Source organism: Synechococcus sp. WH 8016 (genome assembly GCF_000230675.1).
GTDB lineage: Bacteria > Cyanobacteriota > Cyanobacteriia > PCC-6307 > Cyanobiaceae > Synechococcus_C.
In genome coordinates, this window is record NZ_AGIK01000004.1 from 1 (window position 1) to 110,560 (window position 110,560).

At 56.4% G+C, this 110,560-nt stretch carries 115 protein-coding genes, 2 tRNA genes and 1 pseudogene; 59 read left to right on the top strand and 59 right to left on the bottom strand.

Annotated elements, in window-relative coordinates:
• Positions 1-515 precede the first annotated feature (515 nt).
• From SYN8016DRAFT_RS09980 to SYN8016DRAFT_RS09995, 4 genes are all read right to left on the bottom strand, one after another.
• The gene (locus tag SYN8016DRAFT_RS09980; protein ID WP_141561478.1) at positions 516-812 is read right to left on the bottom strand and encodes a hypothetical protein; all 297 of its coding nucleotides are present in this window, start codon (positions 810-812) and stop codon (positions 516-518) included.
• Between the two features lie 407 nt (positions 813-1,219).
• Complete coding sequence (locus SYN8016DRAFT_RS09985; protein WP_006854273.1) at positions 1,220-4,924, bottom strand: hydantoinase B/oxoprolinase family protein; 3,705 nt, start codon at positions 4,922-4,924, stop codon at positions 1,220-1,222.
• A gap of 4 nt (positions 4,925-4,928) precedes the next feature.
• On the bottom strand, positions 4,929-5,654 hold the full coding sequence (locus SYN8016DRAFT_RS09990) for a glucosamine-6-phosphate deaminase (RefSeq protein WP_006854274.1): 726 nt from the start codon (positions 5,652-5,654) through the stop codon (positions 4,929-4,931).
• A gap of 75 nt (positions 5,655-5,729) precedes the next feature.
• Positions 5,730-7,169: a SpoIID/LytB domain-containing protein gene (locus SYN8016DRAFT_RS09995; RefSeq protein ID WP_371212446.1), complete on the bottom strand. Its 1,440-nt coding sequence runs from the start codon at positions 7,167-7,169 to the stop codon at positions 5,730-5,732.
• Between the two features lie 121 nt (positions 7,170-7,290).
• Between SYN8016DRAFT_RS09995 and SYN8016DRAFT_RS10000 the strand changes: the two genes are divergently transcribed.
• Both SYN8016DRAFT_RS10000 and psbV read left to right on the top strand, forming a co-directional pair.
• Positions 7,291-8,235, top strand: a complete 945-nt coding sequence (locus SYN8016DRAFT_RS10000; protein ID WP_006854276.1) for a ribonuclease Z — start codon at positions 7,291-7,293, stop codon at positions 8,233-8,235.
• Positions 8,236-8,352: 117 nt separating this feature from the next.
• On the top strand, positions 8,353-8,865 hold the full coding sequence (gene psbV / locus SYN8016DRAFT_RS10005; protein WP_006854277.1) for a photosystem II cytochrome c-550: 513 nt from the start codon (positions 8,353-8,355) through the stop codon (positions 8,863-8,865).
• A gap of 51 nt (positions 8,866-8,916) precedes the next feature.
• On the opposite strand, the gene SYN8016DRAFT_RS10010 is transcribed toward psbV, so the two are convergent.
• The 4 genes from SYN8016DRAFT_RS10010 to serA all read right to left on the bottom strand — a co-directional run bounded on the left by SYN8016DRAFT_RS10010 (position 8,917) and on the right by serA (position 12,363).
• Positions 8,917-9,339, bottom strand: a complete 423-nt coding sequence (locus SYN8016DRAFT_RS10010) for a hypothetical protein (protein ID WP_006854278.1) — start codon at positions 9,337-9,339, stop codon at positions 8,917-8,919.
• 103 nt (positions 9,340-9,442) lie between these two features.
• Positions 9,443-9,742: a ferredoxin gene (locus tag SYN8016DRAFT_RS10015; RefSeq protein WP_006043345.1), complete on the bottom strand. Its 300-nt coding sequence runs from the start codon at positions 9,740-9,742 to the stop codon at positions 9,443-9,445.
• 141 nt (positions 9,743-9,883) lie between these two features.
• Positions 9,884-10,777 carry a 50S ribosomal protein L11 methyltransferase gene (gene prmA / locus SYN8016DRAFT_RS10020; RefSeq protein WP_006854279.1) on the bottom strand — a complete coding sequence of 298 codons (894 nt, stop codon included), beginning with the start codon at positions 10,775-10,777 and terminating at the stop codon, positions 9,884-9,886.
• Positions 10,777-12,363 carry a phosphoglycerate dehydrogenase gene (serA, locus tag SYN8016DRAFT_RS10025; RefSeq protein WP_006854280.1) on the bottom strand — a complete coding sequence of 529 codons (1,587 nt, stop codon included), beginning with the start codon at positions 12,361-12,363 and terminating at the stop codon, positions 10,777-10,779. The genes prmA and serA overlap by 1 nt, the downstream gene beginning before the upstream one ends.
• A gap of 146 nt (positions 12,364-12,509) precedes the next feature.
• Between serA and SYN8016DRAFT_RS10030 the strand changes: the two genes are divergently transcribed.
• From SYN8016DRAFT_RS10030 to SYN8016DRAFT_RS10060, 6 genes are all read left to right on the top strand, one after another.
• Positions 12,510-13,067 carry a hypothetical protein gene (locus tag SYN8016DRAFT_RS10030; protein WP_006854281.1) on the top strand — a complete coding sequence of 186 codons (558 nt, stop codon included), beginning with the start codon at positions 12,510-12,512 and terminating at the stop codon, positions 13,065-13,067.
• The gene (locus SYN8016DRAFT_RS10035; RefSeq protein WP_038014432.1) at positions 13,064-13,843 is read left to right on the top strand and encodes a photosystem II S4 domain protein; all 780 of its coding nucleotides are present in this window, start codon (positions 13,064-13,066) and stop codon (positions 13,841-13,843) included. The genes SYN8016DRAFT_RS10030 and SYN8016DRAFT_RS10035 overlap by 4 nt, the downstream gene beginning before the upstream one ends.
• A 96-nt stretch (positions 13,844-13,939) precedes the next feature.
• A tRNA-Val gene (locus SYN8016DRAFT_RS10040) sits at positions 13,940-14,011 on the top strand.
• A 27-nt stretch (positions 14,012-14,038) separates the two neighbouring features.
• Positions 14,039-15,439, top strand: coding sequence for a UDP-N-acetylmuramoyl-L-alanine--D-glutamate ligase (murD, locus tag SYN8016DRAFT_RS10045; protein WP_006854283.1), 1,401 nt, complete (start codon positions 14,039-14,041; stop codon positions 15,437-15,439).
• Between the two features lie 779 nt (positions 15,440-16,218).
• Entirely contained in the window at positions 16,219-16,689 is a 471-nt protein-coding gene (locus tag SYN8016DRAFT_RS10055; protein WP_006854285.1) for an EVE domain-containing protein, read from the top strand.
• Positions 16,673-17,443, top strand: a complete 771-nt coding sequence (locus tag SYN8016DRAFT_RS10060) for a hypothetical protein (RefSeq protein WP_038014434.1) — start codon at positions 16,673-16,675, stop codon at positions 17,441-17,443. The genes SYN8016DRAFT_RS10055 and SYN8016DRAFT_RS10060 overlap by 17 nt, the downstream gene beginning before the upstream one ends.
• On the opposite strand, the gene SYN8016DRAFT_RS14575 is transcribed toward SYN8016DRAFT_RS10060, so the two are convergent.
• The 4 genes from SYN8016DRAFT_RS14575 to SYN8016DRAFT_RS10080 all read right to left on the bottom strand — a co-directional run bounded on the left by SYN8016DRAFT_RS14575 (position 17,395) and on the right by SYN8016DRAFT_RS10080 (position 18,930).
• Entirely contained in the window at positions 17,395-17,712 is a 318-nt protein-coding gene (locus SYN8016DRAFT_RS14575; protein WP_006854287.1) for a DUF2811 domain-containing protein, read from the bottom strand. The genes SYN8016DRAFT_RS10060 and SYN8016DRAFT_RS14575 overlap by 49 nt on opposite strands.
• A 314-nt stretch (positions 17,713-18,026) precedes the next feature.
• Entirely contained in the window at positions 18,027-18,395 is a 369-nt protein-coding gene (locus tag SYN8016DRAFT_RS10070) for a DUF1818 family protein (protein WP_006854288.1), read from the bottom strand.
• Entirely contained in the window at positions 18,392-18,619 is a 228-nt protein-coding gene (locus tag SYN8016DRAFT_RS10075; protein WP_011620178.1) for a DNA-directed RNA polymerase subunit omega, read from the bottom strand. The genes SYN8016DRAFT_RS10070 and SYN8016DRAFT_RS10075 overlap by 4 nt, the downstream gene beginning before the upstream one ends.
• A 26-nt stretch (positions 18,620-18,645) precedes the next feature.
• Positions 18,646-18,930: a hypothetical protein gene (locus SYN8016DRAFT_RS10080; protein WP_006854290.1), complete on the bottom strand. Its 285-nt coding sequence runs from the start codon at positions 18,928-18,930 to the stop codon at positions 18,646-18,648.
• 39 nt (positions 18,931-18,969) lie between these two features.
• Here SYN8016DRAFT_RS10080 and SYN8016DRAFT_RS10085 point away from each other — a divergent pair, with 39 nt between their 5' ends.
• From SYN8016DRAFT_RS10085 to SYN8016DRAFT_RS10095, 3 genes are all read left to right on the top strand, one after another.
• The gene (locus tag SYN8016DRAFT_RS10085) at positions 18,970-20,601 is read left to right on the top strand and encodes an Hsp70 family protein (protein WP_006854291.1); all 1,632 of its coding nucleotides are present in this window, start codon (positions 18,970-18,972) and stop codon (positions 20,599-20,601) included.
• Between the two features lie 111 nt (positions 20,602-20,712).
• Positions 20,713-21,519, top strand: coding sequence for a hypothetical protein (locus SYN8016DRAFT_RS10090; protein ID WP_006854292.1), 807 nt, complete (start codon positions 20,713-20,715; stop codon positions 21,517-21,519).
• A gap of 51 nt (positions 21,520-21,570) precedes the next feature.
• Positions 21,571-21,792 (top strand): ferredoxin-thioredoxin reductase variable chain, encoded by a 222-nt coding sequence (locus SYN8016DRAFT_RS10095; protein ID WP_006854293.1) that lies wholly within the window; start codon positions 21,571-21,573, stop codon positions 21,790-21,792.
• A gap of 11 nt (positions 21,793-21,803) precedes the next feature.
• Here the strand turns inward: SYN8016DRAFT_RS10095 and pyrR are convergent, their stop codons facing one another.
• On the bottom strand, positions 21,804-22,373 hold the full coding sequence (gene pyrR / locus SYN8016DRAFT_RS10100) for a bifunctional pyr operon transcriptional regulator/uracil phosphoribosyltransferase PyrR (protein WP_006854294.1): 570 nt from the start codon (positions 22,371-22,373) through the stop codon (positions 21,804-21,806).
• Positions 22,374-22,519: 146 nt separating this feature from the next.
• Here pyrR and gpmI point away from each other — a divergent pair, with 146 nt between their 5' ends.
• Positions 22,520-24,151 (top strand): 2,3-bisphosphoglycerate-independent phosphoglycerate mutase, encoded by a 1,632-nt coding sequence (gpmI, locus tag SYN8016DRAFT_RS10105; protein ID WP_006854295.1) that lies wholly within the window; start codon positions 22,520-22,522, stop codon positions 24,149-24,151.
• 13 nt (positions 24,152-24,164) lie between these two features.
• A complete protein-coding gene (gene secG / locus SYN8016DRAFT_RS10110; protein WP_006854296.1) occupies positions 24,165-24,395 on the top strand; it encodes a preprotein translocase subunit SecG in 231 nt (76 codons plus the stop codon).
• Between the two features lie 224 nt (positions 24,396-24,619).
• On the opposite strand, the gene SYN8016DRAFT_RS10115 is transcribed toward secG, so the two are convergent.
• The 4 genes from SYN8016DRAFT_RS10115 to groES all read right to left on the bottom strand — a co-directional run bounded on the left by SYN8016DRAFT_RS10115 (position 24,620) and on the right by groES (position 28,529).
• Complete coding sequence (locus SYN8016DRAFT_RS10115) at positions 24,620-25,987, bottom strand: ammonium transporter (protein WP_006854297.1); 1,368 nt, start codon at positions 25,985-25,987, stop codon at positions 24,620-24,622.
• 82 nt (positions 25,988-26,069) lie between these two features.
• The gene (locus tag SYN8016DRAFT_RS10120; RefSeq protein ID WP_006854298.1) at positions 26,070-26,429 is read right to left on the bottom strand and encodes an MscL family protein; all 360 of its coding nucleotides are present in this window, start codon (positions 26,427-26,429) and stop codon (positions 26,070-26,072) included.
• 87 nt (positions 26,430-26,516) lie between these two features.
• Positions 26,517-28,148, bottom strand: coding sequence for a chaperonin GroEL (groL, locus tag SYN8016DRAFT_RS10125; protein WP_006854299.1), 1,632 nt, complete (start codon positions 28,146-28,148; stop codon positions 26,517-26,519).
• A gap of 69 nt (positions 28,149-28,217) precedes the next feature.
• The gene (gene groES / locus SYN8016DRAFT_RS10130) at positions 28,218-28,529 is read right to left on the bottom strand and encodes a co-chaperone GroES (protein WP_006854300.1); all 312 of its coding nucleotides are present in this window, start codon (positions 28,527-28,529) and stop codon (positions 28,218-28,220) included.
• A 221-nt stretch (positions 28,530-28,750) separates the two neighbouring features.
• Here groES and atpD point away from each other — a divergent pair, with 221 nt between their 5' ends.
• A complete protein-coding gene (gene atpD / locus SYN8016DRAFT_RS10135) occupies positions 28,751-30,214 on the top strand; it encodes a F0F1 ATP synthase subunit beta (RefSeq protein WP_006854301.1) in 1,464 nt (487 codons plus the stop codon).
• A gap of 73 nt (positions 30,215-30,287) precedes the next feature.
• On the top strand, positions 30,288-30,695 hold the full coding sequence (atpC, locus tag SYN8016DRAFT_RS10140) for an ATP synthase F1 subunit epsilon (RefSeq protein WP_006854302.1): 408 nt from the start codon (positions 30,288-30,290) through the stop codon (positions 30,693-30,695).
• 177 nt (positions 30,696-30,872) lie between these two features.
• Here the strand turns inward: atpC and SYN8016DRAFT_RS10145 are convergent, their stop codons facing one another.
• On the bottom strand, positions 30,873-31,433 hold the full coding sequence (locus SYN8016DRAFT_RS10145) for a 30S ribosomal protein PSRP-3 (RefSeq protein WP_006854303.1): 561 nt from the start codon (positions 31,431-31,433) through the stop codon (positions 30,873-30,875).
• A 93-nt stretch (positions 31,434-31,526) separates the two neighbouring features.
• On the opposite strand from SYN8016DRAFT_RS10145, the gene SYN8016DRAFT_RS10150 reads away from it, so the two are divergent.
• Together SYN8016DRAFT_RS10150 and SYN8016DRAFT_RS10155 are read left to right on the top strand one after the other, a co-directional pair.
• A complete protein-coding gene (locus tag SYN8016DRAFT_RS10150) occupies positions 31,527-32,318 on the top strand; it encodes a TIGR01548 family HAD-type hydrolase (protein WP_071778051.1) in 792 nt (263 codons plus the stop codon).
• A complete protein-coding gene (locus SYN8016DRAFT_RS10155; RefSeq protein WP_006854305.1) occupies positions 32,318-33,460 on the top strand; it encodes a calcium:proton antiporter in 1,143 nt (380 codons plus the stop codon). The genes SYN8016DRAFT_RS10150 and SYN8016DRAFT_RS10155 overlap by 1 nt, the downstream gene beginning before the upstream one ends.
• Positions 33,461-33,463: 3 nt before the next feature.
• Here the strand turns inward: SYN8016DRAFT_RS10155 and SYN8016DRAFT_RS10160 are convergent, their stop codons facing one another.
• The gene (locus SYN8016DRAFT_RS10160; protein ID WP_006854306.1) at positions 33,464-34,804 is read right to left on the bottom strand and encodes an aminopeptidase P N-terminal domain-containing protein; all 1,341 of its coding nucleotides are present in this window, start codon (positions 34,802-34,804) and stop codon (positions 33,464-33,466) included.
• Positions 34,805-34,857: 53 nt separating this feature from the next.
• Here SYN8016DRAFT_RS10160 and SYN8016DRAFT_RS10165 point away from each other — a divergent pair, with 53 nt between their 5' ends.
• From SYN8016DRAFT_RS10165 to SYN8016DRAFT_RS14580, 7 genes are all read left to right on the top strand, one after another.
• A complete protein-coding gene (locus SYN8016DRAFT_RS10165; RefSeq protein WP_006854307.1) occupies positions 34,858-35,871 on the top strand; it encodes a CNNM domain-containing protein in 1,014 nt (337 codons plus the stop codon).
• The gene (locus tag SYN8016DRAFT_RS10170; protein WP_006854308.1) at positions 35,868-37,217 is read left to right on the top strand and encodes a GTP-binding protein; all 1,350 of its coding nucleotides are present in this window, start codon (positions 35,868-35,870) and stop codon (positions 37,215-37,217) included. Before SYN8016DRAFT_RS10165 ends, SYN8016DRAFT_RS10170 begins: the two co-directional genes overlap by 4 nt.
• Positions 37,214-37,792 carry a nicotinate-nucleotide adenylyltransferase gene (locus SYN8016DRAFT_RS10175; protein WP_006854309.1) on the top strand — a complete coding sequence of 193 codons (579 nt, stop codon included), beginning with the start codon at positions 37,214-37,216 and terminating at the stop codon, positions 37,790-37,792. Before SYN8016DRAFT_RS10170 ends, SYN8016DRAFT_RS10175 begins: the two co-directional genes overlap by 4 nt.
• A gap of 6 nt (positions 37,793-37,798) precedes the next feature.
• Positions 37,799-39,520, top strand: a complete 1,722-nt coding sequence (locus SYN8016DRAFT_RS10180; protein ID WP_006854310.1) for an NAD+ synthase — start codon at positions 37,799-37,801, stop codon at positions 39,518-39,520.
• Positions 39,521-39,590: 70 nt separating this feature from the next.
• Positions 39,591-40,730, top strand: a complete 1,140-nt coding sequence (gene ald / locus SYN8016DRAFT_RS10185) for an alanine dehydrogenase (protein ID WP_006854311.1) — start codon at positions 39,591-39,593, stop codon at positions 40,728-40,730.
• A gap of 431 nt (positions 40,731-41,161) precedes the next feature.
• On the top strand, positions 41,162-42,304 hold the full coding sequence (locus SYN8016DRAFT_RS15845) for a SagB family peptide dehydrogenase (RefSeq protein ID WP_371212447.1): 1,143 nt from the start codon (positions 41,162-41,164) through the stop codon (positions 42,302-42,304).
• A gap of 153 nt (positions 42,305-42,457) precedes the next feature.
• Positions 42,458-42,595 (top strand): hypothetical protein, encoded by a 138-nt coding sequence (locus SYN8016DRAFT_RS14580; protein ID WP_006854313.1) that lies wholly within the window; start codon positions 42,458-42,460, stop codon positions 42,593-42,595.
• 122 nt (positions 42,596-42,717) lie between these two features.
• Here SYN8016DRAFT_RS14580 and SYN8016DRAFT_RS10200 read toward each other — a convergent pair whose 3' ends face one another.
• The 15 genes from SYN8016DRAFT_RS10200 to SYN8016DRAFT_RS10270 form a co-directional block, all read right to left on the bottom strand.
• Positions 42,718-42,903, bottom strand: coding sequence for a hypothetical protein (locus SYN8016DRAFT_RS10200; RefSeq protein WP_006854314.1), 186 nt, complete (start codon positions 42,901-42,903; stop codon positions 42,718-42,720).
• Between the two features lie 42 nt (positions 42,904-42,945).
• A complete protein-coding gene (locus SYN8016DRAFT_RS10205) occupies positions 42,946-43,383 on the bottom strand; it encodes a YchJ family protein (RefSeq protein WP_038014448.1) in 438 nt (145 codons plus the stop codon).
• The gene (locus SYN8016DRAFT_RS10210) at positions 43,383-44,411 is read right to left on the bottom strand and encodes a DUF3326 domain-containing protein (protein ID WP_006854316.1); all 1,029 of its coding nucleotides are present in this window, start codon (positions 44,409-44,411) and stop codon (positions 43,383-43,385) included. The genes SYN8016DRAFT_RS10205 and SYN8016DRAFT_RS10210 overlap by 1 nt, the downstream gene beginning before the upstream one ends.
• Positions 44,412-44,449: 38 nt before the next feature.
• Positions 44,450-44,617 (bottom strand): hypothetical protein, encoded by a 168-nt coding sequence (locus SYN8016DRAFT_RS10215; protein ID WP_253909857.1) that lies wholly within the window; start codon positions 44,615-44,617, stop codon positions 44,450-44,452.
• Positions 44,618-44,634: 17 nt separating this feature from the next.
• Positions 44,635-44,976 carry a 2Fe-2S iron-sulfur cluster-binding protein gene (locus SYN8016DRAFT_RS10220; RefSeq protein ID WP_038014577.1) on the bottom strand — a complete coding sequence of 114 codons (342 nt, stop codon included), beginning with the start codon at positions 44,974-44,976 and terminating at the stop codon, positions 44,635-44,637.
• 46 nt (positions 44,977-45,022) lie between these two features.
• A complete protein-coding gene (locus tag SYN8016DRAFT_RS10225; RefSeq protein WP_006854319.1) occupies positions 45,023-45,730 on the bottom strand; it encodes a TIGR02466 family protein in 708 nt (235 codons plus the stop codon).
• 54 nt (positions 45,731-45,784) lie between these two features.
• Positions 45,785-46,738 (bottom strand): F0F1 ATP synthase subunit gamma, encoded by a 954-nt coding sequence (locus SYN8016DRAFT_RS10230; RefSeq protein WP_006854320.1) that lies wholly within the window; start codon positions 46,736-46,738, stop codon positions 45,785-45,787.
• Positions 46,739-46,748: 10 nt separating this feature from the next.
• Complete coding sequence (gene atpA, locus SYN8016DRAFT_RS10235; protein WP_006854321.1) at positions 46,749-48,269, bottom strand: F0F1 ATP synthase subunit alpha; 1,521 nt, start codon at positions 48,267-48,269, stop codon at positions 46,749-46,751.
• 59 nt (positions 48,270-48,328) lie between these two features.
• Positions 48,329-48,877, bottom strand: coding sequence for an ATP synthase F1 subunit delta (atpH, locus tag SYN8016DRAFT_RS10240; protein WP_006854322.1), 549 nt, complete (start codon positions 48,875-48,877; stop codon positions 48,329-48,331).
• The gene (locus SYN8016DRAFT_RS10245) at positions 48,877-49,398 is read right to left on the bottom strand and encodes a F0F1 ATP synthase subunit B (protein WP_006854323.1); all 522 of its coding nucleotides are present in this window, start codon (positions 49,396-49,398) and stop codon (positions 48,877-48,879) included. The genes atpH and SYN8016DRAFT_RS10245 overlap by 1 nt, the downstream gene beginning before the upstream one ends.
• The gene (locus tag SYN8016DRAFT_RS10250) at positions 49,398-49,862 is read right to left on the bottom strand and encodes a F0F1 ATP synthase subunit B' (protein ID WP_006854324.1); all 465 of its coding nucleotides are present in this window, start codon (positions 49,860-49,862) and stop codon (positions 49,398-49,400) included. Before SYN8016DRAFT_RS10250 ends, SYN8016DRAFT_RS10245 begins: the two co-directional genes overlap by 1 nt.
• An 86-nt stretch (positions 49,863-49,948) precedes the next feature.
• Positions 49,949-50,194 carry an ATP synthase F0 subunit C gene (atpE, locus tag SYN8016DRAFT_RS10255; RefSeq protein WP_006854325.1) on the bottom strand — a complete coding sequence of 82 codons (246 nt, stop codon included), beginning with the start codon at positions 50,192-50,194 and terminating at the stop codon, positions 49,949-49,951.
• Between the two features lie 168 nt (positions 50,195-50,362).
• Positions 50,363-51,088, bottom strand: a complete 726-nt coding sequence (atpB, locus tag SYN8016DRAFT_RS10260; RefSeq protein ID WP_006854326.1) for a F0F1 ATP synthase subunit A — start codon at positions 51,086-51,088, stop codon at positions 50,363-50,365.
• A gap of 25 nt (positions 51,089-51,113) precedes the next feature.
• Entirely contained in the window at positions 51,114-51,449 is a 336-nt protein-coding gene (locus tag SYN8016DRAFT_RS10265) for an ATP synthase (RefSeq protein ID WP_038014583.1), read from the bottom strand.
• Between the two features lie 86 nt (positions 51,450-51,535).
• On the bottom strand, positions 51,536-52,756 hold the full coding sequence (locus SYN8016DRAFT_RS10270) for a trans-aconitate 2-methyltransferase (protein ID WP_006854328.1): 1,221 nt from the start codon (positions 52,754-52,756) through the stop codon (positions 51,536-51,538).
• Between the two features lie 157 nt (positions 52,757-52,913).
• Here SYN8016DRAFT_RS10270 and SYN8016DRAFT_RS10275 point away from each other — a divergent pair, with 157 nt between their 5' ends.
• The 7 genes from SYN8016DRAFT_RS10275 (at position 52,914) to SYN8016DRAFT_RS10305 (ending at position 60,888) form a co-directional block, all read left to right on the top strand.
• Positions 52,914-55,820 carry a phycobilisome rod-core linker polypeptide gene (locus tag SYN8016DRAFT_RS10275; RefSeq protein WP_038014585.1) on the top strand — a complete coding sequence of 969 codons (2,907 nt, stop codon included), beginning with the start codon at positions 52,914-52,916 and terminating at the stop codon, positions 55,818-55,820.
• 411 nt (positions 55,821-56,231) lie between these two features.
• On the top strand, positions 56,232-56,717 hold the full coding sequence (locus SYN8016DRAFT_RS10280; protein WP_006854330.1) for an allophycocyanin subunit alpha: 486 nt from the start codon (positions 56,232-56,234) through the stop codon (positions 56,715-56,717).
• A 40-nt stretch (positions 56,718-56,757) separates the two neighbouring features.
• Entirely contained in the window at positions 56,758-57,246 is a 489-nt protein-coding gene (apcB, locus tag SYN8016DRAFT_RS10285; RefSeq protein WP_006854331.1) for an allophycocyanin subunit beta, read from the top strand.
• The gene (locus SYN8016DRAFT_RS10290) at positions 57,246-57,446 is read left to right on the top strand and encodes a phycobilisome linker polypeptide (RefSeq protein ID WP_006854332.1); all 201 of its coding nucleotides are present in this window, start codon (positions 57,246-57,248) and stop codon (positions 57,444-57,446) included. Before apcB ends, SYN8016DRAFT_RS10290 begins: the two co-directional genes overlap by 1 nt.
• A gap of 121 nt (positions 57,447-57,567) precedes the next feature.
• Positions 57,568-58,818 carry an FtsW/RodA/SpoVE family cell cycle protein gene (locus SYN8016DRAFT_RS10295; protein ID WP_038014451.1) on the top strand — a complete coding sequence of 417 codons (1,251 nt, stop codon included), beginning with the start codon at positions 57,568-57,570 and terminating at the stop codon, positions 58,816-58,818.
• Between the two features lie 89 nt (positions 58,819-58,907).
• Positions 58,908-59,576, top strand: a complete 669-nt coding sequence (locus SYN8016DRAFT_RS10300; protein ID WP_170952851.1) for a cytochrome c biogenesis CcdA family protein — start codon at positions 58,908-58,910, stop codon at positions 59,574-59,576.
• 4 nt (positions 59,577-59,580) lie between these two features.
• Complete coding sequence (locus SYN8016DRAFT_RS10305; protein ID WP_006854335.1) at positions 59,581-60,888, top strand: cytochrome c biogenesis protein ResB; 1,308 nt, start codon at positions 59,581-59,583, stop codon at positions 60,886-60,888.
• Here SYN8016DRAFT_RS10305 and queF read toward each other — a convergent pair.
• The gene (gene queF, locus SYN8016DRAFT_RS10310; RefSeq protein WP_006854336.1) at positions 60,860-61,270 is read right to left on the bottom strand and encodes a preQ(1) synthase; all 411 of its coding nucleotides are present in this window, start codon (positions 61,268-61,270) and stop codon (positions 60,860-60,862) included. The genes SYN8016DRAFT_RS10305 and queF overlap by 29 nt on opposite strands.
• A gap of 150 nt (positions 61,271-61,420) precedes the next feature.
• On the opposite strand from queF, the gene SYN8016DRAFT_RS10315 reads away from it, so the two are divergent.
• Positions 61,421-61,648: a hypothetical protein gene (locus SYN8016DRAFT_RS10315; protein ID WP_038014455.1), complete on the top strand. Its 228-nt coding sequence runs from the start codon at positions 61,421-61,423 to the stop codon at positions 61,646-61,648.
• Between the two features lie 32 nt (positions 61,649-61,680).
• Positions 61,681-62,019: a P-II family nitrogen regulator gene (locus SYN8016DRAFT_RS10320; RefSeq protein ID WP_006854338.1), complete on the top strand. Its 339-nt coding sequence runs from the start codon at positions 61,681-61,683 to the stop codon at positions 62,017-62,019.
• Here SYN8016DRAFT_RS10320 and SYN8016DRAFT_RS10325 read toward each other — a convergent pair.
• Complete coding sequence (locus SYN8016DRAFT_RS10325) at positions 62,008-62,826, bottom strand: TlyA family RNA methyltransferase (protein WP_006854339.1); 819 nt, start codon at positions 62,824-62,826, stop codon at positions 62,008-62,010. The genes SYN8016DRAFT_RS10320 and SYN8016DRAFT_RS10325 overlap by 12 nt on opposite strands.
• A 98-nt stretch (positions 62,827-62,924) precedes the next feature.
• On the opposite strand from SYN8016DRAFT_RS10325, the gene SYN8016DRAFT_RS14585 reads away from it, so the two are divergent.
• The 4 genes from SYN8016DRAFT_RS14585 (at position 62,925) to fumC (ending at position 66,043) form a co-directional block, all read left to right on the top strand.
• On the top strand, positions 62,925-63,188 hold the full coding sequence (locus SYN8016DRAFT_RS14585; RefSeq protein WP_071778052.1) for a hypothetical protein: 264 nt from the start codon (positions 62,925-62,927) through the stop codon (positions 63,186-63,188).
• Between the two features lie 65 nt (positions 63,189-63,253).
• Entirely contained in the window at positions 63,254-64,549 is a 1,296-nt protein-coding gene (gene purB / locus SYN8016DRAFT_RS10335; RefSeq protein WP_038014459.1) for an adenylosuccinate lyase, read from the top strand.
• Between the two features lie 4 nt (positions 64,550-64,553).
• Entirely contained in the window at positions 64,554-64,652 is a 99-nt protein-coding gene (locus tag SYN8016DRAFT_RS10340; protein ID WP_006854342.1) for a hypothetical protein, read from the top strand.
• Positions 64,652-66,043 carry a class II fumarate hydratase gene (gene fumC, locus SYN8016DRAFT_RS10345; RefSeq protein ID WP_006854343.1) on the top strand — a complete coding sequence of 464 codons (1,392 nt, stop codon included), beginning with the start codon at positions 64,652-64,654 and terminating at the stop codon, positions 66,041-66,043. Before SYN8016DRAFT_RS10340 ends, fumC begins: the two co-directional genes overlap by 1 nt.
• A gap of 5 nt (positions 66,044-66,048) precedes the next feature.
• Here the strand turns inward: fumC and SYN8016DRAFT_RS10350 are convergent, their stop codons facing one another.
• Positions 66,049-68,784 (bottom strand): RNA helicase, encoded by a 2,736-nt coding sequence (locus tag SYN8016DRAFT_RS10350; RefSeq protein ID WP_006854344.1) that lies wholly within the window; start codon positions 68,782-68,784, stop codon positions 66,049-66,051.
• A 48-nt stretch (positions 68,785-68,832) separates the two neighbouring features.
• Here SYN8016DRAFT_RS10350 and SYN8016DRAFT_RS10355 point away from each other — a divergent pair, with 48 nt between their 5' ends.
• Genes SYN8016DRAFT_RS10355 through bioA form a run of 6 tightly spaced genes read left to right on the top strand, consistent with a single transcriptional unit; the run spans position 68,833 to position 73,628 of the window.
• Positions 68,833-69,990 (top strand): aminotransferase class I/II-fold pyridoxal phosphate-dependent enzyme, encoded by a 1,158-nt coding sequence (locus SYN8016DRAFT_RS10355; protein ID WP_006854345.1) that lies wholly within the window; start codon positions 68,833-68,835, stop codon positions 69,988-69,990.
• A 9-nt stretch (positions 69,991-69,999) separates the two neighbouring features.
• Positions 70,000-70,725, top strand: coding sequence for an alpha/beta fold hydrolase (locus SYN8016DRAFT_RS10360; protein ID WP_006854346.1), 726 nt, complete (start codon positions 70,000-70,002; stop codon positions 70,723-70,725).
• Positions 70,722-71,477, top strand: a complete 756-nt coding sequence (locus SYN8016DRAFT_RS10365) for a methyltransferase domain-containing protein (RefSeq protein ID WP_006854347.1) — start codon at positions 70,722-70,724, stop codon at positions 71,475-71,477. The genes SYN8016DRAFT_RS10360 and SYN8016DRAFT_RS10365 overlap by 4 nt, the downstream gene beginning before the upstream one ends.
• Positions 71,474-72,139, top strand: coding sequence for a dethiobiotin synthase (gene bioD, locus SYN8016DRAFT_RS10370; RefSeq protein ID WP_006854348.1), 666 nt, complete (start codon positions 71,474-71,476; stop codon positions 72,137-72,139). Before SYN8016DRAFT_RS10365 ends, bioD begins: the two co-directional genes overlap by 4 nt.
• Positions 72,136-72,291 (top strand): hypothetical protein, encoded by a 156-nt coding sequence (locus SYN8016DRAFT_RS15565; protein ID WP_006854349.1) that lies wholly within the window; start codon positions 72,136-72,138, stop codon positions 72,289-72,291. The genes bioD and SYN8016DRAFT_RS15565 overlap by 4 nt, the downstream gene beginning before the upstream one ends.
• 44 nt (positions 72,292-72,335) lie before the next feature.
• Positions 72,336-73,628, top strand: a complete 1,293-nt coding sequence (gene bioA, locus SYN8016DRAFT_RS10375; RefSeq protein ID WP_038014588.1) for an adenosylmethionine--8-amino-7-oxononanoate transaminase — start codon at positions 72,336-72,338, stop codon at positions 73,626-73,628.
• A 4-nt stretch (positions 73,629-73,632) separates the two neighbouring features.
• Here bioA and SYN8016DRAFT_RS10380 read toward each other — a convergent pair whose 3' ends face one another.
• Both SYN8016DRAFT_RS10380 and SYN8016DRAFT_RS10385 read right to left on the bottom strand, forming a co-directional pair.
• On the bottom strand, positions 73,633-73,869 hold the full coding sequence (locus tag SYN8016DRAFT_RS10380; protein ID WP_038014464.1) for a DUF3143 domain-containing protein: 237 nt from the start codon (positions 73,867-73,869) through the stop codon (positions 73,633-73,635).
• On the bottom strand, positions 73,841-74,371 hold the full coding sequence (locus tag SYN8016DRAFT_RS10385) for a J domain-containing protein (RefSeq protein WP_038014590.1): 531 nt from the start codon (positions 74,369-74,371) through the stop codon (positions 73,841-73,843). Before SYN8016DRAFT_RS10385 ends, SYN8016DRAFT_RS10380 begins: the two co-directional genes overlap by 29 nt.
• A gap of 62 nt (positions 74,372-74,433) precedes the next feature.
• Here SYN8016DRAFT_RS10385 and rsmG point away from each other — a divergent pair, with 62 nt between their 5' ends.
• Positions 74,434-75,198 (top strand): 16S rRNA (guanine(527)-N(7))-methyltransferase RsmG, encoded by a 765-nt coding sequence (rsmG, locus tag SYN8016DRAFT_RS10390; RefSeq protein ID WP_006854353.1) that lies wholly within the window; start codon positions 74,434-74,436, stop codon positions 75,196-75,198.
• On the opposite strand, the gene SYN8016DRAFT_RS10395 is transcribed toward rsmG, so the two are convergent.
• From SYN8016DRAFT_RS10395 to rpsT, 14 genes are all read right to left on the bottom strand, one after another.
• Positions 75,174-76,391 (bottom strand): aldo/keto reductase, encoded by a 1,218-nt coding sequence (locus SYN8016DRAFT_RS10395; protein WP_006854354.1) that lies wholly within the window; start codon positions 76,389-76,391, stop codon positions 75,174-75,176. The two genes, rsmG and SYN8016DRAFT_RS10395, sit on opposite strands and share 25 nt — an antisense overlap.
• A 6-nt stretch (positions 76,392-76,397) precedes the next feature.
• Positions 76,398-76,838: a ferredoxin gene (locus SYN8016DRAFT_RS10400; RefSeq protein ID WP_006854355.1), complete on the bottom strand. Its 441-nt coding sequence runs from the start codon at positions 76,836-76,838 to the stop codon at positions 76,398-76,400.
• Entirely contained in the window at positions 76,831-77,223 is a 393-nt protein-coding gene (locus tag SYN8016DRAFT_RS10405) for a DUF1257 domain-containing protein (RefSeq protein ID WP_006854356.1), read from the bottom strand. The genes SYN8016DRAFT_RS10400 and SYN8016DRAFT_RS10405 overlap by 8 nt, the downstream gene beginning before the upstream one ends.
• Positions 77,223-77,426 carry a DUF2997 domain-containing protein gene (locus tag SYN8016DRAFT_RS10410; RefSeq protein ID WP_006854357.1) on the bottom strand — a complete coding sequence of 68 codons (204 nt, stop codon included), beginning with the start codon at positions 77,424-77,426 and terminating at the stop codon, positions 77,223-77,225. Before SYN8016DRAFT_RS10410 ends, SYN8016DRAFT_RS10405 begins: the two co-directional genes overlap by 1 nt.
• Positions 77,427-77,501: 75 nt before the next feature.
• Positions 77,502-78,311 carry a HEAT repeat domain-containing protein gene (locus tag SYN8016DRAFT_RS10415; protein ID WP_006854358.1) on the bottom strand — a complete coding sequence of 270 codons (810 nt, stop codon included), beginning with the start codon at positions 78,309-78,311 and terminating at the stop codon, positions 77,502-77,504.
• Positions 78,312-78,335: 24 nt separating this feature from the next.
• Positions 78,336-78,461 (bottom strand): hypothetical protein, encoded by a 126-nt coding sequence (locus SYN8016DRAFT_RS15965; RefSeq protein ID WP_255321986.1) that lies wholly within the window; start codon positions 78,459-78,461, stop codon positions 78,336-78,338.
• Between the two features lie 32 nt (positions 78,462-78,493).
• Positions 78,494-80,257: a sodium:solute symporter family protein gene (locus SYN8016DRAFT_RS10420; RefSeq protein ID WP_006854359.1), complete on the bottom strand. Its 1,764-nt coding sequence runs from the start codon at positions 80,255-80,257 to the stop codon at positions 78,494-78,496.
• A 33-nt stretch (positions 80,258-80,290) separates the two neighbouring features.
• Positions 80,291-81,331 (bottom strand): 23S rRNA (adenine(2503)-C(2))-methyltransferase RlmN, encoded by a 1,041-nt coding sequence (gene rlmN / locus SYN8016DRAFT_RS10425; protein ID WP_006854360.1) that lies wholly within the window; start codon positions 81,329-81,331, stop codon positions 80,291-80,293.
• On the bottom strand, positions 81,328-81,480 hold the full coding sequence (locus SYN8016DRAFT_RS10430; RefSeq protein WP_006854361.1) for a high light inducible protein: 153 nt from the start codon (positions 81,478-81,480) through the stop codon (positions 81,328-81,330). The genes rlmN and SYN8016DRAFT_RS10430 overlap by 4 nt, the downstream gene beginning before the upstream one ends.
• Positions 81,481-81,548: 68 nt before the next feature.
• Entirely contained in the window at positions 81,549-85,646 is a 4,098-nt protein-coding gene (locus tag SYN8016DRAFT_RS10435; RefSeq protein WP_006854362.1) for a DNA-directed RNA polymerase subunit beta', read from the bottom strand.
• Positions 85,647-85,693: 47 nt separating this feature from the next.
• A complete protein-coding gene (locus tag SYN8016DRAFT_RS10440) occupies positions 85,694-87,598 on the bottom strand; it encodes a DNA-directed RNA polymerase subunit gamma (protein WP_006854363.1) in 1,905 nt (634 codons plus the stop codon).
• A gap of 47 nt (positions 87,599-87,645) precedes the next feature.
• A complete protein-coding gene (rpoB, locus tag SYN8016DRAFT_RS10445) occupies positions 87,646-90,939 on the bottom strand; it encodes a DNA-directed RNA polymerase subunit beta (protein ID WP_006854364.1) in 3,294 nt (1,097 codons plus the stop codon).
• A gap of 274 nt (positions 90,940-91,213) precedes the next feature.
• The gene (locus SYN8016DRAFT_RS10450) at positions 91,214-91,999 is read right to left on the bottom strand and encodes a TatD family hydrolase (protein ID WP_006854365.1); all 786 of its coding nucleotides are present in this window, start codon (positions 91,997-91,999) and stop codon (positions 91,214-91,216) included.
• 50 nt (positions 92,000-92,049) lie between these two features.
• Entirely contained in the window at positions 92,050-92,349 is a 300-nt protein-coding gene (rpsT, locus tag SYN8016DRAFT_RS10455) for a 30S ribosomal protein S20 (RefSeq protein WP_038014594.1), read from the bottom strand.
• Positions 92,350-92,496: 147 nt separating this feature from the next.
• Here rpsT and hisD point away from each other — a divergent pair, with 147 nt between their 5' ends.
• The gene (hisD, locus tag SYN8016DRAFT_RS10460; RefSeq protein WP_050802744.1) at positions 92,497-93,780 is read left to right on the top strand and encodes a histidinol dehydrogenase; all 1,284 of its coding nucleotides are present in this window, start codon (positions 92,497-92,499) and stop codon (positions 93,778-93,780) included.
• 6 nt (positions 93,781-93,786) lie between these two features.
• On the opposite strand, the gene rpiA is transcribed toward hisD, so the two are convergent.
• Positions 93,787-94,503 carry a ribose-5-phosphate isomerase RpiA gene (rpiA, locus tag SYN8016DRAFT_RS10465; protein WP_006854368.1) on the bottom strand — a complete coding sequence of 239 codons (717 nt, stop codon included), beginning with the start codon at positions 94,501-94,503 and terminating at the stop codon, positions 93,787-93,789.
• 37 nt (positions 94,504-94,540) lie between these two features.
• Positions 94,541-95,671, bottom strand: a complete 1,131-nt coding sequence (locus tag SYN8016DRAFT_RS10470; protein WP_006854369.1) for a trypsin-like peptidase domain-containing protein — start codon at positions 95,669-95,671, stop codon at positions 94,541-94,543.
• A gap of 141 nt (positions 95,672-95,812) precedes the next feature.
• Between SYN8016DRAFT_RS10470 and SYN8016DRAFT_RS10475 the strand changes: the two genes are divergently transcribed.
• The 10 genes and pseudogenes from SYN8016DRAFT_RS10475 to SYN8016DRAFT_RS15850 all read left to right on the top strand — a co-directional run.
• A complete protein-coding gene (locus SYN8016DRAFT_RS10475) occupies positions 95,813-96,085 on the top strand; it encodes a hypothetical protein (protein ID WP_006854370.1) in 273 nt (90 codons plus the stop codon).
• Positions 96,086-96,093: 8 nt separating this feature from the next.
• Positions 96,094-97,092, top strand: a complete 999-nt coding sequence (grrP, locus tag SYN8016DRAFT_RS10480) for an extracellular substrate binding-like orphan protein GrrP (protein WP_006854371.1) — start codon at positions 96,094-96,096, stop codon at positions 97,090-97,092.
• 38 nt (positions 97,093-97,130) lie between these two features.
• On the top strand, positions 97,131-97,445 hold the full coding sequence (gene grrA, locus SYN8016DRAFT_RS10485; RefSeq protein WP_006854372.1) for a GrrA/OscA1 family cyclophane-containing rSAM-modified RiPP: 315 nt from the start codon (positions 97,131-97,133) through the stop codon (positions 97,443-97,445).
• Complete coding sequence (gene grrM / locus SYN8016DRAFT_RS10490; protein ID WP_006854373.1) at positions 97,442-98,590, top strand: cyclophane-forming radical SAM/SPASM peptide maturase GrrM/OscB; 1,149 nt, start codon at positions 97,442-97,444, stop codon at positions 98,588-98,590. The genes grrA and grrM overlap by 4 nt, the downstream gene beginning before the upstream one ends.
• Before the next feature lie 133 nt (positions 98,591-98,723).
• Positions 98,724-99,128, top strand: coding sequence for a hypothetical protein (locus SYN8016DRAFT_RS10495; RefSeq protein WP_006854374.1), 405 nt, complete (start codon positions 98,724-98,726; stop codon positions 99,126-99,128).
• Between the two features lie 114 nt (positions 99,129-99,242).
• The gene (gene rimP / locus SYN8016DRAFT_RS10500; RefSeq protein ID WP_038014601.1) at positions 99,243-99,710 is read left to right on the top strand and encodes a ribosome maturation factor RimP; all 468 of its coding nucleotides are present in this window, start codon (positions 99,243-99,245) and stop codon (positions 99,708-99,710) included.
• A gap of 56 nt (positions 99,711-99,766) precedes the next feature.
• Positions 99,767-101,221: a transcription termination factor NusA gene (gene nusA / locus SYN8016DRAFT_RS10505; RefSeq protein WP_006854376.1), complete on the top strand. Its 1,455-nt coding sequence runs from the start codon at positions 99,767-99,769 to the stop codon at positions 101,219-101,221.
• Entirely contained in the window at positions 101,218-101,499 is a 282-nt protein-coding gene (locus tag SYN8016DRAFT_RS10510) for a YlxR family protein (RefSeq protein ID WP_006854377.1), read from the top strand. The genes nusA and SYN8016DRAFT_RS10510 overlap by 4 nt, the downstream gene beginning before the upstream one ends.
• A 62-nt stretch (positions 101,500-101,561) precedes the next feature.
• Positions 101,562-104,981 carry a translation initiation factor IF-2 gene (gene infB / locus SYN8016DRAFT_RS10515; RefSeq protein ID WP_038014469.1) on the top strand — a complete coding sequence of 1,140 codons (3,420 nt, stop codon included), beginning with the start codon at positions 101,562-101,564 and terminating at the stop codon, positions 104,979-104,981.
• Positions 104,981-105,541 (top strand): annotated as a pseudogene (locus tag SYN8016DRAFT_RS15850) (low-complexity tail membrane protein); the annotation flags it as partial. The gene infB and the pseudogene SYN8016DRAFT_RS15850, both read left to right, overlap by 1 nt.
• 204 nt (positions 105,542-105,745) lie before the next feature.
• Here the strand turns inward: SYN8016DRAFT_RS15850 and SYN8016DRAFT_RS15395 are convergent.
• Complete coding sequence (locus SYN8016DRAFT_RS15395) at positions 105,746-106,003, bottom strand: DUF3493 domain-containing protein (RefSeq protein ID WP_071778053.1); 258 nt, start codon at positions 106,001-106,003, stop codon at positions 105,746-105,748.
• A gap of 41 nt (positions 106,004-106,044) precedes the next feature.
• Between SYN8016DRAFT_RS15395 and SYN8016DRAFT_RS10525 the strand changes: the two genes are divergently transcribed.
• Positions 106,045-106,117: transfer RNA gene (locus SYN8016DRAFT_RS10525), tRNA-Thr, on the top strand.
• Between the two features lie 353 nt (positions 106,118-106,470).
• Here SYN8016DRAFT_RS10525 and SYN8016DRAFT_RS14595 read toward each other — a convergent pair.
• Complete coding sequence (locus SYN8016DRAFT_RS14595; RefSeq protein ID WP_071778054.1) at positions 106,471-106,629, bottom strand: metallothionein; 159 nt, start codon at positions 106,627-106,629, stop codon at positions 106,471-106,473.
• A 109-nt stretch (positions 106,630-106,738) separates the two neighbouring features.
• Here SYN8016DRAFT_RS14595 and SYN8016DRAFT_RS10535 point away from each other — a divergent pair, with 109 nt between their 5' ends.
• A complete protein-coding gene (locus SYN8016DRAFT_RS10535) occupies positions 106,739-108,010 on the top strand; it encodes a DUF389 domain-containing protein (RefSeq protein ID WP_006854383.1) in 1,272 nt (423 codons plus the stop codon).
• An 11-nt stretch (positions 108,011-108,021) separates the two neighbouring features.
• Here SYN8016DRAFT_RS10535 and SYN8016DRAFT_RS10540 read toward each other — a convergent pair whose 3' ends face one another.
• The gene (locus SYN8016DRAFT_RS10540; RefSeq protein ID WP_006854384.1) at positions 108,022-108,489 is read right to left on the bottom strand and encodes an HIT family protein; all 468 of its coding nucleotides are present in this window, start codon (positions 108,487-108,489) and stop codon (positions 108,022-108,024) included.
• 224 nt (positions 108,490-108,713) lie between these two features.
• A complete protein-coding gene (gene psbA, locus SYN8016DRAFT_RS10545; RefSeq protein WP_006854385.1) occupies positions 108,714-109,793 on the bottom strand; it encodes a photosystem II q(b) protein in 1,080 nt (359 codons plus the stop codon).
• Positions 109,794-109,977: 184 nt separating this feature from the next.
• Here psbA and SYN8016DRAFT_RS15570 point away from each other — a divergent pair, with 184 nt between their 5' ends.
• A complete protein-coding gene (locus SYN8016DRAFT_RS15570) occupies positions 109,978-110,118 on the top strand; it encodes a hypothetical protein (RefSeq protein ID WP_006854386.1) in 141 nt (46 codons plus the stop codon).
• Positions 110,119-110,150: 32 nt separating this feature from the next.
• The gene (locus tag SYN8016DRAFT_RS10550) at positions 110,151-110,501 is read left to right on the top strand and encodes a hypothetical protein (protein WP_006854387.1); all 351 of its coding nucleotides are present in this window, start codon (positions 110,151-110,153) and stop codon (positions 110,499-110,501) included.
• Positions 110,502-110,560: the final 59 nt, after the last annotated feature.

The window sequence follows — 110,560 nt, forward strand, 5'->3', positions numbered from 1 at the left end:
CAGTTCACTGTTGTCGTTTCGAGGTTCACACTTCTCCGATACAGGTTCACTGGATATTGGTTAGCGATATGCATAAACGAGCGAGCTAGGCCGTCTCTTCCATCCGGGAGGGGCGGCCTCTCCGTTTTCCAGCACCGATCGAAACCATCAAAAAACGCAAAAACTAGCCTGCAAGCCCGGGCAATGTGTTGGCATCGATAGAAAAGGATTGATGACATCCTCCCCTTTGTGAAGATCCAAATCATCTGGCACTGCGCAAGCCAAGCTTTACTTCCTGCCCGTCAGCTCATCCCAGCTAACCGCATGCTCAACGTCTTCATTGCATTGATTCAATCGATGGCGGGGAATCTGACAACGATCAGAAAGAAGATACTGATCAGCAATCTCAGAGCAGCTCGATTTGAGCCTGCTTGGACCCATCTGCCTTGTATCAACAGAATCAGATCCATCACGACATTCATGAGGCGTCATACATTGAGAGAGAAGCAGGACGTTAAAAAATCACAAGCGAACCATCATCTTGTCGACTCGATCCCATCGTGATAATCATCTAACAGCAAAGAAATTCCATTGAAATAAGCGCACAATTCACCACGCATTTGCGCGTAATAACTTAGAGCCTCATTACTGAAGGCCTGGCCCATATCCTTCAAAAGGTTGCCAGTGAGCCTGTCCAAGGCCTGGTGGGAAACAACCAGATCGACATGGATCAAATCCCTTCTTTCATTCGAAGAGACTGGGTCATGACTTCCAGAGGCACAGCGAGGATTCGCCTCTATCAATTGCTGTCGAAACGCTTCAATTTCGCTCATCGGATCATGAACCCGTTGCTCCAGAAACATAGAACGCCTGTTTCCATCATCCTGGTTAATCCAGATACACAACAATGTGTTCGAGAACACGCATCACGCATCTACTCTTAATGACAAATCATTCGCTAGCTGAGCCCAATCCGCATCAATAGCTACAAAGCAGTTAAACGTCAAAATACTCATCCCTGAAATTTAGCATCATATTTAACCAGAAAAAAACGTCCAAGTAACATCCAATACTCCCCATCAGGATCACCCCAAATCATGGTTAATAGACAACAATTTTATAACCATGGAACTATTTGTTGGGATCTGCATCATTCCCTTTTTGAGCGCCCTCTTTATCCAAGCCGGTCAAAATGACGACACTGACGACCATGATTTCCTTTAGCCAAGAAGGTCCTTTCTTAGGCAACCGAAGAAGTTATTGAGTCTTTGATTGATTGCGTTGGTTCCGCTATTCCCCAGCCGCCACCACCAGGCGTTGCAATCCAAAGCCGATCACCGGCTTCAACCCTCTGCTCGAAACAACCTGATTGTTTCTGCCAGGGACCTCCCTGTTCACTCAACCAAGTCACCCCAAGAGCACCGGCCTCTCCACCAGCTAAACCAAATGGCGGCACCCGTCTAGAGCCAGACAGCAAAGCCACCGTCATCGGAGCAAGGAAACGAATCTGCCGCTCAAGCCCATCACCACCGCACCAGCGGCCTGTGCCTCCACTGCCTCGGCGCAGCTGAAAGCGTTCCAAACGCACTGGGAATCGCTGCTCGAGGATTTCCGGATCTGTGAGCCTGGAATTGGTCATGTGGGTTTGTACGCCGGATGACCCCTGGAAACCCGGACCGGCCCCGCCGCCTCCAGTGATCGTTTCGTAGTACTGGGATTGCTCATCTCCAAAGGTGAGGTTGTTCATGGTTCCCTGCGCCGCGGCCATCACTCCCATGGCTGCAAACAACAGGTTGCAGAGCGCCTGAGAGGTTTCCACATTGCCTGCCACCACGGCCGCTGGCGGGAGCGGATTCAACAACGATCCTTGCGGGACCACCAGGGTGAGCGGCTCAAAGCAGCCCGCATTCAGGGGGATCGATTCATCCACCAAGCAGCGCAGCACATACAACACAGCGGCTTTGGTCACCGCGAGCGGAGCATGAAAATTGTGCTCCCCCTGGGGACTCGTGCCCGTGAAATCCAGGCGCGCCGTCCTCGCTTGGTGGTCCACATGCACAGCAAGCTGCAAACGGCCGCCATGGTCTAACTCCACGCTGAACTGCTGGTCCGCCAAACGGCTGATCACACGACGCACCGTTTCCGCCGCATGGATTTGAACAAAACGCATATATCGACTGACGCGGGCAGCTCCCTCGCGCAGCATCAATTGTTCGAGATGGTTCACGCCGAGGCGGTTCGCCGCCACCTGAGCCTGTAAATCCGCCCAAAGCACATCGGGGGAGCGCGGCGGCTGCCGCTCTGCCTTCAAGATCGCGTTCCAGCCATCCCGATCCAAGACACCCCCACGCAGCAGTGACCAGTTGCGGAGCCGTAGGCCTTCCTCTCCGATCTCTTGACTGAAGGGAGGCATGGACCCAGGCGTGAGTCCCCCGACATCGGCGTGATGTCCGCGACAAGCGACGTAATAACTCGGCCGTTCCTCCTCACCAAAGACAGGGGTCATCGCCGTGATGTCCGGAAGATGGGTTCCTCCGTGATAGGGGTCATTGCTGAGCACTGTTTCGCCCGGCTCCAGCGGCGGACGCTCTCCGCGCCGGATCTGATTCAACAGGTCCAGCACCGCCTCACCCATGGATCCCAAATGAACGGGGATATGGGGAGCATTGGCAACCAAGGCCCCGTTGTGATCGAACAACGCGCAAGAGAAGTCCAGCCGCTCGCGGATGTTCACAGAGCGGCTCGTCTGCCGAAGCCGCTCCCCCATCTGCTCAGCAATCACCATGAAGCGGTGATGAAACAGGCTCAGATCCACCGGGTCTGGAACATCAACCACCTGATCCCGCGCTGACCTTGGAACCGGAAGCTCCTCACCGGTGAGGAGCAAGCTTCCAGCCGAGTCACAGCAGGCTGACCAGCCAGGTTCGAGCACGGTGCAACCCGTGGCATCAAGAATTAAAGCTGGACCCTGCAAAGGCTCACGCAACAAAGCATCGGAACGCTGCAGCACCGGAACCTCCTGCCAGCCCAGCCCAGGCCAGTGAATGGTGGCTGTTTTGCTGAGAGCTTCCGGCAGCGACCGTGGCTCTGAAGCCATCTTGCTGTCGTCCTGAAGGCGGGCGGGTGCCGTAAACACTTCAACCTCCAACCGCTCCACGATCAAGGCGGTGGTGCGGGGAGGCTTGTAGCCAAAGCGCTGAGCATGGGCTTGGTCAAAATCAGCTTCCAACTGTGAGAGTTGCAAGGTGGGTGCGAGCTCAGCGATCGGGATCAGCAAGCCACGTTCTGACGCAGCATCCCGAAGCTCCAGCCGAATGCGCCGCTCAAATTGAGACGCATGACCTGCACCCGCTGCCTCCAGCTTTTCCTCTGCAACCTCCAACTCCTGGCGCATCATTCCAGGAAGGGACGTCAACAATTCCGCGTCAAGGGCACCCCGCACCACCACCTGACGCCATTCCCGCAGGCGCGCCTGACCCAGGCCAAAAGCCGACAAAACGCCCGCGAGGGGATGGATCAACACTTGGCGGAGACCCAACACTCCCGCCACTCGGCACGCCAATTGCCCGGCCGCTCCGCCATAGGCCACCAGAGCTCCAGCACGAATGTCATGACCCCGCAGCAACGACACCTGCTGAATCGCACCAGCCATCGTTTCCACGGCCAGGTCAAGCGCCCCCTCCGCAAGCGACTCAGGATCGCGTCCCAATTGGCCAGCAAGCGCCTCAAAGCGCTTGCGCACCACCTCCAGATCCGGACGCAAATCAGCCGCCGGACCAAACACAGCGGGGAAGGCCTCCACCTGTAAACGACCCAAATAAAGATGAGCGTCGGTAATGGTTAGGGGGCCACCACAGCGGTAGCAAGCGGGTCCAGGGTTTGCGCCCGCTGAGCGAGGACCCACCTGCAAACGATCGCCATCGGTATCAATGATCGAGCCCCCACCTGCGGCGACGGTCTGGATCGGAAGTCGCGCAGCAGACAACTCGAGGCCGGCAATTTTGGTCTCCGCACTGCGCTCCCAGTCCTTGTCGGAGGCTCCTGCTGGCAAACAAAACACATCGGTGCTGGTGCCACCCATGTCCACACCAACAAGCGCCTGACCTGCCAAACCAGCAGCCTCTGCTGCGGCAACCGCCCCGACCATGCCTCCCGCGGGCCCAGAAAGAATCGTGTCCTTCGCCAACAGTTGATCAAGACCTTGCAAGGCGCCACTGGAGGTCATCACCCGCAGGCGTGTCTGCCCTCCAAGGGACTGCATCACTTGCTGGAGATAACGAAAGAGCACCTGTTCCACCGCCGCCTCAACGACGGTGGTCTCAGACCGAGGAACCAAGCGCGGCAATGGGCTCACCTGGTGGGAGCAAACCACCGTGGTGAAGCCCACCGATCGGGCGAATGCTGCCAGTCGCCTCTCATGGCTTGGCTCACGCCAGGCATGCATCAGGGCAATGGCGCAGGCCTTGATACCGGCACTCCGATGAGCGCGGAGCCGCGTCTCCAGCTCGGCATCGAGGCAAAGCGGTTCTACCTCTTCCCCCTCGGCATTCAATCGCCCTCTGGCTTCAACAACCGCCACGGCCAGCGACGTCCGAACTGGAATCTCTAGAGCGAACAGATCAGGGCGATGCTGATCACCAATCAACAACAAATTCGCCAGACCCTGGTTGGTGATCAACAGAACTGGCTCCCCTGCCCCCTCAAGCAGGGCATTGGTCGCCACGGTTGTCCCCAAGCGCACCTCCTGGATCAAACCCGGCGGAATCTGAGCTGCCGCAGGCAAACCCATCAGCTCTCGAATGGCACGAACAGCGGGATCACCACAATCGCTCGCTTGCTCTGAGAGCACTTTGCGAACCACAAGCTCACCACTGGGGGCGCGACCAACGAGATCCGTGAAGGTTCCGCCTCGATCAATCCAAAAGTTCCATTGGGTCGCCGTCATCGGTTCACGGCCCTTCCTCACCCCATGCCGCATCGTCCACCCACAACCAAAGCCTTGGGTGACGCCGTAGCCAGCTGGCCGGCACCTCTGGATCACCATCACGATCCAAAGCCTTGCGCAGGATTCCCGCCTTGGATGCACCCGTCACGATCAGGTGAAGTTCATCAGCCGCCAAGATCTCTTGAAGGCCAAGGGTGATCGCTTGCTCAGGCACCAACCCCGGACGTCCCTGGAACGCAGAGGCATTTTGAGATCGCGTGCTGGAGCTGAGCCTGACCACGCGACAACGCACCTCTGGACCGCAGGGAGGCTCGTTGAATCCCACATGGCCATTGCTGCCCAATCCCAACAGCTGCAAGCCAATCCCCCCGGCGCTACGGATCGCGGCTGCATAGCGATCAGCGGCTGCTTCAGGGTCGGCAGTCGCTCCATCTGGCAGCGAAACCTGAGCAGGGTCCAGGCCTAGAGGCCCCACCAGGTGATGTCCCATGAAGGCGGAGAAAGAGCTGGGATGCTCCGCTGCCAAACCCACATATTCATCAAGGTTGAAACTGCGCCAGTGCTGACGCAAAAGCTGTAGTCGATCCGTAGGCCAATCCCTTAAACGAGAGACCAAGGCGGCATAGAGGGGCTCCATGGTGCGTCCAGTCGCCAAACCGAGGGGCCGAAACGCCTCTGACTGAAGAGAGGCCAGCAAGCGTTGCTCAAGCTGATCAACCACAGCCTCCATGAGCTGCAGCGGATTGCGCCTGCGAATGATCGTGGTCGTGTCCGAGATCTTGAGCACGATGAACGGCCATTGTCATCAACCCCACCAGGCTGACTCTGAACGGAGCCGAAGCGCCACTGCTGGGTCATCACTGGGTCGATAGGGGCGAATCTCTGCACCGCGGTAGTAATGCAGAAGAATCTGACGAAAATCAGCGCCTTGAAGAGCCAAACCATGGGCTCCCCACTGACTCATTCCAACCCCGTGTCCAAAGCCTTGACCACGGGCTTCGAGCACCAGCTCACCCTCCTTGACATCAAGACGGGGACGGTTGAAGGCTGAAGGGCTGCGTTGGGGCAGTGGTGGCGGTGGTGGTGGCAGGAGAGACGCCAGTCGACTCGGGGGGCTGGATGTGGTGGCAGGACCCGTGTTGTCAGCACCACTCGCAGAGTCCTGCCACAGGCCGATCAGAGGCGGAGCTGCTTGAGAGCCGGATTGTGAGGCTGTCCGAGACGTTGTCCGAGTAGCTATGTGAGTCGATGCCGTTGGAGGCTCGACCGAGCCATTGATGAGCTCGAATTGAACCATCGTGCTTTTGAGACCGAGACGCTTGCGAAGCTCCCTCCCCGTTAGCACCAAAGAGCCTCGTGGACCCTGCACACGCGCCGAACGCACCCGCCCCGTCGAGCTTTTCTTGAGCACCTGCAAGCGCTTGACACCTCCAGTTTCACGGAAGAGATCGCGCAGCTGATCGTCATCAAACCGTTTGTTCCAGCGATGCACCGGACTGTGTTGATCGTGATCCGCAACGCTGACCAGATAGGGAAGTTGACTGCGCCAAACCTCACCACTGGGTTCCGTTGCACCACCAGAGCTGCTGTGAAACACAGCGTTAATCAGCCGGCCGGCATGGACTAAAACCAACGAGCGCGTGCTTTCCACAGCTTCGATTGTGCTGGGGGTTTCGGATTCAACCCCGCGGTAAACCTGGCTAGAGACGGTGGCCTTGACATCAAAGTCTCCTGTCTTCCCGCGCTGCCTGAGGGCATAGGTGCGCGCCGCAACCGCCTGCGCTTGCAAGGCCGGCAATGGCCACTTATGGGGCATTTCACTCCCCACAACACTGGCTAAATAGGTCTCAATCCCAATGTGATTCACCACCTGCACCTGGCCGCCACGCACTAAAAACTGCAACCGGCCGCGATAACGGCGAGAGCCGAGCCAGATGCCGCGGGGATCATCGCTTTGCACCTCGATCGCAGAGCCAGCCGACAGGGAGCGAGACGAGCCGTCACTCATCTGACCACTGATCTTGAGGCGCCCGGATCTCAGACTGACCTCCATCGAGCGCATGCGTTGATCGCCACGGCCCAGACCTCGCACCAAGAAAGGCTGATCTGCATCAGCGCGCAGACGCACCACCGAGGCTTGTGACAACAGCACGCGCATCGACGGCTCCTGTGCCGCCTGCACAACCCGCTGCTCGAAGCTGACCGCCATCACAGCAATCGGCATGGCCAAGGCAGCAGTCAGCACAGGAAAAAACGCTGACGTACGTGTGAGCACTGCAAGCTGAAACCAGGCAGCTCAGTGTGACCTGATGATTCGGAAGCGGCTAGGTCCCCGTGGCAGATTTGATGGCTCAGCGCGTTAAAACGTGCAGGTCACCTTTCTTGGAACCAGTTCAGGCGTGCCCACCAGGGGGCGCAATGTTTCGTCTGTGGCACTGCGTTTGCCGCAGAGATCGGAGCTGTGGTTGTTCGATTGCGGAGAGGGAACCCAACATCAATTTTTGCGTTGCGATTTGCGCCTCTCTCAACTGAGGAGAGTGTTCATCACCCACATGCATGGCGACCATGTCTTCGGACTGCCTGGGCTGCTGGCGAGTTTGGGGCTGGGCGGCACAAGCAATGGAGTGGATCTCTACGGACCTGATCCTTTGGATGCGTATCTCCAAGGGGTTCTGCGCACGAGTTCAACCCGCATCGGCTATCCGCTGGCGATCCATCGCGTTCGCGAAGCGGCTGAACAACACACCGTTGTGTTCGAAGACGACGATCTGATCGTGACCGCGGCCCCCCTCAACCATCGCGTTCCGGCCTACGCCTATCGAGCCGAACAAAAGCCAAGAGCAGGGCGTTTTGACATCGACAAAGCGAGAGAGCTCCAGATCCCGCCAGGGCCTGTGTACGCCGCCCTAAAGCGCGGTGAGTCGGTCACGTTGGAGGACGGTCGAACCATCGATGGCCGGACCTTATGCGGGCCAGAACAACCGGGTGTGAGCGTTGTGTATTGCACCGACACCGTCTTCTGCGAAGCAGCGGTGCAGCTGGCTCAGGGAGCCGACCTGCTGATCCATGAATCGACCTTCTCCCACGCCGAAGCCGACATGGCTTTCAAAAGGCAACACTCCACCAGCACCATGGCGGCGCAGACCGCTGCTGAAGCCGGCGTCAAGCAGTTAGCGCTGACCCACCTCAGCCCGCGCTATGCCCCTGGAAACGCAGTCACCGCAGACGATTTGGTGGCAGAAGCCAGGGCCATTTTTCCTAACACGATTTTGGCCAAGGATTTCCTCAATGTGGACGTCCATCCCTCTTAATCCGTGGGCGCGCGCTGCAACAGTTCGTGATCACTAGACCCTTAAGGGGCTCATCCGCATCCCACCCCGTGATACAAGGACTTGGTGCGCTGTCTACGTCAGTCTCTGACATCTTTCATGGCCTCTATTTTCTCCAAATTGCGTCGATCCTTGAATCGACTGTTGATCGCCCTGCCAGTGCTGCTTGGACTGTTGATCAGCGCCCCCGCCCAGGCCGCCCAGTGGGATGCCGAGATCCTCACGGTGCCAGCTGACGGCGATGGCGCCCTGGTCACCTTCAGTGAGCAGGAAATCAAGACAGGGCGGAAGGTGTTCAACGTCAGCTGCGGCACCTGCCACGCCGGCGGCATCACCAAAACCAACCAGAATGTGGGCCTGGATACTGAAACGCTTGCGCTGGCCACTCCAGCCCGTGACAACGTCGCGTCTCTAGTGGATTACCTCCAAGACCCCACGTCCTACGACGGGGAATACAGCATCGCCGATTTGCATCCCAGCATGCGCAGTCGCGATCTTTATCCCGCCATGCGCGATCTCACCGATGAAGATCTCCGCCTGATGTCCGGATACATCCTGGTGGCCCCCAAAGTCTTGGGTGTCGAATGGGGCGGCGGCAAGATCTACTTCTAACGCCCAAACAAGATCCCAATCGCTCAGCCTGCTCTTCGGAGCAGGCTTTTTTTATGGCGTGTCCACCGTGAAAAGCTCTGATCGAGAAGGCTTGGCAGGTGAATCATTGTCAGCAGCCATGGACTTTGGTTGACGGCTGTACCACCACTCCTGCAACTCAGGCGTCAAGCGCATCGAAAAGAGCGTCAGGAGCGTGGCCGTAGGGCGAGAGCCCGGCTGAAGCAACTCCACCGAGTAGGAAGGGCAGCGCCTGGAAGCAAGATCTGGAACAAACCGGCGACCCACCCGACGCCAACTCGGCTCTTTGCTACGCCAAGCCAAGCGACAACAGGGCCAGGGCAGCTCCTCACGATCAAACAGACGACAACAGGGTCCAATCACCCGAAAGCTGTACTGTCCGCCTGGACTGGCATGCACCGTTCCGTGCTCCAGCAGTGCCTGTACATCAGAACGCAGGGCAGGAACAGGTGTCACAGGGATGATCAAGCGCTTAGAGCCGTCATCACATTAAAAAGCCACCCCGAGGGGTGGCAGAACGATCGCTCGGATGGGCGACCTCAGCTCGAAGCTGCAGAGCTCAATACAGCTCTTCTTCAGCGTGAGTTTTGATGGTGCAATCTGAAGTGGGGTAGGCCACACAGGTCAGAACGAAACCAGCTTCGATCTGGTCGTCGTCAAGGAAGCTCTGGTCGGACTGATCAACGGTGCCTGCAGTGATTTTGCCTGCGCACGTGGAGCAAGCGCCTGCACGGCAGGAGTAGGGAAGATCGATGCCTTGCTCCTCAGCAGCATCGAGGATGTACTGATCGTCAGGAACTTCGATGGTCTTGTTGAGGCCTTCGCTCTCGCTGACCAGGGTGACCTTATAAGAAGCCATGGATGGATGTAATGCGCAGAGATCGAATCGATCTGAACCTGCTGGACCGAACCCTTCTACATCGGACAGACGCCTTGATACGGGATTCATCAGGGTTTTCCGTCCAAGCCCAATCAAAGACGGAGCATTGATAAGAAGGGCTTATTGAATGAGTCGCTTGATTTCGAGCAAGCCCCAGCGTCCTTGTTCCCCGATTGGCCTTGCCTGCCAGCCGCATTCAGCCAAAACCTCAATCAGCCGAGGCGCCTGATCCACCAACAAACCACTCAGCAGTCCGCGGCCTGTGGACTTGAGCACCGAAGCGAACTGCGGGGCTAAAGCTTCGATCACCGGAGCAAGAATGTTGCAGAGAAGCAAATCCGCCTCCTCTCCGTTCAACAGGGCCGCAAGCGCATCGATCGATCCATGGCTGACGCGCAGTTGTTCGGCTTTCAAAGCGTTGAGGCCAGCGTTGTCTGTGGTCGCCCGAACCGCCAATGAGTCGGTATCAGCCGCCAACACCTCACGTGCGCCAAGGGCCAAGGAAGCCAAGCCCAACACTCCACTCCCACAGCCCAAATCGGCCACCCGCTGATCGCGTGGAGGCATCGCCTCAAGCGCTTCAAGGCAGAGGCGGGTGGTGGGATGACTGCCGGTTCCAAAAGCACTTCCAGGGTCCATCTTCAAGACCAAGCGGTGGGCGTGCTCTTCAGGGACCTGCAGCCATGCCGGAAGGATCAACAAGCGCTGACCCACGGGATCTGGCTGCCAATGCTTTTTCCAACTAAGACTCCAGTCTTCGTCGGCCAACTCCTCCCAAAGCGGCTCTGCCAAGGCCAGTCCGAACGTGTCCGCCATCGGGCGAAGGCTGTTCAGCAACTGGTCACGTTGGTCTTGCGGCCACTCCGACGCTGGCAGCCATGCCAGCAACGTGCGCTGGTCTGGCGACTCTGGGGCATGTTGAACGGCCAAGCGATGCAGCCCAAGGGACTCCAGCTTCCAAAGCAAGGACTCCTCAAGGACGGGAGGCAGGGGCAGGGAAAGGCGCCACCACATCACAGCGTGACGGGATGGGCTTCCTGAATGCCGTTAATGCTGTGAATGGTGGTCAACAGAGCGGGAGGAATCGGGTCATCAATGCTGAGAACCATCACGGCATCCCCACGCACGATGCGACGCCCCACCTGCATGGAAGCGATGTTGACGTTGTGCTCACCAAGCAGGGAGCCGAGGTGACCAATGATGCCTGGCATATCGCGGTGCCTGGTGAACAGCATGTGACGGCTTGGAGGAACATTCACGGGGAATTCATCAATGCTGGTCACGCGTAAATCACCATCTGCAAACACCGCACCGGTCACGCTGTGACCTCCCTGACCACCGCGAGTGGTGAGCTGCAGAGACCCACCCGCAAAATCACGGCTGGCATCATCTTTAATTTCCAGCACATGAATGCCGCGGCCCTTGGCCTCCAGCGATGCATTCACGTAGTTGATCCGATCTCCCAGTGCCGTGCTGAGCAAGCCCTTCAGAGCCGCCACTACCAGGGGTTGTGAGGGGTGGCTGGCGAATTCGCCTTGCAAACGCACCTCCAACTCCTGAATCTGCCCACCACTGAGTTGGCTCACGAGCAAACCGAGGGTTTCGGCCAGCTGGAGATGGGGCTTGAGGCGCTCCATGATCTCGGCACTGAGGCCTGGGATATTCACGGCGCTGCGGGCAGGCAGTCCCAGCAACACATCACGAATTTGTTCGGCGACATCAACCGCCACATTTTCTTGAGCCTCTTCCGTGGACGCTCCGAGATGAGGGGTCAACACAAGCCCTCGCTCCACAGCGCGCAGAGGGGAGTCTTGAGCTAGCGGTTCAGATGCAAACACATCCAGACCGGCCCCAGCGATCACTCCGGATTCAATCGCTTCCGCGATCGCCGGCTCATCAACAATTCCGCCACGAGCACAATTCACAATCCGTGCCGTGCTTTTCATCGTGCGCAACAGCTCGGCATTGACCAGATTTTCCGTATCCGGCGTGCGCGGAATATGCAGGGTGATGTAATCGGCCTGCTGGAACAGGGCTTCCAACGTGGTGAGCCGCACCTGCATCTGCTGAGCACGTTCTGCAGAGATGAACGGATCAAAGGCGATCACCTCCATACCCATCGCTTTGGCGACGCGAGCGACGTGGGAGCCGATTTTGCCCAACCCCACCACGCCAAGCGTTTTTTTATAGAGCTCATTCCCCACATATTTTTTGCGATCCCAGGCTCCAGACCGCATCGAACCATGGGCTTGGGGCACGTGACGAGACACCGACAGCAACATCGCAAGCGCATGCTCCGCCGCGGCGATCGTGTTGCCCTCGGGTGAATTCACCACCAACACCCCGCGCTGCGTCGCCGCAGGCACATCCACATTGTCGACCCCCACACCCGCACGGCCGATGATCCGCAACCGATCAGCAGCCTCAATCACATCCGCTGTGACCTGGGTGCCCGAACGGATCATCAGGGCGTCGTAATCGCCAATGATCGATTTGAGTTCTTCCGGTGACAACCCAATGCGCTGATCGACTTGAGCCACTTGGCCAAGGATGTCGAGCCCCGCCTGATCAATGGGGTCTGAAACGAGAACTTTTGTCATCCAGCGGCGGGAGAGAGCCACCACTAACTGTAGAGATCAGCCAGAACGGTCTTTTCCAAGTGTTTTCCAGCCCAAACAGTTCCAAGAGAATCGGCTCCAAGAGCAACTGTTCCGAGAGAGAATGAAAGCTCGGCTGCTGTTGTTTCATGCCCGTTTGCGTTCTGGTTCTCAATGAGCGCACTGCTGCCGACCGTCTTCGCCTGTCGCTCCAAGAGTTAGGCACGCCATTGCTTCGCGTCGCCCTCGTCGCACCCGCCCCCGGGAAAGGCGCCGAGCCACAGCAGCAAGAATCCGCCTCCGATTCTGATCTCCCTGCTGAGGCGATGGACGATGTGGATCTGCTCAACCCCAATCTGGCCCGCAGTCGCCGGCAAAAGTCGATGGCACGCTGGTTGATGCCCTTCGGGTTTTTCGCCGGCGCCACCTTCACCCAGATCACCACGCTCGATACGTTTGCGAGCTTTGGTCCCTGGGGTGCAGCCTTCATCGGGGGATTATTGGGCATGGGGTCCGGCCTGATGGGCAGCTATGCCGCCGCCGCCAGCGTGCCGTCGGAAAACGAGGATGGCGTAAGAATCCTGCGCAATCGACACCTCGAAGGCTGCTGGCTCCTGCTTCTAGAAACGAGGCCCGGGTTGGAATTGCCTTGGCAAACCGTCCAAAAGGCACGTCCCCAGCAAGTGGTTCGGCTCAGCGAACTATGAGCCTCCCTCGCGACGCGCTGCTTCGGTCCTGCAGGCATCCCACAACGATGGCCGCCTTAATCGACATTGCGGAAGACGTTCTGAAGACCTGGCAACCCCGCTGGAGTCCTTTTCTCTCAGCCCTCATGTTGGAAGATGCCAATCAGCTCGGGGCCCTGGCAGAACTGAAAATCAGCCGTGATGGCGGCTACCCAGGAGCCGAGCGAAAACGGTTGCTCATCCAACATGCGACGTCCCCAGAGCCTGAGCCCCCTTGTCCTTTGGCTGGTCTCAACGTGGAGGGAAACTTCCTGTTCGACCCAACCTCACCCGACGAGATGCGCCTGGCCCTGCAAGGCATCGGGGTGGATGAAGCGGCTCTCGGTGATCTATGGATCCGTGGAGACAGAGGTGCTCAGGCCATTTGCACACCGGAGGCCGCGGCCCTGCTGCAAGGCCAGCGAGGCAGCGTTCGCGAGGTGATGATCGCCTGCGAATCTTGGCCACTCGAGGCCCTGCAATGGCCTGTTCAGCGCGTTGCTCGCCGCTTGAGCAGCGTTGAAGCTTCATGCCGTCTTGATGCCATTGCCTCTGCCGGCTTTGGCATCTCTCGCTCAAAGGTCGTGAAACAAATTAAGGACGGGCGGTTGCGCCTCAACTGGGAACCGGTGCGGCTGGCAAGTCGCGATTTAAAAGTGGGAGACCGCCTGCAACTTCAAGAGAGAGGCAGCATCGAGGTCATGAACATCGAACGCACGAAACGGGAGCGATGGCGCGTTGACATCCTCCGCCAATAAGTGGAGCGAATTTTGAGGGCACTCCAACTGCTAACTTCAGTGCCTGGTTGAGCCATTTATCAACCACCCGTCTCAAAGGACAAATTTGAGAGCTGGGGGCGATTAGCTCAGAGGTAGAGCACTACCTTGACACGGTAGGGGTCACTGGTTCGATTCCAGTATCGCCCACTTCCCTTTAGGGACAGGAGTTGGACAATGGCATGCAGCTTGATCGTGGGGCTTGGCCGCTCCGGGGTCGGCGCAGCGCGCCTTCTTCATGCCCAAGGTCATCAGGTTGTTGTTCTCGAAAGGGATAACGGTCCCGAACAACAGTCCAAAGCCCAACAACTAAAAGATCAAGGCATCCAAACCGAGTTGGGATGCCATCTGGAATTTTCCAGCTTTCAACCGTGGCTAGATCAAGTGGAGCAAGTGGTGATTAGCCCGGGGATCCCCTGGGACCATCCCACCTTGATGCAGCTACGCGACCACGGCGTGACGGTGAGAGGTGAAATGGCCGTGGCTTGGCAAGCCCTTCGCCATTGCCCTTGGATTGGAGTCACAGGCACCAATGGCAAAACCACTGTGACGCACTTGCTGCATCACGTTCTCAACCAAGCGGGACTGCATGCGCCGATGGCAGGGAATGTGGGCCATTCCGCCGCCGAATTAGGGCTGCAATGCATGGATCCATCCCAAACCAAACCGGATTGGATCGTGATGGAGATGAGTAGCTACCAAATTGAATCGGCGAATGAAGTAAGACCAACCATCGGCATTTGGACCACGCTGACGCCCGACCATTTGGAACGGCACGGGTCCATGGATGCCTATCGAGACATCAAACAAGGCCTGCTTCAACGCTCCAAGCATGCCGTTCTCAATGCCGACGACACTGACCTAAAGAGCAGGCAGGCCCACTGGCCAGATGCCCAATGGGTTAGCTCTGCACAAACGAACCATGAGCCATTCAATCTTGAGCTTTGGGTGAATCCAGAAGGTTTCGTTTGCAATAAAAAAGGTGCCCTCTTTCCAGCCAATGCTCTGGCCATGCCTGGCGAACACAACCGCCAAAACATGCTGCTAGTAACAGCAGCTGCCTTGCAAGCTGGATTAGAGCCGCAAGCGATTGAGCGTGGCTTGCGCAGTTTCCCTGGAGTGCCCCATCGCCTAGAGAATCTGGGATCGCTCCACGGAATGAACGTCTTCAACGACAGCAAAGCGACGAATTACGACGCGGCTGCCGTTGCACTTCAAGCCGTACCAGGCCCAATCATTTTGCTTGCCGGTGGACTGTCTAAACAAGGCGATGCCAGTGGATGGCTGCAATTGCTACAAGACAAGGTTTGCTCCATCGCCCTATTCGGAAGTGATCGAGATGTTTTATCGGGCCTGATTCGTGACTTCGGCTATACAGGAAACGTGACATCGCACTCCACCATGACGGATGCCGTGACGGCAGCGGTTGAGAACGGGAAAAATGGGAATGCCGCCTCTCTGCTGTTATCACCCGCCTGCGCAAGCTTTGATCAATACAAGGATTTTGAAGCCCGCGGCAATCACTTTAGGGAGATGATTGAGCAATACTCTCTTAGCCCATCAACGCGAGCAAACTAAGCCCATACGAGGGATTTGCCTGGCAAATCCATAGCCTTCTAAATCAAGGTCGTCAGGATCAAGGCCTGCTAGAAAGCTTTTAAAAAATATTTACTAAGACAGTGAAGACCCTATCCATTCAAAGTCCAGACAACCCAGAATTCAGCTCCTGCGATCCTTTCTCAGCACAGCAAACAATTCGCCTGAAAATCCAGGCAAGCGCCAGGCCCATTCCCTAAATTCGTTGAATGAAGATATCAAAACGCCTTCTACCCTTCACCCTCTTTATCTTCTTGGTGTCTTGCAACACCAAGGGAGCCAAAGATCAACAGACTTGCTCTCTTTACAACGCTGACAAAATTGACGCCGTCGAAGCTCTCGAACGCTTAGGGCTTCAACCCAACAAGAACGGACAGAGGTTTGAGCCAGTTGAAACAACCTGTGCTTCCTTCAAGAATTCTCCTTGAAAGGGCGAAAAGCCCTTCTTCCGAGCAAGACAGATCCCTCTCCTCCAAGCAGACGGACTCGAGCAAAATGAGGGAGATAATGATGATCGTCCCTCTTTTACTTAAAGCCATTTCACCTGTCAGATAAAGCCACTAGTCAATCAACAACACAAGAAGGTAGAGATATTCAATCAATGCATTCCCAAGAATAGGGCCGCGTGCGCAAGAAGCCACGCTGGCTTGATCAGCACGAGCAGCTAAAGTCGATTGACTCCTAGGGCAATCTTCAAAGAATGCCGCGCCTACGATCTCAGTAATGCACCCCCATCATCCCGCCTCCTCAAACTTTTCATCATGACCAAAGCCTCCTACTGGCTCATGAAGAGCGAGCCAAATGTTTACGGCATTGAACACTTAAGGGATGAGAAAGTTACACTATGGGATGGGATTAGAAACTACCAAGCCCGAAACTTTATGCGCAAGATGAAGGTCGGAGATCAAGCCTTTTTCTATCACTCCAATTGCAAACCTCCAGGAATTGTAGGTCTCATGGAAGTTACAGAAACGGGCCTTGTCGATCCAACGCAGTTTGATGCCAGCTCTAAGTATCACGATCCAGCCTCTAAGCAAGAGACTCCACGCTGGGATTGCGTGAAACTTGCCTATCGCGGCCAGTTTTCTGACATGCTGACCCTTGATGATCTTCGTGAGTCATACCAAGCAGACCAGCTAACCGTCGTTCGTCGCGGAAATCGCTTGTCCATTCTTCCGGTTGACACAGAAATCGCGATGGATTTATTAAAGAGACTTGGACCACTTCAATGATCCGCTCGGAAACATTTCTACTGAGCGACTGCCGATTGCCACCATTATTCCAAGGGCCTGGATTGGCTTCAGGAAAGCGCCCTGGACCTTCATCGGACTGACAGCATTGATGCTGATCAGCCTGATGGGCTTAGGGGTGATCGCACGAGATCTCCAACTCAGCAGCAATCGTTTCCTTCAATACACGGGTGATCTTGTGCTCGTGATGGCGGCCCTTGTTCCGCTCGCTCCCCTTTTGGCGCTGCTGCAGCTGGCAGACGAACACTTACCAGGGGGATTGGATCGAGACCCAGAGCAACCCGCGGCAAGACGCCGTTTTTTTTGGCTTTTAAAACAGACCTGCGGCCTCGTGGTTCTAGAGGTCCTCATCGGCATTGGAGGGATCAGCTCGATTCGTCTTTTGAGTCAATTTTTGGCCCCCCACAGCGGTGTTCTTGCCAGCTTGGCCTTCCTGTTGGGTGGTGTCGGCATCGCCATCTGGCTGATTGGTCAACTTCTCTCCATTCCGTTGCTGATCCATCACGGCTATCGGCCACTGCGAGCCATGGAGCACAGTCGCAAACTCGTTCAGGCCAATCGCCTCAAAGTCATGGCCTTGCTGGGACTTCTTCTAGGAATCAACTTGCTTGGCCTCATGGCCGCGAGCCTTGGGCTGCTCTTGAGTCTTCCGTTTAGCGCCCTCTTGTTGATGGCCAGTTGCCGGACTCAAACGCCTTGGCGAAGGGAGTCGCGACGAAACATTTTGCCGACGTAAAGGCGGGTGAGCTCTCTGGAATCCACCCCATTCTGAACAAGAAATCCCGCCAAAGCGGCCTGCACGAGTCGGTACTGATCCCAATTCGGACAACGCTCAATAAAGTCCGCCATGGCCTGGTGCAAAGGCAGGGGCATCTCAGCTTGAAAACTGACAATGTCCTCACCCTGGATGGGCTCAGGCATTGCTTGAGCCACACCAACTGCAACGGACTCAACAACCTGATCAGTCACCAATTGGCCTTGAATCACTCCTCGCTCCCTCTTCATGGCGACCCGAATCTATGGCCTGTTCTCCACAATCACAAGGGGCCGTCAACAGAGGTCGCGAAGGCCATTGCCAACCACTCCGCCCCTGCGGCTTAGGCCAAAAAGCAGTCCAAGACAGGAGTTTTTCCTTCTCCAGGGGGTCCACTTACCGCACTCGGGCGATAGCACACAATCTCCAAAACCGAAGTTTTTCCACAGGGGAAAGGCCTCAACTCAAAAACAGCCAGCGAGCCTGTGGAAAAGCTGTGCAATGGGGCTGTTCCAACGTGGAGAAATCAATCAAACCTGATTGATCAGACCAGCTAATACAATCTTCAATCCCAAACCGTTCTCAACGCAGCCAGGAAAGCTTGAGCCGCTGGAGCAGGCCAAGCGCCCTCGAGCCCTCGACTCTGCAGCCCCTTGCCTTGAAGCACCACACGCAGCCCCCAGTGGTCACGGGTGCCATCAAGGCACCCCCACCACTCCTGCTGTTCCAGCTCCAAGGTGATGGATTCTTCCTCCATCAACTGATCAGAAATCAGCTTGTGTTGATGGTCGAGCTCAACAAGAAGGGCCTGCAGCCCCTTCACTTCCATCTCAGTAAGCTCGACAGCCCAAGATTCCCCTCCGATCAGGAAGGGAAAGCCCTCACGGCTGAAATCACGGGCGAGACGCCAGCCAGGCCCCTCCTCTTGGATCATCCAGGCAGGAGATCAGGCTGATCCTGCTCATCGGAAAGCTCAACGATTGCGCGATGAACCGGCTTCACACTGGATTCCTCTAGGAGCCCGTCGAAGTCGTCAAAACGTCGCTGCTTGGCGCGAAAAGCGATTTTGACTGTTGTCAGATAACGGTTGGTGGACTGACGAATCAAGCTCTCACCACGCTTCGCGAGGTCCTTTGAGTCCACACCTGCAGAAATCATTCCCATCTAGTCATCGACACTTCACTCTATGTGAGCAAATCGCTGTGAAACGGAACCTGCATGGGATAAGCGCGTTGGGGACGACCCGGCACTCGCAAAACGATCTGGCGGCCTAACCCCATCGCGAGGAGTGGACGTCTGAGGTGCGTCATCAAACCACTCACCTCTTCAAGGTGCTTCCCATCCATGCACTCAATACGAATGCATCCCCAACTACGGGACATCCGGCAATCACGTAACGGTTCCAACTCAGCTTCAATCTCTGGATCCTCCCTATAGAAGGAAAACACCAAGCGGCTCAACCGATCCATTGCTAGGCCCCGTAGCCTTAACTCCTTATCAAGATGGCCATGGCTGAGGATCAGCCCCTAAAGGACGAACAAAACCTTCATCTTTCTGTTCAAGGAACACTGGCCATCGACCTTGGGAGCACCAATACGGTGGTGGCCTTTCACGATGGCAGCGCCTCCCCCCCCCAACTCCTCGATCTCGCCCCGATCAGTCAACGACCGGGGGAAGTCCCGAGCCTCATCTGGAGCAACGCTCTTTCCAACCATCAGCCTCTCGTTGGCCGGCAAGTCCTCGACAGCGGACTCTCCGATGGCACATCCCCGGAACTTCATCGCGACTTCAAGCGCTGGATCGGCGTCTTGGACAAATCCGACCTTCCAGTCCATCCCCTCAGCCCTGAGCAAGCTGGCGAGATTCTTTTGCACCAGATCTGGAAAAGCCTGCCCACGACCGTGTCGGTGAAGCGTCTGGTGCTCACAGCTCCAGTGGATCAGGCGCTTGGTTATCGCCAATGGCTGTTGCAGGCCTGCACGATCCTTCCGGTTGACGAGGTGGCTCTCGTGGATGAGCCAACAGCCGCGGCCATGGGCGCAGGACTGCCTGCAGGCTCCAAGTTGTTGGTGGTGGATCTAGGCGGAGGCACGTTGGACCTCTCCCTTGTCGCCTTAGAAGGTGGGGAAGGAAGGGCAGCTCCCATCGCTCAGCTGCTGCGCTTTCGGGGGCGAGACCTTAAAAACAGCAAGCAAACGCTGCGCTCGGCAAGGGTCTTAGGGAAAGCAGGCATCGCCTTGGGTGGCAGGGATCTCGATCACTGGATCTTGGATCACCTTTTTCCAAACGATCCGGATCTAATTCTGAGAAGTCAGACGAGCCTTCTGAATGCGGCTGAACGCTTGAAATGCCGCCTGAGCAGCCCTGATGTCGGAAATGAGGAGACCCTCAGCGAGTTAGCGAGCAGCATCGACCTCGCGCAACCCATCACCTTGTCGCTCAATCGCAACCAACTCCACGCGCTGTTTGAGCGCCGGGGATTGATCAAGGTTCTTGAAGGGCTGCTCGATCGCACATTGGCCTCGGCCCGCCAGCAAGGCTGCAGACCGGAAGACCTCAACGCCGTCGTCGCCGTTGGAGGAGGAGCCCATCTTCCTCTGGTGCGCCAATGGTTATCAGAGACGATGCAGCCGGTGCCATTGCTGACGCCACCACCCGTTCAAGCCGTGGCCACTGGTGCTCTCAATCTCACGCCGGGGGTAAGGATCAGAGATCTCCTCCAAAAAGGCGTGTATTTGCGCTGCTGGGATCGTCGCAGTCGTGCCCATCACTGGCATCCCTTATTTCTGAGTGGCCAACCATGGCCCTCGCTTCAACCCTTAGTGCTGAACCTGAGCGCAAGTCGCAGCCATCAACAGGACATTGAGCTCGTGCTCGGTGAGCCCCAGGGCGAGCGGCGTCACGAAGTGGTGTTCGTTGGAGGGCTTCCCACGATTCGGGACAACAGCAACGTTCCAGACACCATTCAGCCGCTTCCAAGCAAGACCATTCGTCTTCAACTCAATCCCGTTGGCCAACCAGGTGAAGACTGCCTACGCCTAGCTTTTCAACTTGATGACGATGCGCAACTTGTGATGAGCGGGGAAGATTTAAGAACCGGTTTGGCCATCGAACCCTGCACTCTGATAACTGTGCAGTGAACGGTCCGTCCACATAGCGTTGAGAGTCCTTTCTCCCCTCCATAGAAAGGAGTTTCTCTAAAGAGGCTTTGGACTTTGGCGCTGCGTCGCCACCTGCCACGTTTTTGGATCATGGCGACCCTTGGTGGAGTCGCAGCACTTTGTGCTGGAGCTTATTTATGGGAGCAACAGCTGCCGCGGAAATTGAGTCGGGCGCTAGCAGCTAACGACCTGCCTGCCTGCCTGCGCTACGGAGAACAATTAGCTGCCTTGCGTTGGCTCGGCCAGAAAGCGCCCGAAGAGCTTGCCGTGTGTCGACGCAGACTCGCTCAACAAACCTGGGATCAGGCTGATCCAGGTCGAGCTCTGCTCCTTCAAGAGCAGCTCGTGAATTCAGGCGTTGGCTCTCCACAGCAAAAAGAACAAGATCAACAACAGCTCAAACGCTGGCGCGATCAGCTACGGGAACAGGCTCTCGCTCAATTTCGCGCTGGCAAGTTAAACGAGGCATTGACCATGCTTCAGCCGCTGGAGAAGCACGATGGACGCCCCGGAAGTCGCTTAAGTGACGGCTTGAAGGAGAGCTGGAATCGCAATCGCCTTCAGCTGGAACAGCTGAGAGAGCATGTGAACCAAGAACAATGGTGGGAGGCACTCAGCGCCCTCAACCAGCTCGATCATCCCTGGTGGCAACGCCAAGCCGAACCCATGCGTCAGGAAGTCGAGCAGGCCATTGACGATTTAAGGGACCAGAAAGAGCACCACAGCCACGGAGCCTTGCCGGCTCACACGGTGGCGAGAGATCAATTGAACGAGGCAGTGGATGCCCACATCCGCGAGGGCATGGCTCCTTGGGAGGCATTCATGGCCGGTTGCAGCGATCTAGGCGGCACCATCGTTGAGGACGGTCCTGAGACGCTCTGTCAGGCCAAGAATTAAGGCCTTGTTTTGACTTCCCGTGAGACAATCGCCTGACTTGAACCGATGTCCATGCAGCCGGGTGACAAGGTTGTCGTCTCCACCAGCGTTGTGGTTTTCAACCACCCCCAACATCGAGGAGAAAGTTTCGATATGGAAGGAAGTGAGGGAGAGGTTTTCCAGGTGCTCGACGATTGGAAGGGGCGTCCCATCAGCCCAACGCTTCCGATTGTCGTGGCTTTTGGTCGCTACAAGGCCCACTTCCGAGTTGACGAGCTAACCCCAGCCGGGTGAAGCAAGCCTGATCATTCAGGGTTGTTTTCATGAACGCGTCGAAGGAAAACTCCCTCCTCCCCATCCAAACCAAGCAGGCGCAGTTCAATCGTTTCCGATTGACGCGTCGGCACGACCCTGCCGCAAAAATCCGGATGGATTGGCAATTCGCGATGGCCTCGGTCCACCATGACCAGCAAGGACACTCGCCGTGGTCTGCCCCAGGCCTGGATGGCCTCCAAGGCGGCTCTCACGGTTCGCCCCGTAAAAACAACGTCATCCACGAGCACGACATCCCTTCCCTCCACGCTCACGGGCAGGTCGGTGGCCTGAACCATACGCACACCCACACGACCTAAATCGTCGCGATGAAATGTAGGGTCAAGAGTGCCGGTAGCCACAGCGTGACCGCTCTGATCTTGTAATGAGCGAGCAAGAACACCCGCCAATTGAACTCCGCGGGTTGGGATCCCCAGCAACACCAGAGATTCCACGTTGGGCACGGACTCCAACACCTGGGACGCCAGGCGCGTCACCGTTTTTCGCAGCTCATCCGCAGAGAGAATTTCAATCCGATCATTCCCAACGTCTCGATCTGCCATCGCTTTCTTTTAAGGCGATCAGTGTATGAACGATTTTCCCCAGCACGATCAGCTTTTGCAAACCTGCAAGGCACAAATCAGAAGCTTTTGGGCAGCAGGGAGGTAACTTGAATCTGTAGAGGGACTTAAGAACTGAGATTGACGGAGTGAACGTACCGAACAACCTCGAACAAAATCTTCCTCGCAACGCTCCCGTTGCACCTGTGGTTCTTGCGATCCTGGACGGCTGGGGAATTTGTGACTCCACTGAGCACAACGCCATCCGCAGCGCGTCAACTCCTGTCATCGATGCGCTCTGGCATGCCTATCCCCACGCCCTGATTGAAGCGAGCGGATCCCATGTGGGCCTTCCCGACGGTCAGATGGGCAATTCAGAAGTCGGGCATCTCACCATTGGAGCCGGTCGGATCATCCGGCAAGAGCTGGTGCGTATTAGTGAAACCGTGCGCGAACGCCGGCTTGGCAGCACCGCAGCGCTTCAAGCCGTGGCCGACCGTCTCCGCAGCACTGGTGGCACCCTGCATCTGCTCGGTCTCTGCTCCGATGGCGGCGTACACAGCCATGTTGACCACGTTTGCGGACTGCTCGAATGGGCGGCAGAAGAGGGGCTTAAGAACGTGGCCATCCACGCCATCACCGATGGACGAGACACGCCAACCCAAAGTGCACCGACACACCTGAGCAAAATCCAAGCCGCAATCAGCAGCCATGGAATTGGCCGAATTGCCAGTCTCTGCGGGCGCTACTGGGCGATGGATCGTGACCATCGCTGGGAGAGAACAGAGCGCGCCTATGCCCTCCTAACGGATCCTGACTTGGCCAGGACCGACGCTGAGCCCTTATCCGCACTGACCAGCAGCTACGACCAAGACATCACCGACGAATTCTTAGAACCCGTTCGCGTCTCCGACGATCCACTGCGAGATGGGGATGCGTTGCTGATGTTTAACTTCCGTCCAGACCGAGCCAGACAGATTGTTCAGGCGCTCACACTCCCGGAATTTGACGGTTTCAAGCGTGTGCATCAGCCAAAGCTGGATGTCGTGACGTTTACGCAATACGAAACGGATCTACCAGTCTCCGTTGTCTTCCCACCCGAATCCCTCGATCAGCTTCTCGGACAGGTGGTCGCAGATGCCGGCCTCAAGCAGTACCGCACAGCCGAAACGGAAAAATATCCCCATGTCACCTATTTCATGAACGGGGGAATTGAACAACCTCTTCAAGGCGAAAAGCGACATCTCGTCCCCTCTCCCCGGGTCGCCACCTACGACCAAGCTCCTGCGATGTCCGCAGACACGCTCACCGAAAGCTGCGTTGCCGCGATCCAGCAGGGTGAACACTCCCTGGTTGTCATCAACTATGCCAACCCCGACATGGTGGGCCATACCGGCATGATGGAAGCCGCTACGCAAGCGATTGAGACCGTTGATCGCTGCATCGGCAAGTTGCTGGATGCCGTTGGGCGAATGGGTGGCACCTTGCTAATCACGGCAGACCATGGAAACGCTGAGCGGATGCAAGGACCGGATGGTCAGGCCTGGACAGCACACACCACTAATCCCGTGCCGGTCATTTTGATCGAGGGAGAGAAACGCAAGGTCCCTGGATTCGGGAATTCGATTCGACTTCGAGAGAATGGGGGCCTAGCCGATATTGCGCCAACGCTTCTTCAGCTGCTCAATTTGGACAAACCCGAAGCCATGACGGGCATCTCCTTGATTGAACCGATCGAAGCCTCAGCTCCAGCAACGACCAAGCTGCCACAACCCGTTTAAGTAAGATCCATTCATGCTTACGACTGTTCTCTCCTGGGTCTGGATCGGCAGTGGTGCCGTTCTGATTCTTCTCGTTCTCCTGCACAGTCCCAAAGGGGATGGAATGGGAGGGATCGCGGCCAGTGGAAGTTCATCGTTCACCAGCTCTAGCAGTGCAGAAGCAACGCTGAATCGCATTACCTGGACAACACTTTCATTTTTCCTCGCACTCGCTGTGATTCTGAGCGCAGGCTGGCTTAGCTAACTCCTCGGCTGAATTTAATGTCATCCCGTCAATTCATCGTTCACGCACGCATGAATTGAGTCTTAAAAGACGAGTTAAAGACCATATATTTGGAACAAAATCCGCGTTGTTTTTAATTTTTTATTCGTCGGCTCAGCAGGTTTGCTTCAAAGAAGCGTGATGATGCCCTGGACCCTGCAGGTGGACATCATCACGAGAGGAATCAAGACAGCTGCCGTAGCGATTCACTGGAATTGAGGAGAACCAACCCGTTCGGCATAGGCCTCTTCTCCATGGGCCTGCACATCAATTCCCAGGTTCTCTGCTTCTTCTGACACCCGGAAGCGCAGGCCCAGACCCCTCAAAACGAACGCGATCAAGAACGTGCCAACAGATGCCAGGCCATAGGCCACCAAGACGGCTTGCAGTTGCCCAACAATCAGAGCACCCCGTCCCTGTTCGATCAGAACATTGGCAGCAGGATGCCCAGCAATCAAGTCAGAACTGGCAAAAACACCCGTTAGCAAGGCGCCAATCGTGCCCCCCACACCGTGAACCGCATAGGTATCGAGAGAATCATCAAATCGAAGTCTCACTTTGAGCTGAACTGAGGCAAAGCAAAACAACGACGTGATGGCACCGATGGCCATCCCCGCACCGGGGGTGACAAACCCAGCCGCTGGGGTGACACCAACCAAGCCAGCGACAGCACCTGTGGCCATACCCACAACGGTGGGTTTGCCACTCCTCCAAGTCTCGATCAAAGACCAAGCCACCAAGCCCGCGGCTGCTGAGATGTGCGTTGTCGTAAACGGCAACTCTGCACCGGCTACCGCCAACTGACTTCCACCGTTGAAACCAAACCAACCAAACCAGAGCAGACCCGTCCCCAGAAGAATCTGACTGACATCGTGGGGAGGACGCACGGCGTTAGGCCACTGACGGCGCGAGCCCACCAGCCCAGCGAGCACCAAGGCCGATACGCCAGAACTGATATGAACCACCGTCCCACCGGCGAAATCAAGATCTTTACCAAGGAAGCCCCCACCCCAAACCATATGGGCCAAAGGGGCGTAAACCAGCAACAACCAAATCGGGCTGAACACACACCAAAACTTGAAACTGATCCGCTCCACCAGCGCACCCGAGATCAGAGCAGGCGTGATGATCGCAAACATGCCCTGAAAGAGCGCAAAGGTGAGACCTGGAATCGCCAGTCCATCCCAGACGGGAGGCACGTTCTCCAACAAAGCAAAGGAGAACGGATTACCCACCACAGCTTGCAAGGCACCCCCATCGGAGAACGCGAGACTGAATCCAAAGGTGACCCACACCAACGTGGCAAGTCCCATCATCACGAAGCTCATCGCCATCGTGTTGAGTACGTTTCGAGATTGGACAAACCCGCCGTAGAAAAACGCCAAACCAGGCGTCATCAACAGCACCAAAGCCGAGGACGTCAAAATCAGGGTGTTGTCAGCTGCCAAAAGGGCCGTCTCTCCGGCGTAGGCAGGAAGCAAGGCAGCACTCAATAGTTGAAGTGCTGGCACCACCAATAGGGCGATGAGGAATCGACGAAGACGGGACGACAAAAGAGCCTTTTTTGTATTCATCGATACCGTTGCAAACCAAAGCACTCAAAAACTGTTCATCCTGAACATTTTCAGAGAGCTTTGGCGAATCGATCGACCCTGATCAGGTTTCATCCTCTGAAGGCGTCACGCTGCGTAACTGATCGAGCCCCCTCGAGGCCAATCGCTGAGACCGGTTGATGGCTTTCACAAGCAAAAAGAGCACCCAACCCACAATCAAAGAATCGAGCAACACCTTCATTGCCTGACCAAAAAGCAGCTCCCCGCCCGCATAGGGGAGCACCCATGCCTCCCAACCACCATTCCGAATCAGCGGATTCAGCAAGGGCATAAGCAGGTCTTGTGTAAGAGCATCCACAATTTGCTGAAACTGCGTTCCCACCACAACGGCAATCGCCAAATTCAAGGCGTTGCCCTTCTGGAAGAAAAAGTCTGTGAACTCACGAAACCAACGATGAGCCATGACAAAAAACGAAAGCGTGATTGAGCTCCTTCCATTAAAAAAGCCCCCGCGTTAACGGAGGCTGAAAACTTGGTGGGGAACCAGCGTTTAGTAGTCGAAGTCGCCGCCCATACCACCGCCACCAGCAGCAGCTTCTTTCTTCTCAGGCATGTCAGCCACGATGCATTCGGTGGTTAGCACCATTCCAGCGATCGATGCGGCATTTTGCAAACCAGAGCGGGTCACCTTGGCCGGATCAACAATGCCAGCAGCAAGCATGTCGACGTACTCACCATTGGCGGCGTTGTAGCCCTCGTTAAAGGACTTGGACTTGACGTTTTCAGCAACGACAGCACCGTTCACACCGGCATTTTCAGCGATACGCATCAGAGGAGCGGTCAGCGCTGAGGCCACGATGTTGGCACCAATCAGCTCCTCGCCTGAAAGGTTGGCGGCTGCCCACTCTTCCAAGGCTGGTGCCATGTGAGCCAGGGTTGTACCGCCACCAGGAACGATGCCCTCTTCAACAGCCGCCTTGGTGGCGTTGATGGCATCTTCCAGACGAAGTTTCTTGTCCTTCATCTCGGTTTCAGTGGCTGCACCCACCTTCACGACAGCAACGCCGCCGGCCAATTTGGCGAGACGCTCCTGAAGCTTTTCTTTGTCGTAGGTGGAATCGGTCTCATCCATCTGCTTCTTGATCTGCTCGCAACGCGTGCTCACAGCCACCTCATTGCCTTCGGCAACAATCGTGGTGGTGTCTTTGTTGATGGTGACGCGACGCGCAGTTCCCAACATCTCCAGCTTGGCATTTTCCAGCTTGAGACCTTGGTCTTCCGTGATCAGCTGACCGTTGGTCAAAACCGCCATGTCTTCGATCATCGCCTTACGGCGATCACCAAAACCAGGAGCTTTTACGGCCGCCACATTGAGCACACCGCGCAAGCGGTTCACCACCAAGGTGGCGAGGGCTTCTTTCTCGATGTCCTCGGCAATGATCAGAAGAGGCTTTCCAGTACGAGCAATTTGCTCAAGAACAGGAACCAAATCCTGAACCAAACCGATTTTCTTGTCGGTTAAGAGAATGTAAGGCTCATCCAGAACCGCTTCCATCCGTTCCGTATCTGTTGCGAAATAAGGGGAGATGTAACCCTTATCGAAACGCATACCCTCGGTGACCTCAAGTTCGGTCTCCATGGATTTCCCTTCTTCAAGAGAAATCACACCTTCTTTGCCAACTTTATCCATGGCATCAGCAATCATCTTGCCAACTTCTTCGTCGTTGCCGGCAGAGATCGTGCCGACCTGCGCAATCGCATTGCTATCGGCAATTGGCTTTGCATTTTCCTGGATCTTGCCAACCAAGAATTCAGATGCTTTATCAATCCCCTTCTTCAAAGTGATTGCATTGGCGCCGGCTGCCACATTGCGCAGACCCGCTTTCACCATGGCATGCGCCAAAACGGTGGCCGTTGTGGTGCCATCACCAGCAGCATCATTCGTTTTGGATGCAGCCTGACGAATGAGCGCCACACCGGTGTTTTCGATGTGATCTTCGAGTTCGATCTCTTTGGCGATCGTTACTCCATCATTGATGATTTGAGGAGCACCAAATTTCTTCTCAAGAACCACATTGCGACCCTTGGGGCCAAGGGTTACTGCGACGGCTTCGGCGAGAATGTCGATACCTTTTTCGAGAGCGCGACGAGCGTTCTCGTTATAAATAATACGCTTAGCCATAAGAGGCAATTAATGAGGATGTAAAGGAAAATTCAGTCGTTTCTGAGATAAAACTCAGAGGGATTGCGGTCAACCCACAACAGCAAGAATGTCTTTCTCGGACAACAGGACGTACTCGTCGCTGCCAAGCTTGATGTCTGTACCGGCGTATTTGCTGTACAGAACCTTGTCGCCGATGCTGACTTCAGGAGCCTGACGGCTTCCATCGTCGTTGGACTTACCAGGACCCACCTGGACAACTTCGCCCACCTGAGGCTTTTCTTTGGCCGTATCAGGAAGAAGGATGCCGCCTGCAGTCTTCTCTTCGGATTCAGAGATTTTTACGAAGACGCGGTCTCCAAGAGGCTTAACGGTGGAAACGCTGAGAGAAACAGCTGCCATAAGTATTTGAGAAGCAGGGACAGGGCGCTCGGCGCCGCTCGATCGACGCGAGTTAGCACTCGGGATCGATGAGTGCCAAAGCTAGGTCCGTGCATGGGTGAAGCACCAGCGGTGACCTGTGCGGGTGACCGAACAGCGAGAGCAACATCAAGACGGTGTTAAGGTTCTGCCGCTCAGGAAGGGATCGTCCTGTTGCGCGTCCCTCTCACTTCTCCTTACTTATGGCCGCTGCTGCTCCTGCCTCTACCGGTTCCAAGGGCGTTGTCCGTCAGGTAATCGGACCGGTTCTGGACGTGGAATTTCCAGCCGGCAAACTCCCCAAAATTCTCAACGCGTTACGTATTGAGGGCACCAACACTGCTGGTGAAAAGATCGGCCTAACCGCCGAAGTCCAGCAATTGCTTGGTGACCACAGAGTCCGTGCGGTGGCCATGAGTGGCACCGATGGTCTTGTGCGCGGAATGGAAGCCTTGGACACTGGCTCACCCATCTCTGTCCCTGTGGGAGAAGCCACCCTGGGCCGAATCTTCAACGTGCTCGGAGAGCCCGTTGACGAGCAAGGCCCCGTCAATACCGACGTCACTTCCCCAATTCACCGCGAAGCTCCCAAGCTCACTGAACTCGAAACCAAGCCCAAGGTGTTCGAGACAGGCATCAAGGTGATCGACCTTCTCGCGCCTTACCGCCAGGGAGGCAAGATTGGCCTCTTCGGTGGTGCCGGAGTGGGCAAAACCGTTTTGATTCAGGAGCTCATCAACAACATCGCCAAAGAACACGGCGGCGTGTCTGTGTTTGGTGGTGTGGGTGAGCGCACCCGCGAAGGCAACGACCTTTACGAAGAATTCAAGGAGTCCGGCGTGATCAACGCCGACGATCTCTCCAAGTCGAAAGTGGCCCTCTGCTACGGCCAAATGAATGAGCCTCCCGGCGCTCGCATGCGCGTGGGTCTCTCAGCTCTGACAATGGCCGAGCACTTCCGCGATGTGAACAAGCAGGACGTTCTGCTCTTCGTGGATAACATTTTCCGCTTCGTGCAAGCCGGTTCTGAGGTTTCCGCTCTCTTGGGTCGGATGCCTTCAGCTGTGGGCTACCAGCCCACCCTGGGTACGGACGTGGGTACTCTCCAGGAGCGCGTTGCTTCCACACTGGAAGGTTCCATCACCTCCATTCAGGCCGTTTACGTCCCTGCTGACGATCTCACCGACCCAGCTCCTGCCACAACGTTTGCTCACCTCGATGCAACAACGGTTCTGAACCGTGCCTTGGCTTCGAAGGGTATCTACCCCGCGGTGGATCCTCTCGATTCCACAAGCACCATGCTTCAGCCAGCCGTTGTGGGTGATGAGCATTACCGCACAGCCCGTGCTGTTCAATCCACCCTTCAGCGTTACAAGGAGCTTCAGGACATCATCGCCATTCTTGGCTTGGATGAACTCTCTGAAGACGACCGTCAGACTGTGGATCGTGCTCGCAAAATCGAGAAGTTCCTATCCCAGCCCTTCTTCGTTGCCGAAATCTTCACCGGAATGCCTGGCAAGTACGTGAAGCTTGAAGACACCATCAGTGGCTTCAATCAAATTCTTGCTGGCGAGCTCGACAGCCTTCCTGAGCAGTCTTTCTATCTGGTCGGCAACATCGACGAAGTCAAAGCCAAGGCCGAGAAGATCGCGGCTGAAGCCAATTGATCCCCATCGGGGCGCTTGCGCGCCCCGAACATGATCAACAACTCGCTTTCCAACTCTCCGCAGTCTTCTTTCCATGTCCCTCACCCTCCGCGTTCTGGCACCAGACCAGAGCGTGTTCGATGGTTCGGCCGATGAGGTGATCCTTCCCAGCACCACCGGTCAAGTCGGCATTCTTCCTGGCCACGTTTCCTTGCTCGCAGCGCTCGACGTTGGAGTTTTAAGAGTGCGTACCGATAGCAATTGGCAATCCATCGCCCTGATGGGTGGCTTTGCTGAAGTTGAATCCGATGATGTCACCGTTTTGGTGAACTCAGCCGAGCTCGGCGTCAATATCGACTCCACATCAGCTGAAAGTGATCTTTCCGCTGCACGCACTGCTGTCACCAAGCTCGAAGGTCAGCCCTCCACTCCTGAAAAAGTGAAAGCGCAGCAGCTTTTTGAACGAGCCAGAGCACGTGCCCAGGCAAGCAAATCAACCTAAGTTGTAAAAACAACGCCTGTCTGAATCAAGCACCCTGAACAGGGTGTTTTTTTATGGATTGAAGGTGTCTCCCAAAACTGATTTCAACATTCAACATTCTCCTTAGCAAAGACATAAAAAAGCCCCGTCGAAACGGGGCTAAACACTTGATCATTCAACGATGAGCCTTCGTTCGAATCAGGCAGTACCGCAGAAAGTAACGTCGGGGAACTTGAGTTTTGCTTCGTCAAGGCTCTTGCCTTTGCCTTCTTCTTGCCAGTAGTTAATGACCTCAGTGGCCTTATTCAAAACTTCAACACGCTCGTTATCAGTGATCCAGCTTTTGCCTTCTAACTCACTTTTGAGAGTCTCCCAAGCATCTTCACGAGGCCAGAAGAAATAAGCCGTCAGGGGGCTGGGGCCACCGCCAACAATCTGATCAACCGCCAAAGCCACGTTGTCAGGAAGCCAGAGAATCTTCAGCAAGAAGCGTCCTTCATCGGCTTTTGGGGTGTAGCCAGAGGGAACTCCATCGGCATCGATGGTGGCAGAAGCAAGTGCTGCACTGCCGCCGCGCATCACTGGACGACCTTCTTTGGGCTCCTGCTGCTGATCTGACACTTCACCCTTAGGGGTTGCATCTTCGCCCTGGGGAGCGGCATCACCCGCGGGTGTTGCGCCGGCCTGGGGTGCTGCATCAGCTGCTGCTGCCTCTGTTGCGACCTCCTGGTCGACGGCTGCGCCTTCGGAAACCGTCATGGTGTCAGGGCTCAAGGATGAAGGACAAAGAACTAACTTACCAGTTGCTGAAGCCAAATCCCCCTGCAATCTTCAGGATCAAAGCCACAAGCAATCCTGCTTTTCGACATTGATGGCGTTATTCGGGATGTGGCAGGCAGTTATCGCCGTGCACTCCAGGCCACCGTGCATCACTACTGCGGGTGGGAGCCTGGTCACGAGACGGTTGATGCCCTGAAGGGTGAAGGACGCTGGAACAATGACTGGGATGCAAGCCTTGAACTTTTACGTCGGCACGCGCTGACCCATCCCTTACCCACCTCGTCCTCCCACTCAGCGGCCCTACCCGGTCGCGCTGATCTCATTGACGTTTTCAGCCGTTTTTACTTCGGATCTGAACCAGAGGGAGATCCCTTCGCTTGGGATGGATTTATTTGCGATGAGCCCCTCCTCGTCGATCGAAACTTTTTTTCAGCCCTGACGAATCGAGACATTCTTTGGGGATTCGTGAGCGGAGCAGAGCCCCCTTCTGCTCGTTTCCTACTGGAGCAACGTCTCGGCTTGCAGAACCCTCCTCTGATAGCGATGGGGGATGCGCCAGACAAACCTGATCCCGAAGGGCTCATCAGGCTGGCAAGCACCCTTGTGGATGGCAACCTCGGTTCCGACGCACCACTGATTGCCTATCTCGGTGACACCGTGGCGGACGTCAACACCGTGATTCGAGCCCGGGAGCAGGTCCCGCAACAACGCTGGATGAGCTTGGCGGTTGCACCTCCCCACCTACAGCTCCCAGGGCAATCTGAGGCGCGAGCGCACTACGAGCAGACCTTACGGGCTGCAGGAGCAGAGGTGATCCTCACCGACACCCAAGCGGCACTCAACTGGAACCCCAGTCAGCGTTGATGCGCAAAGAATGGCCCTTGCTTGTTGGAGCGGTTGTCCTCATCGGTCTCCAAACCACCCATCTCCTGGATTGGCTCTTGCTGCAATCGGCAACGCTCGTCTTAGGCGGATTGGGAGGACTCAGCCTCTTGATTTTGCTGCTGGCGAGACGCATTGCCAGCCAAGCCGATCATCTCGCCGAAAAGCTCGGTGAACCGCTTGGAACGCTTGTGCTTACAGGTTCCGTGATTTTGATCGAGCTGGCTCTCGTCACCAGCACCATGTTGAGCGGCGAAAGCAATCCCACGTTGGCGCGGGATTCGATGTTCTCGGTGTTGATGATTGTGCTCACTGGGGTGAAGGGAATCACCTTGATTTTGGCTTCGCGATTTCAAACATCGGGAATCACGGAACCCTTCCAACCAGAAGACATGGCCACCGTCAACCAAAGCGGTGCCTCCACTTACATCAACTTGATCACGACGATGAGCGTGCTTGTGTTGGTGCTGCCTAATTTCAGTTCTGACAGCTCGGAAGCCAACTTCTCCCTCCCGATCAACTGGCTTCTCACCATTGTGGCCATTGGGCTATACGCAGCTTTCCTGCGCTTCCAAACCGGCTCTTACCGCAATCTCTTCCTTGAGGCTTCCCAGCAGCTGGAGTTGCCCGAAACCAAGGGAAAAAACGGGCTACCCCAGGCATCCAATGCCGATAACGACTCGGCTCTTCGGAGCGGCGTTCTCATGGCGCTCGGCCTCTTGATTTTGGTTCTAATCGCAGAATCGATGGGGAGCCTGATCGACATTGGCATCAGCGACCTCGGGCTCCCAAGCTCCCTGGGTGGTGTGCTTGTTGGCCTCCTCGTCGTGGCTCCGGAAGCGCTAAATGCCTTCCAAGCGGCCAATCGAGGGGAAGTGCAACGGTCTCTCAATACCCTCTATGGATCGTCCTTATCGACGCTTTGCCTCACCGTTCCGGCCGTGCTCTTCGTTGGAGAACTCACCAACACCAAGGTGATCCTTGGCCTCAATCCGATGGAATCCGTGCTGCTGGTTCTCACACTGATCTTGGTCCGCCCTCTCAGCGGACGGGTCAGCGAGCTCGATGGCCTGATGCTCTTGTCCGTTGGTTTGATCTGGATTTCCCTGCAAGTGGTGAGCTGAACGTCATCCACGCTCCATCGAGGCAACATCCTTCAAGGCCGAAGCCGTCAAGACCTCATGACCATCCTTGAGAACGGCCACATCATCTTCAATGCGGATACCAATCCCTTTCCAGCGGTCATCAATTTCCGGCTGACCATCCGGAACCGGTAAGCGGTCACTGATATAGAGGCCAGGTTCCACGGTGAGCACCATGCCTGGATCCAGTTCGACATGGTGCTCACCAAGCCTGTAGGCGCCAACGTCGTGCACATCCAAGCCAAGCCAGTGCCCCGTGCGGTGCATGTAGAGATGGCGGTAAGCACCCTGCTCAATGATTCCGTCAGCCTCTCCAGCCAAGAGTCCAAGATCCAACAGACCCTCCACAAGCGCTCGCAAAGCGGTCTGATGCACCTCCTCCGCTGTTCCTCCAGGCCTCACGGTGGCAATGGCCGACTCCTGAGCACTCAGAACCAATTCATAGAGCGCGCGCTGTTCACCGCTGAAGCGGCCGTTCACAGGAAAGGTACGGGTGATATCACCGTTGTAGTAGTCACCGATTGAGCACCCGGCATCGATTAGCAACAGATCACCGTCCTTGAGCGGATCCTGATTGTCGATGTAATGCAGGACGCAGGCGTTATCTCCTCCCGCAACGATTGAGCCATAGGCAGGGCCCCGTGCCCCTTGATCAAGGAAGTGAAACTCGATGAGGGCTTGCACCTGTCGCTCATTCATTCCGGGCTTCACAGCGGCACGCGCCAACTCATGAGCCTGGGCTGAAATGCGGCACGCCTCACGCATCCGATCAAGCTCCGCTGGATCTTTGCGCAAGCGAAGTTCATGTAGGACCGGGCAGGGCGCCACCAGCCCTAAAGCCGCGGCACCCCTTCGCGACGCGCGATCCAATTGTTCAGACCAAACCTCGAGCACCACGGACTCCACCGCCGGGTGATGCCCCGTGCGGAAGGCAATGCCCTCGGCATCTTTCAGATAGCCACGCAGATGTTGGGCCAACTCAGAGCGGGGATGGGCCACATCCGCGCCGAACTGATCCACAGCCCCCTCTGTGCCCCACCTCCGTCCTGTCCAGACCTCGGCCCCTGGCTCACGGGGGTTCACAAACAACACGTAGCGCTCTCCTTCAGGCCGATGGGGCAAAAACAGGGCGACGGCATCCGGCTCATCAAAGCCTGTGAGATACCAGAAGTCGCTGTTCTGACGAAAGGGCCACTCACAGTCGGCATGGTGTGTCACCAGGGTTGCCGCTGGAATCACAGCCGCCGCACCGCCAAGATGGGCCATGAACCGCTGACGCCGCTCGGCGTAACCCTGAGCATCAATTGGGAGCGAACTATGAACCACGACGGAGACAGGGCACCAGGTAAACGTCAGGATGGCAGGCAAAGCATCCAGGCATGACTCACGACCTGCTGATCCTGATTCTGCTTGTGGTCGTGGTCCTCACAGGATCCGCCTTGTGTTCTGGCGTCGAAGCCGCTCTGCTCTCCGTGAACGCTGTTCGCGTTCTCGAACTCGCCGGTCGATCCAAACCGGTATCCGGTGCACGGAGATTGGCCCAGCTCCGTCAGCGACTCGGCCGGACCCTGTCGGTTCTGGTGATTGCAAACAACGGCTTCAATATTTTCGGCAGTTTGATGCTCGGTGGTTACGCCGCTTGGCTGTTCGAAGACATGGGCATCAGCGCCGTAGCTCTGCCCCTGTTCTCCATTGGTCTCACCGTGCTGGTGATTCTTTTGGGGGAGATCCTCCCCAAGGCGATCGGCACCCGCCTGGCGCTGCCTGTTTCACTCGCGAGTGCTCCGGTCTTGCACCTGCTTGGCGTTCTCATGCGTCCGCTCGTCCTTCTTCTGGAAAGACTGCTGCCGGCCTTAACCCAGGAAAGCGAACTCAACACAGACGAAGAGGAGATTCGACTGCTGGCCCGTATGGGGTCCCAAACCGGCCAAATCGAAGCGGATGAAGCCGCGATGATCGCCAAGGTGTTCCAACTCAACGACCTCACCGCGAGGGATTTGATGACACCAAGGGTTGCTGCTCCGAGCTTGGACGGAGCGAGCACACTGATGCAGTTAAGGTCCGCCCTGCTCGAAAACGAGGCGCAATGGTGGGTGGTCCTGGGTGATGCCGTTGACAAGGTTCTGGGTGTCGCAAGTCGAGACCGATTACTGGCGGCACTCGTTCAAAATCAAGGTCAACTCACCCCAGCCGATCTGAGCGAGCCCGTCGAATTTGTGCCTGAAATGATTCGGGCCGATCGCCTGCTGACAGCCTTTCGTCGCGACAACAGCGGGGTTCGCGTTGTGGTGGATGAATTCGGAGGGTTTGTGGGCGTGATTGGCCCTGATGCGGTTCTGGCCGTGCTCGCTGGCTGGTGGCGCAAGTCAGCAGGAGCCAATGGGGCGTCATGACGACGTTCTCGCCTACATCCACCACGGAGCGCTGCCTTTCACTGCTGCAAACCTGGCGATCTCAGCTCCAGCTCAACCGCCGGGAACAAACCGTTTTAGCGGGTTCGCTCAGGCGCTTGGACCGGCAATTGGAGCGCTTATCGACTCGGAAGCTGCGCGTCGCCGTCTTCGGCCGCGTGGGAGTGGGGAAATCAAGCCTCGTCAATGCACTGATCGGTCAAGACCTCCTGGCCACCGACGTCGCTCACGGCTGCACGAGACAACAACAAGCGCTGCCTTGGACGATCTCCATTCCTGGTCTCCACGCGATTGAACTCGTCGACACACCAGGAATCGATGAGGTTGCAGCGGAAGCTCGCGCGCGACTGGCAGCGCGGGTGGCCCTGCAGTCCGATCTTGTACTTCTCGTGTTGGATGCCGACATCAGCAGGGTTGAGCTCGATGCCTTGGAGACCTTAATCAGCAGTGGCAAGCCGGTGCTTCCCGTGCTGAACCGCAGTGATTGTTGCCCCCCAGAGCAACTCGACAGCCTCCGGGAAAGCATCAGCCAAAGGATCCGGGAGCGGTGTGACCGCAACCATCACGCAAGGATTCCTCAAGCGATTGCCGTTTCAGCCGCCCCTCGCAAAGCCTGCCAACGCTCGGATGGCAGGGTGCGCAGCGAGCGACAGCCAGCGATGGTGAAACCACTCCGCACTGCTGTAATCAATCTTCTGAGAGAGCAAGGCCAAGCCCTCTTGGCCTTAAACGCCCTCCGCCAAGCAGAACGGCTCCAACAACAACTGGAATTAGGGCGACTGGAGCGCCGACGACAAGATGCGCAAGGCCTGATCGGCCGCTACGCAGCACTCAAGGCCACAGGGGTTGCGGCCAATCCTTTGGTGTTGCTCGATCTAGCCGGAGGCTTGGCCTGCGATACCGCTTTGGTGGTTCAGCTCTGCAAGCTCTATGACCTGCCGATGGGAGGCCCAGCAGCACGACGGCTGATGCAACGGCTATCAGGACATAACGCCATGTTGGGAGGCGTCCAACTGGGACTTCAGCTGGCGCTCTCTGGACTTCAACAGCTGTTGCTGATCGCCGCACCGTTTTCCGGAGGCTTGAGCCTGGGTCCAGCGGCCCCCGTCGCCGTTGCCCAGGCGGCTCTTGCTGTGCACACCACGCGCAGAACAGGTCGGCTCACAGCACGTTGGCTGGTCGATCAACGCGGTCGAGGCAGGAGGGGCAATCCAGCACCAACGACCCTCATGCGGCGCCTGGTACGCAGCGATACCGGCATGCAACGTCTGCTTGCCGAATGGCCACAGCCGCCCAATCGGCCCCGGCGTGACGGGCTCTTGCCATGACCGCGACCATCGCCCTGCTCGGCACGAGCGCCGATCCACCAACGCTCGGGCATCAGGCTCTCCTTGAAGGCCTTTTGAATCACTTTCAACGCGTCGCCACCTGGGCTAGCGACAACCCAATGAAACGCCACGATGCCTGCCTTGCGCTCCGCAGCGAGCTGCTCCAGGCCTTGGTGATGGCCATCGACAACCCACGGGTGAGCATCGACCAAACCCTCAGCAGCCCCTACACCATCACCACGCTTGAACGGGCAGCACGTCGATGGCCCCATCACGAACTGTGCTTTGTGGTGGGCAGTGATTTGGCTGCTCAGATCCCCCATTGGAAACAAAGCGAGCTTTGGCTCAAGCGCTGCCAGCTGGGGGTGGTGCCGCGGAAGGGTTGGCCGTTGGAGCCCGAACACCTCGAACGACTCCGCCAGCTCGGCGCCCAGATCACCGTGTTGCCCTTACAGATTCCTGAGACAGCCAGCTCAAGCATTCGCAAAACGAGCGCTGCGGATCAAATCCCAAAACCGCTTTGGCCCCTCCTCTTGCAGCACAATCTTTATGGACTCCAAGACGCTCCTTCCTGAATTGCCATGCGCATCGCCCTGGCCCAGACCAATCCTCTGGTGGGCGATCTGTCCGGGAACGCCGAACGGCTCCTAGACGCTTGTCTCAAAATCAGCCATCAGGCGCAGGGCACCGCTCCCGCCCTTGTGGTGAGCCCAGAGCTTTCACTTTGGGGATACCCACCCCGAGACCTGCTGCTGAGTCCTGAGCATCTCCAGCAGCAGAGCGAGGCCCTCAACCAGCTGCAACAGGGACTTAGGGAGAAGCTGCCGCAAACGGCACTGCTGGTGGGGGTTGTGGAACCAGCCCCAGACCAGCAACATCCACGACTCTTCAATGCGGCAGCCCTCGTAGAGGCCAACGGTTGGCGCGTCGTCGCCCGCAAACAGCTCCTTCCCACCTACGACGTCTTTGATGAATCGCGTTATTTCAGACCTGCCAACCAACCCAGTGTTCTGAGTTTTGAATCGGAAGGGCAGACTTGGCGCCTGGGGCTCACCATCTGCGAAGACCTGTGGGTTGAGGATGCGCTTCAGGCACAACGCCTGGTGGGACCAGATCCGATTGCCAATCTCATCCCGGAGCAAGTGGATGTGTTGCTGAACCTCTCCGCGTCCCCCTTCGGAAGAACCAAAGCATCCATCCGACATCAGCTCAGCGCCCGCGCTGCCAACCGTCTTCATTGCCCAGTGATTTATGTGAACCAGGTGGGGGGCAACGACGAATTGGTGTTCGATGGCGGCAGTTTCGTGATGACAGCCAGCGGTGAGGTGGCGTTGCAACTTCCCACCTGCCGGGAAGCCATCGCCTGCTGGAACAGCAGTGAAAGGGGTTCTGATGCATCGGCAGGCACGTCGGCCCCCACGGAAAGCGCTGATCTTGAGCAACTGTTCCAAGCCCTTGTGCTCGGCGTGCGGGATTACGCCCAAAAATGCGGTTTTCAACGCGCCCTTCTGGGTCTGAGTGGCGGCATCGACTCAGCTCTTGTGGCGGTCATTGCCGCAGCGGCACTCAAAGCAGACCGCGTGCAGGCATTGCTGATGCCCTCTCCCTGGAGCTCTGTTGGGTCGATTGATGATGCCGAGGCGCTTGCAGAACGCCTGGGAATTTCCACGACAACCGTGCCCATTCAAACCTTGATGCAGGGGTTTGAAACCACCCTGACCCCGGCACTGGATCAAGCACCGTCGGGCGTCACGGCAGAAAACCTGCAGTCGCGCATTCGAGGCACTTTGCTGATGGCTGTCGCCAATCAGCAAGGACAGCTCCTGCTCTCGACGGGCAACAAATCAGAACTTGCCGTGGGGTATTGCACCCTTTATGGCGACATGAATGGAGGGCTCGCGGTGATCGGTGATCTCTACAAGTCCACGGTGTTTTCCCTCTGCCGCTGGTTAGACAGCTCTGATGCCATGGCCTGTCGCCAAGAACTTGGACTTCCAGAGCACAGCGACTTGATCGGACGAGAAATCCTGACCAAACCACCGAGTGCTGAGCTACGCCCTGACCAACAGGACAGTGACTCCCTTCCCGACTACGCAACGCTCGATCCGCTTCTGAATGATTTGATCGAGAAGCACAGCTCGGGCACTCAATTGATCGCAGCTGGGCATGACCCGGCGGACGTGAAACGGATTGAGCAACTCTTTCGCCGCGCGGAATTCAAACGCCGCCAAGCGCCTCCTGTTCTGAAAGTGAGCCGACAGGCCTTCGGGACCGGTTGGAGGCTCCCAATCGCCGCCCGCTGATTTCAAGACGCATAGACCAGTGGCCAATCCGGCTGAGCAGGGTCAGATTGAAGGATCGTCTTCGGCAGCCATGGCTCAATCCGTACTGACGGCTCCGATGGCCACCATCGGAGTCCCCACAGAGATCAAGGTTGATGAGCAACGCGTCGCGCTGACACCGGATGCCGTCAAAGAACTCGTCACCCATGGACTGGAGGTGCGGATCCAGAGCGGTGCCGGCTCCGGAGCGGGTATTGACGACGAGGCCTTCGCCGCAGCAGGCGCAGAGATCGTGGATCAAGAACAAGCCTGGGGGGCTCACTTGGTTGTCAAGGTGAAGGAACCACAGCCGGAAGAATTCCGCTTTTTGCGGAATGACATGGTGCTGTTCACCTACCTGCACTTAGCGGCTTACCCGGAGGTGGGAGAAGCTCTTCTCGCAGCTGGCACCACGGGGGTTGCCTACGAAACGGTGCAACTGGAAAACGGAACCCTGCCGCTGCTAGCGCCCATGAGCGAAATCGCTGGCAGGCTTGCCGCACAAGTGGGGGCTCGCTTGCTGGAGCGACCCCAAGGAGGCAGAGGTGTGCTGATCGGAGGCTGCACTGGTGTGCAACCAGCCCGGGTGGTGGTCCTGGGTGCAGGCACGGTGGGTTGGAATGCGGCGCGTCTGGTGGCTGCCATGGATGCGGAAGTGATGCTTCTGGATCGCTCCCCGGAACGGTTACGCAGCCTGGAGGCCTATCGAAGTGGACGCCTGATGAGCGTGGTGAGCAGCCGCGGTCTGCTCGAGCGCTTAATCCCCACGGCTGATCTTCTGATTGGCGCCGTCTTAACCCCTGGAGGCAGGGCACCAACACTGGTCGATGAAGCGATGGTGAAAGGAATGAAGCCAGGCTCAGCGATCGTTGATGTGGCCATCGATCAAGGCGGCTGCATCGCCACGAGCCGCGAAACAACGCACACCAACCCCACCGTGACCATTCACGGTGTGCAGCATTACGCCGTGGGCAACATGCCTGGCGCCGTGCCGTTCACCTCCACCGAAGCCCTGGTGAGCGTGACCTTGCCTTACATCGTTGGCATTGCAGGGCGCGGCCTGGAGGAAGCGGTCACGGAGCGGCCTGAATTGCTGTCTGGTCTCAATACGGTGCAGGGCTCCGTCTGCCATCCAGGCGTCGCCAAAGCCTTAGACGTACCACCTCGTCATCCCATGGCCTGCTTGCGTTGATCAAACCCAGAAACGGTTTAAAGCAAGCACAGATATAGGCCCCAAATAAATCACTTCAAACGCATATCTTCCAGCAGTTCGCCTCAAATCAAGAGACAAAGGACACAGACATGCCCAAATACTTATTTCGAGAAGGGGTAGACGTCAGCACAGATATTAACGACATTGTTATCACAACCCCCTATGCCACGCGATCAAACCCCCATCGCCAAATATTTCGCCTCAAAAATGCAATAGAGCCCATAAAAAAACTGCTCGCAGCACTTTCTCAAGAAGGAGTCGAAAGCAATCAATATTTAGCATTACCCGAAACAGCAGAAACTGCCGCCACGCATTTAGAGCTTGGACTGCAACTCAAAAACCTTTACGAGAAGGGCTTACTGATTCACGCAATCGATGGATGCAACGGCAGGGCAATGTGCCTGCTACCGATGAAACCAGGAATCAAACAACAACCCTACCCAGACGACGGAAAGGCATTCAAACTTTCGAAATTTGCCAGCATTCACCCCTGCCTTGAAGGCCTCGATGTCACAACCCCCTTATCACCCGCAACGTTGCGACTACAAGACCATCGGCTCTATCCACTCATCCAGAAGCTCCTATCACCCTGCACAACAGACATCATCAGGAACGTCCTCCCTGAAGATCTACACATTCACCATCGAGAGCTTATTTCCCTCTTACTGTCATCTGGCGTGGCCGGAATCTGCAATGCAAATCACAATGCAGACATCGACCAAGAGGCCATCGAAGCTGGCTGGAACAGGCAAGACCTGAGCTTCCATCAACAGACGCGGCGCCATATTGTTGACTTCAAGGCAGAAGAGTCTCTGCCAAAGCCAATCGACAGGAAGGCCCCACCAGCGAAGCACCAAAGGATCATCCTCAGCACAGTCTCCCTACCAACACCATCGATCGACAATCAAAAAACCAATTTCTACCAGGTCATTCAAAAAAGACAATCGATTCGTGCCTACGACTCCAATCCTGTTAGCGCTGAAGCTTTAGGCAATCTGCTCTGGTATTCGATGCATACCCGAGAAGAGATTCTCTGCGACCCAGCCCTACCTCGATCCTATGAAGGCTTACTAAGACCTGTCGCCAGCGCTGGAGGCCTTCATTCCATTGAGCTCTATCTATGCATTCATCAATGCATCGGCATCAGCCCAGGCTTTTATCATTACGACTCTTTTGAGCACTCACTCGGAAAGATCAGCGACCTCAACGGACCATGCGAAAGCATGCTTGAAATGGCAGTCAATACAACATGCCGAGCACCTCAGGCTTCCTCTGTATCACCTGGCTATGGACAAAGGCCCGACGTCCTCATCGTGATGGCCGCGCGCTATGAAAGAAATGCAAGCCTTCATTCTGAAACCGGGCTGGCCTATGCCCTCATTCTTAAAGATGCAGGGTCGCTCTACCAGCAGCTTTATCTTGTTGCCACAGCCCTTCAGCTCGCCCCCTGCGGATTGAGCTTTGGAAGCAGTGAATTGTTCGAACAAGCTTCCGGCATCTCCAGCAAGGCCGAATGTTCCGTAGGTGAATTCATGATTGGCAATCCCAGGTAAGCCATCAAAACAAGGCCCCCATCTCCCCCTGGCTCAAGAATGGCCAAAGAGCAAGACGGAAGAAAACCAGGAAGGGGAAACAGGAGCCTGGGGATCCAATCTCAGCAGAGCACGTAACAACCTGTTACGATTAGTGAAATTGCGTTAATCCAGATGAATGACTCCAAATTCGGTTTCTCATCCTTTGCAGAGCAGTGGAACGGAAGACTGGCGATGATGGGCTTCGTGATTGGCTTAGGTACAGAGCTGCTCACTGGACAAGGCATCCTTTCCCAAATTGGTCTGGGCTGAAACAGCTAGATCGACTGGAAAATCGAACACTGACGACAAGAGCTGGAAAATTCCAGCTCTTTTTTTTATGGACAGGCAAGAGCTGTCGGCATTCCTTGCAGTCAACCAAGGGGCCTTTGCGATCATTGATAGATCAAGATCGGTGCATAAGGTCTTCCGTACCAAATGGACCACCAGCGCGTGGCATGAGCTTCCGCAGCTCGCCGAGCCTCCACCGCCATGCGGTATTGGTGTTCCCTCTCTTCCCGCAGCTTGCGTTCACGGAATGCCTGCTGGCGATCATCGTTAGCCGCGCCTTCTCTCTCCATCTGGGCTCTAGCAGCTGATTTAAATCAAACCGATTCAACCCACTACAGAGGCTTGATATAGAGCCAATGGCCTTTTGGATCCCCATCCTTGCGCTGAAAGAGCGACGTTTCAGTCATCACATTGCGTTGCCCCCTGGCTCCAAATGTTGCCTCAAATGTCACTGTGCCCTCAAGATCATCCACACCGCCAGCCTCCACGGCCTTGATCTGCAGTCCTAACCAACGCGCTTCGCGACAATTCTTCCGCAACTCTTTTCGGCGTTGAAGCAAAGGCGTCGCAGCATCGGGATGCGTTGCGATCAAATAATCCACGTCTGCAAACGCGAAAGCCGAATAACGCGAACGCATCAACTGTTCAGCAGTCGCAGCCCATTGCTCCCCGAGATGCAGAGGTTGGCAACATCGTTCGTAGCTCATTCCGCTCAAACAAGGGCATGGCTCTCTACTTTTTGATGATCCAAAGCCAGCAGCTCTTGCCATTACGCCAACTCCTTCAAAGCAGGTAAGGGTCGCATCAAGGCGGATAGGGCCACACCTTCGCGTAAGGCCAGCACCATGCCAGCCGCTTCTGCATAGGAGCGCGCTTGCAACACCTCATGTCCCAGGCCAAGCGCCGTTGACGTGACTTGCAACACGGACGGATTGGCCACACTGATCACAGGAACCCTGCGCTCAAGACAAGCCAACACGGCTTCTCCACCCAGAGCCCCCTCTGGAGCAACCAACACTCCCAAATCATCAGCCACCAGATCCTGTGAATGAGCAGCAGCACGCTGGAGCAAATCCGGTGCCTGACTTAAACCCACCAACACGCATGCCAAAAAGGTGTAACCCAACTCTTCGCCTGCAGCACGAGGATCCAGCTGCTCATCCAGCGGCAACGCCGATAAAGCCGGTGCATGAGCACAAGGAATCTGCAGGTGCCGCACCAGTAGATGACTGATCACGGCTTCGGCACCTGCAAGGGCATCCACGCCGCTGCCATGGCGGTAGGCCTGCAATGCCTCACTTCCCTGGTCGTCGGGGAAGCGGGCAACCACCGCAATCGCCGTTGCTCCATGGGCTCTTAAGCGTTCCCCCGCGCGCAATAAGGAATCCGGGCGCTCAAGGGTGCCCCAACTCGCACCGCTCTGGCCCAATCCCATATGCACTCCTAACGGCACATCACTCGACACCACAGGGCCGATCTCGATGCCCAGGGTTGCCCTGCAACCATCGGCCACTTGAAGGTGACGTTGACGCAGCTCCGGTTCGATACCAGCATCCAAAAGCAAACCAATCCGCTGCTGACGAACAGGCCGTAGAGCCCAATCGCCCACGGCAAAGCGATCGAGGCCATACCCCTCCACATAGCTAATGCGGGGGTCTTTCCAGTACAAGGATGCCCCATTCATCACGTTGGGGTGGGTGATCAAACAGCCGGAGGCCGAAGCGAGAAGCCTTGCACTGGGAAGCGCATCACCCGCATACCCGCCGATCGCACATCCAATCCCCGTTGGCACCACCATCAATGTGGGCAGGGGAGATCCCAAAGACAGCCCCTCCCTCACTCGATCAACACCGCTTCAATCTGCAAGACAGCACTGTCTTCCTGCGATGAATGATCGACAGCGGTAATCGCCCAACGCAAGGGATCACCATGAGCGCGTAATTGATCTTTCACCCAAGCGCTCAAATCCGCTGCCTTTCGATCTTTGGGCCAAGGCAACGTCAACGTTTTCGACGTCAACCTCATTTTTGGTACTGACCAAACTGAGCCTCATAGAGCGCATCTTCCTGACCCGCCAACAGCTGAAGATCAGAACAAGGGAAGGCAACACAAAGCAAGGTAAATCCTTCGGCGCGTAGGTCCTCCTTGACACCCATCGCATCAGATTGTTCCACCGAACCGCTTTTTAAACGGGCGGCACACGTGGTGCAAACGCCTGAGCAGCACGAACTCGGAAGCATGACCCCTGCTTCTTCCGCCGCCGCCAACACCGTTTGATCAGATCGACAGGAAAAGCTGTGTTCAACAGCATCCACTTCGATGCTGACGTTGTAAGTGGCAACAGCACTGGCTTGATCGCTCATCCTGAAAGAAAAGCCTTGGTCATTCATCTTCTCAGGGCACCAGACGTCATGACGACAAATCCGAGCAGGCACTCCAATGAGAAGGATGGGGGGCAAGGTATTCCGGTGGGTTGCCCTGCTCAGGAGCCGTGATCACAAAGTCGAAACTGATCGAGCAGCGCAGCGACTCAGGATCGCCATTGGTCAACACGCTGTGATCAAGCCTGGAAGGGAACAGCACCAGCAGGCCAACCTCCGGAGCCAAGTCCCAGCTGTCTGCATTGAAAGGATGATCAATCGCAATGGGCCCGGCATGGCCAGCGGACAGTCCTGGCACGAGTTCATTGCTTTGCAATGGCGAATGAACACGTAGTACCCCCTCCTCACCTGAGCCAGCCCCCGTGAGATACAACACGGCGCTGAGGTGGGCATTCGGATGGTGATGGCGGCCAACCAGCTGATCCCAATCGCTCAGCACAGGCCAGCAGCGCTGAAGATGCAAAGCCACCTGGCTGCAATCAAACCCAACCGCCGCCAGATAACGCTCGGCCTGGGCTGACACCTGTTGAACCAACGGAGCAAATTCAACTTGACGATGCAATTGCCAAACACCGTTGATATCACCTGTCCAAGCGCACCCCTCACTCGGGTTGCCAACGGCCTCACCCCTAAGCGCTATCAGCGTCTGCAAATGCCCAGCAAGGTCGAGTGGATCGATCGCCAACTTTGTTGTGGCGACAACCGTTGGGAAAAGCTGGTGAAGGGTCAAAGTCATCACCCCATTAAAAAAGCCGACCCAAAGGCCGGCTCAATCATGGTGAACAGAAATTTAGGCGCCTGCTGCTGCAGAGCCACCCACCACTTCCAGAATTTCCTGGGTAATGGCTGCCTGACGTGCCTTGTTGTAGTCAAGAGTCAGGGTCTTAGCCAACTCCTTGGCATTGTCACTGGCATTATTCATTGCCGTCATTCGGCTTGCCAGCTCGGATGCTGCTGATTCCTGCAGGGAACGCAAGAGTTGATTTTGCAGATACAAAGGCAACAACGCATTCAACAGTTGATCAGGACTTTGCTCGAAGACGATGTCGGAAGGCAAAGGAGGCTGTGAATTATCAGGTGCACTTCCTGTTTCAACAGACAAGCGACCTTCTTTTGTTGTAAGCCTGAAGATTTCATCTTCGGCCTCAGCAATCCCTTGGGGATCAAGAGGCAGAAGCGTTTGCACTACTGGCTTACAGCTCACCAAGTTGATGAACTTGGTGAAAATAATCTCAACTCGATCTGATGCCTGAGAAAGAAACTCAGCAAAGATTTCGCTAGCAATAGACCCAGCTTCATCAGCAGTAGGTACTTGCTCCAAGCCCGTAAACGTAGCTTGAATGGGATAACTACGGTTGGTGAAATAGCTGATTGCTTTGCGTCCAATCAACACAAGAGTCACCTTGTAACCCTGGCTCTGAAGCTCAGCGAAACGCTTTTCAGTGCGCTTGATGATATTGGAGTTGTAACCACCGCAAAGACCACGGTCGCCAGTAACGGCCATCAAGGTGATGGTTTCAACAGGACGCTGTTCCAGCAAGGGAGCATCAGCATCTTCAAAGCGCATCCGCGCTTGGAGGTTTTCAAGCAAACGTGCGAGCCGATCAGCAAACGGACGGCTGCGCAGGACTTGCTCTTGGGCTCGACGAACTTTGGCCGCAGCCACGAGGCGCATGGCCTCGGTGATCTTGCGGGTGTTCTTGACCGATTTAATCCGGTCCCGGATCTCTTTGAGATTTGCCATGGCTTAGCCCTCAGTTGGCGGAGGCCAGCATGGTGGACACAACTTCAGCAATCGCCTCTTTGAGAGTGGTTTCAGCTTCAGGGCTCAAGACCTTCTCCGTTTGGATTTTGCTGATGAACTCTGGCTTATTGCTCTTGAGGTACTCACGCAGTTCACGGGAGAACTGAACAACCTCTTCAACGGGCACATCATCAATCAGGCCCTTAACACCTGCATAAACAATCGCCACCTGCTCAGCCAAGATCAGTGGGCTGAACTGCGACTGCTTGAGAAGCTCACGAAGACGCTTGCCTCGGCTGAGCTGCTGCTGTGTAGCGGCATCCAGATCGGAAGCAAACTGAGAGAACGCCGCCAGTTCATCAAACTGAGCCAATTCAAGCTTCAGTGTGCCGGCAATCTTTTTGATCGCCTTGGTCTGAGCTGCACCGCCAACACGACTCACCGAGATACCAACGTTGATCGCTGGACGAAGCCCGGAGTTAAACAAGTCAGAACTGAGGAAGACCTGACCGTCCGTGATCGAAATCACGTTTGTAGGGATGTAAGCAGAAACGTCACCAGCCTGGGTCTCAATGATCGGCAGGGCGGTCATGGAACCTTTGCCCATGGCATCAGAAAGCTTGGCAGCGCGCTCAAGCAAACGGCTGTGGCAGTAGAAGACGTCACCGGGGTAAGCCTCACGACCGGGTGGACGACGCAATAGCAATGACATCTGGCGATAAGCCTGGGCTTGCTTGGTCAGATCGTCATAGATCACCAAAGTGGCCTTGCCTTTGTACATGAAGTACTCAGCAATCGAGGCTCCGGTGTAGGGGGCCAAGTACTGAAGCGCGGCAGGTTCGGATGCGTTAGCTGCCACCACGACGGTGTAATCAAGAGCGCCGCGCTCGCGCAGCACCTCCGTGACCTGTGCAACAGAAGCGGCTTTCTGTCCGATCGCCACGTAGACGCAAACCACATCCTGATCCGCTTGGTTCAGGATCGTGTCGATACATATAGCTGTCTTACCGGTCTGACGGTCACCAATGATCAGCTCTCGCTGACCACGGCCAATGGGAATCATGGCGTCAATGGCCGTGATGCCCGTCTGCATTGGCTCATGAACAGACTTACGCTGAATAATTCCCGGAGCAGGAGACTCAATCAGCCGGGATTCAGTGGTGGCGAGGTCACCCTTGCCGTCAATCGCCACGCCGAGTGGATTCACCACGCGGCCAAGCATGGCGTCACCGACAGGGACAGAAGCAATCTTGCCGGTTGCTCGGACGGTGCTTCCCTCCTGAATGCCAAGGCCCTCGGCCATCAGCACAACGCCGACGTTGTCATCTTCGAGGTTGAGGGCAATCCCTTCTGTGCCGTCTTCGAACTCAACCAGCTCTCCAGCCATCACCTGCTGCAGGCCATAAACGCGGGCGATTCCATCGCCTACTTGCAGGACTGAGCCGACGTTGCTGACCGATACGGACTTGTCATAGTCCTCGATCTGCTGCTTGAGAATGGCGCTGATCTCGTCGGGTCTGATGGAAACCATGGCGGGAAAACCCAGGGGCGGGTGGTGAGTGGAAGGGCGAGATGAAGGTGTGGCTTAGCTCAGCTCGCCTTAGCGAGTGCAAGACCAAGGCGACGAACCTGACCGGAGAGGCTGGCATCGATCACCTGAGAACCGAGGTTGACGACAAAGCCACCAATCAATGAAGGATCGACCTTGAGATCGATTTCAACAGCATTGGTTCCAGCCATTGACTGGACTTTGGCGGTCAATGAGGCCTGCTGCTCTTCTGAAAGAGGCTGAGCAGCGCGAACATGCGCTAGGGCGATATTCCGAGACTCTCTATAGAGCTCGAGATAACGAAGAAGCACTGCCTCCAGAGCCGGAAGACGTTGGCGATCTGCCAAAACCTTGAGCAAGTTCAACAGCGAAGGTGCAACTTGTTCCGAAAGAAGGCTGGTTAGAGCTTTCTTCTTGGCATCAGGCTCAAGAACAGGAGATGTCATCGCATCACGAAGAGGCTCTGAAGACTCCCAAGCAGCGAGAAGGTCCTTGCACTGAGAGGCAACTTCTTCAGATTCCTGACGAACGTCAGTGACCTGAAGCAGAGCATCTGCGTAAGGGGTTGCAAGAGAATTTAAAAGAGGCATCAGACGTCCTCCAAGTTAGAAATTGAAGAGTCGATCAGCTTGGCTTGAGCTTTGCTGTCGAGGCGATTAGGCAGTTCAGTCAAGGCCTTATCAATGGCGGAAAGAGCCGCTTCTCTACGGAGTTGTTCCGTAAGTCGAGCACCCTCTGCAGTGAGGTCGGCTAAGGCATCTTGCTTGAGAGCAGCCATGGCCTGAATCGTTTTCTTCTCACCATCAGCACGAATCGCTTCAGCACGAGCCTTGCCGTCTTGACGGATTCTTTCAGCCTTTTGCTGGGCCGCCGATAGCTCTTCTTGAGCTTTCGACAGTTCAACCGTGGCCGTCTTCAAACGCTTCTCAGCATCTTGAAGATCTTTGAGAATGGCCTCGCGTCTGCGCTCGAGCATCCCCCCCAGAAATCCCTTCAGGAACCAATACAAAACACCGATCACAATGACCAGGTTGATCAGATTGGTTTCAAAGAGATTGAGGTTGATTCCGAATCCACCCTCAGAAGCGATCAAAGGAAATAGGACAGTCATCAGGCAGCTAGCAGTCGTTCAATGATCTGGGAGCTGAGTTGATCAACCTGTGCCATCAACTTTGACTGAGCAGATTCACGTTGAGACTCAATTTCTTTACGAGCTTGTTCTCGGGTGCGATTCGCTTCAGTTTCCGCTGTAGCTAGTGCCTCGCGGTAGAGAGCGTCAACTTCCGTTTCTGCTTCAACAATGGCTGACTGCGCAGCCTGTCTAGCGCCTCGAAGTTGATCTTGAAGGTCGGCCTCGAGACGACGAACTTGCTCAAGCTTTTGCTTGGCGTCAGCACGACTCGTATTGATATATCCCTCACGATCTTCCACGACCTTGCCAACCGGCCGGAAGAACAGAGAATTGAGCAGAAAGGTTAGGAGAACCACCTGAAGAGCCATTAAAGGCAAGGTGGCATCGAGGTCAAAGAGACCTCCCTCCGGAACCGCCGCTTCAGCGAACAGAAGCCAGGTCATGGAAGAGGTGAGCTGGAGAGGAGCGAGAAATTGCGTACAGAATTATGCGGGGAGCGACATCACGTGAGACGCTCCCCAACTCTGCATCAAGCGAATGGGTTGGCGAACAGAAGAACCAGGGCCACCACAAGGCCGTAAATCGTCAGAGACTCCATGAATGCCAGTGAAAGCAGCAGGGTGCCGCGGATCTTGCCCTCAGCTTCAGGCTGACGAGCAATGCCTTCAACAGCACCTTGGGAAGCGCTGCCCTGACCGATACCAGGGCCGATGGCAGCCAGACCTACGGCCAGACCAGCAGCAACGACGGAGGCTGCAGAAGTGATGGAATCCATGTTGAGTGCGTTTGGGGGCGCGCCGGAAGGCGCTGAGAGTTATGAAGTGGGAGTTAGATCACCCTGCGCAGGGACACCGTCACTAAGGAAAGTGGGCCCGAATGTTGATGGTCGGACCTGCGCGCAAGATTTTCTAGCAGACGAGCCTTCGAAAAGGCCGTGAATCAACTAGTGCGCTTCGTGAAGACCTTCACCGATGTAGAAGGCCGCAAGAGTCGCAAAAATAAGAGCCTGAATAGCACTGGTGAAGAGGCCAAGCAACATCACCGGAAGGGGAACAATCAGGGGCACTAGATAAACAAGCACACCTACCGCTAATTCATCAGCAAGGATGTTTCCGAAAAGACGGAAAGAAAGAGATAGAGGCTTGGTAAATTCCTCGATGATTTTGAACGGGAGCATGATGGGGGTCGGCTCCACGTAAAGCTCGAAGAATCTCCAACCCTTCTTGCTCAAACCAGCGTAGAAATAAGCCAGTGTCACAAGCAGAGCCATCGCCACCGTGGTGTTGATGTCTGCGGTTGGAGCTCCAAGTTCTCCTTCAGGGAGTTCGATCACCTTCCAAGGGATCAGTGCACCACCCCAATTACTGACAAAAATGAACAGAAACAGGGTGCCAATAAAGGGGAGCCATTCGCGGTAATACTTCTCTCCGATCTGATCACGAGAGAGATCACGAATGTAATCCCACAAGAACTCAAGAAGGTTCTGCGCACCTTTTGGATCGCGACTAAGATTTTTAGTACCTACAAGCACAAAGGCGAGCAGGGCACCGATCAAAATCCAGGAGCTGAGGAAAATCTGGCCGTGCAGATTGAGGTTACCGATCTGCCAATACAGATGGTGACCAACCTCCAGTTCGGCGAACGGCAGTGTGAAAGGCAGCAAAGCCATGAATGCAGAAGAGGGAAGCGCGAGATCAGCCGTCGAAAACGGTCTGAAGAATCAAGGCGGGCTTGTAAAGGAGAAAACCTACAAATGCAGGTAAGAGGTCTAGCTGGGGAAATCGAGCTGCTGAAACGATGAGAACAATCGGAACAACGAGCTGAAAACGACCAACTTGACGGGAACCTCCACCGAGCCGGGCCACGCTGCGGGCGAGTAGACGCAAGTAAAAAAGACCAGCGACAGCTCCAACAAGCAGGCTTCTGGCTACAAAAAGATCGAAGTAAAACGCTGCGAACAAAATCGCAACGACAGACACGATCACTGTGGCCAGCATCAGACGCACTTGAAGCCGAGCGAAAGACTCCATTCCATTTTCAGCTGAGGTATTCACCGCAGCTGAATCTGAGGAGGGCAAGGCTTGCAAATTGCGCCTGAGAAAGCGGGCGGAATCTATCACGTGATTCCGCTGAGTAACGCATCGTTGGCCTCAAGCAAAAGCAATTTTTTGCTCATGAGGCCTCTGGCTAAAGAAGCAGTTGTTGGGTCTCCACTCAGGATTCCGAGGGGAACGTCAGGGTTTTCATCCACTAAACGGAGCAGGCTCAATTCCTCATCTGAAATGGAGATGGGTTCGAGATCTGGGCCCAACATGCTTTTGGAAGGCCACCCCCACAGACATGACTGGCGTCGACCAGACGCTTGGAGCAGCGTTTTGTCGTTGGGCCAACGCCAAGGCTCTATGGGTTGTGCGCTCACAAAAAACTCAAAGTGGCTGATGTCGGGGTCGAGCTGCTCGACCAGTGCCCATTGATCCGCTGGCGATAGAGCTTGAGCACGGGATAGCAATTCACCCTTGAGCAATCGAGCGGGGTCCCAGACAGAAGGATTGGAGAAGCCAGCGAAATAAAGCCCCGACGCCTTGATTAAGGCCATCAGCCTCCCGAGGTCGTAGCTGGTTTCCTGAGGGTGCAAATACATATCGGCAAAGTTGGCGTCAGCTTGGGTATCAAGCGCCCAACGTTGGTCGTGGGTGCGGCGCAAGCGATTGGTCTCAGGCAAGTCTGAAAACAACTCACGCCCCAACCTCAATCCGTCCGAACCCGTCCCAGCGTCCAATAGCTCCAGAGCTTTCTGCGTGCGGTGAATCTCCCAACGGCCAGCGTCGGCATAGAGAAATAGATGCAAAATTCCCTGAGGAGCCAGTCGCTGTCCCAGTGCTTTCAATCCAGCCAGCGGGTCGCGCAGGTGATGCAAAACCCCTACGGAATTGATGTAATCAAAAACACCTTCATCTTGAAGATCCAAAAGGCTGCGCTGCTCTTGTCGTAGAGATCGGACCTGTTCAGCACCTCCAGAACGGCGCAAGCGCTCCCGCGCCACATCGAGTGCTCCCGCACTGATATCCACGGCCAAAATCTCTGCGCCCGGGTTGAGGTGACAGAGGTAGTCCGTACTGACTCCTGTGCCACACCCCGCATCAAGGATGCGAATCACACCCTCTTTGGAATCCTGAGCTTTGAGCCCTCCCTTCACCGCAGCGAGCACGCTGTCGTGGCACCAGCGCCAGTTGTATCCAGGAGGCGGGCCGTCTTGAAGGGGGTCTGCTGGATAGGGGAAGCGGTCATAAAAGTCGCTCACCACAGGGGTCGCCACATCCGAGGGAGGAGTGTTCATAAAGCCACCAGTTCTGGAAGTAGACGCTCAAGCGAGCATTTCACGGGACATTGCCCTTACAGCCGAAACCTCATCCGAGCTGCAAACATTTGTTCATGGCTGCCCAGAAGCTCGAGAGATGGGCCGTAACCTGACGCAATCCGGCTTGCTCTCGTTCATGACAGTGACCGCTAGTAGCGGCAGCCCAAGGGTTTCCCCTCAGCTGTACGACACCCTGCCGCTCTCCAGTGTCCGTCAGGCTGAGCAACAAGACCGCTTCCCAGACGGTGGTGAGCTCGACACCCTGATCACTTTTTTCCGAAGTGGAAATGATCGGCTTGACGCAGCCCGACTCTTAGCGAGCAACGCGGAGTCCATCGTGGCCCGTGCCGCCAATCGAATTTTTGTAGGCGGAACCCCTCTCTCGTTTCTGGAAGAACCTCTAAGCACTGGAGAGGTGGCAGCCACGGACGCCACTCCTTTGGCCGCTGATCAGGTTGCATTCCAAGACTCGGTTCGCACCTTTACGGGCACTGAATCCGGCAATACCAGCGGTAATTTCATCAGCAGACTGCTTCAGGGCAGCGACGACGGCGATGTACGCGTCGTTTTACCAACGGGCTTTACCGCCATCAGCGTGGCGAAATATGGCCCAGGAAATATGCGCAAATCGGTGCGCGACCTGGGTTGGTTCCTTCGCTACGTCGGCTACGCCTTAGTAGCGGGAGACCCGAGCATTCTCGCGGTCAATACAAGAGGGTTGAGAGACGTGCTCGAAAAGGGCTGCTCTCTCGTCGCAACAAACGTGGCACTGCAAGAAATGCGTGCTGCTGCTGCGGCCCTTTTGAGAGAGCGCCCTGAAGCACGCCGACTCGCGATCGAATGCTTTGACGTTCTGCTCAAAGAGCTTGCTATCGCTACGCCTTCAACGCGCCAGAAGCTCGGAAGCGCTGTTCGACAAGGGCTTCAACTCCCTGCCATCTATGCCCTAGCTGCTGAAACGGCTCAGCGCTTTGAAATGCGGCCTGGACTGTCTGGAGCTGAAAAAGCAGAGGTGGTTCGTGCCGCCTATCGGCAGGTGTTTGAACGTGACATCGCCAAGGGCTACTCACAAACACCCTGTGCAGTGGAAGCCAGCCAGCTCGTCCAAGGCAAACTTTCCATGCGCGAATTCATTCGTGCGCTCGGAAAGAGCAAGGAATACAGAACTCAGTTTTACGGTCCCTTCGTCAACAGCAGGGTCGTCGAGCTGGCTTACAGGCATTTCCTTGGACGAGGGATCAGTTCTCTCGAAGAGTTCCGAAAGGCCTTCTCGATCGTCAGCAATCAAGGCCTCAACGGTCTTGTCGACGTGCTGATTAATGGTGCCGAGTATGCCCAAACCTTCGGAGAGGAAACAGTTCCTTACCTGCGTGATCTCGGGGAAGAGGCCCAGGAAAGTGCTGGCTGGGGTTCCAATCGCCGCTTGTTCCGATTCAGCGCTCCCTTCGAATCTGCGCCGCAATACGTCACCCTCTATGCGTCGTACCGCCAACCCCTAGGAGACCAGCACGTCTATGGCGGCGGCAATGATCCGATTGGCAATCAATACGGAGCCATTTTTCCGTCTGCCACGGCATCTGTTTCCACACGCCCAGCACCTTTCGGATACGACACCCGTCGTCTGCTTGTGAGCAATGGGCTTGCCCAGCCTGGGCAGATGGATAGTCCCCAGTTCCGCGGCAGCCGACCACGCCGACTTGGGCCCACGGTTGTCCGCTTGCAACAGATCGCCACTGGGGGCAATTCCGTGCCCCGTCGAGGCGGACAACCAAGCATCCGTGGAACAGAATCCAGCACCCAGGCTGTCATTAAAGCCGTCTACGTGCAGGTTCTCGGAAACACCGGATATTCCGGAGAGAGGGTTGAAAGCGCCGAAAACAGACTCGAAAATGGCGATATCAACTTGCGTGAGTTCATTCGCCAAGTTGCCTGCTCTAACCCCTTCCGACGTCGCTATTGGGACGGCCTCTACATCACGAAGGCCATCGAAGTGATGCATCGCCGATTACTTGGTCGTCCCACCTTTGGTCGCTGGGAAATTGATGCGCTGTTTGACACCGCAGCTCGCAAAGGCTTCTACGGCGTTGTTGATGCCCTGATTAGCAGCAAAGAGTTTTCCGACTGCTTCGGAGATGACACGGTTCCCTATGAACGGTTCATTACTCCGAAAGACCTGACTGTGAGGCGCGCTCCTGGGCTTTGCCGAGAAGTGAAGGTTGAAAAACTGACTGATACAACCTTGCGCCAGCGGCCTGATCCCATTCGAAACAACAAGTTCTTTGGGACTGGAGACCTCACGACACGCAACCTGAAGCCAGTGGGATCGATCCCTTCCCTTTGGAGTGCCAACGTCAGCAACGCAACGCCTTCAGCGCAGTGGACCAACCTGATGCGTTCCCGTGGGGCACAAAGCACCTCAGGAACATCCCCGTTTGCATCACCAATCAGTCGAACGATTGGCAGCTCTACCCCCAATACATCGGAAGCTCGTCTGCGGGCAGCCTTAGCCACTGGCGAGCCCGACGGATATCGCTTCCGTGGAGGATTGCCAGCACCGGCCATGCTGCGAAGACCCGCTGATGAAAGCGAGCTGCGCCAAGTCATCGATGCCACTTACCAGCAACTTCTCAATAGGGTTCCACTCGAAAATCAACGGATGCTCGTCGCCGAGTCCAAACTGCGCGATGGTCAGATCGACCTTGATGAATTCGTTGAAGCCGTTGCCCTCGGAGAGGACTTCCAAGAGCGTTTGTACTGCATGGCACCCCTGCGAGCAGCCACCGCTGCGTCGTTGGCCCTTCTCGGACGAGCCTCAACGCCATCTGAAACGAGTCGATTCCTGAGAATCAGATTTGAATCAGGTCAGCCAGCAGCCGTCAGTGAAGTCTTGGCCCAGAGGAGTGAATCCAAGGAGCCATCAAGCGTTCCGAGTCTCGATGGAATGAACACCCAACCGGGTGTTCCTCAGGAGACAATCACCCGCACTGCATCTCTTTACCGAGGCCCAGCGGGGATGTCGCCGCCACCACGAAAAGCCCTTTAATGTTATTTATTGCTTAAAACAGCTCTGAAAACAATAAACAAAGCCGGAATTAAATCTCCGGCTTTTTTATTGCCTTGTTATCATAAAAACAACACAAAAGCCCTTTAGCCGCATCAGGTTTTCGCTTTCTGAGCAAGCAATGAAGATCTGTTACCGATGTCAATTCAGACGGGCAGATTGCACGAAAATATCCTTGGCAGAGACCGGTTCCGCTTCACGAAGTCGACCCAGCCTTGGCCTCGAAACGTCAACAGATACAACATCTGCGGGCCTTTCGACTCGGATCTTCCGATCCAACCCCCTTGCGGCCCTTAAGCTGCTCCACGATCTCCTCGGAGATCTCCCCCCACACCCATCACTCACCGGATATCGGTCTCCTACGGGCGGCCGCTTGTTTCGAGGTAGAACTGCATGAGCATCGTCTCCAACTCGATCATCAACGCGGATGCCGAAGCCCGCTATCTAAGCCCTGGCGAACTGGACCAAATCAAGTCCTTCGTCAGCGGTGGCCAGCGTCGCCTGCGTGTTGCCCAGGTTCTCAGCGAGAGCAGGGAGCGCATCGTCAAAACAGCAGGCGGCCAGCTTTTCCAAAAGCGTCCTGATGTCATCTCTCCAGGCGGTAACGCCTACGGAGAAGAGATGACCGCAACCTGTTTGCGGGACATGGATTACTACCTTCGCCTTGTCACCTACGGCGTCGTGGCAGGCGATGTCACTCCGATCGAAGAGATTGGCGTCATTGGTGCCCGCGAGCTGTATCGCTCCCTTGGCACTCCTCTCGAAGCCATGGCTGAGTCCGTGCGCGAAATGAAGTCAGTCGCCATGGGCATCCTCACCGGCTCAGACGCCGAAGAGGCTGGTTTTTACTTCGATTACGTGATTGGCTCCCTCGCCTAAATCAACGAAACCATCTCTCTCCACGTCATTCCTCTGATCCATGCAAGACGCGATTACCAACGTCATCAACAAGTCGGACGTTCAGGGCCTGTATCTGGACACCACGTCCATGACCAGCCTCGAGTCGTATTTCGCCAGCGGCGAACTGCGTGTCAAGGCTGCCGCCACCATTAGCGCTAACGCCTCTTCGATCATCAAAGATGCGGTTGCCAAGGCCTTGCTGTACTCGGACATCACACGTCCAGGCGGCAACATGTACACCACCCGTCGCTATGCAGCTTGCATTCGCGACCTGGATTACTACTTGCGCTATTCCACCTACGCGATGCTCGCTGGTGACACCTCCATCCTTGATGAGCGTGTCCTGAACGGTCTTAAGGAGACCTACAACTCCTTGGGCGTGCCGATCGGCGCAACCGTCCAAGCCATCCAAGCCATGAAGGAAGTCACGGCTTCCCTGGTCGGCCCTGATGCCGGCAAGGAGATGGGTGTCTACTTCGACTACATCTGTTCTGGTCTCGGCAACTGATGCGTCTCTTCAAGGTCACAGCCTGCATCCCCTCCCCTGAGAAGGTTCGTTCACAGCGTGAGCTGCAAAACACCTTCTTCACCAAGTGGGTGCCCTACGAGAGCTGGTTCGCTGAACAACAGCGAATCCAGAAGCAAGGTGGCCGCATCATCAAAGTTGAACTTTGTACCGGTGGCCGTCAGGTCAACGTTGGTAACTAACCACCAACGCGTTTCATTGCATCACTCCAACCCGGCCTTGGCCGGGTTTTTTGTTGTCTTGGCTTGGCAAAACGTTCAGAGGGCGGCTCAATAGGAGCTGGACTCTTCATCTCTTCATCTCTTGAGCGATACCAGCGTGACCTCCAGAAGGAGCCGACCCACGCGGAAGGGGACTGGGGCTTTGAAAGGCCCTAAGGACTCCACTTCTAATCCGCGTGGATTCTGGCAACGGTTGTTGCCTCTCGATTGGTCCCTTTGGCCAACAGAGGCGAGGCTCCTCCTGAGTCTGACTGCCATCTGGTGCATTGCTGGATTATTAGTACTGGCATCCGCCAGCTGGTGGGTAGCCGCTCGCGAGCAAGGAGAGGGGGCTTACTACCTCAAACGCCAACTGGTCTGGATGGTCGCTAGCTGGAGCCTGATGGCCTTCGTTGCTTCCACAACGCTCAGACGTTGGCTCAAGATTGCCGGTCCTGGCCTATGGATCGGCTGCCTGATGGTGGCAGCCACATTGGTGATGGGCACCACGGTGAATGGAGCCAGTCGCTGGCTAGTGATCGGTCCCATCCAGGTCCAGCCGTCAGAGTTGGTGAAACCATTCGTCGTTCTTCAAGCTGCCAATCTCTTCGCCCATTGGAAGCGAAGCGCACTCGATCAAAAACTGCTCTGGCTAGCAAGCTTCGCCACCCTCGTTCTGCTGATTCTTAAACAGCCGAATCTGAGTACCGCAGCACTGATCGGTCTGTTGATCTGGTTGATGGCGTTTTCAGCGGGGCTTCCCTTGCTTCAGCTGTTTGGAACCGCACTAGCTGGAGGCATGCTCGGAATCAGCAGCATCCTGATTAACGAATACCAGCGGATCAGGGTGATCTCGTTTCTCAATCCTTGGAACGACCCCCAGGGCGATGGTTATCAACTCATTCAAAGCCTGTTGGCGATTGGTTCAGGAGGCATTTTTGGCCAGGGATTCGGCCTTTCAACCCAGAAACTGCAATACCTGCCAATCCAAAGCACAGATTTCATCTTCGCTGTCTACGCCGAAGAGTTCGGTTTCGTGGGGTCTGTGATGTTGCTGGTGTTTCTGATGCTGATGGGTTTCTTGGGGCTTCGTGTTGCCTTGCGTTGCCGAAGCAATCAGGCAAGGCTGACAGCCATTGGCTGTTCGACCCTTCTGGTTGGACAATCACTGATGAACATTGCCGTGGCCTCCGGTGCCATGCCCACAACAGGCCTCCCCCTCCCACTGGTCAGCTACGGAGGCAATTCATTGCTCTCGAGCATGGTGATTATTGGCCTGTTGATCCGCTGCTCACTCGAATCCACGGGCTTGATCGGTGGTCGCAGCCTCCGAGAGCAACAGCGTCGTGGATAAGGTGATCTTGAATTGATCCCGGCCTCACCGGTACAACCATTTTCTCATTCGAGCTGGCACTGTCCGACCTTGCCCGCAGCAGCGAGCAACTGCTCAGCCATGCGCTGCAGCAGCCTGGTCCCATCACGGTGGCTCTTGTCTTTGCAGGAGGAGCTCTAACCAGCCTGGGCCCCTGTTCCCTGTCGTTGCTGCCAATCACACTCGCCTACTTAGCAGGCTTTGATAGCCAGCAGAAACCTTGGCAACGCAGCCTGTCCTTTTGCGCTGGCATCGTTGGCGCCCTGGTCGTGCTGGGAAGCCTGAGTGGTTTGCTCGGCCGCATTTACGGTCAAGTTCCCGGTTTGATCCCAACCCTTGTTGCGGCGTTGGCAGTGGTGATGGGACTCAATCTGCTTGGAGTGGTTCGAATTCCCCTTCCAGCCGGGCCGGACCCGATGCGTTGGACCAGCAGGGTGCCCGCTCCGCTTGCCCCGGTGGCAGCCGGGTTGGCATTTGGGCTTGCTGCTTCACCCTGCACAACCCCCGTACTCGCCGTCCTGCTCGGCTGGATTGCCAGCACGGGTCGCCCCCTTCTCGGCGTACTGATGCTGACAAGCTTTGGGATAGGTCAAGTGCTGCCTCTCCTGCTTGCGGGCAACTTGGCAGCCTCCCTGCCGCGCTTGCTGGCGTTACGTCCCATCGGCCGGTGGGTTCCACCGATCAGTGGCGTGATCCTTCTTGCCACAGGCACTCTCACCTTGTTAGCGAGATTGACCTGATCCGATGCCTGCACTTCGCCGACTCTTCGCGCTGCTCTCCGATCTTCGTTTGGCGATCCTGCTCCTTCTGCTCATTGCAGGAGCCAGTGCCCTTGGGACCATTCTTCCGCAGAACGAAGCGCCTGATTTGTATCTCGAGCGTTTCAATGCGGACCCATGGCTCGGATTGATCAACGGCGAGCAGATGTTGCAACTGCAGCTGGACAGCATCTATTCCAGCGTGTGGTTTTTAAGCCTTTTGGCTTGGCTGGGGTTGGCCTTGATCCTCTGCAGCTGGCGTCGTCAATGGCCAGCGCTGCTCGCCACAATGCGCTGGATTGACTATCGCCAACCCAGGCAGCTGAGCAAGTTGGCACTGGCCGAATCAATTCGCTGTTCCAACGGTGCATCGGCCCTAGACGCGCTGAGTTCCCACCTCCAGCAGCAAGGCTGGGCGGTCCAGAGGCATGAGGATCGCCTTGCGGCGCGGCGCGGCGTAATTGGCAAGGTAGGCCCCCTGTTGGTTCACACCGGCTTGGTCCTGCTGCTTATCGGGGCTGCATGGGGAGCACTGGCTGGAAATCGCTTGGAACGCTTCCTTGCCCCTGGCCGAGCTCTCGATCTTCTAGACCCGTCTGGAAACAACAGGCTCTCGCTCACCCTCGAGCGCTTCGCGATTGAGCGTGATCCAGCAGGACGCACAGAACAATTTCGCTCAACGCTGAGGCTCGATCCGCCAGGAGGCCCCTCAGAGCAGCGCATGATCAGCGTGAATCATCCACTCCGCTATCGAGGGATGACGGTCTATCAAGCGGATTGGTCGCTGGCTGCGATCACCGTGCAAATTGGTAAGAGCCCTGAATTGCAATTACCTCTTCGGAGTTTTCCCGAACTCGGTGAACAAATTTGGGGTCTGGTGCTTCCCACACGGCCGGATGGATCTGAGCCAGTGCTGATGAGCACAAGCAGCGAACAAGGCCCTGTTCAGGTGTTCGATGCCGACGGATCGCTGCTCGGCAACCTGCGACCTGGCGGAGCATCCACTGAAATCAAAGGATTGCCCCTGAGGGTGGCCGACATCATGCCCGCCAGCGGACTGCTCCTTAAGCGTGACCCTGGCGTCCCACTGGTTTATGCAGGCTTTGCGATCACACTGCTTGGCGGAGGGCTCAGCTTGATCGCAACCCGACAACTCTGGGCCGTGCTTGACCCAGAAACCTTGCAGCCATCCCACAGAAAGCTGCACATCGGCGGACTATGCAATCGCAATCTCGCTGGCTTCGCGGCTGAATTACCAGTCCTGATCAGCAGGGTTGACGGCTCCCATGACTGACCCTCACAACCGTGTGAACGTTGCCACGAGGGTTGAAATCAGCTTCTAGCTCCATCCATACAGGGGCACAGGCCGTAACGAGATCATCAAGAATTTTGTTCGCCACCTCTTCATGAGAGATCGAAGTGTTGCGGTAATGATTGACGTACAACTTGATCGCTTTCAGCTCGACCACCCGAGGTCCCGGCTGATAAATCAAGCGCAACACAGCGAAATCCGGGTAACCAGAGAACGGGCAGAGGCAGGTAAATTCTGGCAATTCGATCGACACCTCATAGGGGCGCCCAGGCCTTGGGTTGTCGAAACAGATCAACTCGGCATCTGCAATAGCCCTTTCGCCATACAGCGGAGTTTTGGTGAGCTCAGTGCCGGGGTTGCTCATAAAACGAATACGGAAATCTTCAGCGCTCGACCTTAAAGCCAGCCATCCACAACCGCTGCGTGGACCTCTGTGCTGTTTGATTTGGTATCAACGCGTACAACCCACAGGCCGAAATGCAGGCCTAATGGTTCTCAAATGGATGTGTATGCGATGGATCTCAGACTGATTAGCGAAGGACAGGCCTTCCGACTCCAGCCTGAGAGTGTCCACGGCATGCTCTGGCTCCAAACGCATTTTGAAAAGTCCCATTGGGAGCTTCTGGCTGAGGGCCTTGCCACGCTGAGCCCAGCCAATGTCGATGAGCTGATTGAGGACGCTTCGAACGCCGGATTGAACCTTTCTCCTCTTCCGGCCCTGTCATCTCAGCTCAATTCCTGACACACTCGAAAGATCGATTACTCAACAATTCCATGAAAAAGGTCGAAGCCATCATCCGTCCCTTCAAGCTTGAAGATGTCAAGTTGGCTTTGGTTAATGCCGGCATCGTCGGCATGACCGTGAGCGAAGTGCGCGGATTCGGTCGTCAGAAGAGGCAAGTGGAGCGCTATCGCGGTTCTGAATTCACTGTTGAGTTTCTGCAGAAGCTGAAAGTTGAGGTGGTGATCGACGATGACCGCGTCGATGATGTGATCAACGCCATTGCAGAAGCAGCAAAAACAGGCGAGATCGGCGATGGCAAGATTTTTGTCTCCCCAGTCGAAACCGTGGTGCGCATTCGCACAGGCGATCGCGACAGTTCAGCCCTCTGATTGCAGGGTCTCCTGAACCACCTTCCGAACCACTTCATCAGAGAGGTGGTCTTGATCATGCTCGCCTAACCACAACAAGTACTCGTGGTTGCCGGCTGGACCGGTAATCGGAGACCCCACAACTCCCTGGGCATTCCAGCCCTGGGAGTGTGCCGCGGAGATCACTGATGAAATTGCATCCCTGTGAGCCAAACCATCTCGCACCACTCCGCCTTTCCCCACCCGTTCGCGTCCCACCTCAAACTGAGGCTTAACCAACACCAAGGCTTCGCTTCCCTGCGGTTCCAACAAGGCGCGAATCGCCGGAAGCACGAGTGCCAAAGAAATAAACGACACATCTGCGACAGCCAGGGTGGGAAGAACGTCATCAGGCCCGTACAGCTCAGCTGCGCTCAATCGGCGCAAATTGGTGCGCTCCCTGAGCACAACCCTTTCATCCGTGCGCAAACTCCAGGCCGTCTGGCCATAGCCAACGTCGATGCCATACACCTGACGGGCACCATGTTGCAGTAAACAATCGGTGAAGCCACCCGTCGAAATTCCTCCATCAAGGCAGGTGCGCCCCTCCACCTCGACAGGGAAAGCCTCCAACGCTGCCAGCAACTTTTCACCCCCTCTCGACACAAACCGAGGAGGCTGCTCCACGATCAACGCAAGATCGAGCAAAACCGTGTGACCTGGTTTATCGAGCAGCTGGCCGCGATGGTCTCTGACCTTGCCGGCGCGAATGAGTTGTTGCGCTTGCTGACGAGATGCCGCCAAACCCAACGTCAGCATGTGGAGATCTAAACGCTGTTTACGAGCCATTTCGACATGAAAGCACCGTGAAACCGAAACAAATACCGGAGTTCCTCCCCGAGTTCCGCAGACCTCCCTGAAGATCTTCGCAAGCCGCACGCAAGTCCGTGTCAGCCAACAACGTCTTCAATATCAAAAGCGGACGCCGCCCATCCCTTCGGGCCAGATTCTGTCGCAAGTCCAGGGGGGCTTCGAACCGCGTCCTCGAACTCTTGGCTCCAGGCTCATTTGTCACCCTCGATAACCACCCCAAGGATCTCCCCCCCTTTCAAGTGATCGAATGTCGGGGAGGCCTGTGCTGGGTCCGTCAGCAAGCCTGGGGACAGAACGTTCAGTGGGAAGTGGAGCATCGCCGCCTCACCTCTGCTTAACGCCACACGCCATATCCCAGCCTTCAGCGCCATACATTGGTTGAGTTGTCGCCACGCGCTGGCCCTTGATCGAGAGATACACCCTGCCCGAGATGGGCGAGATCTGGACAGACCGGGCCAAATACCAAAGTTGGCTGGATGTTGAGGTTGCAGCCTGTGAGGCCAACTGCAGGCTTGGTCGTGTCCCCAAGGACGCGATGCAAACGATTCGCGAACAGTCGGCGTTTGAACCGGAGCGGATCCTTGAGATCGAGGCCGAGGTTCGCCATGACGTGATCGCCTTCTTGACCAATGTGAACGAGCACGTTGGCGATGCCGGGCGTTACATCCACGTCGGCATGACCAGTAGCGACGTCCTCGATACGGGCCTGGCGCTGCAGTTGAAAGCCTCCGTCGCTCTCCTGCGCCAAGAGTTGGCCGCCTTGGACGCCGCGATTGCCAAGCTGGCGGTGGAACACAAAGCCACCGTGATGATCGGCCGTTCCCACGCGATCCATGGAGAACCGATCACCTTTGGCTTCAAGCTGGCTGGCTGGCTGGCTGAAACCCGCCGCAATGGTGAACGTTTGGCTCGCCTGGAGCGTGATGTGGCCGTAGGCCAGGTGAGCGGAGCGATGGGCACCTACGCCAATACGGATCCAGAGGTGGAGAAGATCACCTGCGACATTCTCGGCCTCACTCCCGACACGGCGAGCACCCAGGTGATCTCTCGCGATCGCCACGCGGACTACGTGCAGGTGCTGGCCCTGGTTGGGGCCTCGCTCGATCGCTTCTCCACCGAAATTCGCAACCTGCAGCGCACCGATGTTCTGGAGGTCGAAGAAAGCTTCGCTAAGGGGCAAAAAGGCAGCTCGGCCATGCCCCACAAACGCAACCCGATTCGCAGCGAACGGATCAGCGGGTTAGCGCGCGTGCTGCGCAGCTATGTGGTAGCTGCCCTGGAAAACGTGGCTCTCTGGCACGAACGTGACATCAGCCACAGCTCAACAGAGCGGATGATGCTGCCGGACTGCTCTGCAACCCTGCACTTCATGCTGCGAGAGATGACCGCCGTCATCTCTGGCCTCGGGGTTTACCCAGAGAACATGGTCCGCAACATGAACGTCTACGGAGGCGTGGTCTTCAGCCAACGGGTCCTGCTCGCCCTCGTGGATGGGGGAATGAGCCGGGAGGATGCTTATCAAGTTGTACAGCGCAACGCCCACAGCGCCTGGAACACCAACGGTGGCGACTTCCGCGCCAACCTTCAAAGCGATCCCGAGGTGAGCAACAAGCTCAGCGCAGATCAATTGGCGGAGTGTTTCAGCACCCAGCTGCACCAGGCCAATCTGGGAGTGGTCTGGGATCGACTCGGCCTCTGAGTCAATGTTCTGGACGCCCTATGCCGACTGGATTTACGTGGTGGTGAGCGTCAGCGGGATGCTGCTCATCATCGTGCTGGTGCTTCGCCCTGACGCCAAGTGATGACCCAAACAACTAGGACTGAACACGACAGCATGGGACCGGTCGAGGTGCCAGCTAAGGCCCTCTGGGGGGCACAGACCCAGCGGTCTCTCCAAAACTTCGCCATCAGCGATGACCGCATTCCTGTTGAACTGATCCATGCCCTAGCGCAGATCAAACAAGCGGCAGCAATCGTGAATGCTCGCCTGGGAGTGTTGGATGACAGCCGACGCGACCTGATCGTGAAAGTGGCGAGTGAGATCGCCGAGGGCCGTTACGACGATCAATTCCCCCTGAGGGTTTGGCAAACCGGTAGCGGCACCCAAACGAACATGAACGTCAATGAGGTGATCAGCAACCTGATATCCCAGGGCGAAGGAGAGCCCTTAGGCAGCCATCAGCCTGTTCATCCAAACGATCACGTCAACCGCTCTCAGTCCACCAACGACGCCTTCCCAGCAGCGATCCACATTGCCGCCGCCGCCGGCATCCAACACCGACTGCTGCCGGAAGTCCAACGACTCAGCGAGACGTTCGCCGGGAAGAGTGAAGCCTGGCAGGACATCGTGAAGATTGGCCGCACCCACCTGCAGGATGCGGTGCCGCTCACCCTTGGCCAAGAGGCCTCAGCCTGGCGCGATCAACTCGGCAGTGCCGGGAAGCGCATTGAAGCAGCGCTGCAGGAGCTGTACCCACTCCCGCTCGGCGGCACCGCCGTTGGAACAGGCCTGAACGCCCCGGAAGGATTCGCCGACCAGGCAGCGACTGAACTGGCGCGGCTGAGCGGCTTGCCCTTGGTCTCGGCTCCCAACAAGTTTGCGGTGATGGCAAGCCATGACGGGCTGGTGAATGCCATGGGCCAGCTGCGACTCCTCGCAGTGAGCTTGCTCAAGATCGCCAACGACCTCCGTCTCCTCGCCTGCGGCCCACGCGCCGGCCTAGCGGAACTGCACTTACCTGAGAACGAACCAGGCAGTTCGATCATGCCTGGCAAGGTGAACCCCACGCAGTGCGAGGCGATGGCCATGGTTTGCACCCAGGTGATCGGTCTCGATGCAGCCGTTGCGATGGCCGGTGCCGGAGGTCACCTGCAAATGAATGTCTACAAACCCCTGATCGGCTTCAACCTGCTGCAAACCATCAAGCTGCTTACCGATGCCTGCCATTCCTTCAGAGTGGCCATGGTGGAAGGCATTGAACCCAACCGCAGTCGAATCCAACGCGATGTAGAGCAATCCCTGATGCTCGTCACTCCACTGGCTCCTGTGATCGGTTACGACAAGGCCAGTGCGATCGCAAAATACGCCCACGAGCAGGGGACAAGCTTGCGCGATGCAGCCCTAGAGCTGGGCTATGTGAATGCGACGGAGTTCGATCGAATTGTCGATCCCGCGGCGATGACACACCCTTAACCCGTTCAGGCAGCCCGCTCCGTGGCCGCATTGAGACCGCTGGATTCGGCAGCCGCGGCCTTGAGCAGCTGATCAGCCTCCGCCACAGGGAAGCGATTAATCGCGGTTAAGGCCGCACGGGCGTTCTTGCGCAGCTGCTCACTAATCGCCTCGCAGTAAGGCACCTGGGCCAATAGATCCACCGTGCGCCGCATGATCCGCACCACATCTCCTTCATCCAAAGAGGTGTTAGCGATCAGATCATTCCAGGTTGTCCCCTTGGCCCAAGCCTCCACCAATCCCATCAATTCAGGCTCCCACCAAGCTGGCACCACCACCTTGAAGCGCTCCTGAGCCCGCAAAAGCTCCCGACGGATCCCCGACAAATCATGCAGGGCCTCTTCTGCAAGAGGAGGCGCCGGGAATGCGCTCCAAAGATCTGGCCGATTCACCTCCGTACTGATGGCCTCAAACACTGCGGCCAGTTCTGCTGGAGGCAACTCGTCGAGATGACCGCTCATCAGTGCCAGGCCAAGCCAGAGCTCGTTGTCGCCACGAAGAGCGGCAACGGTGCGACCGATCTCCGTAGGTTCCAACGCATCCAGGCAGCCAAAGTGCCGCAAGATCTCAATGAGAGCCAAAAAGGTCTCCCAGTGCCGGTTGGAGCGGTGATGGAGCAATTGCTCGCGCTCACGAATTTCATGCTCAAGATCTTCCATGCGTCGCCGGTGCTTCTTGAGTTGCTTGCGATCCCCCCAGCGATGAGCCGGATGCTCTTCCAGCTCATCTTCCAACTCCTTGACGAGGCGCACTTGCGACAACACTTCGCCAGCCAAGTCGTACTGAGCGGTGGTCATGTCATGACGCCTTGCCATATGAGCCACCGCCAAAGCCAAACGGCCACTGTCCTGATCGCCATGACGGAGCTCACCAGAACGGCTGAGATCAGGCGACGTCACGCCATCAACCTGCAAACAACTCAATTCCGCATGCAAACTCACCACCCCCTGGCAGGGCAACAGGATCCAGACGTTGTCCTGCGTTAGGCAAAGCAACAATGGGAACTGCCCTGGGCCATCGCATTTCTCCACGATCACGGCCGGCGTGACCCCTCCTCGCAGCCGGGGAGATTTAAGGCTCACCAACGTTCCAACGCTTGCGAACTGGAGGGCAATCGTGAGTTCGTGGGCCAGGGTTTCTTCTGCCTGCTGCTGAAGAATCCTGAGCAGACGCCTCTCCTCGCGGACACGGCCACGCTGTTTTTCGTATTCCTCAAAGTCTTCCCAAGGCACGTCACCAGCCGTGCCTTGCAGTTGGGCAAGCTGCATCCGCAACGCACCCAGATGGTCTTCTTCCTCCACCAAATCCAAGCTGGCGAGGTAGCGACCAAAGCTCCGCTCCACCAGCTCTCTGGCCTTGGCTAAGTCATGTCGCTGCAGCAGGTTGAGCACCATGCCGTAGCTGGGGGTGAATTGACTCACCAAAGGATCAGAAGGGCTCGTGGCCAGCTGAGCCGCCTCACGCACCCCCTCAAATCGACTCTGAACAGTCACCACATAGCCCTGGGTATCTAAGCCTCGACGGCCGGCGCGCCCAGCCATTTGCAGAAATTCACTGGCCATGAGGGGGCGATGCCCCCGTTCGGTGCGCTTCGAAAGGGATGCGATCACCGTGCTGCGCGCCGGCATATTGATGCCCGCTGCCAATGTTTCGGTGGCAAACACCACCTTCACCAACCCCTGCTGAAACAACTCCTCGATCAGCTCTTTCCAAGCAGGCAGCACGCCAGCGTGATGGGATGCGATCCCGCGCAGCAAGGCATCAGCATGCAAACCATCGCGAACGGCCTCCGGATTTGCGGCTGTATAAGCCTCAAGCCGGTCCCGAATAATGGCTTGCTCGGCCTCGCTGACCAGGCACTGCACCCCTAGGTCGCGAACAGCCTTGTCACAACCACGGCGACTGAAGATGAAATAGATGGCGGGGAGCATCTCCCGTTGCGCCATTTGCGCCACCACAAAACTGATCGGCGGTGCTTCCGGCTGAGGCGGTCTTGGCGAGCGACCTTTGCGCTTGTGCCCTTTTGGCGCACGCCAAACCTTGCAATTGGGGTGGATTCCAGTCCCCTGTTCATTCAAAAGTGGATGGAGCCCCTTCGCACTACAAAAACTGAACTGCAGAGGCACAGGACGAAAATCACTGAGCACCAGACGCGTGGGACCGTGCACCTTCTCGATCCAATCGGTGAGTTGCCCCGCATTGGCAACGGTGGCGGACAACGCCACCAGTTGGACAGAAGGCGGACAGTGAATGATCGATTCTTCCCAGACGGTTCCCCGCTGGGAATCATTCATGTAATGGCACTCATCGAGCACGACCGACTCCACATCGGCAAGCGGATCGTCATGCTCATCCGCTTCTGCATACAGCATGTTGCGGAAAATCTCGGTGGTCATCACCACCACCCGTGCCTCGCGGTTAACGCTCAGATCACCGGTCATCAGGCCAACATTTTCAGCCCCAAACTGTTCACGAAAATCGCGCAGCTTTTGATTGGATAAGGCCTTAAGCGGTGTTGTGTAAAAGACCTTTTGGCCATGGGCAATGGCCCGATGAATGGCGTACTCGCCCACCAGCGTCTTGCCTGATCCCGTGGGCGCACTCACAACAACGGAATGCCCTTGATTCAAGGCATCAATCGATTCCAACTGGAACCCATCCAAAGGGAATGGGAACAGCTGGGAAACATCCGGTGACACCATGGTTGGATCCTAGGGATTGTGCGAGCAGAGAGCAGCAAACTGACTCCCATGAGCAGCCCGTCTCAAGCACGCCGACGCCAGCTACGCACCTGGAGGCCCAATCCAGATGGATCGGGGCTGCTGCCGGTCAACGCAACCGATCAAGGCGGTGAAGCGTCGCCGTGTCTGGTGGATTTAGCAAGCAATGATTACCTCAATCTGGCTCAGCACCCAGAGCTCATCGCGGCAGCGACAGAGGAAATCAAACGAAGCGGCGTGGGGGCCGGTGGGTCCAGGCTGGTGAGCGGCAGCCGCCCGGTGCATGACCAACTCGAGCAAGAGCTCGCGCACTGGTTGAATCGAGATCGCGTTCTGCTCTATCCGAGCGGCTTTCAAGCCAATCTGGCCGCCGTTCTTGCCCTTGCCGATCGCCATACGCCAGTTCTGGCGGACCGGCTCTGCCATCACTCCCTCCTCACAGGCGTGCAAGCCAGTGGTGCCAAGCTTCAGCGCTTTGCCCACAACGACCTCATCGATCTCAACCGCAAGCTGGAGCGCTGCCGGGATCGACACCCAGGGCAGCAGCCATTGGTGATCACGGAGAGCCTGTTCAGCATGGAGGGCACCAGTCCCAACCTGAGTGCCATGGCAGAGCTCTGCTCCAGCCATGCTGCCCGACTCCTGGTCGATGAAGCCCATGCCCTGGGCGTCCTGGGGGATGGGGGACGTGGTCTCAGCCATGCCTTACCGACCAAGGCCGTCACTCTGCTCAGTGGCACCTTCGGCAAAGCCTTTGGAAGCGGCGGAGCGTTTCTGGCCTGCGATGGGGATCTCGGCGAAACCCTGCTCCAAACCAGTGGTGCCTTTCGCTACACCACGGCGTTGGCACCACCCCTTGCCGCGGCCGCTCTCGCTGCATTAACGCTGATGCAACGCCATCCCCATTGGTCGACAGAGCTCATCGCAACGAGCCAACACTGGCGCTCAGCTCTCGCTGCCGCTGGTTGGACGCGTCCAGGTGGGATCGGTCCGATTCTCCCCCTGGTGATCGGTCCAGACCAAGCAGCTCTCGACCGCCAACAAACCCTCGAAGCCGAAGGGCTGTTGAGCATTGCCATCCGCCCCCCCACCGTGCCCGAAGGAACGGCACGGCTCCGTCTGGTGGTGCGTCGGAACCTGCCCGATGGGACATTGGACGCACTGCTGCACGCCCTTTCTTTGGGCTGATAGGACCCGATGAAACAGGTCATCGCCATGCATGGCTGGAGCGGAGACAGCCATTCATGGGTGTCCTGGATCCGGCATTTCAACCATCACCACTGGTCTTGGCAAAGCGGTGAACGGGGTTATGGCAAACGCCAGGAGCACATGCCCTTTTGGCAAGACGATCAAGAGCCAACAGAACGGCAACGCCGCGTGGTGATTGCTCACTCCCTAGGACCGCATCTGCTCCCGGATGCCGTGCTCGCCCACGCCACCGATGTGGTGTTGCTTGCAAGCTTTTCCAGATTTGTGCCGCAAGGAGCCAAAGGTCGCGCTCTCAAAACAGGCTTGAAGGGCATGCGCCGCTGCCTTGATAGCGACGCTGAAGCCGAGATGCTCACGAACTTTTTGAGGCGGGCGGCAGCGCCATCGCCAGCAGACGGCCTTCCACGCGGCCCCATCCATGAGGGGCTGTCGCCCGAGGGCCGTCAACGCCTAACCGACGACTTGGATCTGCTCATCGCCAGCGCAGAGTTACCGCCAGGGCTGCAGGCATCCAGCAGAGTGCTGGTGGTGGAAGCAGAACAAGACGCCATCGTGGTGCCTGCCGCCAGACAAGAACTGCGCGATGCCGTTCAAACCCGCCTGCAGCATCCAGCGGAGCACTGGTTCATGCCCGGCAGCGGGCATGCCCTGTTGGTGCCAGATCTTCTGATGCGCATCCAACACTGGCTTGATCAGCCCCCTGAAGAGCGATGAGCAACACCTGGGGAGCGAAGGTTCTACGAAGCTTCGATGGCGCCGCAAGCGATTACAACCGGGCCGCCCGTCTGCAAACGGCCATGGCCTGGCGACTCGCCGGGCACTGCCAGCGCTTACCCATTCCATCAGGACGCTGGTTGGATCTCGGGAGTGGAACGGGATTGCTTGCCGATGCCATCGAACAACGCAACCCCGGCAGGGTGGTGGAGCGCATCGATGGCAGCCCGTCCATGCTGGCCCGCAACTCCCGTCCAGACCACACGCAGCTGTGGGATTTAAATCAGTCCCTCCAAGCCTGGGACGACGCTCCAACGCTGATCGCCTCCAGTTTCTGCCTCCACTGGTTGTCCGATCCCGGCACAAGACTGCAGCACTGGTTCGAGTGTTTAGCCCCAGGTGGCTGGTTAATCGTGGCGCTGCCGGTTGAAGGCTGCTTCCCGCAATGGCACGCGGCCGCACGCCAAGCGGCCGTCCCCTGCTCAGCACTGCGCTTCCCAGCCAGCGAAGCGTTGATGGCGTCGTTACCCAAACAGCAGATCAGACACCAACAGCAGCTCCGCTTCAGCGAACAAGCGAGCCAGATCACAGCTCTGCTGCGGCCCATGCAAACCATTGGAGCGGGCAGCAGCACGCGCTCCGCTCTCAGCGTGAAGCAATGGCGTCAGCTGAGCGCCCACTGGCCTGAGCGTTCTGCTCAAGGGCAAGTCAGATTGACCTGGTTGATCCAACTCCTGGTGCTCGAGCGATGAACACGCTTCCGCTTCGATTGGTGATTTGCGGAACAGACACCGATGTCGGGAAAACGATTGTCAGCGCCCTCTTTGTTCAAGGCTTGGAAGCCACCTATTGGAAGCCGGTCCAAAGCGGAACCGAAGGCGGTGGTGATCGTCAACGGGTGATCGATCTTCTCGAGCTTCCAAAGGAGCGATGGCATCCAGAAGCCTATGCATTTCAAGCTCCCGTCTCTCCGCACTGGGCTGCGGAACGAGAGGGAAAATGCATCGATCCAGACCAGCTCCAACTGCCAGCCATCGCTGGGCCGTTGGTCGTGGAGACCGCTGGAGGCCTGATGGTGCCACTCACACGCCAGTGGTTACAAATCCAACAATTGGAACGGTGGCAGCTTCCGGTGGTGTTGGTAGCCCGCAGTGAACTGGGCACTTTGAACCACACGCTTCTCAGCCTGGAAGCCCTAAGGAAACGGAACATTCCGATCCTTGGGCTGGTGATCAATGGACCTGCCCATGCCGACAACCCCCGCACCCTGAACGAACTCGGCCATATTCCTTTGCTGTGCGAATTACCACCGCTCGAACAACTCAATGCCGCGGCCCTAGCGAGGCAATGGCATGTTCAGAACGTGAAAGCTAAGGTCGAAGCCGAGATCAATCGTTTACAGGCTTCGAGATGAATCGCCGTCAGACCGGAGCCGCCGTGGCTGTAGCCCTCCTTTGCGCGGGGATTTTGGTGTTATTCACCGACGTCGAAGTCGGACTGGTGCGTTGGTTTAACTGTGGCCCGATCGCCACGGAAGCGGAACAAAACAGTGAGATGTGCCGCTGACATCAGCACAGACGAATCCATCCACTGGCAGCTGCGACGACGAAGTGCCTCAGAACCACCATCCCCACCTTTGGCCTCCGTTCACCCAGGTCTCGACAACGCCTCCCTTAGAGAGAGTGCTTCGAGGAGATGGTGCCCTTCTTTATCGCGATGAAGGGCCTCCGTTAATCGATGCAATCAGCAGCTGGTGGGTCACCTTGCATGGGCATGCCCACCCCCATGTCGCAGCTGCCATCGCTAGTCAGGCCGAAACCCTTGAGCAGGTTATTTTCGCTGAATTCACGCACCCTCAAGCGGAACGGCTCGCCGACCGGTTAGCAGCCAAAACCGGATTGGAGCGGGTGTTTTTCTCCGACAACGGTTCCACCGCCGTTGAGGTGGCACTCAAAATCGCGATTCAGTGGTGGCACAACAAAGGAGAGCCCAGGCAGCAGGTCATCGCATTCGACGGCGCGTATCACGGAGATACGTTTGGAGCGATGGCCGTCGGAGCGCGCAGCCTGTTTAGTGAACCCTTTGACCCCTTGTTATTTCCGGTCGCCCGCATCCCATGGCCGGCAACTTGGTGGGACGACGATCAGGTTGAACAGCATGAACAAACGGCCCTGAACCAGCTCGAACAAGCCCTCAAGACACCCACCGCGGCGGTGATCCTCGAGCCGCTTGTCCAGGGTGCGGGAGGAATGAGCATGGTGCGTCCAACCTTTCTGCAAGAGGTAGAAAAGCGTGTTCGCAACGCTGGAACCTTGTTGATCGCCGACGAAGTCCTGACAGGATTTGGACGTTGCGGTGATTTTTTGGCGACCCAACGGGCAGGGGTCAAACCCGATCTCGTCGCGCTATCCAAAGGCCTAACCGCTGGATTTCTTCCCATGGGAATCACCATGGCCAGCAGCGCTGTTTTCGACGCCTTCGTTGGCAAGGACCCGAGCTTGACGCTTTGGCATGGCCACAGTTTCACCGCCAACCCCCTGGGGTGTGCGGCAGCGAACGCCAGTCTGGATCTCCTCGAAGCAGAACCAGAGAAATACCTGGGGTTTGAGGCGAGACATCGATCGCGCCTAGAGGGATTGGCACGCCACCCAGGCATCAAGCGTGTTCGCGTGACAGGGACCATCGCAGCCTTTGATCTCGTCGTCACAGACGCAGAGGGTTACCTCAACCCTGCTGGAATAGTGCTGCGCCGGCTGGCGAGAGACCGGGGCGTCCTGATTCGGCCTCTTGGTCAGGTGGTGTATCTGCTTCCACCGCTTTGCATTAGCGATGAGCAGCTCGATCACTGCTACTCCGTGCTCCAGGAAGCGCTCGACCTTCTGCAAACACAAGCAAAGAACTGAGTTCTCAGGGCCCTAGACGCAGGGCCGCCTCGACATCAGCGCGGGACAGTCCATAGGGGAACACGCAGGGGCGAGGCGCCTCATTCGGACTCCAGATCACCGCGAGATCCGTTTGTTGCAGACGGATCTCAGCCGTCCATCCCTCCTGCTGCCATGACCAGCCACACGGATCGTTGTCTAGCCGCTGCGCTCCAAGCTGCTGGAGCCAATGCTCAAGAGCTTGGAGCGAGTGCTGATTCAAAGGAGTTTCGGCTGGAGGCATCGACACCATCAAGGACATCCCTAATCAACGGCTCGTCTTGAGTCTGCTCGGCCACCAGCCAACTGGGCTGAACCTGAAGCTCCATGCCCCGACTCCAGGCGACCCCAACTCCCAGCGATAGGCACAAAAGCAAGGCCCCGAGCAACATCAACAGCGACAACCACTCCCCTCCTGAGAGGGGTCGCCGCTCACCAATCGCTGTTGCAGAAGACACGGCTGGGGATGGGAGCGGAGCGTGCTGCTGTTGCCAGAGCTGATCCTGCTGGATTAATTGAGCGTCATAGAGCCGCCTCAACGAGGGATCCGCCAACTGGTCATAGGCCTCACGCAACAGCTGAAATTGGCGCGCTGCTTCTGCGGCCGGCAAGGTCGTGGTGTCGGGATGAACCGACTTACTGAGCCGTCGAAAGGCGCGACGTAGCGTCTCGGCGTCGACTCCACGGCCGACTCCCAACCGTTCGTAATGGGTCGAGGCCGACATCAGGTCTTCTTCGAGCCGAATCACGAAGGTGCATTGTAGGAAGAGTCGCTGCCCTGGCAGCCATGCCAGAAGCAAACACCTTTTCTGAGGCCGGGCCTGACCTATGGCACTGCCTGGGTTGGCAACCCAATGACACCCAGCTCTCGCAACTCAAAGAGCTGCAAGCCCTGCTGCGCCATTGGAACAGCAGGGTGAACCTCACCCGTTTGGTGGAGAACGAAGAGTTCTGGATCGCCCAGGTCTTTGACAGCCTTTGGCCTCTTGAAAAGGAGCTACGCACCCCCGATCTGACCCGTCGCTGCATCGATGTAGGAACGGGAGGTGGGTTCCCTGGACTGGCTGTCGCCATCGCCCTACCCGGAACCACGCTCACCCTTGTCGATTCCGTCGGCCGCAAAACTGCAGCGGTGGAAGCCATGGCCAACGCCCTTGGCTTAGGAAAGCGCGTGGACGTGCGCACCGAGCGCGTAGAGGTGACCGGTCAGGAGCGGGCTTGTCGTGGGACGTTCGATTTAGCGATGGCCAGAGCCGTCGCCACACCCCCGGTGGTAGCGGAGTATCTCGTGCCCCTTTTGAGCCTTCAAGGCCAGGCGCTCCTCTATCGCGGCCATTGGAGCGACGACGACGAAACAAACCTCAAACGAGCCTTGGTTCCACTCAAAGCCAAACTTGCCGACTGCAAGCAAATCAACCTGCCAGCCGATCGGGGGCTGCGCACATTGATTCGAATTGAACCCTTGGCACCTTGCCCCAAGAGCTATCCCCGACCCGTTGGACTCCCCAGCCGTCTTCCCCTCGGGACTCAGGCTGACGACAAGCGTTCCTGAGGAACGCCGCCCACCCTTTCCTTTAATCCCCTCAGGATGCCTGGAATCGTTTCAGCCCAGGGGCTTTGGTTCAAAACAGAGCGGAGCTCACTCTCGCTGACCTCCTGATCAAAAGCATCGGCGTTCGCACCAGGAGCCCAATGTCCTGCATGACCAAGAATTCCATAACGCGCCTGGGCATAACCCTCTAGATCCCAAGCTTCCATCAAATTGTGGAGCCAGAGCAACACAGGGAGGTTGATCCCCCCTGGCGTGTCTTTCCAATGGGGCAACCCCTCACGCCAGGTCATCAGCCAAGGTTCACCAAGAGCCCGCAGAGCTTGCGCATGCAAACGGTCTTGAATCGGAGCGATCAGCGCTTCAGCGCTATCGAGTTGCCCCACAGCCTCAAGATGAAGATCAAGATCACCCGGCCTGGATGCGCCAACACTGATGGTGTGAACGCGGGGATCACGCAGGCAGAACAGATCGTTAAACACGATCGGGTGCAGGGGAGCGCAGAGCTGCTTCAAAAGCAGTGAAGGGGTATGCAGATGGCCACCTTTATCGGTGGGGCTAATGATGAACACGCCCATGTCGTGACGTTGAGCTGCGTTCAACGCGGGGGCGTTGTCTTGCCGGATGTAATACCAATGCAAGTTCACGTAATCAAAGGCATCGGAGTTGATCGCAGCTTCGATGACACTGGTTTCACCATGGGTCGAAAAGCCCACATGGTCGATCCGGCCCTCTCGCTGCCAGCGGCGGACCACCTCCATACAGCCCCCTGGTCGCAGCGTTTGCTCCAGATGATCCAAGCGGTTGATGCCATGGATGGCCAGCAACTCAATGCGCTGAACGTTTAAGCGCTCCAGGCTGAGTTCAAGCTCGGCTTCAAACACCGCAGGGTCCTCCCTAGGCGGCACCTTGGTTTGAAGGATGCGATCTGGATCGGGGGTAAGGGGAAGGGCCCAGCCCAGTTGTCGTTCGGAGCTGCCGTAATGACGCGCGGTTTCCAGATGGTGAAACCCAAGCTCTACCGCACGGCGGAGGGTGTCCTCCACCGTGCGTTGAGACTCCTGAGTAATCCCATTCGCCTCAAGATCCGACCAGCTTTGCTGAAAACGCATGCCGCCCAGGGACAAAACGGGCATGGCCAGCTCTGTGCGACCAAAGCGTCGTGTTGGCAAAGCCGGGAGAGCCAGGGATGACATCGCAGTTCAGTCTTGAGACTGCCGAGGAAGAATCCGTCTTGGACGAGCCGGTGAGGGAAGCCCTAGGGGGAGAAGCTCCTGAGAATCCAGCTGGGATTGGAGGCCCTTGAGGTCGTCAAAGGCAACCCAGTGAATGCAGTCCACAGGGCAGGTTTCAATCGCCTCTTGAATTCGCGCAGAACTGTCACCGTCCTGGCGAACCGCACGGGAGCGCCCCAAATTTGGCTCAATGATGAAGGTGTTGCAGGCCACATGAGCGCAGTACCTGCAACCAATGCAGACAGCCTCGTCAACCCAGACAGCTTTTTCGGCGAGGGCACCACCCAGTACGGGTTCCATGCCGGTGGATTGATGATCCTCCTCAAGGGAGGAAGCGCTGTAAGCAGCAGCAGAATTACCGGTCGAGTCGTTCACGGATTGCCCCCCCGCCCGCTGCGAATCAGGCATCCCAACGGGTCACGACCAGTTCGATTGATCCATCCTGGCAATCGCGCTGTTCGGCAACAGCGAAGCCCTCGGTGAGGGAAGCCTTCAACACCGTGTTGAGGGCATAGCGCTGGGTGAGACGAGACAAAAATCTCTCAACTGGCATGGACTGGCGCCACAAATCCAGATCGGTCACGAACTCATAGGCACCATTGGCTTCGTTCCAAACGAACCCAAAATCAGCAGAGTCCTGAACGGTCACCGATAGCTCAGCCTCCACGGTTTGGCCGCGATATCCGCGAACGGAATGGCCTCCCTGTTTGGGCTCATAACCAAGATCTTCAAGAGCGGAGACCAAAGACTCCCGCTGGCGAAGTTCGGTTTTGACAGTACTGAAATGGGACATCAGGAGGGCTCGACGAACTGGGACTGGGACTGGGTTTGGGTTGTGACGTAGGCATCAGACGTTGGCTGCCGGCGTTCCACCGTGCCTAAAACTGATTCCAACCGTTCCGTCAGTTGCAGACAAGCGTCGCCTTCAACGCCTTCCACCTGCTCCTCGACGCGGCCATCAGGACGAATTCGGAAACGAAGCGTGCGCTCAGGCATGCACCAGACCCAACAATGAACAGATGTTAAAGGCGAGAACGCGAAGCTGATGGGGGGTCGTGTCAGTTCGTCCGATCAGCTAAACAATCCCTCGTCCATCAAGGTCTGCAGTCGATCCAAAACATCGGGGGATTCCATCTGCTCAAGAGCCGTGCGGGCTTCATCGCGAACAGACCTTTCACAATCTTGCAAAAGGGCACGCACAAACACCTCGATCACCTCGAGGCGACGGGGTTCAACAAGATGCTCCAGCAGGCGGCCGAGAGCCCAGATGCAATTGCTTCGCACCACGGGTTCACTGTCGATTCGCAAGCTAATTAGCAATTGGCCAGCGGCCGGATCGGCCTTTGCCGCCGAGGTCACACCGGCTTCAGCAAGGGACACCGAAGCCCACAAGCGCACCGCTGCCACATCGGTTTGCAAGGCGCGAATCAAGGGATTCAATACCGGTGCATCGGGGTAATTGCCAAGGCTCCAGGCCGTGGCTTTGCGCACATAGGCATTGCTGTCATCTTGCAGCAATTTCAAGAGGGGCCCTACAGCAGGGGGGGAGGGATTCCGGCCGAGGGCGTAGACGGCGCTCATCCGCACAACGGGGCACACCTCTTCCAGGAGAGGCAGGAGCAGTGGAACCGAGCGGGGATCTCGATGTTCACAAAACACGCGCAACCCTTGGAGCCGCTGGTCATGCCCTTGCTGCAACCAATTCAGGGCCTCGTCACACTGGCGAATGGCCTCTAGGGCGTCCTGCTCTGGATCGTCGAGATCGATTTCATCGAGGGGATCACCCACCTCTTCTGCTTCAAGCTCACGGGCGAGCACATCCGGATCGATAGCCAGATTGGCCACACGTGGTTCACGATCCAGGGGCAGGCGATCGGTCATGGCATTGATCGTAGAAGCATCAGGTCAACTGACCGGAGCTGGCGCAAGCATGTCACCAGGCAACCAGATGCGGGCGCTCACTGCAAACAAAGCGAGGCCAAATAAAGCCACGATCAGAACAGGAAGAATGGTGCTGCGAAAAAAACTCACGGTTCCGGTTTTCAGTCCATTGTGAAGGGTGACTAAACGGCTAGACGCGAATGCCGCCCGCGCCAGAGCAGCGAGAGGGAGACAACCGTGAGGATCAAACCGGACCAACCGGCCACTTGCTGATGGAGAAGGAAGGCACCCGACCCAAGCAGCGCCCCAAACAGAACACAACTACTCAGCAAAAAACGAGTGAGCAGATCTTGCAGCGATTCAGAGGCCTCCACCTCACAGCGACGCCGCCAACGACTCCAGCCAGGCCCCGGGGGCTGAACGCGCTGCACGAACCGCTCCAGCACCTCCGCTGATTCCGGCGGGGTGATCAACATCACCACCACCCAAACCACAGCGGTGATGGCCGTGGTGACCATCAACCTGAGCCCGTAGTCCGAAATTTGAAGAACGGGAATCACAGACGTGGCCAAGCCAACAAAAAATCCACACACCATCGATGACAGCTCTGCTGCGGCATTGATGCGCCACCAGAACCAACGCAAGACCAGGACCACTCCAGGGCCCGTACCGATCGCAATCACCAACCGGAACACGGTGCCGATGCTGTCACTGATCAACGCCGTTAACACCCCTAACACCAACAAAAGAACGCTGGTTGCCTGTCCCACCAAGAGCAGCTCTTTCTGAGAGGCGTCAGGCCGGACAAAACGCTGATAGAGGTCATGGGTGAGATAACTCGCGCCCCAGTTCACAGATGTGCTCACCGTGCTCATAAAGGCCGCCACCAAGGAGACCACCACCAGGCCAAGCACCACAGGGGGGAGGTAGGCCACCGCCAAAGCCGGATAACTCAATTCCCAGTCGGCCTGATCGGGCAGCAGCACCAGAGCCGCTAAGGCCACCAACACCCACAACCAGCTGCGCAGCAGGTAATTGACCACCAGAAACACCCAGCCCGCCAACCGCGCCTGGCGTTCATCGCGGGTGGCAAGCATCCTTTGAATGAATTCACCACCGCCATCACTGCGTCGGAAACTCCACCACTGCACCGTGAGGTAGGCCAAGAAGGTGGAAGCACTGATGCCCGCCCCACCAATCCAATCGAAACCAGCATCGGTCCATCGCCAAGGAACCAGTGACAACACCTCGGGACGACCCAAATCGTTGAGGCTGGTCAGCAGAGCATCCATGCCACCAGCGGCATGGATGGCAGCCCAAGCCACAGCAAAGGCGCCCAGCATCGCCAAAATCAGCTGAACAAAATCAGTGATCACAACGGCCCAAAGGCCACCGGCCACCGTGTACACGAGGACCAAAACAGCCACGATCATGAGCAACAGGACCGTGTCGGGGAGACCGCCGAGTGCTGGTACGGGCTGATCGGACACAATCCCTAGCGCTTGCACCACCTTTCGCATCGCCAAGAACGCATAGCCGATGCCGATGCAATTGATCGGAAGAGCAAGCAAAAAGGCTTTTGTGCCCCGCAGCCAAGCCGCCGTGGCTCCTCCATAGCGGAGTTCGGTAAAGGCAGCGTCTGTCATCACACCGCTGCGCCGCCACAGCGGCGCAAACACCACCGCCATCGCCACATGAGCAAGGCCAAACCCCCACCACTCCCAATTCGCCGCCAGCCCTCTGGTTCCCACCAAACCGGCCACGTACAACGGTGTGTCGATAGAGAAGGTGGTGGCCGCCATCGAAGCGCCTGCCAACCAACCGCTCAAGCTGCGCCCAGCAACGAAATAGTCCTCTTCACCCTGATTGCGTCGAGCCAACCAAAGCCCGAGGAACAAAGTTCCGATTAGGTAAAAGACCAGCAAAAACCAGTCAATCGGTGCCATCGGATCCAATCAAGTCTGCTTCTGCAGTCTCCTCTAGGACCGTCGATTGCGACGCAACTGTCCACAAGCTGCATCCTGATCCAAGCCGCGGCTAGCGCGCAAACTCACCGCGACGCCACGACGCTCAAGAACGCGCCGAAACCCCTCAATCCTCTGGGCTGTTGGTCGCTGAAACTCCTCTTCCTCAATGGGGTTGTAGGCAATCAGATTCACGTGGCTCTGGAACCCGCCCACCCGATCGGCCAGTTCGGCTGCGTGGTGCGGATGATCATTGACCCCACCCAGAAGAATGTATTCAAAACTCACCCTCCGACCCGTCTTTTGGAGGTAGTAACGACAATCATCCAAGAGGGCCTCATAGGGATAGGTTTTGGCCGTTGGAATCAACTCCTCTCTTAAGGCTTGGTTGGGGGCATGAAGGCTCACCGCCAAAGTGAACTGAGCGCGCCCCAACTGTTGGAGGGCTAAGTCAGCAAGCCGAGGAAGGGTGTGTGGCACGCCAACGGTGCTCACGGTGATCCGACGCTGACCGATGCCCAGATCGTCATTGATGCAGCGAATGGACTCGAGCACAGCCTCAATGTTGAGCAGGGGCTCACCCATACCCATGAACACCACATGGGAGGGACGACGCTCCATCACCTCTCGAATACTGAGCACCTGGGCAACAATTTCATGGCCCGCTAAGGAACGTTGCAAGCCTCCCTTACCCGTCGCGCAAAAACGACAGGCCATCGGGCATCCCACCTGGCTCGATACACAGACCGTGAGGCGTTGATCGGTAGGAATGCCAACCGTTTCCAAGGTTTCGCCGTCCTCGGTGCCCAACAGCAATTTTGTGGTGGCATCAGCAGCGACTCGTCGCTCTTGCTCATGCAAACGGCCCACGGATACCCCCTCGTCTTGAAGGGATGCGCGCCAAGCCTTGGGAAGCACCGTGATGCCTTGAAGATCCCGAGCCCCCTTGGCATAAAGCCAATCATGGAGCTGGCGGCCGCGAAATGCGGGCTGGCCCTGAGCGACAGCCCACTCCTCCAGCTCGGACTTGCTTCGACCGAGAAGGGCGTTGATCACCAGATCAACAAGCCGTGACCAATTTTGAACTCCACAACCAATAGGGCAATGAAGCCGAGCATGGCGGCACGACCATTCAGCTTTTCAGTGTGGGTATGAAACCCAAAACGGGGCAGTTTCCGCTTGGGGATCAGAGAGGGCTCAATCATGAGCAACACCGATAAAGAGCAACATTCTGGAGCGGCAAGAGCCGCTCATGCGAACGGGAACGAAAGAATCATTCATCGCTTAGGAGACCCTGCTCCTGCAGATTCTCCACCGCAGCCGGATCAAGAACTTGCTCTTCCGCAAGCTCGTTATCGGCATCTGGACGTGTAAAGGCAGCAAAATTGCTGGCCTCTGCCTCAATGCCATGGCGGCTGCGGGTGGCCTCTAGGTCTGCGGCACTGGGATCGTCAAGCAAAGCCGACGATTTAGCGGCAGGAGCTGCCGGCATATCAACCGTGTAGTCAGGGCGAAGGTTCTGCATACGGCGGTAGCCAGCAGGATCCTCCGAGAGGATGTCGGGATGAGGACCAGCTTCCGCTCTCAACTCCTCTTCAAAACCGCTGAAGCCTGTACCGGCAGGAATCAAGCGACCGATGATCACGTTCTCCTTGAGACCCCGTAGCCAATCGCTCTTGCCTTCGATCGCTGCTTCAGTGAGCACGCGAGTGGTTTCTTGGAAAGAAGCCGCAGAGATGAAGCTATCGGTGTTCAGCGATGCCTTGGTAATACCCAGCAAAACTGGCGTGAATTCGGCAGGCGCTCCACCCGTAATCGACATCGCCTGATTGGTGTTTTCCACCTGGCGGAGTTCGATCAACTCTCCGGGAAGCAGCGTGGTGTCACCAGCATCCTCAATCCGAACCTTGCTGGTCATCTGGCGAACAATCACTTCGATGTGCTTGTCGTGAATCGCCACTCCCTGCGACTTGTAGACGTTCTGCACTTCAGTCACAAGGCGATGCTGAAGCTTGGCGATCGCTTCCTGAGCCGCGTCCATTAAGGGCTTGCGGCTGCGCAGGTCCTCAAAGAAGCACTCCAGCAACTCATGGGGGTTGATGGGACCGTCTGTCAGAAGCTCACCAGCATTCACCTGCTGGCCATCACTCACCATCACGTTCCGACCCAGAAGGATCGGATACTCAGCGATCGCGTCGTCGGATTCGATCACGGTCACCGTGGTGAACTCGTCGTCTTCGCCCTGTTTGATTTCAACGGTTCCTGGCTTTTTGCAAAGGATCGAAGACTCGCGCGGACGCCTCGCCTCGAGCAACTCCTCAATACGAGGTAGACCCTGAACGATGTCACCGGTCTTCTGACGTTCAAATACGAGAAGAGCCAATCCATCACCACGTTGGACGAGATCGCCATCGCGCACATGCAAAAGCGAGTCGGGCGAAATCATGCAAGGACGGCCCAAACGCATCGTGATGGAGTTGTTTGAAACCTGCTCAACTTCACCACAACAATCGGAGGGCTGACCCGGAGCCAGCTCTTCTCCATCCACGACGCGCTGACCAACGGTGACGACGGGGGCTCCAGAAGTATTGATCGTGATCGTGTCCTCAGGCCGTTCAACGATCAAACGCCGAACGGGCTCATCTTCCGTCGCTTCTGGCATCTCAGCGACACCAGCCTGCTTGCAGAGAATCTGTGTGGTGGCAACAACATCACCCGCCTTGATGGACTGCCCGTCTTCCACCTGAAGTTCGGTGTGAGTGGAGCCATGGCTGGAGTCTGAAATGGTGTCACGACGAACCAAAATGCTTTCCAGAATCACGAGCTGGAGACGTTCGATCGTCTTAGCCCTCTTGTCGGGCACCGCTTCCACGTCCACAGTCATCTGCGGAGTGGTGTCAAACGTTTCCAACATCAATTGAGTGCGCAGCAACTCAACGCCCTCAACAGATTTGACCAACTCGTTGTCTTTGAAAGCCAAACGTTGGGTGGCTTTGATCCCGAGATGGGGTCCATTGGGTTGCTTGACATGACCCAAATCAGGAAGCTGGGCCTCATTTGGAATCGTGTATTCCTCCACAGGACGAAGCAGCAGGCCAGTGCCCTCAGGGGTTTCAACCGCTTGGACAAACACCATCGTTTCGGTGCTGATGCCCTTGGCGATCGCTTCTCCTGGATTCACCATGACGCCATCGCCTTGGAAACGCTCAAGCGCTTTCTTTTCCGTACAGAGATGGAAACTGCCGCTACGAACAATAATTTCGCGAAGAATATCGTTCTTCTGAGTAACACTCACGATCCCTGCGGTCTGGCTGAAAATATCCTTCACCACTTCGGTGCCGGCTTCAATCCATTGACCGTCAGTAATCATCAGCAAAGAAATATCTTTGTTGATTTCATGGGTTTCCTGAGGGATCCACAACAAGGTGCCTCCCTTATTAACCTCATAACCATTTTTGGCTGAGCGCGCTTTCTTAATCGCAAGCCCCGGTGCAAATTTGACCAGGCCACCAGTTTGTGTACGGAAGCGATCATCAGCGAGTTCGGCAATCACTTCTGCGTTGCCGATTTTGCTTCCAGGGATGGTGTTCAGGCGATACCGCGTCCCATCCTTAGCCTCCAGATTCCAGATCTCACCAGCATGGGTTGATTCGCCCAGAAGCTTGAAATCGCGGAGCGTCATTGAAGTGGTGACGATCTGCACTTCACGGGAATCTCCCAGAGCTTCTCGCAAACGAATCGCACCGCCATATTCACTGGCCTGACTGGCTTCAGCCAACACCTGAGCCTCGACAACAGAGCCTCCAGCCGAGACAACAGGCCGAGCGTTTGGCGGCAAGTTGTAGACATCACCGGCAAGAACCCACATCCGGCCCAGACGCTGAGCTTTGTGGGTGATGTTGCCCTGCCTGTCAGTCACCTCGCGGGGCTGAATGGTGGGGTCATAGCTGACCTGGCCAGCCAGATCGCAGATCACATCTTTGGTCGCTTTCTCAACGCTCTTCTTAACAGCGCCAGCCGCAATGGTTGCCACGGTCACGTCCGAGGCAATCTGCTGACCATCGTCTACAAACAGCAGCGAACCATTGGTGATTTCGATCTTCTGTGGCTTGCCACTTCCGCTGGGCTTAATCGTGAGCAAGAAGTCCACATCGGACTGCTGTGCATTCACACCATGGGGGGTGCGGTAGGGGCGAACCCTTGCCTTGGAACCAAATTCAACGGTGCCTTCCACTTTGGAACGCACCACACCACTCTCAGCCGTTGACACACCACCGGTGTGGAACGTTCTCATGGTGAGCTGCGTACCCGGCTCTCCAATGGATTGAGCCGCGATAATTCCAACCGCTTCACCCAAATCAACCAGCTGATTGTGGGCAAGAGCCCAGCCGTAGCACTTACGGCATACGGAGCGATTGGCTTCACAGGTGAGCGGAGAGCGGACCATCACCGTGGTGACACCGGCTGCCTCAAAACGTTTGGACAGCGGTGGATCGATTTCGGTATTGCGTTCAGCAATCACCTCACCATCAGCACCAAGCACCTGATCAGCGGTCAATCGACCAACCAGGCGATTGCCAAAGCGACCGTCCTCTCCCTTCACCATGATCGAGCGCATGGTGCCGCAGTCGTCCTCTCGAACGATCACGTCCTGGGCGACGTCCACCAAGCGACGGGTGAGATAGCCGGAGTCAGCGGTACGGAGAGCGGTATCAACCAGTCCCTTACGGGCTCCGTACGAAGAAATCACGTACTCCGTAACCGTGAGACCCTCTCGGAAATTGGTACGGATCGGAAGGTCAATGATCTCCCCTTGTGGGTTCGCCATCAGACCACGCATGCCCACCAGCTGGCGGACTTGGGACATATTGCCCCGAGCCCCAGAGTTGGCCATCATCCACACCGAGTTGAGCGGATCGTTGTCGTTGAAGTTCTTTTTGACAGCATCAACCAAGCGCTCATTGGTCTCAGTCCAGGTGTCGATCACCTTGGTATGACGCTCAACCTCTGTGATCACCCCAAGTCTGTAGGACTCCTCGGTTTCAGTAATCAGCTCCTCAGCTTGAGCCAACAGGTCTTGCTTGGCTTCAGGAACTTTGAGGTCATTCACTGAGATCGACACGGCCGCCTGGGTGGCGTACTTAAAGCCGAGATCTTTCAGTTGATCCGCCATTGCCGAGGTGGCAGCGGTTCCATGGTGCTTAAAAGCCCAAGCAACCAGCTGTTTCAGGGCCTTCTTGTCCACAACGCGGTTGCGGAAGGGAGGTGGCGTTTTGGCCAGTGCTCGAGATTTTGCAGCGGCAGCAGCGGCAGCCTTGGCGGCCTTGGTGGCCTTAGCAGACTTGCGTGATTTGGAGGGAGTGGAAGTCATGACAGCGCTTGGATCAAGGTGAAGGGGTAGGCGTTACGAGAGGGGCTTCAGGTGGCTGCCACCGCGTCGATGATCGTGTGATTCATCACCACGCGTCCCACTGTCGTGAGGATGTAACGGCTGATCAGGGCACCGTCTTCGTCAAAACGATCACGGCGATAGGTCCATTGTTCAAAGCGAGTGCCGTCACTCAGGGTCTCGCTGGTGATGGGCTCTTCACGCTCGTCTTCATCTTCAACCTCGCCGTTGAAGCGAACCCAAACCCAGTCGTGCAAGGTAATTCGATTGTCTTCAAAGGCATGAATCACGTCTTCAAGACAGGAGTAGGTGCGGGAGCGATCACCAAACTCAATGGGATGCATGTCGGGCTGCAGAGCCGTTAGGTAATAAGAGCCCAGCACCATGTCTTGGGAAGGCGTGATGATCGGATCGCCAGTTGCTGGAGAGAGGATGTTGTTGCTCGCCAGCATCAACATGCGCGCTTCCGTTTGTGCTTCGATCGCGAGCGGCACGTGGACGGCCATCTGGTCACCGTCGAAGTCGGCGTTGAACGCTGGACAAACAAGGGGGTGAAGCTGGATCGCTCTCCCGTCCACCAACTTGGGTTCAAAGGCCTGAATCCCAAGTCGGTGCAGGGTGGGAGCGCGGTTCAGCATGATTGGGTGACCATCAATCACCTCCTGAAGCACCTGCATCACTTCATCGTCAGCTCGCTGAATCAGCTTCTTCGCTGCCTTGATGTTGTTAACGATGTTTTGACGAATTAGGCGGTGAATCACAAACGGCTGGAAGAGCTCGATTGCCATTTCCTTAGGCAATCCACACTGATGCATCTTCAGCTTGGGTCCCACCACGATCACAGAACGACCGGAGTAATCAACACGCTTACCAAGCAAGTTTTGGCGGAAACGACCTTGCTTACCTTCAATGATGTCGCTCAATGACTTGAGCGGACGATTGTTAGCTCCAACAACAGTGCGACCGCGTCGTCCATTGTCGATGAGGGCATCAACCGCTTCTTGGAGCATCCGCTTTTCATTGCGAACAATGATTTCCGGAGCAAGAATTTCCTGAAGACGGGCGAGACGGTTATTGCGATTAATAACCCGCCTGTAGAGATCGTTGAGGTCAGAGGTCGCAAAACGTCCACCATCCAACTGCACCATTGGGCGCAGATCTGGAGGAATGACGGGGATCGCATCCAACACCATCCAATCAGGACGAGCATCGGTCGCAATGAAGTTGTCAATCACCCGAAGGCGCTTAATCAGCTTGGCGCGTTTTTGCCCCTTACTGCCAGCAATCTCTTCGCGTAGTTGTTCAGCAACAGCATTGAGTTCGAGATCTTCCAGCAGCTGCTTCAGCGCCTCAGCACCAATTCCAACAACAGGTTCGTTCTCAATTTCTGAATCTTCTGCATAGATCTCGTCTTCAATTTCCAGCCACTCATCTTCCGTGAGCAACTGCTTGTACTTCAGATCTTTGTGATCACCCGCATCGAGCACCACATAGCAGTTGAAGTAAACAATCTGCTCCACATCCCTAAGAGGCATGTCCAAAAGGATGGCCACATAACTGGGGATCCCTTTGAGATACCAAACATGGGAAACCGGGGCTGCCAACTTAATGAAGCCCATGCGGTGACGTCGCACCCGGCTCTCCGTGACCTCAACGCCACAGCGCTCACAAACGATGCCGCGGTGACGGACACGTTTGTACTTACCGCAATGACATTCCCAATCCTTGGAGGGACCAAAGATCTTTTCGCAGAACAAGCCATCCATCTCCGGCTTGAGCGTGCGGTAGTTGATGGTTTCAGGCTTGGTCACTTCTCCAACCACCTGTCCATTCGGCAAGGTGCGCTGGCCCCACTCCATGACCCGATCGGGTGATGCGAGTGTGATTTTGACGTAGTCGAAGTGGTTCTCTGTACGCAGATTGCTGTTGGTCATTGGCGTTTAAGAAAGAAGGCGGTTGTGTCGATTCGTTCGTTGATCCGTCAGTCCTCGTCGTAATCCGCGACGCCTAGGGATTCGTACGTAGGCCTGCTTGGGGTGCTGCGGCGTGGATTCACGTCTTGCATCAGGTCCACTTCCTTGCCCTCATCGGTGAATACAGCGATATCAAGACCGAGAGACTGAAGTTCGCGCATCAAGACCTTGAAGGACTCGGGTGTACCAGGCCGTGGAATCGGCTTGCCTTTCACGATCGCGTTGAGAGCTTCATTACGGCCCTGCATGTCGTCCGACTTGACCGTGAGAAGTTCCTGCAAGGTGTAGGCGGCGCCGTAGGCCTCAAGGGCCCAAACCTCCATCTCACCCAAACGCTGACCACCTTGCTGGGCCTTACCACCCAATGGCTGCTGAGTCACCAAGGAATAAGGGCCGGTGGAGCGAGCATGGATCTTGTCGTCGACAAGGTGGACCAACTTCAGGAAGTGGGAATAGCCAACAGCCACAGGTTGGTCGAAAGGTTCGCCTGTCCGTCCATCTCTCAGCAGGAGTTTTCCTGGATCTTCAGGGTTGTAGATCCAATCTTTTCCTGGCTGACTCGCCGCTTCCTTGAGATAGGCCTGAACCGTCTGTTGAGACTTTTCAGCGCCATACATTTCGTCAAAGGGAACGATTTTGACGCGGCAATCGAGGTTGTGAGCAGCCCAACCCATCAGCAGCTCAAACACCTGGCCCACGTTCATGCGACTCGGCACGCCCAAGGGATTCAGAACAATGTCCACTGGTGTGCCATCGGGCAAGTAAGGCATATCTTCGCGGGGAAGAATGCGGCTAATAATTCCCTTATTTCCATGGCGGCCAGCCATTTTGTCGCCGACCTGAATTTTGCGACGTTGGGCCACATACACCCTCACCACCATGTTGGCGCCAGGGGGCAATTCATCACCCTGTTCACGGGTATAGATCCTTACGTCAACCACGCGGCCGCGCTCGGTGCTGGGGACGCGGAGGGAGTTATCGCGAACGTCACGGGCTTTCTCACCAAAAATCGCGCGAAGCAATTTCTCTTCCGGGGGTTGGTCGGATTCACCTTTCGGCGTCACTTTGCCAACAAGAATGTCTCCACTCTCTACAAAGGCTCCGATACGAATAATCCCCATCTCGTCGAGGTTGCCGAGACTTTCTTCGGCAACATTAGGAATTTCCCGGGTAATCTCTTCCGGCCCTAATTTGGTTTGGCGAGCCTCAATCTCATACTTCTCAATGTGAACAGAAGTATAAAGATCATCATTCACCAAACGCTCACTCACAAGGATTGCATCCTCGTAGTTGTATCCCTCCCAGGGCATGTAAGCGATCAGGACATTCTGGCCAAGAGCAATCTCTCCGCCTTCACAGGCTGAACCATCGGCAAGGACTTGGCCGATGATGACCGGATCACCCTGTCGGACGATCGGACGCTGGTTCAAGCAGGTGTCTTGATTGGAGCGCTGATATTTCTGAAGGAAATGGGTGTGGTCGTAGCCCTCTTCATCTCGCACCACGATCGCCGTCGCATCCACAAAGGTGACAGAGCCGTTCACCCGTGAGATTGGGACCATGCCTGAGTCACGGGCCACCTGAGTTTCAAGGCCAGTGCCAACGAGTGGACGTTCTGGACGGAGCAAAGGCACCGCCTGACGTTGCATGTTGGAGCCCATCAAGGCACGGTTGGCGTCGTCGTGCTCCAAGAAAGGAATCAGTGATGTCGCCACCGAAATCACTTGGACAGGCGACAGCTGCACATAATCGACCTGCTCAGGTGGAACTTTCTCGAAGTCCTGCCGGTAGCGAACGGGAATGAGCTCAGCCAAGATTTGGCCATCCGCATCAGTCGCAACGTCACCGGGAGCGAAGCGGCACTCATCTTCAAGGTCCGCAGAGAGATAAATCGGGTCTCCGCTCTTTTGAACAACTCCGTTCTCGACTCTCCAGAACGGAGTCTCAATGAAGCCATATTCATTCACTCGGGCATGGGTCGCCAGAGAGTTGATGAGTCCAGCGTTCGGGCCTTCTGGGGTCTCAATCGGGCAAAGACGACCGCAATGAGAAGGGTGAATGTCTCGTACAGCAAAGCCTGCGCGTTCACGAGTGAGACCACCTGGACCAAGCGCCGAAATCCTGCGCTTGTGCGTGAGCTCAGCCAAAGGATTTGTTTGATCCATGAACTGGCTCAACTGGCTGGAACCAAAGAACTCTTTGATCGCTGCCACAAGAGGTTTGGGATTCACCAATTGAGCGGGAGTGAGCGAGTCGGTTTCCCCAACCGTCATCCGCTCCTTGATGATCCGCTCAAGACGATTCAAGCCAACGCGAACCTGGTTCTGAAGAAGCTCTCCAACAGAACGAACGCGACGATTACCCAGGTGATCGATGTCGTCAAGACTTGCGCCACCCACATCAAGCTCGAGATTGATGAGGTAATCGAGGGTCGACAGAACATCCTCATGCGTGAGGGTGCGAACCGAGTCGGGAATCGTGAGCCTAAGCTTTTTGTTGATCTTGTAACGGCCGACGCGACCAAGGTCGTATCGCTTGGGGTCAAAGAAGCGGGTTTGCAACAGCTGCTGGCCACCACTCACAGAAGGTGGCTCACCTGGTCGCAGCTTTTTGTAGAGCTCAAGGAGCGCTTGATCCTCGGAACTAATGCCTTCGTCGTTGGCAGCCTCGATCGATTTCTTGTAGTACTCGGGGTGCCTGAGCTTGTCGACAACATCGTTGTCAGAAAGGCCCATCGCACGCATCAAGACGTGAGCATTGATTTTGCGTGTTTTATCAACGCGAACATGCAAGAGATCGTTTTTATCGGTCTCAAACTTCAACCAAGCCCCACGATTGGGGATCACGCTTGCGTTGTAAGTACGACGGCCATTCTTATCCTGCTCATCCTTAAAATAAACGCCAGGACTACGAACAATCTGATTAACGATGACTCGCTCAGCACCATTAATGATGAACGTTCCACGTTCAGTCATCAAGGGGAGTTCGCCAATAAAAACTTCTTGCTCCTTGATCTCACCGGTTTCCTTATTAACCAAACGGCAAGTCACATACATCTGAGATGCAAAGGTCGCATCACGACGTTTTGCCTCTTCCACATCGTGGCGAGGACGCTTCAGGCGATACTCACTGCCTACAAAATGCAGTTCTAGCTTTCCGGTGTAATCCGTAATAGGCGAGAAACTCTCCAGTTCCTCGATCAGGCCCTTATCCAGAAACCACTTAAAACTTGCCCGCTGCACCTCCACCAGATCGGGCAGGTAGGTGACGGTCTTGGCGACTTGAATCGCGCTGCTGCTCATGCGGAGACCTGCAGTTGAAAAGTGGGAACAAAGGCCTGAAGAATCGTCAAAGATTCAGAAAACCAAAATCTCGTCGCTACAAGAACAGGCAGCCATCCCAATCGAGGAACGACTGCCGTACTCCGTGGCTTTAGAGGTTTTTGATCTGAACAGATGACGTCGTCAATGAACCGGAAGGAAATGGACGCTTCTGGGGCCGAAGACACAGGAACTGCACCTTGGCCAGGCCGATTAAATATCTTACACTTTCACGCTGACTCCAAAGGAGCCTTTGTCAGGGAAGCCCGAACAAGCTTCTGGCGTTGGCGGTGCTGGCATCAGCCACTTCAATCACAGTCTGCCCCCTTAGCTCGGCAACGCGTTCGGCAACTGATGCCACAAAAGCAGGTTCATTTCTCTTTCCGCGCCGAGGAACTGGGGCCAGGAACGGGCAATCGGTCTCCACAAGAAAGCGATCCTGCGGAACGTCTTTCGCGCAGAGATGCGTGTCGACGGCTTTCGGGAAGGTGACCGTTCCACTGAAACTGATGTAGAAGCCAAACTCAAGAAAAGCTGCCATTTCCGAGGGAGTCCCGCCCCAGCAATGCATCACGCCCCTGGGGCAATGGCCGCGGAGTTGTCTTTCACGCAGTTCAGCCAGCATCGGTTCAGCAGCATCCCGGCAGTGAACAATCACGGGCAAATCAAGCTCCACTGCGAGATCGAGCTGAGGCCTCAACACGGAGAGTTGCTGATCCAGATTCTTGTCTCGAAACAGATCTAGGCCAAGCTCCCCTATGGCCACAACACGAGAATCGTCTTTCGCAGCGGCGCGTAAGACGTCAACGGTATCGGCGGCCCAATGCTCCGTATCGAGAGGATGCACGCCGACGGAGTAACGCATCTCAGGGAAGCGATCTGCCAAAGCACGAATCGCCGGAATCTCTGAAGGCTCCACGCAGGCATGCAACAGAGAAGTAACCCCGGCCTCTCGCCATCGGGAAGCCACCTCATCCAAATCGTCCTCAAACGTGCGAAAGACGATGTGACAGTGGCTGTCGATCAGGGTTGGAGTGGACATCAGATCAGGACCCGAAACGCGCCTTCAGGCCCCATTGTGCCGGGATGGGATCAGCTAACGCTCGGCTCGATAGCGCGCTTGACAGCCGTACTCAAACGAGACTTTTGATGCGCTCCGGTGTTGCGGTGCATCACACCACGCTTGACCGCTTTATCAATTTTGCTGAATGCTGCGTTGAGGCTGGCGTTCAACGTAGTTTTGGCCTCATCGCCTGGGGCCTCGCTGTAAGCACTGCATGCAGTGAAACAGCGCTTCATGAGGGTACGCAGCGCTGATTTATACGCCTTGTTCTGTAAGCGATTGCGCTCGCCGATCTCGACGCGCTTTTTCGAAGACTTGTTATTGGCCACAGAGCCGGATTTCAGTTCAACAATCCGTGACCATAACCCACCGCGCTGCAAATCATCGAGCACATGGTTCAAGGGCCACTTAGTTTGAGCAAGAACGACGATGAGGTGACGACAGTGCTGAGCAATGAGCATCCGCCTGCCGGTCTCATGCGCTGCATCAGCACCGCTGCGCAAGCCGAGCAGGAGCTCGATCGGATCGCGACCAGAACCACCGGAGCGACCCAACGCGAGGCGGAGCAACGGGTCCAAGAGATTTTGGAGCAGGTCAAGAGGGATGGAGACCAAGCTCTCATCAGCCTCACAGAGCAATTTGACGGTTTCCGCCCAGAACCTCTTCGCATCGATTCAGACCTGCTGGAACAAGCCTGGAAGGACACCCCTGTCAATCTTCGCGATGCCTTAGATCTCGCGCACCGACGCATCCAAGATTTCCACCAGCGGCAACGTCCCACTGATCTCAGCGTTTCCGGGGTTCACGGAGAGCAGCTCGGTCGACGTTGGCGCCCAGTCCATGCAGCCGGCCTCTACATCCCAGGGGGTAGAGCGGCCTACCCCAGCACGGTCTTGATGAATGCCGTGCCAGCCAAAGCTGCGGGCGTGAAGCGAATCGCGATGGTCACCCCTGCTGGGGCCAACGGATTGATCAACACCACCGTTCTGGCAGCAGCTCACATCGCTGGGATCCGCGAGGTGTATCGAGTGGGCGGTGCACAAGCGATCGCAGCTCTCGCCTATGGAACAGACACCGTCCAGAAGGTCGATGTCATCAGCGGACCAGGAAATCTTTTTGTGACCTTGGCCAAAAAATCGGTCTATGGCCAGGTGGGGATCGATTCTCTGGCAGGTCCGAGTGAAGTTCTGGTGATCGCTGACCAAACAGCAAAACCAGCGCAGGTGGCGGCTGACCTCCTAGCTCAGGCAGAACACGACCCGCTTGCTGCCGCCATCCTTCTCACCACGGAAGAGGAGCTCTCTCGTTTCGTCCCAGAGGAGATTGAACGTCAGCTTGCCTCCCATCCACGCGAAAGCATTTGCCGACAGTCCTTAAGCCAATGGGGGCTGATTGTGATTTGCGACAGCCTTGAAGATTGCGCGAGTCTCAGCGATCGCTTCGCTCCAGAGCATTTAGAACTCCTGGTGGAGCGACCAAGAATGATGGCGGATCGCATTAACCATGCAGGTGCCATTTTTATTGGCCCATGGAGCCCAGAGGCTGTCGGGGACTACCTAGCAGGGCCCAACCACACACTCCCCACCTGCGGCGCCGCCCGATTCAGTGGGGCACTCAGTGTGGAGACATTCATGAGTCACACCTCCCTGATCGAGTTCAACAAGGAAGCCCTTGATGCAACCGGGGTGGCGGTGGAAACCTTGGCCATGAGCGAAGGTCTCCACAGTCATGCCAATTCGGTGCGGATCCGGCTTCAGTGAATGGCCTTAACCCACTCGCTCCAGGCTGCGGACTCCGGCAACGCCATCACTGATTTCACCCACAAGCACTTCGTCAGCCAGGTTGACGAAGAGTCCGTTCTCCAAGACACCTGGAAGGTTGTTGATATCTCGCTCGAGAGCAATCGGATCAGAGATTCCAGCTTCAAAGCGAACATCCAGAACAAGATTGCCCTGGTCGGTCACCACAGGGCCCGCTTTACGCGTTGCCATTCGGAGCTCTGCAACGCCTCCCATGGATTTCAGACGGGATTGAACTTGCACCCATGCGCCTGGAAGCACTTCAACAGGCAAGAGGAAGTCGAGATTTAAACGCTGCACAAGCTTTGTGGAATCAACCACGACGATGAACCGTTCGGCGCGGTCAGCGACCAGCTTCTCTTGCACATGGCAAGCTCCACCACCTTTGATGAGTTGGAAAGCAGGATCCACTTCATCGGCACCATCGATCGCCAAATCGATGCGATCAATCGCGTTCAAAGCCCGCAAAGGAATCCCCAACTCAGCAGCAAGAACCTCGCCTTGAAACGACGTGGTCACGCCGACAATGTCATGAAGCTCACCTGCTGCCAGTCGCGCCCCGAGGCCTTGAATCATCAAAGCGGCAGTGGAACCCGAGCCGAGGCCAACCACCATGCCGTCACGAATCTGTGCAACGGCCGCCTCCGCGACGGCCTGCTTCATTTGAGTTTGGAGATCCGACATCGATCAGCTGCTGAGGGCGAGACGGTAGCAAGAGTTCTCAGCTCATTCCTGGCAGAGGAGCCGGTTTAACCGACAGCTGCAGATCTCCCCCATTGCGCAGAATCTGCAACAGCAACGGCTGATCAATTTCCGCTTGGTCCACCTGTTTCAACAAATCCTGGGGATCTCGGATGGTGTCTTCTCCAGCATGAACAATCAGATCACCACGCCTTAATCCGGCACGTTGAGCAGGGCTGTCGGGCAGAACCGATTGCACCAAGGCACCAGAGCGTTCCGGCAATTCAACGAGAGCATTGGGATCACGGTTGTGATCTCGCGCAATACGAGCGGTGAGAGGCACAAGTTGGACTCCCAAATAAGGATGGACAACCTCACCATCTTTTTGGAGTTGTTCAGCCACTCGGGAGGCCAAATTGATCGGGATCGCAAAACCCAATCCGGCCCCAGGACCAGAACGCACCAGCGTGTTGATCCCAATCACCTCCCCGGTTGCATTCACCAGGGGTCCACCGGAATTTCCAGGATTAATCGCGGCGTCGGTCTGGATCAGATCGAGACGCTTATCGGAAAAGCCGAGGCTGCTGATATTGCGATGAAGACTGCTGACAATGCCCAACGTGACCGTTCGTTCCAGGCCGTAAGGAGTGCCTAACGCAATGGCCCAATCACCAACTTCCAAGGCCTCAGAGTCTCCCAACGTTGCCGGAGAGGGCAGAGCCCGACCAGACAGACGGACCAGCGCGAGATCGGTGACAGGGTCTTGACCAATCACTTCCCCGTCTCTCTGTTCCCCATCAGACAACGTCACATTGACAGTGCTGACTTGATCAACGACATGGGCATTGGTCAACACCAGGCCACGGCCATCGATCACAACCCCTGACCCCTGACCCCGCTGACGCTCAGGGCCGATCCCATAGCCGGGTTCTCCCAGGAGGTCTCTCAGGAGAGGGTCAATCAAGTTCGGATCAAAAGGCTGCCGTTCGATCAAGCGTTCGGTGTCAATCCGTACCACCGACGGCGCTACCTCCCGGACGGCGTTAGCAACAAAACTGTGGCCGCCAGCCGTAAACGAGAGATCCGCGGCCTGAGCGGGGAGGCCGCAGAAGCAAGACATGACCAGAAGGGCTGTCAGGCAACAAAAGCGAATCATTTTCAAAACCTTCATGCCGTCGGCCAAGAATCATGAATACATAAGAATCGTCACGCTAGTGGCCCCGCTCACGTGAATGAAGCACGCGCATCAGGCAACTCACTTGAAGAAGAAGCACGGCATTAGTTTGATCAACCCTTGCTTCATTTCAGAGCCATGACCGAGTCGTCAAACGTGCAACTCCGATGCGAGCTCTGTCAGATCGAGATCAATGAAACCGCCGATCAGGGAGACGAGGTCGTGTTCAGTCGTGGAGCCACCGGAAGCCGCAGCAAACTTTGGGCACGCGTGTGTCAGTACTTAAAAACAGACGAGCAAAAAGCAGCTTGTATCAACCAAGACGCAACCCAACGAGGCAGCGAGAAGCCTGGTGATCGCTACGAAGAAATCGCTCCTGTTGAAGTCGGAAGCACACAGGCTTCAAACTGATCCCGATCGTGCATGATCCAATCCTTGACTGGCACACTTCCCAAATTCGTGTCTATTACTACCGTCAGATACGTCATCAACTCTCGATCATGCGCTTGTTTAAAGCGGCCGCTACTGGCCTGATCGCGCTCACTTCGATTGGCCTTGTGGCCTGCCAAAAGTCAGCTCCCACCAGCGACAAAGGAGCTTCAAGTCAGGCAGGCAATGTATTCGAGACAGGAAAGCTCAGGGCGGTCGTCCTTGACAATGTGCTCCCCATGGTTGACGAGAAAGATGGGAAATATGAAGGCCTTTCTTTCGTCGTGCTCAACGCCATCCGCGATCAGCTGAAATCAGCGTCGGAGAACAAGTCCGATGACATCGTGATCGAGCCTGTTTCCATCAAGTCTGCACAGGATGGACTGAACAAAATTCGTTCCGGAGAAGCCGATATTGCATGTGGCGTTGCCTTCACATGGGAACGACAAAGAACGCTTACTTACAGCTTGCCTTTCGCAACAAGTGGCGTTCGTGTCTTAGCCCCTAAAGGCAATGACGGAACACCGGAAAGCCTCAAGGGCAAAACGATTGGTGTCGTGAAAGACACGGCAGCAGCAGCCGTGCTGGCTAAATCCGTTGATGATGCCCAATTCCAATTCTTCTCAACCCCCACAGAGGCCCTTGCAGGTCTTAAGGACGGAACCGTTGAATTCCTGGGTGGCGACAGCCTCTGGCTAAAAGCAAGCCGTCAAGCCACAGCTCCGGATGCTGATCTTGTCCCCACATTCCCTTACGCAAGATCCAGCGTGGGCTGTGTTGTCGCGAACACCACTCCTCACCTTCTGAATTACAGCAACTTGGCCATCGGTCGCATGCTGACCGCTTATGTGGACGACAACAAAGACGTACGCACAGCCGTCAATCAGTGGATTGGTCCTGATAGTCAGGTTGGACTGAGCGAAAACATGATCGGCGATTTCTTCACCATCGTGCTCGCAACGACAGCTGAATTGTCCAAAGGCTCCTGAGCCCTAGTCCCTAACTCCACTCACATTTCACGTCACCCATGAACAAAACAACCCTGCTGAGCATCGCTGCAATCCTCGCCTCAAGCTCAGTGCTCACTGACGCCTCTCACTCCGCTGTTCTTAGTGAGCCCGATCTCGGGAATGCTCTTGAACAGCGCATTGAAAAACTCTCCAATAACGCCTGGGCACGCTTGGAGACCAGTGATCACAACACTGGCCAGTCCATTGCTCGCGCTTGGGGCAACGGCAACGGCCGTGCTTTCGCCAACGGTGGTGGTGCTCGTCGAGGTTTCGCTAATGGCGGCGGCGGCGGCTTTGCCAATGCCTATCGCGCAGGTTTCGCCAATTGGTGAACCACGCTGATTACGGACCCATTGGCCTCTTGGTGATTCAGGCCACATCACTCTGCAATCTCGATTGCAGTTACTGCTACTTGCCTGATCGCCAAAAACGCCGGATCTTTGATCTCAATCAATTACCTGTGTTGCTGAACAGGGTGTATGAGAGTCCCTTTTGGGGCCCTCATCTTTCAATCCTTTGGCACGCAGGCGAGCCCCTGACGTTGCCCTGCAGCTTTTATGACGATGCCACTGCCATCGTGCGTGAGCAAACGGCTGAGCTGCAGGAGCAAGGGGTTCAGATTGAGCAGCACGTGCAAACGAATGCCACGCTGATCAACGACGCCTGGTGTGAATGCTTTAAACGCAATCGCATTGTTGTTGGGGTGAGTGTTGATGGACCGGAAGAGATCCACGACTCCCATCGCCGATTCCGGAATGGGAAGGGCTCTCATGCTCTAACCATGCGTGGCATTCGCAAGCTTCAAGAACAAGAAATTCCGATCCATGCGATTGCCGTACTCACCAGTGCTGCCATGGAAGATCCAGAGAGGATGTACTCCTTTTTTCGGGACAATGGGATTCATGATCTCGGCTTCAATGTTGAAGAGCAGGAAGGCGTCAACGCCAGCTCTTCCATGCAAGGAATCAGCCGAGAAAAGCAATATCACCACTTTTTAAAATGCTTCTGGGAGTGCAATCAAAGGGACGGTTTTCCGATTCGGCTTCGTGAATTCGATCAAATCACCGAGATGATGATCAGTGGTCAAAGACTGCTTCAAAACGAAATGAATCGCCCATACTCGATTTTGAGTGTGGATTCAGCCGGCAATTTTTCCACGTTTGACCCTGAACTTTTATCCGTTGAAACCCAAAAGTATGGGTTGTTCAACTTAGGCAATATTCGCGATCAATCTCTTATTGCAGCCACTGAAAGCGAAACATTTCAGCAATTGCTTCAAGACATGACCGCGGGCACAGCGCTTTGCCGCGATCAATGCGATTACTACGGCTTTTGCGGAGGCGGAACTGGAAGCAACAAGTATTGGGAGCATGGAACCTTGGCCTCAAGTGAAACCTGCGCCTGCCGCTTTTCAACCCAAATCCCAGTGAAGGTCCTTCTCGAACAAATTGAAGATCAGGGTGTAAAAGCACCCTAATTATCCAACAGCCAATATGTTTTCTCTGGCACGCAAAAGCCGTCGATCCACATCAGCCATCGGCGTGATCGCGGCTTGCTCAACGCTCATTTTTGCTCACGCACCAACTGCTCAAGCAGGTTGCACGTTCCTCATGCCAATCGGTGGGAATGGCGACGGCCCCAAGCCCTACATCGTCAAAAAGAAAGTTGAGCGTCCGAAGGGCCTCATCGGGAAAGCGGTGGGTCGGACTAACTGGAACACCGATTTTGTGGTGAATCAACCTTTTGCCTCTTACAAACTCTTCTTCACAGCAGATTCAACGGATAGCAACCCTGGCTCTTACCCAATCGAAGCCTTCCTGAAATTTTCAGACGGCAGCAATTTAAAAGTTGTCAACGAATTCATGAAGCCACCAACGGGCACGGGAGCCCAGTTCGGGCCATTTCAGTCTCCTTCCGGGAAGGCCGTGAGCCAAGTGAATTTCAGAATTGGCGCCAACAACGATCCTGGGGCGACCGGATTCAGTTATCGCATCTCCGTACAGGGCTGCGACTGATGGAGGAAGGGGCAATCAACTACATTGTTGATCGGCTTGGTGAGTTCCTCTTTTCAGGGGGGTGATCGCAGTATCAACCATCGGGCCAATGCCCGACTCTCCCTCCGATTGTCCTTGCCCCATCCTCTGCTCCCAGCACTCAAGGAATTGGCCTCTGCCACAGCAGTAGGCCATGGATTTGAGTTGGCTGACTTGCAGGTCTTAGCCCACATGCAACCCATGACGGTGCAGATCCAAATTCGCCGTTCCAGCGGAGAGGATGTGACCCTCGATGATTGCGCCGGTTTCAGTGCACCGATGGGACAAGCCCTGGATAATTCTGCTGTTCTCAGCGAGGCTTATGTCTTAGAGATCAGCAGTCCAGGGATCGGAGAACGGCTTCATTCGGATCGCGATTTCCAGACTTTTCGTCGCTATCCAGTCGACGTGATTCACCGTGATACCGAAGGAACTGAGCAGAAACATTCCGGGACCCTTTTGGAGCGAACGGAAGACCACGTAAAGATCAGTATTCACGGGCGAATTAAACAGTTTTCGCGAAGCTCCATCATTTCTGTGGAGCTCACCAGTCCCACAGGCTGATTCTTTAAGCCTCTTTCCAACCTCACTCTCCTCCAAGACTTTCATTCCCGTCCTCGATGGCTCTCGTCCTTCTCCCCGGCCTCAGCAACCTGATCGAAGACATCAGCGAGGAAAAGAAACTCGCCCCTCAGGTCGTTGAAGCTGCCTTAAGGGAAGCCCTCCTCAAAGGCTATGAGCGCTATCGGCGCACTCTGTATTTAGGGATCAGTGAAGATCCTTTTGATGAGGAGTATTTCAGCAATTTTGATGTCGCCCTGGATCTCGACGAAGAGGGCTATCGGGTCCTCGCCAGCAAAATCATTGTTGACGAGGTTGAAAGCGAAGACCACCAGATTGCCTTAGCCGAGGTGATGCAGGTGGCTGAAGACGCCCAGGCCGGCGATACCGTCGTCCTGGACGTCACGCCCGAGAAAGAGGATTTCGGTCGCATGGCAGCTGCTACGACCAAACAGGTGTTGGCGCAAAAGCTGCGTGATCAGCAGCGACGGATGATCCAAGAGGAGTTCGCTGATCTTGAGGATCCAGTCCTGACCGCACGCGTGATTCGATTCGAGCGTCAATCGATCATCATGGCCGTGAGTTCAGGCCTCGGCCGCCCCGAAGTGGAGGCTGAATTACCCAGGCGCGATCAGCTCCCCAACGACAACTACCGAGCCAACGCCACCTTCAAAGTCTTTCTTAAAGAGGTCAGCGAGGTGCCACGCCGTGGGCCTCAACTCTTTGTGAGTCGAGCCAATGCGGGATTGGTGGTCTACCTCTTCGAGAATGAAGTTCCTGAAATTCAAGAGGGCTCGGTACGCATCGTTGCTGTCGCCCGTGAAGCCAATCCTCCATCGAGGTCGGTAGGACCTCGTACCAAGGTGGCTGTCGATAGCATCGAGAGAGAAGTCGATCCTGTTGGAGCTTGTATCGGAGCCCGGGGCTCGCGCATTCAACAGGTCGTGAATGAACTCCGAGGCGAAAAAATCGATGTCATCCGCTGGTCCCAAGACCCCAGCCAATACATCGCCAACTCGCTGAGTCCGGCGCGCGTTGAAGTGGTACGTCTTGTGGATCCCGAGGGGCAACATGCCCATGTTTTAGTGCCACCCGATCAATTGAGTCTTGCGATCGGACGAGAAGGCCAAAACGTTCGTCTTGCCGCTCGATTAACGGGTTGGAAAATTGACATCAAAAATTCAACGGAATACGACCAAAGCGCAGAAGATGCTGTTGTTGCTGAGCTCATCTCCCAAAGAGAAGAGGAAGAAGCCCTTCAACGCGAGGCGGAAGAGCGCCTAGCCGTGGAACAGGCCGCCAGGGCCGAAGAAGATGCTCGACTTCGTGAGCTCTATCCCCTCCCTGAAGACGAGGAGGGATACACGGAAGATGGAGAGTATTACGAAGAAGCTGAAGCTTCAGGAGAAGAGCCTGTCGCCGAAGCCAGCGAGGAGTCAGTCGAGACAACGGACACCGAGCTCGACTCTGAGGATGCCCCCAGCACAAGCGATGACGAGGAAGGAGCCCGGTGAACGTTTCGCGCCCCGTCCTCCGTCGCTGTGTCGCTTGCCGTCAGCTTCTTGATCGAAGCCTGCTTTTGCGAGTGATTCGTGACCATCAGGATGGGGTCCTCCTCGATCAGGGGATGGGCCGATCGGCCTACCTCTGCCCGACTGAGGCCTGTTTTGAAGAGGCACGCCGCCGCAAAAGGCTTCAGAAATCCCTGCGTTGCCAGGTTTCTGACGACTTACTAACGGCGCTGCAAGAGCGGCTCACCGAACCTCGTGTAGCAGCCGCTGAGGCAAGATGAACATTGGCACCACGTGTGTGGAGCCCCGAGGCACACCGTGCCCGGACCGACCGGAGACCTGAATGACCAGCAGCGGCAAAGTCAGAATTTATGAGTTGTCCAAGGACCTTGGCTTGGAGAACAAAGATGTCCTGGATGCCGCCGAGAAGCTGTCCATCGCGGCAAGGAGCCATAGCAGCTCCATCAGCGAAACAGAAGCCGGCAAAATCCGAAACCTTTTAAAGCAAGGTGGGAGCCCAGTTGCGTCTGCTCCTGTCAAGCCCGCGCCTAGAAAAGCAATTCTCTCGGTCAAAAAGGCATCCAGCCCAGCAGCCCCGTCGATGCCCAGCAAACCTGCGGCTCCCACGGCAGCAAAACCATCTCCGAAACCTTCTGCACCTTCACGACCAGAGGCGCCCCTGCCCTTGATCGTGCAGAAGCCCGTGTCGCGTCAAGCCGCACCACAAAAACCGGTGAGCCGACAAAGTCCCCCCGCAGCGGCCGCGCCAGCACCTTCTGCTTCAGCACCTTCAGCAGGAGCGCCGTCTGCACCCACCCCACGGCCCAAGCCCGCGGTCGCTCCTGCGCCCTCAGCGCCCAAGCCCTCATCCCCTGCGCCGACAGCTTCTGCTCCATCGGCTCCGGCAAGGCCCAGCTCGGCCAGACCGACACCAGCCCCTGCCCGACCCACAGGCACCGCTCCGGTGAAGCGCCCTGGCAGTGAAGCCAGTAGCCCAAGACCAACGGCTCCTCCAGCGCGTCCGCAACCGAAAGCCCCAGTCAACAGAGGGGCACCACAGCGCCCTGCCCCCAAACCAGAACTCGTGGGCCGGCCACAGCCCAAGCGCGCAGCACCTGGTGCCCCCGTGCGTCAGATCGGACAACGCCCAGGAGTGAGTCCTCGGCCAAGCGGGCCTCCGGGTCAGCGGGCAAACATGCCGCAGCGCCCGGCAGGTGCTCAACGTCCTGGGGCCCCGACACGACCTGGAAATGCCCCATCGAAGCCAGGACAACCCCGCGCAGGTGCCGGATCACTTGAATTGGTCGGCAAACCCATCCGCAGAGACGGCAGCAACGATGGCGCCGGTGGCCGTGGCGATGGACAAGGGCGTCCCCCTGGTGCAGCCAGACCTGGAGCCCCCCGTCCCGGTGGCATGCCTGGGATGCGAAAGCCGGTGGCCCCCGGTGAGCTCATGCAGCTCCAAAAACCGAACAGCCGTCCTTCAGCACCACCGCCAAGACGCGTGGATGGCACTCCTGTCGCCACCCGAAGCGGTGGTGAAGCTGCCGCTGGAGGAGCCAAAGCCACTCCTCCTGTTTCCCGTCCTACCGCCACTCCCCCATCAGCACCCAGGCGTCCAGGCTTCAGACCTGGACCAGGCGCTGGTGGTCAGCGCAGGCCTGGACGGCCTGACTGGGATGACAGCGCCAAACTGGAAGCACTGCGCAGTAAATCGCCTCAGAAACAGCGCCAAAAGGTTCACATCATCGGCGAAAACGATGATGCCCTAACCGCTGAGACCGGAGGATTCGCTGGTGAACGCCAGGCGATGGTGCTATCCGCCAGCTTGGCCCGTCCCTCCAAGCCAAGGACCAAGCACAAGCCAGCGCCCAAGCCAGTTGCTGCTATCAGGAAGCGGCGCAAGGAAACCGCACGTCAGCGTCAACGTCGCCGCGCGATGGAGCTGCGTGCAGCCAGAGAGGCCAAGCAGGTACGGCCAGAAATGATCGTGGTCCCCGAGGACAATCTCACGGTCCAAGAGCTCGCTGACATGCTCAGTATCGAGAGCTCTGAAATCATCAAATCTCTGTTCTTCAAGGGGGTCATTGCCACGGTCACGCAGACCTTGGACATGCCAACCATCGAAGCTGTGGCACAAGAATTCGGCGTGCCTGTACTTCAGGACGATGTCGAAGAGGCGGCCAAGAAGACCGTCGAGATGATCGAAGAGAAAGATCTCGAGCATCTCATTCGCCGTCCCCCTGTCGTCACCGTCATGGGCCACGTCGACCACGGCAAGACCAGCCTCCTCGATGCGATCCGTCAAGCCCGCGTCGCCGCGGGAGAAGCCGGTGGCATCACCCAACACATTGGTGCTTACCAAGTCGAGATTCAGCACAACGACGCCCCTCGGAAGCTCACCTTCCTGGACACTCCTGGTCACGAGGCGTTCACCGCCATGCGTGCCAGGGGCACCAAAGTCACTGACGTTGCCGTCTTGGTGGTTGCGGCAGACGATGGGGTGCGTCCTCAAACCTTGGAAGCCATCAGCCATGCACGAGCGGCAGAAGTGCCGGTTGTTGTGGCGATCAACAAGATCGACAAAGAGGGAGCCTCCCCCGATCGCGTCAAACAGGAACTGTCTGAACAGAATCTGCTGGCGGAAGAATGGGGAGGCGATGTGGTGATGGTGCCCGTCAGTGCCCTCCGCGGAGAGAACATCGACAAGTTGCTTGAAATGATCCTCCTCGTCACCGAGGTTGAGGATCTTCAAGCCAACCCCGATCGCCTTGCTAAGGGCACTGTGATCGAGGCCCATCTCGACAAGGCCAAAGGCCCTGTGGCCACGTTGCTGGTTCAAAACGGCACGTTGCGTACGGGTGACGTGCTCGCCGCAGGCCCAGTTCTGGGCAAAGTGCGCGCCATGGTGGATGACGGAGGCGGCCGCTTGAAGGAAGCAGGTCCTTCCTGTGCTGTGGAAGCCCTTGGCTTCAGCGAAGTGCCCACGGCAGGCGACGAGTTTGAGGTCTATCCCGATGAGAAGTCAGCACGCGCCGTGGTCGGCGATCGTGCTTCCGATGCCCGTGCGAGTCGTCTGGCTCAACAGATGGCCTCCCGTCGCGTGTCCCTCACAGCCATGTCTGGCCAAGCGAAAGAGGGCGACCTCAAGGAGCTCAATCTCATTCTCAAGGCCGATGTTCAAGGCAGTGTGGAAGCGATCCTTGGCTCGCTTGAACAGCTACCGAAAGACGAGGTGCAGGTCCGTGTGTTGCTGTCCGCTCCTGGCGAAGTCACAGAAACGGACGTGGATCTGGCGGCAGCCTCTGGCGCTGTGATTGTGGGCTTCAACACCTCGATGGCATCAGGCGCCAAACGGGCGGCAGATGCCAACAGTGTTGACGTTCGCGACTACGACGTCATCTACAAGCTGTTGGAGGACATCCAGTTGGCGATGGAAGGTCTCCTCGAACCAGAACTTGTCGAAGAATCCCTTGGAGAAGCAGAGGTTCGAGCCGTTTTCACGATCGGCAAGAGCGCTGTGGCTGGTTGTTATGTCACGACCGGAAAACTGCAACGGAACTGCAAGGTACGGGTGCGTCGCGGCAAAGAAATCGTCTTTGCTGGAGACCTCGATTCCCTACGTCGCAACAAGGACGACGTCAAGGATGTGGCCACAGGCTTCGAATGCGGTATCGGCTGTGATCGCTTCGCGAATTGGAAGGACGGCGACGTTGTTGAGGGCTATAAGCTCGTGACCCAGCGCCGCAAGCTCGCCACCTAATGTCACCTCGCAACGAGCCGCTTCTCTGGCTCCAGTTGGTGGCGATTGGAGCCATTCCACTGGAGCTACAGCTGCTTCGCTTGATCCTGGCTGGCTCAGATCTTGGTCCGGTGCCCTCGGTGGAACGCCTTCTTTGTTGGGGAATCGCCGTTGTTGCGCCTGCCGTGTTGCTGTGGAAACGGCCTGTTGATTGGGGCTCCCTGCTCCTCGTGCGTCAACCCCTCAAAGGGCGGACCAGCTGGCAACGAAAAATCAGTCAAGTCCAAGAGAACCTGCTCTTAAAACTGGTGGGAGCAGCAGGGGCTGTTCTTCTGCTCGCCCTGTTCTGGTGGATCGATCGATCCTCGCTGCTCATTGCAGATTTTTCGCCCTTCAACAGTGGCTATCGCCTTCAAAGTCTGCTGATTGCAACCCCGCTGCTGGCAATCATTGTTTGGCAATGGCATCAGCTGGTCCAATCGATCTGGCTTCTCACGCGTCCTCCGACAGCCATTGAAGGAGCTGCAGCGTTGACTGACCGTCAACTCGAAGAGGCAAGGTTTTCACTTGGCTTGGATCTTCTCCGCCTCGAGACGTTGGATTGGCACACTCCGGATCGCAAGACGCCAGCAGTTGAGAAACCGAAGGGACCTCAAAAGACCATCGAGACGCCTCCAGCTCCTGAGCCATCGATGGAGATGGAAGAAGAAGAACTCTCAGGCGATGACTCCAACGCCTTAAACGACGCAAACGCAGAAGAACTGAATCTCCCTACCGCACCAGACTCAGGACTCTCGCGTGCGATCGAACCAGAGCAAGCTGCCGAACAGAACGACAGCACCGATCTGGATCCCCAGGTCACTGAGGACAACAGTGTCTCCAGCGGTGACCTTGAAGGTCATGACGAACAAACCAAGCCCGCCGGAAGCGAAGAGAGCGACCCAGAGCAAGCGCCTTAGAGAACGCCAGGGAGTGCGTGCTTCCTGGAGCAGCCGCGCCTTCAATTCTGGATCCAACTGTTTTTGAGAGTCGCGGTCGCTCAAACCCTGTGCTGCGCAATGCCAAATGTTAAGTTCCTAAAGCTGCCGATGTAGCTCAGCTGGTAGAGCAACGCTTTCGTAAAGCGTGGGTCGCCTGTTCAAGTCAGGTCATCGGCTTTAAGCACAAACCCAGTTGCAGCAAAGAATCTGTGCTTTAGCCGGGTTTTTTATTGCCTCTGTGCTTTTCAAGCATGAAATTGTCATCGCCTTGTGGACAATTTTCTACACAAGGCTGATCTAAGGCTAACCATCCTCGATTTTGAGACAACAATAAGCAGAAGTAATCGTTATCACAAAACCTGCGCGACTCTTAAATGAAACCAATTACAGCGTCTGTCGTTATCTCATTAAAGATTTTCCGGCATGTCTCAGGCGCATCAACCCCTGAAATCCCATGATGCAATCTCAACAGAAATGAGACGAAGTGCAGGTCTAGCGCGAGAGTGGCAATACGCCGAACAATGAAGAGATCAGCAGCAGTCGCAGCTGTTGCAGCACTCCTCAGAGCCAGCGTGGCCGTCAGCGCAAGGCTGTGAGCAATACACCTTGCCATCTTTCTCAACAGCAGACTCAACAGACACTGCGCAAGCGCAGGGATCACAGGCACAAATTTGATTGCTGGTGGACATGTCTTCAATGGACGTCTTCCCCTTTCATAAAACGGGAATGCGTCCAAGTCCATCACCCATCTGGGGGAGAGCACACTCCTTCAAACTGAAACCATCTAAACCAGAGTTCATGGCCAGCATCGAACCCAGCAAGCTCGATCGCATGCACCGCAGCTTCGGTAGAGATGCGGAACTCGATGAAGTCTTCATCGTGCTGAGTGTCGGCGCAGGGATGATCGCAACCCTGGGTTTACTCGCCAACAGTCCTGCCGTCGTGATCGGTGCCATGGTCGTAGCCCCATGGATCATGCCGCTAAGAGCCGCCGCTTTTGCCGTGCTTTTTGGTGACATCCCCCTGCTCACTCGTTCCTTGCGAACGTTGATCGTGGGTGTGTGCGCGACCACTGTCTTATCCATTTTGTTAGGGAGACTGGCAGGGTTGCCTCAATTCGGCTCAGAAGTCGCAGCAAGGACATCGCCAAACCTTCTCGATTTGGGGATCGCGCTCGTGGCCGGTGGACTGGCCACTTACGCCAAACTTCGCAGTGATGCCGTGAGCTCACTTGCAGGAACTGCAATTGCGGTTGCTCTTGTGCCGCCGGTGTGCGTGATGGGACTCCTTCTATCCCATGCGTATTGGGAGGAAGCATTAGGGGCAGGCCTTCTATTTACCACCAACCTTCTTGGCATTTTGACCGGCGGATTAGTCCTCATGGCCTGCCAAGATTCCTACTTTCGCCACGAACTCAAGCGAAGCCATTTAGGAGCCGCAAGCTTTGCACTCACCGGTTTATTGCTGATTCCCCTAGGAACAAGTTTTATCAATCTCCTTGTCCAAGCGAGAAATGAGAATACACGCGAATCAGTGGAAAAGACGATTGAACAATTTCTAACCAGCGAGACCTTGACCTTTGGAGATAAAAATAAAGTAGATATCGAGAGAGTTGATATCGACTGGGCTCAAAACCCACCGGTCATCCGAGTGATAGTGCGTGTTGCAGACCCAGAACGTCCCACATATAAACAAGTTTCAGCCGTTCAAGAAGAGATCAACAAACGACAAGGGCTGCGATTTCGACTTGTCGTTCAACGCACAGCTGTTGACATCGTCGGCCCCAAAGAACAGCCCAATATTCAAAGCCCAATCTCCAAGCAACTGATCGATTCAAAGATTCAGCCAATTGATGAAACAAAACCTGTTGAAGACATGAGGCCCTTCCGAGAAGTCCCCCAAATCGAGCAATTGCCTTTTCTTGACAACATGCAATCCTTTGAGAAGGGAACGAAGAACGAGAAGGAAAAAAGCAAGGAAAGCAACCTCAACTCAACCTCTGAGCTTGAAGAAATCAAGGCTCCTGAGCTGCCTCTTGACAGTCAGGCTGCTGATAAAAACTTAGATTAATTTCGGCTGTCTCAATTTATAAAACCCTCCTGAGATTGAAGGCGAGCGGCTGCAAGGAATTCTTCAACAGATTCAAACGGAACAGGCTGCTCTCGCCCAGCCTCTACATCGCGGTAGAGATCAGCCACACTCCATGCGGCACTGCGCTGATCTGCCTGGAACCGTGGGATTAGATGCAAGTGGAGATGGCGCGCTCCCTCCCCGAAGGCAATGGCATAAACCCTGTCGCAGCCAGTCACCGTCTTAACAAGTTTGGACGCTTGCTGAACAATGCTTCCCCATTCATCCGCTTCATCGTCCAAAAAGTCGATCGCTCCAGCGAGATGGCGACGCGCATCGAGCAAACACCAACCAAGCAGCGGGGAAGGGTGCGGATGATGACGCAGCAACCAATGGCGATTGCGCCAAATCTCGAGATCGCGAAGACGTTCCACATTGGCGTGAAGCGCACAAATCGCACAGTGCTCTGAACGATCCATCGAATCAACAGAGGTCGATATGCCGGAATGGATTGCCATTGATTAAGGATTGAGATCGCTCCATGATCTTTATAGAAGGACGGTTGTCATCGTTGGGAGCACGGCTGTCAGCGCTCTCCTTCAAAGCCACAAAACCAGCCATAAAAACCGGGCACAAAAAAGCCCCCTCCTTTTGGGAGGGGGCTTTCTAGTTCAGTTGATCTGAACTTTTAAGGGGTTCCAGATCAACCGATTGCAGGTGCTTGGAGAGCCACAGGTGTGGACTCAGCAGCTGCCAGGTCGAGGGGGAAGTTATGAGCGTTGCGCTCGTGCATCACTTCCATGCCGAGACCGGCACGGTTCAACACATCGGCCCAGGTGTTCAGGACGCGGCCCTGACCATCAAGGATGGACTGGTTGAAGTTGAAGCCGTTCAGGTTGAAGGCCATGGTTGACACGCCAAGGGCGGTGAACCAGATGCCGACAACAGGCCAGGCAGCAAGGAAGAAGTGAAGGCTACGGCTGTTATTGAAGGAGGCGTATTGGAAGATCAAGCGACCGAAGTAGCCGTGAGCTGCAACGATGTTGTAGGTCTCTTCTTCTTGGCCGAACTTGTAGCCGTAGTTCTGGGACTCGGTCTCGGTTGTTTCACGAACCAAGGAAGAGGTCACCAGTGAGCCGTGCATGGCGGAGAACAGTGAACCACCGAAGACACCAGCCACACCAAGCATGTGGAAGGGGTGCATCAGGATGTTGTGCTCAGCCTGGAAGACCAACATGTAGTTGAAGGTTCCAGAGATGCCCAGGGGCATGGCGTCAGAGAAAGAACCCTGACCGAAGGGGTAGACCAAGAACACTGCAGATGCAGCAGCAACAGGTGCGCTGTAGGCAACACAGATCCAAGGGCGCATGCCCAAGCGGTAGGAAAGTTCCCACTCACGTCCCATGTAGGCGTAGATGCCGATCAGGAAGTGGAACACAACCAGTTGGAAAGGACCGCCGTTGTAGAGCCACTCGTCGAGTGAGGCAGCTTCCCAGATTGGGTAGAAGTGCAAGCCGATGGCGTTGCTGGAAGGAACAACAGCACCAGAAATGATGTTGTTGCCATACATCAGAGAACCTGCAACAGGCTCGCGGATGCCGTCGATATCAACCGGAGGTGCGGCGATGAAAGCGACGATGAAGCAAGTGGTAGCGGCAAGCAGGGTGGGGATCATCAGAACACCGAACCAACCGACATAAAGACGGTTGTTGGTGGAGGTGACCCACTCACAGAACTGCTGCCAGCCGTTAGCGCCGGAGCGCTGCTGGATGGTGGTAGTCATGAGAACGGAAAAGAAGGTCTCGCAAGGAGACGGTTACGGAAGGGCAGGACGCCCTGCCGAAGTAATTGTAAAGCAAGTTTGCGGTTTGTGATCGTCTTTTAAGCGCCCGAATCTTTTTTCGCCCCGCGAGAAGGGCAACTTCAGGAAGGCTTAAGATTTGAATGAACCCCGTACCGAGAGGCTCATGGTTTTGATCCGATGGCTTCACGCTGGTCAACGCACCGAAGAAACGGTTCCCGTTGCCATGGCACGCCACAGGCGGAATGAGCTCGAAGCACAAGGAGCTGTTGTGTACTGGAGCGAGCGCCTAGGCAACGCCTTCTAGCCATCCACACTGGATTCGTCGCAACAGGAACCATGACAATCAGCTCAAGGGCATTCCGCTTCCGACGTGGGGTCATCACTGTTGCGTTAGCCAGTTCAGCTGCCGTCGTTCTCAGCGCTTGCGGATCCAAATCAGTTCCTGTCAACACATCACAGGGCGAAGCGATCAATCGCTTGGAAAAGCGCCTGGAGCAGCTGGAACGCCAACTTGCAGAACAGCTTCCAGCGCCTTCAGACAACAGCAATAAGGTTCCTGCAGGCCCCGTCAGTTCCATCACCTTGAGGACAGGAACGGCTGATGACCGGTTGAGGATCTACTGGGCTGATGGCACACGCAGTGATCTTCCCTGCACCCAGGAACAGAACACCTGGGCCTGTGGCTAGAGCTGTCCCTGAGACGCCAGTCACAACCGTTTACACCTGCAGCTCGCTTGAAGCATTGA

What these genes read in the sequence shown, in the direction of transcription:
- SYN8016DRAFT_RS10075 (WP_011620178.1), bottom strand. Translation starts at nt 18,619, where the DNA reads ATGATTTCTGCAGGTGTGGACTCAAAGGACCTCGCGAAGCGTGGTGAG.
- SYN8016DRAFT_RS10410 (WP_006854357.1), bottom strand. Translation starts at nt 77,426, where the DNA reads ATGCCTGAGCGCACGCTTCGTTTCCGAATTCGTCCTGATGGCCGCGTC.
- SYN8016DRAFT_RS10470 (WP_006854369.1), bottom strand. Translation starts at nt 95,671, where the DNA reads ATGAAGGTTTTGAAAATGATTCGCTTTTGTTGCCTGACAGCCCTTCTG.
- SYN8016DRAFT_RS10120 (WP_006854298.1), bottom strand. Translation starts at nt 26,429, where the DNA reads ATGGCTCATCGTTGGTTTCGTGAGTTCACAGACTTTTTCTTCCAGAAG.
- pyrR (WP_006854294.1), bottom strand. Translation starts at nt 22,373, where the DNA reads ATGGCAGATCGAGACGTTGGGAATGATCGGATTGAAATTCTCTCTGCG.
- SYN8016DRAFT_RS10180 (WP_006854310.1), top strand. Translation starts at nt 37,799, where the DNA reads ATGCGCATCGCCCTGGCCCAGACCAATCCTCTGGTGGGCGATCTGTCC.
- psbA (WP_006854385.1), bottom strand. Translation starts at nt 109,793, where the DNA reads ATGACTACCACCATCCAGCAGCGCTCCGGCGCTAACGGCTGGCAGCAG.
- SYN8016DRAFT_RS10090 (WP_006854292.1), top strand. Translation starts at nt 20,713, where the DNA reads ATGGCGACCCTTGGTGGAGTCGCAGCACTTTGTGCTGGAGCTTATTTA.
- SYN8016DRAFT_RS14580 (WP_006854313.1), top strand. Translation starts at nt 42,458, where the DNA reads ATGAATGACTCCAAATTCGGTTTCTCATCCTTTGCAGAGCAGTGGAAC.
- atpD (WP_006854301.1), top strand. Translation starts at nt 28,751, where the DNA reads ATGGCCGCTGCTGCTCCTGCCTCTACCGGTTCCAAGGGCGTTGTCCGT.
- SYN8016DRAFT_RS10270 (WP_006854328.1), bottom strand. Translation starts at nt 52,756, where the DNA reads ATGAACACTCCTCCCTCGGATGTGGCGACCCCTGTGGTGAGCGACTTT.
- SYN8016DRAFT_RS10210 (WP_006854316.1), bottom strand. Translation starts at nt 44,411, where the DNA reads ATGGTGGTGCCAACGGGGATTGGATGTGCGATCGGCGGGTATGCGGGT.
- SYN8016DRAFT_RS10055 (WP_006854285.1), top strand. Translation starts at nt 16,219, where the DNA reads ATGACCAAAGCCTCCTACTGGCTCATGAAGAGCGAGCCAAATGTTTAC.
- bioD (WP_006854348.1), top strand. Translation starts at nt 71,474, where the DNA reads ATGAACACGCTTCCGCTTCGATTGGTGATTTGCGGAACAGACACCGAT.
- SYN8016DRAFT_RS10540 (WP_006854384.1), bottom strand. Translation starts at nt 108,489, where the DNA reads ATGGATCGTTCAGAGCACTGTGCGATTTGTGCGCTTCACGCCAATGTG.
- SYN8016DRAFT_RS10320 (WP_006854338.1), top strand. Translation starts at nt 61,681, where the DNA reads ATGAAAAAGGTCGAAGCCATCATCCGTCCCTTCAAGCTTGAAGATGTC.
- SYN8016DRAFT_RS10265 (WP_038014583.1), bottom strand. Translation starts at nt 51,449, where the DNA reads ATGGAGTCTTTCGCTCGGCTTCAAGTGCGTCTGATGCTGGCCACAGTG.
- SYN8016DRAFT_RS10275 (WP_038014585.1), top strand. Translation starts at nt 52,914, where the DNA reads ATGACAGTGACCGCTAGTAGCGGCAGCCCAAGGGTTTCCCCTCAGCTG.
- SYN8016DRAFT_RS09990 (WP_006854274.1), bottom strand. Translation starts at nt 5,654, where the DNA reads ATGGAGGCTGTGGTTGATCAGCTTGAGCAACGCTTGCTGGCCTCTCTT.
- SYN8016DRAFT_RS10550 (WP_006854387.1), top strand. Translation starts at nt 110,151, where the DNA reads ATGACAATCAGCTCAAGGGCATTCCGCTTCCGACGTGGGGTCATCACT.
- nusA (WP_006854376.1), top strand. Translation starts at nt 99,767, where the DNA reads ATGGCTCTCGTCCTTCTCCCCGGCCTCAGCAACCTGATCGAAGACATC.
- SYN8016DRAFT_RS10200 (WP_006854314.1), bottom strand. Translation starts at nt 42,903, where the DNA reads ATGGAGAGAGAAGGCGCGGCTAACGATGATCGCCAGCAGGCATTCCGT.
- queF (WP_006854336.1), bottom strand. Translation starts at nt 61,270, where the DNA reads ATGAGCAACCCCGGCACTGAGCTCACCAAAACTCCGCTGTATGGCGAA.
- infB (WP_038014469.1), top strand. Translation starts at nt 101,562, where the DNA reads ATGACCAGCAGCGGCAAAGTCAGAATTTATGAGTTGTCCAAGGACCTT.
- SYN8016DRAFT_RS10220 (WP_038014577.1), bottom strand. Translation starts at nt 44,976, where the DNA reads ATGAGCGATCAAGCCAGTGCTGTTGCCACTTACAACGTCAGCATCGAA.
- SYN8016DRAFT_RS10420 (WP_006854359.1), bottom strand. Translation starts at nt 80,257, where the DNA reads ATGGCACCGATTGACTGGTTTTTGCTGGTCTTTTACCTAATCGGAACT.
- SYN8016DRAFT_RS10535 (WP_006854383.1), top strand. Translation starts at nt 106,739, where the DNA reads ATGGCCAGCATCGAACCCAGCAAGCTCGATCGCATGCACCGCAGCTTC.
- SYN8016DRAFT_RS10250 (WP_006854324.1), bottom strand. Translation starts at nt 49,862, where the DNA reads ATGACCTGGCTTCTGTTCGCTGAAGCGGCGGTTCCGGAGGGAGGTCTC.
- SYN8016DRAFT_RS10430 (WP_006854361.1), bottom strand. Translation starts at nt 81,480, where the DNA reads ATGATTGAGCCCTCTCTGATCCCCAAGCGGAAACTGCCCCGTTTTGGG.
- rpoB (WP_006854364.1), bottom strand. Translation starts at nt 90,939, where the DNA reads ATGAGCAGCAGCGCGATTCAAGTCGCCAAGACCGTCACCTACCTGCCC.
- SYN8016DRAFT_RS10360 (WP_006854346.1), top strand. Translation starts at nt 70,000, where the DNA reads ATGAAACAGGTCATCGCCATGCATGGCTGGAGCGGAGACAGCCATTCA.
- SYN8016DRAFT_RS10475 (WP_006854370.1), top strand. Translation starts at nt 95,813, where the DNA reads ATGACCGAGTCGTCAAACGTGCAACTCCGATGCGAGCTCTGTCAGATC.
- SYN8016DRAFT_RS10365 (WP_006854347.1), top strand. Translation starts at nt 70,722, where the DNA reads ATGAGCAACACCTGGGGAGCGAAGGTTCTACGAAGCTTCGATGGCGCC.
- SYN8016DRAFT_RS10450 (WP_006854365.1), bottom strand. Translation starts at nt 91,999, where the DNA reads ATGTCCACTCCAACCCTGATCGACAGCCACTGTCACATCGTCTTTCGC.
- prmA (WP_006854279.1), bottom strand. Translation starts at nt 10,777, where the DNA reads ATGTGGTGGCGCCTTTCCCTGCCCCTGCCTCCCGTCCTTGAGGAGTCC.
- SYN8016DRAFT_RS10030 (WP_006854281.1), top strand. Translation starts at nt 12,510, where the DNA reads ATGCCCGTTTGCGTTCTGGTTCTCAATGAGCGCACTGCTGCCGACCGT.
- SYN8016DRAFT_RS14595 (WP_071778054.1), bottom strand. Translation starts at nt 106,629, where the DNA reads ATGTCCACCAGCAATCAAATTTGTGCCTGTGATCCCTGCGCTTGCGCA.
- SYN8016DRAFT_RS10165 (WP_006854307.1), top strand. Translation starts at nt 34,858, where the DNA reads ATGACTCACGACCTGCTGATCCTGATTCTGCTTGTGGTCGTGGTCCTC.
- SYN8016DRAFT_RS10395 (WP_006854354.1), bottom strand. Translation starts at nt 76,391, where the DNA reads ATGTCATCCCTGGCTCTCCCGGCTTTGCCAACACGACGCTTTGGTCGC.
- atpC (WP_006854302.1), top strand. Translation starts at nt 30,288, where the DNA reads ATGTCCCTCACCCTCCGCGTTCTGGCACCAGACCAGAGCGTGTTCGAT.
- psbV (WP_006854277.1), top strand. Translation starts at nt 8,353, where the DNA reads ATGGCCTCTATTTTCTCCAAATTGCGTCGATCCTTGAATCGACTGTTG.
- SYN8016DRAFT_RS10340 (WP_006854342.1), top strand. Translation starts at nt 64,554, where the DNA reads ATGTTCTGGACGCCCTATGCCGACTGGATTTACGTGGTGGTGAGCGTC.
- groES (WP_006854300.1), bottom strand. Translation starts at nt 28,529, where the DNA reads ATGGCAGCTGTTTCTCTCAGCGTTTCCACCGTTAAGCCTCTTGGAGAC.
- secG (WP_006854296.1), top strand. Translation starts at nt 24,165, where the DNA reads ATGCTTACGACTGTTCTCTCCTGGGTCTGGATCGGCAGTGGTGCCGTT.
- SYN8016DRAFT_RS10305 (WP_006854335.1), top strand. Translation starts at nt 59,581, where the DNA reads ATGCCTGCACTTCGCCGACTCTTCGCGCTGCTCTCCGATCTTCGTTTG.
- atpA (WP_006854321.1), bottom strand. Translation starts at nt 48,269, where the DNA reads ATGGTTTCCATCAGACCCGACGAGATCAGCGCCATTCTCAAGCAGCAG.
- SYN8016DRAFT_RS10245 (WP_006854323.1), bottom strand. Translation starts at nt 49,398, where the DNA reads ATGACTGTCCTATTTCCTTTGATCGCTTCTGAGGGTGGATTCGGAATC.
- SYN8016DRAFT_RS10290 (WP_006854332.1), top strand. Translation starts at nt 57,246, where the DNA reads ATGCGTCTCTTCAAGGTCACAGCCTGCATCCCCTCCCCTGAGAAGGTT.
- SYN8016DRAFT_RS10155 (WP_006854305.1), top strand. Translation starts at nt 32,318, where the DNA reads ATGCGCAAAGAATGGCCCTTGCTTGTTGGAGCGGTTGTCCTCATCGGT.
- SYN8016DRAFT_RS10115 (WP_006854297.1), bottom strand. Translation starts at nt 25,987, where the DNA reads ATGAATACAAAAAAGGCTCTTTTGTCGTCCCGTCTTCGTCGATTCCTC.
- SYN8016DRAFT_RS10400 (WP_006854355.1), bottom strand. Translation starts at nt 76,838, where the DNA reads ATGCCTGATTCGCAGCGGGCGGGGGGGCAATCCGTGAACGACTCGACC.
- SYN8016DRAFT_RS10435 (WP_006854362.1), bottom strand. Translation starts at nt 85,646, where the DNA reads ATGACTTCCACTCCCTCCAAATCACGCAAGTCTGCTAAGGCCACCAAG.
- SYN8016DRAFT_RS10415 (WP_006854358.1), bottom strand. Translation starts at nt 78,311, where the DNA reads ATGACCGATCGCCTGCCCCTGGATCGTGAACCACGTGTGGCCAATCTG.
- rsmG (WP_006854353.1), top strand. Translation starts at nt 74,434, where the DNA reads ATGCCAGAAGCAAACACCTTTTCTGAGGCCGGGCCTGACCTATGGCAC.
- SYN8016DRAFT_RS10385 (WP_038014590.1), bottom strand. Translation starts at nt 74,371, where the DNA reads ATGTCGGCCTCGACCCATTACGAACGGTTGGGAGTCGGCCGTGGAGTC.
- SYN8016DRAFT_RS10035 (WP_038014432.1), top strand. Translation starts at nt 13,064, where the DNA reads ATGAGCCTCCCTCGCGACGCGCTGCTTCGGTCCTGCAGGCATCCCACA.
- SYN8016DRAFT_RS10280 (WP_006854330.1), top strand. Translation starts at nt 56,232, where the DNA reads ATGAGCATCGTCTCCAACTCGATCATCAACGCGGATGCCGAAGCCCGC.
- SYN8016DRAFT_RS10325 (WP_006854339.1), bottom strand. Translation starts at nt 62,826, where the DNA reads ATGGCTCGTAAACAGCGTTTAGATCTCCACATGCTGACGTTGGGTTTG.
- SYN8016DRAFT_RS10080 (WP_006854290.1), bottom strand. Translation starts at nt 18,930, where the DNA reads ATGGATCGGTTGAGCCGCTTGGTGTTTTCCTTCTATAGGGAGGATCCA.
- SYN8016DRAFT_RS15845 (WP_371212447.1), top strand. Translation starts at nt 41,162, where the DNA reads ATGAAACCAGGAATCAAACAACAACCCTACCCAGACGACGGAAAGGCA.
- SYN8016DRAFT_RS10175 (WP_006854309.1), top strand. Translation starts at nt 37,214, where the DNA reads ATGACCGCGACCATCGCCCTGCTCGGCACGAGCGCCGATCCACCAACG.
- apcB (WP_006854331.1), top strand. Translation starts at nt 56,758, where the DNA reads ATGCAAGACGCGATTACCAACGTCATCAACAAGTCGGACGTTCAGGGC.
- SYN8016DRAFT_RS10405 (WP_006854356.1), bottom strand. Translation starts at nt 77,223, where the DNA reads ATGTCCCATTTCAGTACTGTCAAAACCGAACTTCGCCAGCGGGAGTCT.
- hisD (WP_050802744.1), top strand. Translation starts at nt 92,497, where the DNA reads ATGCGCTGCATCAGCACCGCTGCGCAAGCCGAGCAGGAGCTCGATCGG.
- SYN8016DRAFT_RS10315 (WP_038014455.1), top strand. Translation starts at nt 61,421, where the DNA reads ATGGATCTCAGACTGATTAGCGAAGGACAGGCCTTCCGACTCCAGCCT.
- SYN8016DRAFT_RS10350 (WP_006854344.1), bottom strand. Translation starts at nt 68,784, where the DNA reads ATGGTGTCACCGGATGTTTCCCAGCTGTTCCCATTCCCTTTGGATGGG.
- fumC (WP_006854343.1), top strand. Translation starts at nt 64,652, where the DNA reads ATGACCCAAACAACTAGGACTGAACACGACAGCATGGGACCGGTCGAG.
- atpB (WP_006854326.1), bottom strand. Translation starts at nt 51,088, where the DNA reads ATGGCTTTGCTGCCTTTCACACTGCCGTTCGCCGAACTGGAGGTTGGT.
- atpH (WP_006854322.1), bottom strand. Translation starts at nt 48,877, where the DNA reads ATGCCTCTTTTAAATTCTCTTGCAACCCCTTACGCAGATGCTCTGCTT.
- SYN8016DRAFT_RS10145 (WP_006854303.1), bottom strand. Translation starts at nt 31,433, where the DNA reads ATGACGGTTTCCGAAGGCGCAGCCGTCGACCAGGAGGTCGCAACAGAG.
- murD (WP_006854283.1), top strand. Translation starts at nt 14,039, where the DNA reads ATGGCATGCAGCTTGATCGTGGGGCTTGGCCGCTCCGGGGTCGGCGCA.
- SYN8016DRAFT_RS09980 (WP_141561478.1), bottom strand. Translation starts at nt 812, where the DNA reads ATGAGCGAAATTGAAGCGTTTCGACAGCAATTGATAGAGGCGAATCCT.
- SYN8016DRAFT_RS10015 (WP_006043345.1), bottom strand. Translation starts at nt 9,742, where the DNA reads ATGGCTTCTTATAAGGTCACCCTGGTCAGCGAGAGCGAAGGCCTCAAC.
- atpE (WP_006854325.1), bottom strand. Translation starts at nt 50,194, where the DNA reads ATGGATTCCATCACTTCTGCAGCCTCCGTCGTTGCTGCTGGTCTGGCC.
- SYN8016DRAFT_RS10225 (WP_006854319.1), bottom strand. Translation starts at nt 45,730, where the DNA reads ATGACTTTGACCCTTCACCAGCTTTTCCCAACGGTTGTCGCCACAACA.
- SYN8016DRAFT_RS10355 (WP_006854345.1), top strand. Translation starts at nt 68,833, where the DNA reads ATGAGCAGCCCGTCTCAAGCACGCCGACGCCAGCTACGCACCTGGAGG.
- SYN8016DRAFT_RS10085 (WP_006854291.1), top strand. Translation starts at nt 18,970, where the DNA reads ATGGCTGAGGATCAGCCCCTAAAGGACGAACAAAACCTTCATCTTTCT.
- SYN8016DRAFT_RS10070 (WP_006854288.1), bottom strand. Translation starts at nt 18,395, where the DNA reads ATGATCCAAGAGGAGGGGCCTGGCTGGCGTCTCGCCCGTGATTTCAGC.
- SYN8016DRAFT_RS15570 (WP_006854386.1), top strand. Translation starts at nt 109,978, where the DNA reads ATGGTTTTGATCCGATGGCTTCACGCTGGTCAACGCACCGAAGAAACG.
- rpiA (WP_006854368.1), bottom strand. Translation starts at nt 94,503, where the DNA reads ATGTCGGATCTCCAAACTCAAATGAAGCAGGCCGTCGCGGAGGCGGCC.
- ald (WP_006854311.1), top strand. Translation starts at nt 39,591, where the DNA reads ATGGCTCAATCCGTACTGACGGCTCCGATGGCCACCATCGGAGTCCCC.
- SYN8016DRAFT_RS09985 (WP_006854273.1), bottom strand. Translation starts at nt 4,924, where the DNA reads ATGACGGCGACCCAATGGAACTTTTGGATTGATCGAGGCGGAACCTTC.
- SYN8016DRAFT_RS10230 (WP_006854320.1), bottom strand. Translation starts at nt 46,738, where the DNA reads ATGGCAAATCTCAAAGAGATCCGGGACCGGATTAAATCGGTCAAGAAC.
- grrA (WP_006854372.1), top strand. Translation starts at nt 97,131, where the DNA reads ATGAACAAAACAACCCTGCTGAGCATCGCTGCAATCCTCGCCTCAAGC.
- SYN8016DRAFT_RS10205 (WP_038014448.1), bottom strand. Translation starts at nt 43,383, where the DNA reads ATGGCAAGAGCTGCTGGCTTTGGATCATCAAAAAGTAGAGAGCCATGC.
- SYN8016DRAFT_RS15565 (WP_006854349.1), top strand. Translation starts at nt 72,136, where the DNA reads ATGAATCGCCGTCAGACCGGAGCCGCCGTGGCTGTAGCCCTCCTTTGC.
- groL (WP_006854299.1), bottom strand. Translation starts at nt 28,148, where the DNA reads ATGGCTAAGCGTATTATTTATAACGAGAACGCTCGTCGCGCTCTCGAA.
- serA (WP_006854280.1), bottom strand. Translation starts at nt 12,363, where the DNA reads ATGACAAAAGTTCTCGTTTCAGACCCCATTGATCAGGCGGGGCTCGAC.
- SYN8016DRAFT_RS10095 (WP_006854293.1), top strand. Translation starts at nt 21,571, where the DNA reads ATGCAGCCGGGTGACAAGGTTGTCGTCTCCACCAGCGTTGTGGTTTTC.
- SYN8016DRAFT_RS10170 (WP_006854308.1), top strand. Translation starts at nt 35,868, where the DNA reads ATGACGACGTTCTCGCCTACATCCACCACGGAGCGCTGCCTTTCACTG.
- SYN8016DRAFT_RS14575 (WP_006854287.1), bottom strand. Translation starts at nt 17,712, where the DNA reads ATGAAGAGGGAGCGAGGAGTGATTCAAGGCCAATTGGTGACTGATCAG.
- SYN8016DRAFT_RS10495 (WP_006854374.1), top strand. Translation starts at nt 98,724, where the DNA reads ATGCCAATCGGTGGGAATGGCGACGGCCCCAAGCCCTACATCGTCAAA.
- SYN8016DRAFT_RS10440 (WP_006854363.1), bottom strand. Translation starts at nt 87,598, where the DNA reads ATGACCAACAGCAATCTGCGTACAGAGAACCACTTCGACTACGTCAAA.